The sequence below is a fragment of the Aeromonas sp. S9(2024) genome (genome assembly GCF_041403185.1).
GTDB classification, from domain to species: Bacteria; Pseudomonadota; Gammaproteobacteria; order Enterobacterales; family Aeromonadaceae; genus Aeromonas; species Aeromonas enteropelogenes.
The window spans coordinates 1-115,343 of the sequence record NZ_JBGLRE010000001.1 but is presented as its reverse complement, the minus strand read 5'-3'; the positions used below and the strand labels follow the sequence as shown (position 1 = coordinate 115,343).

Here is a 115,343-nt window from a genome sequence, read left to right as displayed (position 1 = left end):
GGGGATGATCAGGATATGGGTCTTGGCCTTGGGCTGGATGTCGCGAAAGGCGGTCACCAGTTCGTCCTGATAGAGGATGTCAGCGGGGATCTCTTTGCGAATGATTTTGCTGAAAATGGTTTCTTGCGCCATTGCTAACTCCCTTATATGAAAAAGAAAATTGAAAATGAGCCCTGATTGCCCCCTGGATGGGGCAGCGTCGCACGCCAAGTGTGACACAAGCCGACATTTGACACAGCTGATGTCCCATTCCCTTCAGTTATTGTTAAAAATACCGATAGCCAGAGGGACGTCATGGCACTACCCGGGCAGGTGGCTGCAGGGTATCAAAGGGACGGGGTACTCAGGCAAGGGACTTTTGCATATACAGCGGGACAATAATGAAACAAACCATGTCAGATCTCTCCATCTTGCAGCGAGTCTATCTTGGATTCGCCATTCTGGTGGCCGTGATGGTGGCCAGTTCACTGCTTACTTTTCGCAGCCAGGGGGCCCTTGGGGATGCCCTTGATCAGGTGACCCAGCAGTCGATGCCGCTGGTGATCGCCAGCTCCCAGACCCAGATCAGTTTGCTCAGTGCCAACAAGTGGCTCACCGACGTGCTGACCGAGCAGGATAGCAAGCTGATCCCGGCCGAAGTGGCCGAGTTGCAGCAGGCCAAGGCCCAGGTCGACAAGACCCTTGCCACCCTCAAGCAGCAGGCGGCCAGCCATCCCGAGTTGCAGGCACAGATGGTCGCGCTGGAGCAGCTGGCCGGCGACTATCTGAAACTGACCGACACCCTGCCCGCCGAGCATGAGGCACTGCTGGCCCGGTTGCACAAGGTCAATCTGGCCAAGGGGCAATTTCAGGTCAGCCTGCCCCAGTTCAAGAAGAACCTGGGGGACATGATGGTCAGCATCGATGACAGCTTCATCAAGATGCTCTCCGAGACCCTGACCACCAAGCTCTCCGCTATCGAGCTCTCCACCATGGATGCCCTCAACCAGAGCATCCCGGCCCCCATCGAGGGGGCGCTCAAGCGCAACAAGATGCAGATCGAGGGGTTCAACAGCACCATCAAGGATCTGCAAAATGAGCTGGCGAATTTCGACAATGACATGGGCCACTATGTCCACGGTTTCGTGCGCGACACCACCGGCAGCGATGGGGTGCTCGCCCAGTACCTGACCCTGATGCGCGAGCAGGAGCGGATGCGCAGCCAGAGCAGGCAGGCCAGCGCCCTCATTGTCGAGATCCAGGGCAAGCTGGAGCAGATCACCGCCCAGAGCCAGCAACTGATGAACCGCAGCATCCTGGCCTCCGAGCTGGTGCAGCGCCAGAGCTCCCTCACCCAGGGGGCCAGCATAGGGGTCGCCATCCTGATCGCCATCCTGGTGGCCTACACCCTGGGCAAGGCCATTCGCCGTCCCCTCAAGGAGTTGCTGCGGGTGCTCAACGAGGTGACCGGGGGCGACATGACCCAGCGCATCGGCTTTCGCAGCAACAACGAATTTGGCCAGCTCGGCAAGCAGGTCAACCTGCTGATCGAACAGATGGGGGAGGTGCTGACCCAGCTCTCCCAGGCCTCGGCCCAGCTCAATGACGCCGCCCACGGCAACCGCCACACCACAGAGTCAGTGCGGGCGGATCTGGAGAAACAGCGCCAGGAGACCGCTTCGGTCGCCGCCGCCATGACCCAGATGGAAGCCTCGGTGCGGGAGGTGGCCCAGGCTGCCAACCAGACCCTGGAGCGGGTGATGGACGTGGAGAAAGCCTCCGAAACCGGTCGCAAGGTGATGGCCGGCAACATCACCACCACCCATCAGCTGGCGGGCAAGTTGCAGCAGACCGGCAAGGTGATCGGCGATGTGAATGCCATGAGCGGCCAGATCGGCAACATCCTCGACGTCATTCGCGGCATTGCCGAGCAGACCAACCTGCTGGCCCTCAACGCCGCCATCGAGGCGGCCCGGGCCGGCGAGCAGGGGCGCGGTTTTGCGGTGGTAGCCGACGAGGTGCGCAGCCTGGCCGGGCGCACCGCCCAGTCCACCAGCGAGATCCAGACCATGATCGAGAACCTGCAGCAGGGGGTCGCCAAGGCGGTGGCCGTGATGCAGGAGTGCTCCCGCGAGATGGACAGCTGCATGGATCAGAGTTCCCACGCCAACAACGCGATGGAGGAGGTGCAGGGCATTGTGGTGCTGATCAGCGACATGTCGAGCCAAATCGCCTCCGCCGCCGAGCAGCAGCAGGCCACCAGCGCCGATATCGCCACCAACCTCAACCGCATCTCCGACATCTCGGATCTCAACTACCAGGGCATAGAGCGGGTCGCCGAGACCAGCCAGCAGCTCGATGCGCTGGCCGAGCAGCAGGAGGAGCTGGTCAAGCGCTTCCGGCTCAGTGCCTGAATCTGGATGTTTTACATGGGGCCTGCGGGCCCCTTTTTTATCCGGTAGTGCCAAAGGCCGATCCTGGTCACGGAAAGCCGGGTCACCGCGCGCCAGCATAGTCGGATCTGCCGCCTTTAGAGCCACTTGAACGTCAGGACGTAACCATGATCTCCCTAAGCCAGTTGCTGCTGTTTGCCGGTGCCTCCCTCCTGATGGCCCTGACGCCGGGCCCCAATATGCTCTACCTGCTGTCACGCTCCCTCTGTCAGGGGCGAGTTGCGGCCATCATGTCCTGGGGCGGCGTGGTGCTGGGGTTTACCGTGCACATGCTGTGCGCCGCCATCGGCCTCACGGCGCTCTTCATGGCGATCCCCATGGGCTACGAGCTGCTCAAGGTGGCCGGTGCACTCTATCTGCTCTGGATCGCCTGGCAGGGGATCAAGCCTGGCTCACGTTCCCCGTTCGAACCGGCGCCGCTGGTGGCGCACTCCCCGGGCCGGTTGTTTCTGATGGGGCTGCTGACCAGCGTGCTCAACCCCAAGGTCGCGATCTTCTATCTGTCGGTGTTGCCCCAGTTCATCTCGCCGGATGCGGGCACGGTACTTGGCCAGAGCCTGCAGCTTGGCACAGTGCAAATTCTTATCAGCGCGGCCGTCAACCTCTCGGTGGCCTTGTCCGCCGCCCGTCTTAGCGGCTGGTTTGCCCGCCATCGCCTCTGGCTGGCGGTGCAGCGCTATTTGATGGCCACAGTACTGGGGCTGCTGGCGGTTCGCCTGCTGGCTCAGGGGCGTAGCTAGGCTGACGGGCAGAAACAGCAAGGCTCCCCGCAGGGAGCCTTTTTATCAGGTTGAGTGGCGCCGGGATCAGGCGTAGGCGATGGCGCCCTTGCCAACCCCTTCATAGGCGACAATCTTCACGAACTTGTCACCCACCGCTTTTTTCACTTCCCGGGCGATGTAGTGGGCCAGCAGCTCGACCGTGGTGTCGGTGTCGATCATCTCGACCTCGGCGGACGGGATGGCCAGCTGGAACAGCCCCTGGGGCGCCACATATTTGAAACCGGCGTGGTGATCCCCCAGCAGCACGTTGGCGCGAGCGCTCAGGGCCAGCTCGGTGAGGGTGACCCTGTCCTCTTCGGTGCCCAGATAAATATCGGCCCAGCGCTCGGCCCAGTTCTGCTCGAGCTCTTCATCCCGCTCACCATCCACGTGGATCTCGATGGGGGAGCGGTGGCCGTGAGCGATGCGCTGACAGTTACCGTCGTGTTTCTTCAGGCCATGGCTGTAGTGGTAGAAGGCCCCCTCGATCTGCTCCTGGCGCAGGGTTAGGGAGAGATCCTTGATGTTGCCGGGCAGCCGCTTGGCCAGCACCGCCAGCAGGTAGCGGGTGACGGACTCCTTGTCCACCTGGGGCGCCGGGATGAAGGCAAAGCCCTGGGTCGGGCAGCGCAGGTGGATGGAGCGCCCCTGGCGCAGCAGGTCGACGGTGCTCTCGTCCCCCTCCAGATGCTCGACATGGATCAGGGCGCATTCGGTCGGCACCAGCAGCTTGTGATCCACCTCTTCGTCGATGATCGACTTGATGAGCTTTTTCACCCGGCCAAAGTCCAGCAGCATGCTCATTTCGTTGAGCTCGCCACTCATCTCGATATCCACCAGCCAGCTTTCCCCTACCATGCCGCGGCGTTCGCACAGGTAGCTGGAGTCGATCACGGTCAAATCTCTTACAAATAACTTCATCAGTCAGGCCTTGCTATAGCGAAAGGGCAGTTTGCGATATTATGACCCGCGATTATCGGCAAAGGAACTGGAACCCCCCATGAACAAACTGCTTATCAAGAATGCCACCCTGGTCAACGAAGGCCGCATCTATGCCTCCGACGTATTGATCGAGGGGGAAAGGATTGCCCGCATCGCCCCGCAGATCGAGGCTCCCGACGCGCTGGTCATCGATGCCGCGGGCCGTCACCTCATCCCGGGAATGATCGATGATCAGGTCCACTTCCGGGAGCCGGGGCTGACCCACAAGGGGACCATCGCCAGCGAATCCCGGGCCGCGGTTGCCGGCGGCACCACCAGTTTCATGGAAATGCCCAACGTCAATCCCCAGACCACCACTCTCGAAGCCCTCGAAGCCAAATACCAGATAGCCGCCAACGCCTCCGTTGCCAACTACAGCTTCTACCTCGGCGCCACCAATGACAACCTGAGCGAAATCAAGCGCCTCGATCCCAAGCAGTCCTGCGGGGTCAAGGTGTTCATGGGCTCCTCCACCGGCAACATGCTGGTGGACAACCAGGAGACCCTGGCGGCAATTTTCCGCGAGAGTCCGGTGATGATCGTCACCCACTGCGAAGACACCCCGACCATCGCCCAGGCCGAAGAAGCGGCGCGGGCCAAGTGGGGCGAGAACGTGCCGATGGGCGAGCATGGTCGCATCCGCAGCGACGAGGCGTGCTACAAGTCCTCCAGCATGGCGGTGGCGCTGGCGAAAAAATATGGCGCCAAACTGCACGTGCTGCACCTCACCACCGCCAAGGAGCTGTCGCTCTTTACCGCCAGCCACGACCTGAGCGAGCTGAAAGACAAGAACATCACCGCCGAGGTGTGTGTCCACCACCTCTTCTTCAACGACGCCGATTACGAGACCCTGGGCAGCCAGATCAAGTGCAACCCGGCGGTGAAGAGCGCCGCGGATCAGCGGGCCCTGCTCGACGCGGTGCGCAACGACGTGCTGGACATCATCGCCACCGACCACGCCCCCCACACTTGGGAAGAGAAGCAGAACAGCTACTTCAAGGCGCCGTCCGGCATTCCCCTGGTGCAGCACTCCCTGCTGGCGCTGCTGGAGCTCTACCACAACGGCGTCTTCACCCTGGAAACCATCGTCAAGAAGACTTCCCACGCGGTGGCCGAGCGCTTCCAGGTGCAGGATCGCGGTTATATCCGCGAGGGCTACTTCGCCGATCTGGTGCTGCTGGATCTGGGCAAGCCCTACGTGGTCAACGATGACAACATCCTCTACCACTGCGGCTGGTCGCCGTTCAACGGCTACCGCTTCCACAGCACGGTGGAGATGACTCTGGTGAATGGCCAAGTAGCCTGGCAAAACGGTCAGGTCAGCGATCAGGTGCTGGGCAAGCGACTGACCTTCAACCGTTGAGCCGGTTGATGAGGGGACGCGAGCAGGAGCTATTGGCCTTTAAGCCCTGCAAGCGGGCAGATAATGGGCTGATGGCGGCACTTTGAGCGCAGATTGCTCGCAAAGCAGGCGAACGCATCGTTGTGGCGGTTTCTTTGTTGACAGGGGGGGAGCATCTCCATAAACTCAGCCCCCGTCAGCTCAGACTGACTTCGTCGGCGTGTAGCGCAGCCAGGTAGCGCACTGTCATGGGGTGTCAGGGGTCGGAGGTTCAAATCCTCTCACGCCGACCATCATTCCCCGAATAAAGGCCTTGCCTTGTGACAAGGCCTTTTTCTTTTTCCGGTATTCCCCTTGCTGGCCTCGCGCTCGGCGATTGTCTCGCTCGCCGGCCTGTGCTCTAGTAACGGCGTCTTTCCATCAGCCTTGCGCCGGAGGCCTCTCTTGTCTGCATCCATCCTCGCCCCTGTCCGGTGGCTGTTGCTGGCGACCTTGCTGCTCGGCGGCTGCGCCACCTCCTATCACAGTGAAAAATCCTTCTGGAACGGGCAAACCGGTTTCTCCCAGACCCGGCTTGGCCCCGCCACCTGGCAGCTGGAGTTTGTTGGCAACGATCTGGTGGACAGGGAGACGGCTCGCAAGTACGTGCTCAAGCGGGCAGGGGAGATGACGCTGGCCGAAGGCTATCGGCGGCTGCGGGTGGATGAGCTGACGATCAGCCGGGACGCCATCCGGGTGACCCCCTCGCGCCCCGTCTTCGGCTTCGACGAGGATGAGCCGGATCCTTTTCTCGATGAGATGCATGTCCAGCACACTACCTCGGCCCTGCTGGTGTTTACCCTCGACAATGAGGCGACGGACAAAAACAGTCTCTCGGCTGAATATCTCGCAAACATAGAAATAAACAGCGATTAATATAATGGTTCGGCAAGATGTAGATAATATACATCTGGCAGTAGCATGAAATTCCGGAGCCAGGCTCTGGATTTACCCCTCGCTTTTAGGCATGCTCCCAGCATACCGACTATCCGGAGTCAACGGGTCGGATCACAAAAACGGACTTTAGTGGCACCCACTGCCACTGATGAAGGCTTGTATCACTCTCAATCGAGAAACCCCCATGAAAATGAATAAGCTGACGGTCGCCATCCTCATTTCGATGATGTTTGGCATCCTCACCGGTCAGGGTTATCGTCTGTTTGCCGCCGATCAGGCGGCGGATTTCGCCAGCAACATCACGATTCTTACCGATATCTTCCTGCGACTGATCAAGATGATCATCGCCCCCCTGGTCTTCAGCACCCTGGTGGTCGGCATCGCCAAGATGGGCGATACCCGCACCGTGGGCCGCATCGGTGCCAAGACCCTGGGCTGGTTCATGCTGGCCTCCCTGATGTCCCTGAGCCTGGGGCTGGTGATGGTGACTCTGCTGCAACCGGGCGTCGGCCTCTCCCTCTCCCTGCCCGATGACACCGCCAGCTCCGGCATTGCGGTGGGCGCCATCACCCTGAAAGACTTTGTCACCCACGCCATTCCCAAGAGCGTGGTGGAGGCCATGGCCACCAACGAGATCCTGCAGATCGTGGTGTTCTCCCTCTTCTTCGGGCTGGCCGCTGCCGCCCTCGGGGATCTGGCCAAGCCGGTGGTCGTGCTGATGGCCAGCGCGGCGGAGATCATGCTGAAGGTCACCGGCTACGTGATGAACTTCGCGCCATTCGCGGTGTTTGGTGCCATCTCCGCCATGGTGGCCAAGGAGGGGCTCGGCATCCTGCTGACCTACGGCAGCTTCATGGCCCAGTTCTATCTTGCCTTGGGCTGTCTCTGGTTGCTGCTGGTCGCCATGGGCAGCCTGTTCCTGCGCGAGCGGGTGCTCAAGCTGCTGGCCATGATCCGCGAACCCATCCTGCTGGCATTTTCCACCGCGAGCTCCGAGGCGGCCTATCCCAAGACTCTGGATCGGCTGGAAAAATTCGGTTGTGACAAGCGCATCGCCAGCTTCGTGCTGCCCATGGGCTACTCCTTCAACCTGGATGGCTCCATGATGTACTGCACCTTCGCGGTGATGTTCATCGCCCAGGCCTATGGCATCGAGCTCTCCATGGCCCAGCAGATCACCATGCTGTTGCTGCTGATGGTCACCTCCAAGGGGATGGCCGGGGTGCCGCGCGCCTCCCTGGTGGTGATTGCCGCCACCCTGAACCAGTTCCATATTCCCGAAGCCGGCGTCTTGCTGCTGCTGGGGATCGACCACTTCCTCGACATGGGTCGCTCCGCCACCAACGTGCTGGGCAACGCCATCGCCGCGAGCGTGGTGGCCAAGACCGAGGACAGCCTGGGCGAGACAGTGGTGCAAGGGGAGAGTGAACCCGTCAAGGTGTGAGTCTGCTTCAGGCCGACCGCTGGTGTTGGCCCCTGACCTGAAAAAATCCCCGTCATGACGGGGATTATTTATTGGCGCCTGGCTGGCCGTCAGTCGCCGTTCTTGTTATTCCCGGGATTGGCGGGTTTGTTGAGCGGGGGGAGGAAGCGCAGGGGCGGCCGGGCGCGCTCCTCTTCCTCGGCTGCCTGGGTTTCGTCGAAACGCAGCTGGGCCGCCAGCAGGGTCTCGACGTGCTGCTGGGCCCACTGGGAGACCTGCTCTATGGTGTCGGCGTAAGAGCGACCGAGCTCGGTGAGGCGGTACTCGACTCGCACCGGCATCGAGGGGTAAACCTCCCGCGCCACCAGGCCGTCTCGCTCGAGCAGCTTGAGCTTTTGTGACAGCACCTTCTGGGAGATGCCATCTACCTCCCGCTTGATCTCGTTGAAGCGCAGGGTCGGTTGCTGGCGCAGCAGGCCGATGATGAGCAGTACCCAGCGCTCGGCCAGCCGGTCGAAGAAGAGGCGGGCTGGGCAGTGGCGGGAGTAGACGTTGTAATCGGACATGGTTTCCTCCGAGTAACCAGGGCACCTTGGCGCCACTCATTGGCGACCAGGTTTCTTAAAGATACCATCTTCCTTGATGACGGCTCCATCCCGGGGCCGCCTTTTTCTGCAGCATGCAGTTCGCACTCGCAAGGAGAGAGCAGATGGCCAAGACAGCCGTGGTCTATTTTTCCGGTTATGGGCACACCCGCCGTGTGGCCGAAGAGGTGGCGCTGGGCGCCGGCGCCGAGTCAGTCGTCATCGATGAGCAGGGGGAGATCTCTGCTGAAGCGTTCGCCGCGCTGGACGCTGCCGACGCCATCATCTTCGGCGCGCCAACCTACATGGGCGGCGTGCCCTGGCAGTTCAAGAAGTTCGCCGACGCCAGCTCCAAGGCCTGGTTTACCCGCGCCTGGCAGGACAAGGTATTTGGTGGCTTTACCGTGAGCGCCAGCCTCAACGGTGACAAGCAGGTGACCCTCATTTACCTGCAGACTTTGGCCTCCCAGCATGGTGGTATCTGGGTCAGTCTGGGGCAGTTGCCCTCCAACACCCAGGCGGCTACCCGTGCCGATCTCAACAGCTTGGGCGGCTCGGTGGGGTTGCTGGCTCAGGGCCCGTCGGACGCCGGAGCCGACGCTATACCGAGCGGGGATCTGGAGAGCGCCCGGCTCTACGGCGCCAGGGTAGCGTCGGTGGCGGCGCGCCTGCGCGGCTAGAGCATCGGAACATGACAACGCCAGGGGAGCCCCTGGCGTTTTTTATGAAGTGAGGGTTAGAAACCGGAACCGGGTTGTTGCAGGAAGGCGGCTTCGTCTTCGCTATCGGGGCGACCCAGGATGGCATTGCGGTGAGGGAAGCGGCCGAAGCGTTCGATGATCAGCTGATGGCGGCGGGCAAAGTCGGCAAAGCCGGCGAAGGTGGTGAGGGCGGGCCCTGCCGCCTGCTCCGTTGCCAAGGCATCGAACAGTGCCACGCTGCGGGCCTGCAGCTCACGGGATTCCGCATGCTCGAGCGGCAGATAGAAAAAGACCCGGGCCAGCGGCGAGAGGGCCCGATCCGCCCCCTGTGCCAATCCCTGCAAACAGAACTCTCGGGCCTTGGCATCCTGGGCGAAGGCAGCCGGAGTGCCGCGATGGATATTGCGCGGCAACTGGTCGAGCAGCAGGATCAGCGCCAGCCGCCCGGCGGGAACTTCGGCCCAGTCGCCGAGTCGGCCGTTGGCTGCGGCCTCAGCCAGTTCGCCGAAGCGGCTGGCCAGCATGCTATCCGTCGCCGTGTCTTTGCCCCACCAGAGCGGGGCTTGCCGTTTGGCCCGGGCCGCATCGTCGGCATCATCGCCAAACCAGAGATCGAGCAGGGGCTGCCAGGGTTGCATAAAGACTCCTTGTATCAGGGGGATAAGGCTCAAAAGGGGCGACGTGCTTGCTGCCGACGGCGCCGCTTATCGTTACACTGTGACATCTTTTGCCCGAAATGAGGAATTCCTGATGGCCGGAACCAGTTTGTTGGCCCTGCTCGATGATATTGCCAGCGTGCTCGATGATGTTGCCCTGATGACCAAGGTGGCAGCCAAGAAGACCGCCGGGGTGCTGGGGGACGATCTCGCCCTCAATGCCGAGCAGGTCTCCGGGGTGCGGGCCGAGCGGGAGCTGCCGGTGGTGTGGGCGGTGGCCAAGGGATCGCTTCGCAACAAGCTTATCCTGGTGCCTGCCGCCATCGCCATCAGTGCCCTGGTGCCCTGGCTTATCACCCCCTTGTTGATGCTGGGGGGCGCCTATCTCTGTTTCGAGGGGGCCGAGAAGCTGGTCCACAAGTTTCTGCCCCACGAAGAGGCACACGCCACGCAGGACGAGCCCATCCCCGATGATCTGGCCGCCTTCGAGCAGCAGAAGGTGAAGGGGGCCATTCGCACCGACTTCATTCTGTCGGCCGAGATCATCGTCATCGCCCTCGGCACCGTACAGGGGGCGAGTCTGGCCCTGCAGCTCTCGGTGGTGGCGGGGATCGCCCTGTTGATGACGGTGGGGGTCTACGGCCTGGTGGGGCTTATCGTCAAGCTCGACGACATCGGTCTGCATCTGCTGCAAAAGCCCGATGGCAGCGCCCTGCGCCGTAGCGTGGGGCAGGGGCTGCTGGTAACGGCCCCCCGCCTGATGCACCTGCTGGCGCTGGTCGGTACCATCGCCATGTTTATGGTGGGGGGCGGCATCCTGATGCACGGCCTGCCCTTTGCCCATCATCTGACCGAAGGCACGGCCGCGGCCGTCGCCACCCTGCCTGCCTTGGGCGCCGTGCTCTCTGCCCTGATCCCGACCCTGCTCAATGCCCTTGCCGGCGTGGTGGTGGGCTTGGTGCTGGTGGTGGTGATGACCCAGGTGGGCAAGCTCAAGCCGGCCAAATAAGGACGCTGTTGTTGCGCGTCACGTTTCACGGGCGGCCCCTGCGCCGCCCTCTTGTTTCGCGGGCCTGGCCCGCCAGATTTTGATGGCATCTTCTTTATGCAGCAAACACCTTACCCCCAGCAGTGGGACAACCGACACATCTATCCCGCCCTCGACTGCCCCGAGCTTGAGGCGGACATGGCGCAGGCCCGCACCAGCCTTGACCAGCTGACCACCTTTATCGGCACCCTGGAGCAGGTGAAAGGGCAGCCCGATGCCCAGCAGGATTTCTTGCGGGAGGTGCGCCTGCGCGCCCGGCGCATCCGCAATATCGGCTGGAACGTCGCCATTCTGGCGGCCTGTCGGGGCAGCCAGGATGCCCGGGATGTGCTCGCCAAGCAGCTGGCCTCCCGCGCCCGCGCCCTCAACGCCGACTTGTTCAAGACCCTGGCACCAGTGGAAGACCTGATGCTGGCGCTGCCGGAGGCGCAGTTTACCCTGCTGATGCAGGATCCCCTGCTCGGAGAGGAGGCGTACCGGTTGCGCCACGAGCGCCTTTTGCAGGATCAGCGTCTGCCGGTGGCGGCGGAGCAGCTGGTGATCGGCCTTGGCACCGACGGTCTGCACGCCTGGGGCAACCTCTACAACGATCTGGTGGGCAAGATCCGGCTGGTGATCGACGGCCGCGAGATGGGGCTGGCCGAGGCGAGCAACCTGCTCTCCAGCCCGGTGCGAGCCCTGCGCCGGGAGGCCTTCGATGCCATCAGCGCCGGCTGGGAAGGGGAGGAGGAGACGGTGGCAGCCATCCTCAACGCCCTTAATGGCTGGCGCCTGGAGCTCTCGCGCCAGCGCGGCCGCAGCCGCCAGCTTGATGCGCTGGATCTCTCCTGTCACCAGAGCCATATCGAGCGGGCAACCCTGGATACGTTAATGGCGCAGACCTATCTCGCCCGCGGGCTGGGGCAACGGGCGCTGGGGCTGATGGCCGGCAAGCTCGGCATCGACGATCTCGGGCCCGAGGATCTGTTTGCCCCACCGCCGGCCGCCAGCAGCCGCGAGATCCCGTTTGAGGAGGCGATCGCCATCATTGCCGAGGCGTTCGCCCGCTTCGACCCCGAGATGGGGGAATTTGCCCGCATGATGGCGGAGAAGGGATGGATTGATGCCGCCCCCACTCCCAACCGGCGCACCGGAGCCTACTGCACCAAGTTTGCCGAGCCGGTGGAGCCGCGGGTTTTCGTCACCTACGCCGGCACCATGGACAACGTCATCACCCTCGCCCACGAGCTCGGCCACGCCTGGCACAACTGGCTCATCCGCGATCTACCCATGAGCCAGCGCGGCTACCCCATGACGCTCGCCGAGACCGCCTCCATCTTTGCCGAGACCCTGGTGCGCCGCGCCCTGCTCGAGCAGGCGCAGAGCCCGGAGGAGCAGCTGGCCATCGCCTGGGCCGAGGCCGAGGGTGCCGCCACCTTCCTGGTCAATATCCCGGCCCGCTTTGACTTCGAGCGCGCCCTGGTGGCCGCGCGCGAGCAGGGTTATGTGCCGGCCGGGCAGCTCAAGGCGATGACAGACGAGGCCTGGGGCCGCTGGTATGAGGGGAGCCTGTGCCGCTATCACCCCATGTTCTGGGCGGCCAAGGCGCACTTCTCCATCGCGGGCCTGGGTTTTTACAATTACCCCTATCTGTTTGGCTATCTGTTCAGCCTCGGGGTTTATCAGCAGCTGATGAGCCGCCAGGGGGCGGGAGAAACGAATGTGGCCGAGGCGTACCGCGCCCTGCTGCGGGACACCGGCCGCATGAGTGCCGAAGAGCTGGTGGCCAAGCACCTGGGGCAGGATATTCGCGAGCCCGCCTTCTGGCAGGGGAGCCTGGCCCTGGTGGCGGCGGCGGTGGATCGCTTCGAGCAGCTGGCGGTGTAACCGCCAGGCATAAGAGGTAAAGGGCCCCGGACGGCATGGCTGTCTGGGGCTTTTTTGTCAGGAGCGCTCCTGCTGTGGCTTGATGGGCCCCACCAGCAGGGGGCGGGTCTGGTGGCTGGTATCGGGCTGATAGCCGTTGAAGAAGAGGTTGAGCAGCACAGAGCTGATGGTGGCCAAGAGGATGCCGCTATGAAACAGCGGCTGCAGGGCGGCGGGGAAGTGCTGGAAGAAGTGGCCCGAGACGGTGGGGATCATGCCGACCCCTAAACTGATTGCGACGATGTAGAGGTTGTGGCGGTTGCTGTTGTAGTCGGCCCGCGCCAGGATACGGATGCCGGTGGCCAGCACCATGCCGAACATGACGATGCCGGCACCCCCCAGCACGAAGGGGGGAATGGAGGCGACCAGCACCGACATCTTGGGAATGAGGCCGAAGGCAAGCAGGATCCCCCCCGACATGACGCAGACCCAGCGGCTCGATACCCCGGTCACGCTCACCAGCCCGATGTTCTGGGAAAACGAGGTGTGGGGGAAGCTGTTGAAGATGCCGCCGATGATGGTGCCTATGCCATCCACCCTCAGCCCGCGCACTATGTCGCCACGGCTGGCCGGATGGCCGACGATATCGCCGAGAGCCAGAAACATCCCCATCGACTCGATGAAGGTAATGAGCATGATCACCGTCAGGGTGGCGATGGAGATGGGGTCGAAGGTGGGCCAGCCGAAGGCGAACGGCACTATGGGGGCAAACCAGGCCGCGTCATTGAGGCCGTCCAGGCTTACCTCGCCCATGGCGATGGCCACCCCGAAGCCAAACAGGATCCCGAGCAGTACCGAGATGTTGCTGAAAAATCCCTTGGTGAAGCGGGTCACCAGCAGGATGAAGGCGAGCACCAGAAAGCTGGTGCCGATGTAGCGCAGGCTGCCGTACTCGGGATTGCCCTTGCCCCCGGCCATCCAGTCGATCCCCACCTGCATGATGCTGATCCCGATGGAGGTGATGACCACGCCGGTCACCACTGTGGGAAAGAGCGGCATCAGACGGCCGATGAGCGGCACCAATAAGGTTGAAAGGATGCCCGCGGCTATGGTGGCGCCGAAGATGCCGGTCAGCCCCAGATCCGGGTTGGCGCCGATGGCCAGCATGGGCATCACGGCGGCAAAGGTGACCGACATAATGACCGGCAGGCGGATCCCGGCAAAACGCCCGATGCCGAGGCACTGGAGCAGGGTGACGATGCCGCAGCAGAAGAGATCCGAACTGATGAGATAGGAGATCTGCGCCTTGGGCAGCCCTAGACTACCGCCGATGACCAGCGGCACCGCCACGGCGCCGGCATACATCACCAGCACGTGTTGCAGGCCCAGGGTGAAGAGCTGACCCGGCGGTAGCATGCGCTCTACCTCATCGACCGGGCGCTGGCGTTGCCCCGCTTGGGGGGAGGGGGGATTGGTCTCGTTCATGAACACATCACTCCTTGCAACCCGGGCGACAGGCGCGGGCAAGATAGTGAAAGCCGAAGCTTCCGGTCATTGCGATCGTCTCTGGACAGGGCCCTTTTTCATCGACACAGGGGATGAGGGGGCCGCGCAGTCGTGGCCAGAGGGAGTGCACAAAGCGTGCTCGCTTGGTTATCAAGAGGTGCAGGGCAGGGGGAAAGAGGGCCGTTTTGCGGAACAGGTCACATCCTGGCGACCAGGATGCCGGGTTGGCGCTGTTTCCAGGTCGGGCGGCGATCTCAGATTGGTAGCCGGGTTATCATTATTCGGCTGCGCCCTCTCAGTTTGATAGAGAATGTGTGCCAGCCGCGCCATCACTGGGGTCGTGCCCCCTGCCAGCGGGGGCATCTGGCGTGATCCAAAGCAAGAAAGCAGGATGTTTTGGTGGCGCATGAGGCTAGCGCGGGGTAGTTTCGATAGAACTGACACAGATCTTGAGGTCTTATCCATGATCATCTATCTGCATGGCTTTGATGCCACCAGCCCCGGCAATCATGAGAAAGTGCTGCAGTTGCAGTTTATTGATGATGATGTGCGTTTCGTCCACTACAGCACGGTTCACCCCCGTCACGACATGAGCCATCTGCTCAAGGAAGTGAAGAAGCAGCTCGACATGAGCTCGGATCCCAAGCCCCTCATCTGCGGGGTAGGGCTCGGTGGCTACTGGAGCGAGCGTATTGGCTTTTTGTGCGGCATCCGCCAGGTGATCTTCAACCCCAATCTGCACCCGGAAGAGAACATGCAGGGCAAGATCGACCGACCGGAGGAGTATGAGGACATAGGTACTAAATGTGTAACTGAATTTCGTAAGAAAAATTCAGGAAACTGCCTGTGCATCCTTTCCGTTGCGGATGAAGTGCGAGATAATCGGGACACTGAGCGTGAATTGAAGAACTATTACGACATCGTATGGGATGAGCGCGAGACCCATAAATTCAAGAACATCTCGCACCATCTGCAACGGATGAAGGCCTTCAAAGAAGCCTGATCCGGTACGTCGACCGATTTCGTTTTAGGGAGCCGAAGGCTCCCTTTCGTTTTGAGGAACCGAGGAAAACCATCATGATGAATATTGTCGTTGTAGGCGGCGGCGCCGGAGGCCTGGAGCTGGCCACCAGTCTGGGCCGCAAGCTGGGCAAGAAGAACAAGGCCAGGATCACCCTGGTGGATCGCAACCGTACCCACCTGTGGAAACCCCTGCTGCACGAAGTGGCCACCGGCTCCATGGACGCGGGCATCGATGCCCTGAGCTACCAGTCCCACGCCAAGAACCACGGTTTCGACTTCCAGCTCGGCACCCTGACCGATATCAAGCGTGAAGAAAAGCGCATCGTACTGGCGCCCATCCACGACGAAAATGGCGAAGTGGTAGTCCATGAGCGCGAGCTGCCCTACGACTACCTGGTGATGGCCATCGGCTCCGTCTCCAACGATTTCAATACCAAGGGCATCAAGGATCACTGTATCTTCCTGGACAGCCCCTCCCAGGCGCACCGTTTCCACAACAGCATGATGAACCGCTTCCTGCAGTTCGCCACCGAATACCAGCCGGGCGACAAGGTGAAGATCGCCATCGTGGGTGGCGGCGCCACTGGCGTCGAGCTCTCTGCCGAGCTCTACAACGCGGTAGAGCAGCTCTACGCCTACGGCTTCAAGAACCTCACCACCGACAGCCTCAAGGTCACCCTGGTGGAAGCTGGCCCCCGCATCCTGCCGGCCCTGCCGGAGCGCATCAGCGGCGCCGCCCATCAGGAGCTGGTCAAGCTCGGCGTGGATGTGCGTACCGCCACCATGATCACCGAGGCGACCGCCGAGGGTCTGCACACCAAGGATGGCGAGCTCATTGAAGCAGACCTCATGGTGTGGGCGGCCGGCATCAAGGCTCCGGATTTCATGAAGGATATCGCCGGCCTTGAAACCAACCGCATCAACCAGCTGGTGGTGAAAGAGACCCTGCAGACCACCCGTGACGAGAATATCTTTGTCATCGGTGACTGCGCCGCCTGTCCGCAGCCGGATGGCAAGTTCGTGCCGCCGCGCGCCCAGTCCGCCCACCAGATGGCGACCCAGGCGTTCAAGAACATCCTGGCCAAGATGAATGGCGGTGAGCTCAAGCCTTACCTCTACCACGACCACGGCTCCCTGGTGTCGCTGAGCCGCTTCTCCACCGTGGGTAGCCTGATGGGCAACCTGATGCGTGGCTCCATGATGGTGGAGGGTTACATCGCCCGTCTGGTTTACATCTCCCTCTACCGGATGCACCAGATCGCCCTGCACGGCTACATCAAAACCGGTCTCATCATGCTGGTGGGCCGCATCAACCGGGTACTGCGCCCGACTCTGAAGCTGCACTGACAGCGACCAGGACCCGGCGGCTGCCGGGTCCTACCCATCTTGTAACCATCGACGAGGCACGATCATGAATACGACCTCTTGCGAAAACATCCCTTTTCTCGGCCTGACCGGCCCCTTAAGCATCCTGCTGCGCGCCACCTGCGACGTGTTGTTTCTCCTGGTTCTGACCCTGGTGCCGGCCGTGACGGTCGTGCTCGATCTGCACTGGTTGCACAACGGGGTCGGGGAGGACTCCATCACCGAGCTGCTGCAGGAGGGAGTGCTGCTCTCCATCGTCATCGGCCTGTACTGGAAAGGGCGGACCATACCGGCGGTACGCGCCTTTCTCTGGCTGCTCGCCGGTTTCTTTGGTTGCCTGCTGATCCGCGAACTTGACGTCTACTTCGACAGGGTGTGGCACGGCTTCTGGCTATATCCGGCCCTGCTGTTGGCCAGCCTGACCCTGGTACATACCTGGCGTCACGGGCGTGACACCCTGCTAAGCGGTGGTGTCCAGTTTGTCCGGCACAGAAGCGCGCTGTTCGCGCTCTTTGGCCTGCTGCTGGTCGCCGTCTTCAGCCGCGTGTTTGGCAGCGGCTCCCTCATCTGGAACGATCTGCTGGGCATGGACAGTGGCTTCGATTTCAAAACCGCGCTGCAGGAGGGGATCGAGCTGCTGGGATATAACTATGTGGCCTACGGGATCCTCACCCAGGGTGGTTACATGCGCTGAGGCGCACTCCCTGCCAATCTGCGGTCAGCCTTCTCATCTGGCCGCATGTCTCTCTACTCCTTTCTTGACGCCCGGCTTTGTCGATAACGCCGGGCAATGCCTCTTCGGCCGCACCGCTCTGCCATCTTGTTCATGTTGATTGGAACGATGAGCCGGGCTTGTGGCGGGGCCAGCGAAAGAAGCCGGCCCCGGCGTACATGACGGGTGACAAGAGAAAGGGGCTTCTTGCCCCTCGATCATGCCTCTTGTCAGAACTGCTTGCTGTAGTTGACCGCGAAGAAATAGAACTTGGGGTTGTCGTAGCTGCCTGATAAGTAGTCCGCCTGGACGCTGGCGCTCTCCTGATCGATGTACTCCATGGCGGCCCCTATGCTCTCCCTGGGATTGAGGGCATATCTGGCCCCGAACCCGACCCGGACGGCGGCGCCGCTCGGAATGGTCAGGGAGGTCTTGTCCTGATCCTTGTAAACGCTGCTGTCATAGGCCAGCCCGCCATTGAGCACCCACTGGGGTGTCAGGGTGTGCTGCAGCCCCACGGCCACGTGATAGGTATCCTGGAAGAGCCCCTTGTTCCCCTTGCTGACGCCGACGATGCTCACGTCGTTGCCGTTGTAGCGGCTCCAGTCCTGCCACCCCAGATTGCCCATCAGGGCCCAGTCGGGAGCGAGTTCGTGGTAGCCGCTCAGCATCAGCTGCTGCGGGCTGTTGACCATGCCGGAGATGGGCAGCTGAGCCGAGATCCCGGGCATGTTGGGCCTTTGCAGGGTGATCTGGGTCTGAACGTCAAAGTGATACTTGATTTCACTGCTGTAGCCGAGGCCAAAGCGGGTCGCCGGGGTGAGCTCATAGAGCACGCCAACCTTGCCATTGATGGCCCAGTCGCTGTCGTCGAGCTTGCTCTCGCCGTGGTCTGTCTCGCGCTTGAGGGCGAACAGTCCGTAGTTGAGACCCACTGCCGCTCCGAGGGACCAGTGCTCGTCGATCCGGTAGGCGACGGAGGGTTGCATCGTCAGCGCCATCAGTGTGGCCTCCTTCACCAGCTGTTGCCCGGCCCAACCGCCAAAGTCGAGCCCCAGGCCGAAGTTACCGTAGGTGGCGAAGCCCAGGGTCCAGCGGTCGTCGATCTGCTGGCTGTAGTAGAGGGAGGCAGAGGGAAACCAGCCCACCACGGTATCGACATCTTGCTGGGAAGCGTCCGCCAGATCGTAGGGCACGTCCCCGTAGAGCGCCTGGCCACCCAGGGTGAGATGGCGCCCCTGCAGGCGGCTGAGGCCAGCCGGATTCATGAACTGCACGGTGGCATCCTGTGCCCGCGCGGCCATGCCTGCCGAGGCGAGGCCGACATCATCCGTGCCCGTTTCATAGAGGTAGAGGCCGCCAGCCTGGCTGGTGGCGGTGAACAGCAGACACAGGGACCACAGCGAGTCGAGTCGTTTCATACAAGTTCCTTTTTCATGCAACGTTGAGCCGGGTAGTGAGCACGGGTGATCCGGACAGGCATCGATGGCGCTGTCTCCATTTATATAGGGTTCTGTTTGGGCTGGCGAGAGGAGACTCAGCGCCCCAGATAGGTACGGTCGAAAAAGGTGTTGACCCAGTGGGGGCGATAGATGGCCAGCACCGTCATCGCCATGCCGTTGAGCAGGGCCTCCGGAAACAGCAGGAGTGGCCAGATGGAAAGATAGTCGGCACTGATGGTATGCCAGGGATAGGTACCGCTTACTCCCATCAACAAAGCGCTGGCCACCACCTTGACCGAGATGGTGACGGCGCCGCCGAGAAAGGCCGCGACGAAGAGATAGACGAACAGATGGCGGGGCAGCCAGGCCCAGCTCGCCAGAAACAGCAGCCAGCTGGTGGCCACCGGCAAGCCGATGCCGATGAGGGCCTGCCAGCCAAAATCCGCCAGGTTGGTGACGCCGAAATAACCGAGCACCAGCAGGGTCAGACAAGGTGCGAGCAGGGCCAACCGCCAGCCCAGCAGCAGGGTGAGGGTGGTGAGGCCGAGAAAGTGGACCTCCAGCCCCTCGTGCAGGCCGGCGCGCAAATACCAGAGCGGGATCAGGGCGATGGCGCTGCCCAGCAGCAGATGCTGGTAAAGGGGATTGTCATGGAGGGTTTGCCACAGAGGGCGGCGCAGGCTGAACACCAATAGCAACAGCCAGATCAGCAGGGCGGCGAGTTGTCCTTCACTCATGGGGGCGTCCATTGCCTGGAGAAGTTGCCGGGCAGCCTATTCCCTGCCGCCCGGGCCTGAAGCAGGCTGATGGTCCAGCCTGCCGTTGGCATCAATATTTCACGTTGGGGTGATACTTGCCGATGATGGCCTTGACCCTGTCCATGGTCTCCTTGCTGGGGGGCTTGATACCGCTCAGCTCGTAAGGATCCCCCAGCACGTCCCACTTGTGTTTGCCGAGTTCGTGATAGGGCAGCAGCTCCACCTTCTCGACGCTCTCGCCCAGCTCGGCGATGAACTTGCCCAGCTCGTCGGCGCTCTCGTCGTCGTCGCTCCAGGTGGGGACGACGACGTAGCGGATCCACATGGTCTTGCCCCTGGCGGCCAGGTGACGGGCGAATTCCAAGGTGTATTTGTTGCTGACGTGGGTCAGGGGTATGTGTTTCTCGTCATTGATCTGCTTGATATCGAGCAGCACCAGATCGGTCTGGTCGAGCAGGGCATCGACCTGGTCGTCGAGATGGCGCACGAAACCGTTGGTGTCGAGGCAGGTGTGAATGCCCTTCTCCTTGCAGGCGGTGAAGAGCTCGGTGATGAAGGCCGGTTGCAGCATAGCCTCGCCGCCCGATGCGGTCACACCGCCGCCGGAGGCATTCATGAAGTGGCGGTAGCTGGTGATGTCCTGCATCAACTCCGGCACTGTCACCTCACGGCCACCCTGGGTATCCCAGGTGTCCCGGTTGTGGCAGTACTTGCAGCGCATCAGGCACCCTTGCATGAATACGATAAAGCGGATTCCCGGACCATCGACAGTGCCGCAGGTTTCAACGGAATGGATCCGGCCAATGACCCCCTGAGGCTTGGCTTGTTCGCTGATTTCGACGGCAGGGATCCGGTTAGTGACAGACATAGGCAACTCCAACGATTCGCGCAGGCCGTTATTTTATTACATAAATCCTTATTGTTCCTACACCTTTAGTCTGCCGGATGGCCGCCGAGCAGTTGTTCGAGTGCCCTGACGGGGAGCGGACGACAAGTGAGGAAGCCCTGATAGTGCTGGCAACCCAGCTCCTTGAGAATGGCCAGCTGGGCCTCATCCTCGACCCCTTCCGCCGTCACGGTGAAACGGAACACCTGGGCCAGATCCAGGATCGCCTTGACGATGGCCTTGTCCTGCTCGCTGTGCACCAGGGTCTGGATAAAGCTTCTGTCGAGCTTCACCTCGTCGGCGGGCAGGTCGCGCAGATAGGCCAGCGACGAGTAGCCGGTGCCAAAGTCGTCGATGGAGAGCAGGATGCCGAGCTCCTTCAACTGGTGCATCCGGGCAATGCTCTCGCGGCGGTTTTCCAGCACCACGGATTCGGTCACCTCCAGCAACAGGCGGGAGGGTGGGACGCCGGTATCGCGCAGTATGTACTCCACCTGCTGCACGAAGCCCTGGGTATGGAATTGGCGGGCGCTGACGTTGACCGAGAGGTGAGGGATCTGGAGCCCCTGGTTGAGCCAGAAGCTGTATTGGGCGCAGGCGGTTTTCATCACCCAGTAGCCGATCTCCAGAATGAGGCTGGTCTCCTCGGCGATGGGGATGAACTCACCCGGCGGCACCATGGTGCCATCGCTGCGCTGCCAGCGCAGCAGGGCCTCGATGCCGGAGAGGCTGCCGTTGTCGACCCGGTACTGGGGCTGGTAGTGCAGCAGCAGCTCATGGTGGCGCAGGGCATCGCGTAGCTGGTTGGTCAGGGTCAGGCGGTTTTTCTCCTGCTGGGCCATCGCCTCGCTGAAGAAGACGTAGCTGCCCTGGCCGGTACGCTTGGCCATGTGGGTGGCGGTATCGGCCTGCTGCATCAGGGTCAGGTGATCCATGCCATTGCTGGTAAAGAGGCTGATCCCCACAGAGGCGCTGCAGTGCAGTTTGTGATCGCCGATGTCGAACGGGGTACGAAACAGTCCCATCAACTCGCGGGCGAAGTGTTCCGCCAGGATCTTGGCAGTGACCTCTCCTTGTCCCAGTTGGGTGAACAGCAGGGCGAACTCGTCTCCCGAGATGCGGGCCTGGATCAGGTTGTCCTGGGGCAACTCCCGAAAACGCCGCACCACCGCCTGCAGCAGCTGATCGCCGCAGGCGTGGCCGAGGGAGTCGTTGATCGACTTGAAGTTGTCGAGATCCACCAGCAAGAGGGCGCCCCACTGGCCGCTGGATTCACCCAGGGTGCGTTGCAGCGCATCGTTGAGACTGCGGCGATTGTAGAGACCACTCAGATCGTCGTAGTAGGCGAGCTGCTCGATATGTCTGGCAGCCTCCTTCTCCTGGGTGATGTCGTAGAAGCTGCAGATGAAGTGGCTGATCTCTCCCTGTCCATCCTTGACCCCGCTCACCATCAGGCGTACCGGAAAGAGGTGGCCATCCTTGTGCAGGCACTGCTCTTCGCCGAGCCAAAACTCCTGCTCGGTGACCGCACGCCGCACCACCTCCTTGAGATCGTCCCCATAGTAGGTGGGGCGCAGCTGGCGAATGGAGTGACCAATCACCTCCACCTCGCTAAAGCCGGTGATCCGGCTGAAGGAGAGATTGACCTTGAGCACGATGCCATGGTGATCCATCACCACCAGGCCGTCATGGGTATTGAAGGCCACTTCGGCCAGGCGCAGCGCATCGTCGGCGGCGAGCCGTCGCAGCTCGATGGCGGCCCGCTCGTGCTGGCTGCTCAGCTGATCGAGAAGGGGCTCGGGATCGGCCAGCGGCGCATCGAGCAGCAGGGAGAGGTGACCCATGATGGTGCCGTCGGCGCCGTGCAGGGGGATGCCGACATAGGCGTTGGCATTGGTGGCCAGCAGCTTGGTGGCATTGGGATAGCGCAGGGGCAGATCTTCCACATAGAGGGCCTGCCCGTGCTCAAAGAGCTCCCTGCCCGGACCCGGATCCATCTGGATGGGCTTGAGGGTGGAGAAGGTTTGCTCATGAAAGACGCAGCGGGGGATGATCCAGAGCTCCTGGCCGCGGGGCTGGTACTCACCGATGAGGCCGATACGGGCCCCGCTAATGGTCATGGCCCACTGCACCAGGGTCTTGCAGTAGTCTATGCCGGTCAGCCGGTGCAGCTCGGCGGGCAGGGTAGGCTCGTCGTCATGGGATTCGTCTCCTGGCTGCCAGTGGCCAAGCAGCTGGGCGCTGTGGCGCACCAGTTGCAGCATCTCGTCGCTGATGGGGGTTGGCTCCAGGTATTCGAGACTGAGGACACCAAACAGCTTGTCCTGCTCAAGCAGGGCGCAATCGAGGCGTGAACGGATGCCGGCGCTGGTCAGATAGAGGTGTTGGCTCAACATTGGCTGGTGGGCTGCTTCGGAAAAACTCAAGGATTTGCGGGTGCGCAGGGCGCGAATGTAGCGACTGTCACCCCGGATCGGATAGAGGCTCTCAACCCCCAGGGTAAACACCGGGCTGAGCTGTTCACCCCCCAGCTCGCCATTGGCCTGGTAGTGCCAGAGAATGAGTCGATCGGCCCCCAATGTCTCTTTCAGCGTCTCCAGCAGCGGCGCATACTGTTGCTGGCTTGCCATCTGGCTCAGCCGCGGCAGTTGCAGGGCAAGATCGGCCACCGGAAGCTGGCGCTGATGCTGCAGGCAGATCAGCCAGAAGTCATTTTGTTCATGGGCAATGGCGATGTGCCACTGCTGCTCGGCAAAGCGCAGGGAGATCTTGCCCCCCTGGCCATTGGCCAGCAGCTGTTCGATGGGGTGGCGCAGGGCGTCGGGAAGCTGGGCTGGCCAGGGGGCTCTGGGCTCATCGAGCCAATAGAGCGGTGTCTGCATCACGTCGGTCAGTGCGACCAGCCGTTGGCTGTGCATATCCAGACGAAAAAAGAGCGGCGTCTGGCGGGGAGAAGAGATCTGACTGAGTGCGGTAGACGACATGAACAAACAACATCCTGTTAAGCAACCGTCGGGCTTGCAAGAATACTGCAAAATCGAGGGAAACAAAATTTCATTGAACTCTAAATTAGAAAAAGCTAATTTATTGGCCATTAACGTCCATGAGGAGTCATGCTGATGAAAAGGATCCTGATTATTGGTGGTGTAGCGGGGGGCGCATCGGCGGCCGCCAGGGCCCGTCGCCTGAGCGAGGATGCGGAGATCGTGATGTTCGAGCGAGGCGAATTCGTCAGCTTCGCCAACTGCGGTCTGCCCTATCACATCGGGGGAGACATCCCCCATCGGGATGCCCTGTTGCTGCAGACTCCCCAGAGTTTCAAGCGCCGTTTCAACGTCGATGTGCGTGTCTTCCACGACGTCATCGAGATAGACAAGGCCGGCAAGACCCTGCTGGTGCGCAATCTGCAAACCGGTGAAGAGCAGCGCGAACCCTATGACGTGCTGCTGCTAAGCCCGGGGGCGGCCCCCATTCGTCCGCCTTTCCCGGGCATCGACAGCCCCCATGTTCATACTCTGCGCAATATTCCGGACATGGATCGCATCCTGGCCGCCCTTGAGCACGATCAGCCACGCCACGTCACCGTGGTGGGGGGCGGTTTCATCGGCCTGGAGATGATGGAAGCCCTGCACCAGCGCAAGCTGGAGGTCACCCTGCTGGAGCTCTCCGATCAGGTGATGGCGCCGGTCGATAAAGAGATGGCCAACATGCTCCACGCCCGCATTCGCGAGGAGGGGATCGATCTGCGCCTGCGCACCGGCCTCTCTGCCATCGAAAGCCTGGATGTACTGGCGGAAAAAACCGCCGCCGTGGCCACCGAACAACGGGGTGGATTGCGTCTGACCCTGAGCGATGGCACCCATCTCGATACCGGTCTGCTGATCCTGGCCATCGGCGTCAAACCCGAGACCCTGCTCGCCGCCAAGGCCGGGCTGGAGCTGGGCCCGCGTGGTGGCATCAAGGTGGATGCCGGCATGCGCACCTCGGATCCCTTCATCTACGCGGTGGGGGATGCGGTGGAGGAGACCGACTTCGTCACCGGCGAGTCCGTGCTGATCCCGCTGGCAGGCCCTGCCAACCGTCAGGGCCGGATTGCCGCCGACAACATGCTGGGGCGCAGCGAGACCTACAAGAAGACCCAGGGGACCGCCATCTGCAAGCTGTTCGATCTGGCGGTGGCGAGCACAGGTCTCAACGAGAAGCGGTTGGTGCAGCTGGGTCTGCCGTTCGAGAAGGCCTATGTCCATCCGGGCAGTCACGCCGGCTACTACCCGGGAGCCCATCCCGTCAGCCTCAAGCTGCTGTTTGCCCCGGATGGCAAGATCTACGGCGCCCAGGCCATCGGCAAGGATGGCGTCGACAAACGAATCGATGTGCTGGCGGTCGCCCAGCGTGCCGGGCTCACCGTGTTCGACTTGCAGGATCTGGAGCTCACCTATGCGCCGCCGTTTGGCTCGGCCAAGGATGTGATCAACATGGCGGGGTTCGTGGCGAGCAACCATCTGAAAGGGGATACCACCCTCTGCCACGTGGCCGAAGTACAGGCCCGTCAGCCGCACCAGATGGTGCTGGATGTGCGCAATACCCCCGAGCTCGACAAGCTGGGCCGCATCCCGGGGGCGATGCATATCCCCCTCGATGAGCTGCGCGGCCGCCTCGCGGAGCTGCCCAAGGACAAGGAACTGCTGATCAGTTGTCAGGTGGGGCTGCGCGGCCATGTGGCCTGTCGCCTGCTGAGCCAGCACGGCTTCAAGGTGAAGAACCTTTCCGGCGGCTTCAAGACCTGGCAGATGGCCACCGCCGACTGATTACCTTCTGTGCCTGTTTGCCCCTCTCCCTTGTGCGCGCAAGATGAGGGGCTTTTTATACCCGTCATTCAGTCCTCTCATCCGGCCTGCAACAGATAGACACACTTTTTTTGCTGACATTGTGAAAAATTAACGTGTTGTTCAGGGGCGTGCGGATATAACGCGAGCCTTGTACACGAGAAACAGTGTGGTAGGGAGTGTGACATGCTGGATATGCTGATCGCCATTTGGCATCAGGACTTTGATGCACTGGTTCAGATGCAGGCCGTGCCCATGCTGATCGGCTGCCTGATGCTGGTGCTGCTGCTGGAATCCGCCTTCGTCTTTCTGCCCCTGCCGGGAGACAGCCTGGTGCTGCTGGCCGGTGGCCTGGTCGGGATGGGGGTATTTGGCCCCGAAGTCACTCTCGGTTATCTGCCGCTGGCGGCGGGGATTGGCTCCGTGCTCGCCTACCTGCAAGGGCGGGCGCTGCAGCGCACCCGTTTCATGGACCATATCGAGCGAATGCTGCCCGCCGAGAGTCTGCCAAGGGCAACCAACCTGTTGAAACGATATGGTTTTCTGGCCATGTTCTCGTCCCGCTTCATCCCGTTCGTGCGGGTGCTGACCCCCATGCTGATGGGGATTGGCCGTCTGAGCGTGCTGCGGATGTGCATCGCCAGCTTCGCCAGCGCCTTCCTGTGGGCGTTTTGCCTGAGCCTGGTGGGCAAGCTGGCGATGAAAACCTCCTTCTTCGCCCATCACAGCGAGCTGCTGACCCGCCTGCTGCTGATCGCCTCCCTGGTGCTCTTCCTCGCTGCCGTCATGGCCATTCTCTTTCGCTGGTTCAAGGGGGGAGCGAAGAGGGAGACGACCCACGAGTAACGGATAATCTTGACTCCCGCTGGTGGCGTGCGGCGGTTGTCTGCCAAGGGATCGCCGCGTCGGTAATGGGCTTTGTGTCGAGGGGGCGGGATGCCTTATCCTGTTCCCTGTCACGCTGCCATGGCAGCGCTTTACCCCGGGATGGATCCTATGCGCCTCTTTACCCTTCGCCCTGTTTTCCACCACGCCGTCCGTTCACCCTCTTTCCCCTTTATGCGCCGCGCAGCGGCCCTGCTGTTGGCGGGGATCACCGGTCTGCTGTTGGCCGGCTGCGGTCCGGACAAGCCCGCGACTACGGCAGAGGCTCCCGCAGCGCAACAAGAGATTGGGGCGCCGGACGCCGTGGTGCAAGCCAATGCCCGTCAATATCGGGATGCACCGGCGCTGGCGCTGGTTTTCTCCGGTCCGCTCACCCCCAGCGCAAGCTGGCAGCGCTGGCTTGCGGTGAGCGAGGGGGGCAAGCAAGTGCAGGGGGAGTGGATCCTGGCCGATGATGGCCGCACCCTCTATTTCCCGAACGTGCAGCCCGACAAGCGTTACGAGGTGACCCTCAAGGCTGGGCTGGGCCCGTCTCCCCAGAGCTGGATCCTCAAGACCCGGCCACTGGAAGCGGGGGCCTCCTTTACCGCCAGCGGTATGGTGTTGCCGCTGCGCGACGAGCTGCGCCTGCCCATCAGCGCGGTCAACGTAGACGAGGTCAATATCGACTTCTTTCGGGTCGATGCCGCCTATCTGCCGCGCTTTCTGGCCGAGTACAGACCCGGTTCCGGCATGGGCAACTGGGAGCTCGAACAGATCACCAAGCGGGCCAAACGGGTGTTCAGCGGTCGCTATGCGCTGGAGCTGGATCCCAACCGTCGCGAAACCCGCCTCATCAATGTGAAAGAGCCCCAGCTGGCCGAGGCCGGCGTCTATTTTGCGGTGATGTCCCCCCTTGGCAACTACGACTGGCGCAAGGAGACCACCTATTTCGCGGTGAGCGACATGGGGCTCAGTGCCCGTCGCTATCGGGATCGGCTGGAGGTGTTTGTCAGTTCGCTGGCAACGGCCGACCCACTCAAGGATGTGCAACTCTCTCTGCTCGACGAGAAGGGCAACCGGCTGCAGGTGCACGCCACCGACAATCGCGGTCATCGCCGGTTCGATCAGGTGCAGGGAGCCCGCTTGCTGCTGGCGGAGCAGGGCAAGCATCTGGCAGTGCTGCGTCTCGATGGTGCGGCGCTTGACCTCTCCACCTTCGATCTTGGAACCCAACCCTGGCAGGCCCAGCAGTTGTATCTGTTCAGCGGGCGCGATCTCTATCGTCCCGGTGAGCGGCTTGACAGCGAGATCCTGCTCAAAGGGCAGGATGGCCAGCTGCTGCCGGGGATGGCGGTGGAGCTGGAAGTGAAACAGCCGGACGGCCAGCTGCTCGAACAAAAACGGCTGCTGCCGGACAACCTGGGCGCCGCCCACTACGGCCTGCGTCTGCCGATGGATGCGCCGCTCGGGCGCTGGACCATCAACCTCAAGACCGCCGCTGGCAGTCGCTTCGAGTGGCCTTTTCTGGTGGAGGAATTTCTGCCTGAACGGTTGAAACTGCAGCTTGGCAAGGGGCCGGATGGTGAAGTCACGGATCTGGACGCCGCCCTCACCCTGCCGCTCAGGGGGGATTACCTCTACGGCGCGCCAGCGAGTGCCACCAGGGCGAAGGCGGAGGTGAAAATAAGCCGCGCCACCATGCCCTTTACCCGGTGGCAGGAGTTCACCCTGGGAGACGTGCTGCTCGGCGAGCAGGCCAAGGCGCTCGATCCCGTCAATCTCACTCTCAATGAGCAGGGACAGGGGACCGTTTCGCTGGCAGATGAACTCGACGGCGTGCGTGCCCTTGGCCCGCTGGAGGTGGCCTATCGGGTGTCGCTCTCCGAGCCTGGCGGCCGCGCCGTCAATCGCAGCCGCACCCAGTATGGCTGGCCCGAGGGGAGCCAGTGGCCGGCGCTCAAGGCCGATTTTGTGGCTGATCGGGTGGAGGGAGGCAGGCCGCTGCCGTTCCAGATCCTCAACCTCGATAAACAAGGGCAACCGGTGGCGGGTGAGGTGAAGGTGCGTCTCATCAACGAATACCGCGACTACTACTGGCACTACGCCGATGGGGAGGGGTGGAAGTACGAGTTCAACAGCCAGCCCTATCTGGAACAGGAGCAGACCCTGCAGCTTGACGGCAAGGGGCCGACGTCTCTCAGTCTGACGTTGGCGGCGGGCTGGTATCGCCTCGAGGTGGAAAATAGCCAGGGCCATCAATCCAGTCTGCGGCTGGAGATCGGCAGCTACGCCTGGGGCGGTGGTGGCGAGCAGGCGCGGCCCGACAAGATCGCCATCACCCTCGACAAGCGCGCCTATCAGGCCGGTGACAAGGCAAAAGTGACTCTGGTGGCGCCGCGCCCGGGCAAGGGGTTGCTGCTGGTGGAGGATAGTGACGGTCTGCGCTGGTGGCAGCGTATCGAGCTAAAAGCCGAAGGTAGTGAAAAAGAGGGGCGTGGCGAGTTCGAGATCCCCGTCAGTCCCGAGTGGCTGCGTCATGATTTGCATATCTCGGCCCAGATCGCCGCACCGGATAGCGACTCCAAACCAGCCAGCAGCCAGCAAGGGCAGAGCCTGCGCTCGGTGGGGCTGGTGCCGCTGACGCTGGACAGGGAGTCCCGCCGCCTGCCGCTCACCCTGAGTGCGCCGGACATGGCGGTACCGCTCACCCGTCTCGAGGTAACCGCTACCTCGACCCCGAATAGCCAGGGGCGGGTGGTGCTGGCAGCGGTGGATCGGGGCGTGCTCAACATCAGCGACTATCGCCCCCTCGATCCGTTCGAGATCTTCTTCGGTCGCAAGCGCTTCGCTCAGGACTTGTTCGATAACTATGGTCAGGTGATCCCGCCCCAGGATGGCAAGCTGGCCCGTCTCAACTACGGCGGCGATGCCCCGACCCTGAAGAAGGGCGGTGCCCTGGAGAGCCGGGTCGAGATCGCCGCGCTCTGGAGCGGCGAGGTGAGTTTTGACGAGCAGGGCAAGGCGCTGATCCCGCTCGAACTGCCCAATTTCAACGGCGAGCTGGCGTTGATGGCGCTGGCCTGGAACGAACAGCAAGTGGGGCAGGCAGAGCGCGCCGTCAAGGTGGTGGCGCCGCTGGTGGCCGAGATAGGCTGGCCGCGCTTTGGCGCGAGAGGCGATGAGACCCGCGCCCTGGTGCAACTGCGCAACATGAGCGGCGAGGATCAGACCCTCTCCCTTGATTGGACCCTGAATGGCGGACTTAAGGCGAACGGCAATCTGCCCAGCACCCTGGCCCTTAAAAATGGCGAGGAGCAGTGGCTGACGTTGCCGCTCACCGTGACCGGGGCGAGCGGGGTAGCGCGTTTGCAACTCGCCGCCAGCGGCAAGGATATCGCGATAAGCCGCGATTGGTCGCTGCCACTGCGCTCTCCCTGGCCGGCCCAGACTCGCCAGCGCTACCAGATGCTGGTACCTGGCCAGCAGATGAGCTTTGCGCCAGACGAGCTGGCCGGGCTGGATGGCGCCAATTTGCAGGGGCTGCTCAGCCTCTCCGGTACGCCCCCCTGGGATCCGGCCGCCCAGTGGCAGGCGCTGGCCGACTATCCTTACGCCTGTCTGGAGCAGACCCTGTCGCGCGCCTGGCCCTATTTGCTCACTACGGCAGAGGAGCGCAAGAGCTGGTCTAAAGGTTTGCCCAAGGCCGACAAACCGCTGAGCGAGGCGGAGCTGCAGCGCGCCTTGCTCCAGCGTTTGCAGCGGTTGCAACTGCCAAGCGGCGGTTTTGGCCTCTGGGACGGTCGCTCCGACGAGGAGCAGTGGCTCACCGCCTATGCCGCCGACTACCTGCTGGCTCGCCAGGAGGCCGGCGATGCGGTGCCGGAAGCCATGTTGAGTCAGGCCCTCAAGCGCCTGCAGAGCTACCTAACCGACAGTCAATACGGGGAGCGTTGGAGCAGCGCCCCCGAGCACAGCCGACTGGCCTATCAGGCTTATAGCGCCTATGTGCTGGCGCGGGTGGGCAAGGCGCCGCTCGCTACCCTGCGCCTTATCTGGGAGCAGCAGGCGGATCACGCCCGCTCCGGTCTGCCGCTGTTGCACCTCTCGCTGGCCTTCTCGGCCATGGGGGATGAGCAGAATTCGGCCAGAGCCCTCGACCGGGCACTGACCACCGAGCGCGGTGACGGCTATCTGGGGGATTATGGCTCTGCGCTGCGCGACCAGGCCCTTGAGCTCTCCCTGCTGCGCCGGCACAAGCTGGCGGAAGATCGCTGGCCAGCCCTCAGTGCCCAGGTGGCCGATACCTTGGCCCATCGTCAGTGGCTCAGCACCCAGGAGCGCCTCGCCCTGCTGCGCCTGGCTCAGGCCGATCCGGCCGCCGGGTGGCAGGCGCGGATCACCTCGTCATCCGGTACTCAACCGGTTGCCGGTGACACCAGCCTGCAGCTTGGCGCCCCCGAGGCGTTGGCGGCCAGCACGGTTACCAACGAGGGCAAGGGCTCGCTCTATGTGCAGCGCACCCTGATTGGCTACCCCGAGCAGGCTCCTGCCCGGTTGAGTCAGGGGATAAGCGTGACCCGCAGCTGGTTCAATGCCGATGGCCAGCGTTTCGATCCGGCCAGGGTGCGGGTCGGCGATCTGGTAGTGGTGCGGCTCAATGTCAGCAGCGGATCGGCGGTGCCCGATGCCCTGCTGGTGGAGATGCTGCCGGCCGGTTTCGAGCTGGAGAATCCGGCCCTTGGCAACAGCATCAAGCTTGAAGACCTGTCGATTGAGGGGAAACCGGCCTGGCAGAGCGAGTGGAACCACTACCTCAAACATCAGGAGTATCGCGACGATCGCTATACGGCGGCCCTCGATCTGAGCGCCGGGAGTAACCAGCAGCTGGTCTACCTGATGCGGGCGGTGACGCCGGGTCACTATCGGGTGCCGCCGACCCAGGTGGAGGACATGTATCGGCCTGAGCTCAGAGCCGTGGGGGAGGACATCCACGAGGTGACCATCTCTGAGTAGCGCACCGATGGGAGAGGGCGGGAGCCTCGCCGCCCTGCGCGCCCGGGCCGGTCAGTGGCTGCGCAATCTGGGGCTTTCCCTGCGGCGCCTGCCACGGGGATTGCGGCTGACAGCCATGGCGCTGGGGGGGCTGGCACTGACGGCGCTGGCGCTGGATCGCGCCTTTCCGCTGCCGCCGCTCGATCCCGCCTATGCGCGGGTAGTGCTCGACATGAAGGGGAGGCCGCTGCGCGCCTTTGCCGATACCAGCGGGGTATGGCGCTATCCGGTGACTTTTGATCAGGTCTCCCCCCGCTATATCGAGGCGCTGCTGGGCTACGAGGATCGCTACTTCTGGCGCCATCCCGGGGTCAATCCGGTGGCCATGGTGCGCGGGGTCTGGTTGTGGCTGCGCCACGGGCGGGCGGTATCGGGGGGCTCGACCCTCACCATGCAGGTTGCCCGCCTGATCGAACCCTATCATAGGAGCGTGCCCGGCAAGCTGCGCCAGATGGCGCGGGCGCTGCAGCTGGAGTGGCACTACGACAAGCGCACCCTGCTCACCGTCTACCTCAACCGGGCTCCATTTGGTGGCAATCTGGAAGGCGTCCAGGCGGCGAGCTTTGCCTATCTCGGCAAGAGTGCGGCCAGGCTGACCCATGCCGAAGCGGCGATGTTGGCGGTGCTGCCCCAAGCTCCCAGCCGCTATCGGCCGGACAGGCATCCCGAGCGGGCCCGCGCCGCTCGTGACAAGGTGATGCTGCGGCTGGTCAGGCAGGGCGCCTGGCCCGAGGCCGTGTGGCGGGAGGGACGCATCGAACCTGTGCTGGTCCGCGCCCGTTTCACCCCGATGGAGGCGCCGCTGTTTGCCCGCCTCGCCGCTGCCAGTCAGCCGGGGGCCCTGGTGCACACCACCATAGATGGCGATCTGCAGCGCTGGCTGGAGGGGCGGGTAGAGAGCTATATCCGCCGCTTCCCCGAGCAGACTTCCGCCGCGCTGCTGCTCGTCGACAACCGGACCATGGCGGTGCGTGCCTACGTAGGCAGCGCCGAGTACGGCAACATGAAGCGTCACGGTTACCTCGACATGGTGCAGGCGATCCGCTCCCCCGGCTCCACTCTCAAACCCTTCATATATGGCCTGGCGCTGGATGAGGGGCTGGTTCATTCGGCCTCTCTGCTCTCCGATGCGCCAAGGCTTGGGGCTGATTATCGCCCCGCCAACTTCACCGGCGCCTTTCAGGGGCCGGTGACCCTGACTCGGGCGCTACAGCAATCCCTCAACGTGCCGGCGGTGCAGGTGCTGGAGGCGCTGGGCCCGGACAAGCTGGTCAGCCGGCTCGACAACGCGGGAGTGAGATTAGCGCTCTCCGATCACCCCAACCCGGCCATTGCGCTGGGGGCTGCGGGCATTCGGCTCGAGCAGCTGGTGGCACTCTACAGCGCGCTGACCCGTCAGGGGCAGGTGGCGATGCCGGTCTGGCTGGCAGATCAGCAGGCAGTGTCGCGCCCCTTGCTGAGCCCGGGGGCCGCCTGGATCATCTGGCAGATCCTGAGCGCCCAGGGGCGGGCGGATCAGCCCTTTGCCAGCGAGGCGAGCGGTCGGGTCAACCGGCTGGCCTGGAAGACGGGCACCAGTTATGGCTATCGGGACAGCTGGGCGCTGGGGGTTTCCGGTCGCTGGACCCTGGGGGTTTGGCTCGGGCGCCCCGACGGTACCCCCATGCCCGGTTTTTACGGCCAGAGTGCGGCAGTGCCGCTGCTGCTCTCGGTTTACTCGCGGCTCGGGGACGACAGTCCCTTGCCGGTGCAACCCAACACGGTGAGTGAGGCCGAGATTTGCTGGCCGCTGGGGCGGCGGGCGAGCACCACCCTGCCGGAGACCTGCCTGCAGCGGCAGAGTGCCTGGCTGCTGGAGGCGCGGGATCCCCCCACTTTGCCCGATCCGCTGGACTGGCCTTCGCCGCTGCGTCAGGTTGCGCTGACCGATCAGGGAAAACCCACCATGCCCCGTTGCCGCGAGGCCGCAGGCTCAGGCTGGCGTGCGCTCTGGCCGCTCTCGCTGGAGCCCTGGCGGGCTTTTGGCGAGCGGCGGCAAGCAGTGTTGGCAGGCGGCTGTGCGGGAGAGGCGGCGCGAACCGAGTTGCAGGTGCCCATCCGCATCCTGGCGCTGGGGGAAGGCAATCTTATCCGCAGCGAGCGCTACCGATTGCAGCCCAAGGTGCTGGGGGGGGTCGGCAAGCCGGCCTGGTTTCTCAACGGCCAGCGGCTGCGCTGGGACGGGGATCAGGTGCTGAGCGAGGCGGGTCGCTACCAGCTGGTGGTGGTGGACGAGGCGGGCAACAGCGATCGCATCGAGTTTCGGCTGGAGAATCCCTCCTGAGAGGATGCGCCCCCCTTTGGGGTGTCAGAATATTGACGACATCGGGGGATGGCTCCGATGCCGTCAGCGGATTGTCGATTTCCCCGCAGGGTGTCGCGGACTCAGGGCTTGACCTGACCCAACCGGGTGAAGAAGTGCTGACTCTTGCGCTGGTGGAAGTGGCTCTTCTTGATGGAGTGGAATACCAACGTGCTGTCCGGGTGGCTCGCCTTGAGTTGGTGGATCATCGCCATGGCGGGCAGACTGGTGCTGATCATGGTGGTGAGGGGCAGGCTTCGGGTTTGTGGCCCCAGCAGTTGGTTGAGTGCCTGCTGGGCCTGCTCGAATCGCGTCAATGCTGCGGGTTCCGGGTATCCGCTGCCGAGCATGGCGAGCAGGGCATCGAGCGTCTGATGAAACTCGGCCAGCTGTTGGCGAAACCCGCTGCGCCCACGCAGAGCGATAAGCTCCACAAACGGGATCTCGTTCAAGTGAGTGGGTACTTGCAACGGGATCTCCAGATGGAAGCAATCCTGGCCGCCACGGTTGTGATAACGGGATTCGAGCAGGTGGAGCAGCCTGTCCAGATAGTCGTGATCCGTGATGAGGGCTCCCTCATTGGCGAGTGCCCACTCACGGGCGAGGCGCATGGAGAGCAGGTTGGCAAAGCGTCGTGCCATCCTGATCCCTCCCTCGTCCCGGCTGGCAAAGCCGTTGTCGAGGCAAAAACCGTGCAAGCGCTCCAGGCCTGCTTGGGCCGGGCAGAAGCAGTCGTGGTTGGCGCTTTGGCGCCAGCGTGCGATGAGTTCCTTGTTGCCAAACACTTTGTGGCGGACAAAATCGGGGGCGATAAGGCCGCCGAGCTGACTCTCCAGCTGGGGGGTGATGGCGGCAAAGAAGGTGGGTTCCGGCCGCTCTGCCAGCAGATCCGTCTCTGTTTCGAGGGTCTTCAGCAGGGCGGTCAGGCCGCTCTTTTCGCTGACGGTGAAGACAAAGGCGAGCCGCTCCAGATAGAGCAGGGCAAACTTGAGCCAGAGCTCGTCACGTACCTCCATGCCGGGGTAGTAGATATAAGTCTTCATCGGATCAATCTGTTGTCGGGATCTTGCCAGGGCGCAGGGTCGGGAATATACGCAAAATCGCCGCCATGCGGCAAACATTGCGTGGCGGTCTGTGAGCAAACGCTCATCCAGTAGGCGCTGGGCACAAAGTTCTGATATAATTCGCGCCCTTAAATCAAGGTCACCCGAGTCATTACCATGAAGTTCATTATCAAGCTGTTCCCGGAAATCACCATCAAGAGCAAGTCGGTTCGCCAGCGCTTCATCAAGATACTGCAGGGCAATATTCGCAACGTCTTGCGCCGCTTCGACGACGATGCCCGGGTGCGCATGGATTGGGACAAGCTGATCGTGAGCTCGCGCAATGACCAGTTCCGTGACCAGGCCATAGAAGCGCTCGCCTGCATCCCCGGCATCCAGTCCTTCCTCGAGGTACAGGCCAGCAAGTTCACCGATCTGCACGATATCTTCGAACAGGTCAAGGCAGTGTGGGGCGACCAGCTCAAGGGCAAGACCTTCTGCGTGCGTGCCAAGCGTCACGGCAAGCACGAGTTCTCCTCTCTTGAAATTGAACGCTATGTAGGTGGCGGCCTGAACCAGCACTGCGTGAGCAACGGCGTGCGCCTCAATAACCCGGACGTGAAAATCAACCTCGAGATCGATGGCGAGGAGCTGTTCATCGTCAGCGCCATCCATCAGGGCTTGAGCGGCATGCCCATCGCCACCCAGGAGGACGTGCTGAGCCTTATCTCCGGTGGTTTTGACTCGGGCGTCGCCTCCTTCCAGTTCATCAAGCGTGGTTGCCGCGTGCACTACTGCTTCTTCAATCTGGGCGGTGCAGCTCACGAGATCGGTGTCAAGCAGGTGGCCTATCACCTGTGGAACCGTTTCGGCTCCTCCCACCGGGTGCGTTTCACCGCGGTGGACTTCGAGCCCGTGGTGGCCGAGATCCTCGAGAAGATCGACAACGGCCAGATGGGCGTGGTGCTCAAGCGGATGATGATGCGCGCCGCCGCCAAGGTGGCCGACGAGTTCCAGATCCCGGCCCTGGTGACCGGTGAGTGTGTGGGCCAGGTCTCCAGCCAGACCCTCACCAACCTGAACGTGATCGATCGGGTGACCGACAAGGTGATCCTGCGCCCCCTCATCACCTGGGACAAGCCGGACATCATCAGCGAAGCTCGCCGCATCGGCACCCTGGAGTTCGCCGAGACCATGCCGGAGTACTGTGGCGTTATATCCAAGAAGCCGACCGTGAAGGCGGATCTGGCACGCATCGAGGCGGAAGAGGGGAACTTCGACTTCGCCATTCTGGACAAGGTGGTGGCCGAGGCCCGCTACCTCGACATTCGTCGCATCGGTGAAGAGACCGCCGCCGAGGTGCAGGAAGTGGAGACCACCGCCTCGACCGGTGACAACGAGGTGATCCTCGATATCCGCTCCATGGATGAACACGACGAGAAGCCGCTGCTGGTGGAAGGGCGCGAGGTGCAGCATATTCCCTTCTTCAAGCTGGCTACCGCCTTTGGCGATCTGCCGAAAGAGAAGACCTACCTGCTCTACTGCGATCGCGGCGTGATGAGCAAGCTGCAGGCGCTTTACCTCAAAGAGAAGGGCTTTGCCAACGTCAAGGTCTATCGCCCCTGATCCGGTGGACCTCCGCCCATAAAAAAATCCGGCCATGTGCCGGATTTTTTTATTTCACTCGGAATGACGTCAGGGGCAGGGGACGGGCGTAAAGGTGGATTGCCCCTGGCAGCGCCAGCCCATTTCGGCCTGACGCATCTGCCACAGGTTGTTGCTGCGATAGAGGGTCAGGATGTAGAGCATGTCGCTCTTGTTGCCATCAAGGGCAACGGAGAGCACCAGATCGTTGTCCAGCTGTCTGGCCTGGATACGACTGGGTATGTCGTTGTGGCCGACGAAACGCAGTGCCACTTCACGATAATCATTGACCCAGTTCTGGCGAGCGCTGCTCGCCTGGCGGATCTGCTGGTTGAACTGCTGTACCGGGGTTGACGCGAGACGGCCGAACAGCACCTGTGCCTCGGCTTGCGCTGTTGTCGCATAGATCAGTAACAGTGAAGTTATGAGTCCAAGTTTTTGCATGAGGGATTCCGGCTTACAACACTGGATCCTATGACAACAGAAAAGCCTGCTTGGTTCAACGAACAAGGCCGGGGGGCAAGCCACCCGCACTTGTCATTGGCTGCGCTGCAACGAGAAGGTGGGCAGTGACAGGTGCCAGTAGATGGCGGCGACCCGCAAGCCAAAGACGGTTGTCATGCAGATGAGCATGGCCGTCACCGGATCCACGTTGGCCTCCAGCGCCAGGGTATAGAGAATGCCCCCCAGGATGCAGGCGGTGGCATAGATCTCCTTTTGCAGCACCATGGGGACCTCCCGGGCCAGCACGTCCCGGATCATGCCGCCTGCGACCCCCGTCATGGTACCCATGATCACCGCGATGAGCCCGGGGGTACCGAAGTTGAGGGCCTTCTGGGCGCCGATCACGGTAAACAGGGCAAGACCGAAGGCATCGGCTACCGGCAATACGTACCAGGGCATGCGTCTGGGTAACTTGACCATCCACATGCCTACAAGTGCTGTGACGATCACCACCCAGATATAGAGGGGATCGCGTACCCAGAATACAGGGGTGGCCCCCAGGATCATGTCGCGGATGGTGCCACCGCCGATGGCGGTGACGGCGGCCAGCACCATGACGCCGAAGCCGTCCATCCTTAGCCTTCCTGCAACCAACACTCCCGAAAACGCGAATACCGCAGTACCAAACATGTCGCTGATATAAACAATCTGCTCAACCAGTGTCTGCATGGAGAACAACTTACGTCCAGTTATTGATGGGGTCGCGATTTTAGGGGGCGCGCCGCCTCTGACCAATGGGCGTCTGCAAGAAGTGGGAGCCAGACCAAGTTTTTGCTTGCGGCGACATGGATGGTGAAGCTTGTGCGGCGGGGGAGCTGGTGTGTAAAGGGATATGATGATGCCCGTGTGAAACCAGTCCTTCTTTGCTCCATGCTTTCGTTGAAGGATGGATGGCATTTTTTTCCTCAAGTTAAGAGAGAACATGCCGATAAATAGGGTAAGCGGCGCTAATGCGATGAAGCGTTAAAAAAACTGCTAAAGACATCGAAAAAGCAGCCGTTAAATAAGACGCATCAGGCAGGAAAAACAATAAAGCCTGAGTAAATAAAAGAGCAAATTTAATAGCTTAGGAGAATAGTCATGAGTATGTATGTAAATACCAACGTTTCGAGCATCAATGCTCAGCGTAACCTGCGTAATAGCAATATCAATCTGGATACCGCCTATCAGCGTCTGTCATCCGGCCTGCGTATCAACAGCGCCAAGGACGATGCCGCCGGTCTGCAGATCTCCAACCGTCTGACCTCCCAGATCAACGGTCTGAATCAGGGTAACCGTAACGCAAATGACGGCATCTCCCTGGCGCAAACCGCAGAAGGGGCGATGGAAGAGATCACCGGCATGCTGCAGCGGATGCGCACCCTGTCTCAACAATCCGCCAACGGTTCCAACAACACCGATGACCGGATTGCCTTGCAGCAAGAGGTGAACCAGCTCTCTACCGAGATTGATCGTATCGCTGGCGATACCACCTTCGGTGGTACCAAGTTGCTCGACGGTTCATTCAACGGCACCTTCCAGGTGGGGGCAGATGCCAACCAGACCATCTCCTTCAGTCTGACTGGTTTTTCCTTCAGCATTGCCGGCTTGGCCGGAGCCAATGCGGCAAATACCACTGTATTCGTGGCAGGTGCTAACGGGATCAATATCCAGACCGCATCGGCATCACAGAAAGTACTTGCGGATGTGGACAAACTCATCAAGCAGGTCGATGCCAAGCGTGCCGAGTTGGGTGCGGTGCAAAACCGGATGGAATCGACCATTCGCAACCAGTCCAACATTGCGGAAAACGTCAGTGCGGCGCGAGCTCGGGTACGTGATGCGGACTTTGCGGTAGAAACTGCGAATCTGACGCAGTTCAACATCCTGCAACAAGCAGCATCAACCGTACTGGGTCAGGCTAACCAGCGACCCAATGGCGCACTGCAACTGCTGCGTGGTTAAGAATAAAAAATGAAAGGCGGTTGTTCAGGCCGCCTTTCCGGAGGACGCATCAGAGGGTGTTCGGGAAATCATGTCTCTGATAAGTCACAACACTGTAGTACACTACTAAGCTCAGCGGGCAGTTTATATTCAATAAACCTTCCCGCCCAATTCTCCTGAGCTAAAGCTCGTTGGCCGACCTTGATGTCGGCCTTTTTTATTTTCAACGTGACAAAGCATAACCCATGCCAGTTCTGAAATGCTTCCACCAGCGAGAAAAGAGAGTCGTACGCTTCTGCTTTATCGTGAACCGTCAAGGTTTTGAGGTGGTAGACAGATCCAGTCATCTTTTCAGGCTGTCAAATTGTTGGCTCAATAGGCGCTTGTTGCCATTGGCCCGAGTCAAAACAATGACCCCAGCTTGAGTCTTTGCTCCCCCTTTTTCTGATATACACCTGTGACAATTCAGTTACTTATCTGTTCTTAACCAAAGGTAGCCGATGTGTTTGAGCTGCTCTTTGGGGGTGGATTGATCTGAGGGGGGCAATCATTTGCCGCAGGCGGCAAAAAAAAGACTAAAGCTTCGTTCAGCGTGGCCGTTAACCAAGGTAAGCAAAAGATTGGGTGTTCGGGACTCCTGGATTTTGCGGTGTGGTGGGTGATTGTCCGTTCAAACAATCCCCACTGGTCGAGAGTAGGCGGGCTCGTTCAACCCTCTACTCCCGGATTGCAACAAGGCTGATGTAAGCGAGGCCTGCAGTCTGTATCGATTGGGAGATTAAATCATGGCTATGTTTATTAACACCAACGTGTCCTCGCTGAACGCTCAGCGTAACTTGATGAATACCAACAAGACACTGGACACTTCATATCAACGTTTGTCGTCCGGTCTGCGTATCAACAGCGCCAAGGATGACGCCGCCGGTCTGCAAATTTCCAACCGTCTGACCTCCCAGGTCAACGGTCTGAATCAGGGTAACCGTAACGCAAACGACGGTATCTCCCTGGCGCAAACCGCAGAAGGTGCGATGGAAGAGATCACCGGCATGCTGCAACGCATGCGGACTCTGGCACAACAGTCTGCGAACGGTTCCAACAACACCTCCGACCGTACCGCGCTCCAGCAAGAAGTCGACCAACTCTCTACCGAGATCGACCGTATTGCCAGTGACACTACCTTCGGTGGTAAGAAGCTGCTGGATAGCTCCTTCAAGGGTGAATTCCAGGTGGGTGCCGATGCCAACCAGACCATCTCCTTCAGTCTGACCGGTTTCGCGTTCAACGTGGCGGGGATTGCCGGTAATGCTTCAGTGACAACCGCTTTTGCTGCCGGTGCGTCCGGGATCAACATCAGCGCTGCCTCCTCAGCGCAATCCGTACTTGGTGCTGTCGACAAGATGATCAAGTCTGTTGACTCCAAGCGTGCAGAGCTCGGTGCGGTGCAAAACCGGATGGAATCGACCATTCGCAACCAGTCCAACATCGCCGAAAACCTCTCTGCTGCCCGTGCGCGTGTACGTGATGCGGACTTCGCGGTCGAAACTGCCAACCTGACTCAGTACAACATCCTGCAGCAAGCCGCGTCGACCGTGCTGGCGCAAGCCAACCAGCGTCCGAACGGTGCACTGTCGCTGCTGCGTTGATAAGCTGATGAACAGGTATGGAAAGTAGTTGGAGGACATCATGGCAAATGAAGTAAACCTTGGCTCGGCCTCCTCCTATGCTTTTCCAAAAACTGAAAGCAGTAGCCGTGAGGCTACTGCTTTTGTTTTGGCGCAGCAGAAAGAGGATATGGCGAAGAAGCGTCAGCAAGAGTTGGATGAGGCAGCAAAACAGGAAGCTGCCGCCAAAGAGGAAACAAAATCAGCATCTTTGGAAGAACAGGTACAAGAATTGCAGTCGATCGTATCGATCAAAGGATGGTATCTGAATATTTCCAAGGATAATGAGCTTGGCAAGACCATCGTCAAGCTGCTGGACAAGGATTCGGGAGAGGTGATCCGCCAGATCCCGAGCGAAGAGTTGCTGTCCATATCCAAGCGGTTTCGTGAACTTGAGCAGTCGGGGATCGATGAGAGTCATCGCAAAGGGCTGCTGTTTGATAAATCTGTGTAGAGGGAGGTTTTTATGGGCTCGATAACATCTGCTGGCGTGGGATCCGGCTTGCCACTGGAAGATCTCATTAAAGCATCTTTAGATGCTAAGAAAGCCCAGTTTGAAAAACAGGTTGTGACCCGTGAGGCCAACCTGAAAACCTCGCTTTCTGGTGTCGGCAAGTTGAAATCAGCCATCGACACCTTCAATACAGCCCTTCAAAAGTTGGCAAAGCCGACCGACTTTGCGGGGCGCAAGGTCACCATAAGCCAGGATACGACCAATCCGGTGCTGAACATGACGGCGACGGATACGGCCAGTCAGGGCAAATATGATATCCAGGTTGATCAACTGGCCAAGGGCACCAAGCTCACGTCTCAGGAAGGGACATTCAGCTCGCCCAAAGACGTGATTGCCACCGCAGATGGCAAGTTGACCTTCACCGATGGTGATAAATCCTTCGAGGTGGACGTCAAGGCGGGGGATACCCTCGAGCAACTGCGCAAACGGATCAATGCCAAGAGTGACAGCAATTTTGGTGTATCGGCCAACATCATCACCAGCAATGGCCAGTCCCAGCTCGTGTTGGAATCGTCCGTCACCGGCAGTAGCGGCAATCTGCAGATCACGGCCAGTACGCCAGAGCTGCAGAAATTCGATACAAGCAACCCCTCTTCATCCTTTGATCGGGAAAATGGTGTCGATGCCAAGGTGACCATCGACGGCGTGGAGGTGACCAACTCCTCCAATACCTTTGACAACGTTATTCAGGACTTGAAGTTCACTGTACTGCGGGTTAGTGACAAGGAGTCAGACGGTGTGACCTCCAAGAAAACCAAGGTCACTGTCGAAGACAACATCGATAAAGCCAAAGAAAACATCAATAATTTCGTCAAGGCTTACAATGATTTGCAAACGACCATGGATGCATTGGGCAAAAGGCCCGTGATCGTCGGTGGTAATCGAACCGGGGACCCGGGTGAACTCGCCGGTGATCCGACGCTGTTTGCAATCCGGAATACCCTCTTTAAAGAGCTGTCCAGTGAGACAGGCAGTGGGGCCATCAAGTCGCTGTTTGATATCGGCATCAAGATGGACAAGGATGGAAAACTCTCCGTTGACTCCACAAAACTCGATGACAAATTGAAGTCGGATTTTAATGGCGTATCTGCGCTGTTTTCCGGCAGTGATGGTCTGGCCAAGCGCATTGACCCGCAGATGAAGGAATATACCAAGTCTGCCGGATTGCTGGCTCAGCGTCAGGACGGGATCAATACCCAATTGAAAGACATTGCGCAGAAACGAACCGACTTCAATGCCTATATGGTGACCTATGAAGAAGGTTTGCGTAAAAAATATGCTTCACTCGATGTGATGATCGCCAAAATGAACTCTTCTTCCAATGCCTTGGCTGGCATGTTGATGTAAATATAATTGAGACGGTGTTATGTATCAGCGAAACATTAAAGCATATAAAGCTACGTCACTTGAGGCCGAATTGTCGGTGGCCGATCCCCATCGTGTCATTCAATTGCTTATGCAAGGTTTTCTGGAACGTTTGGCCAAGGCAAAAGGAGCCATCGAGCGTAAGGATTATGAACAGAAATCGATGCTGATTTCGTCTGCTACCGCCATTTTGAATGGCTTGCAAGACTCCCTTGATATGGAACTGGGGGGCATTACCAATGATCTCTATGGCTTGTATGGCTATATGAAGGATCGTTTGCTCGATGCATCCGTGAATATGGATATTGCCGCGATTGATGAAGTCATCGGGCTGATGCTTCCTATCAAGAGTGCCTGGGATCAGGTACCGGAAGAGGAGAAGCAAAAAGCGTATGCGATGCGCCGTGAAAGAGGAGAACTTTCCTGATGCCTGATCTTCGCAATGAAATCATCAGGCTGACGCAACGCATCATGGTATCGCTTGGTGGTGAGGACGAAAACCTCACTACCGCTCTGATAGACGAACGACGGGCGGTGATCGACAAGTTGATTGCCCATCGTGACCCTCAAGTCGACTATAGCGAATTTGTTAAGCAGGTGTCTGAACTGGATGCTCAGATTGTCGACACGCTTTCCCAACATAAAAATGAAGTGGCTGAATCAATTTCATTGCTCAGCAGAAGCAGCAAAGCGTTGGCGTCATATAATAAAAACCGTGGAGAGTTCTAATGCCATCGTTAAATGATATCATTCATCGTTCGGAAGATGAGTTGCAACGTTTGACATTGCAACATCAGCAAGAAATTGCATTGGCACAACTAATCCCGGTTCGTTTTTCACAGAATATCGACGCCTTCCAGAAATATATTCCTTCGATAGCCGAACAGTTTTCATCCTACAAGCCAAGCGCCGATTTTGAGATTTTTTGTACAGAGAATGGTATTGCCAATCTGCGTTGGCAGGAGAGCGGCCATATTTTATATGGCGAAGATCCATTCGATGAATGCCTGCAACAGATCGAAGCCGCATTGGCATCCGGTGGATTGATAAAATTTGGCATCGAGCGGCAATGGGATCCTTTCCAGCAGCAGCACTTTCTCTATACCAATGCATTGCAGAATGTGATTGCCGAGTTCAGCAAACAGAATACCGCCAACGCTGAGACTCTTCCTCACGATATTCCACTTATGCTTATGTTTGGCCTGGGCCTTGGCTATCAGTTGGGATATCTCTACGAACGCAAGAACATCGCCAATCTGTTTGTTTTTGAACCGAACCTGGATCTTTTCTACGCATCCTTGTTCTGTTTTGATTGGGCGCCATTGCTGGATTATATCGCTGAAAACAAACTGGGTATTCACATTTTTCTGGGGCAGGATGAACATGTCATCATGCAGGACCTCAAGGATGCGGTGAATAAAAAAGGAGCATTTTTATCTTCCCAAGTGTTTGGCATGTCCCACTACCAATCAGCAGTGCTCTCATCGCTACAAGCTCAAATTGCCAAAGAGTTCTATTCACTGGCGATGGGATGGGGCTTTTTTGATGACAGCCTGTTTGGCCTCGCAAATGGCGTTGACAATATCCTTGCCGGCGCCCGTTTTCTGAGTCTGAAAAACAGACTGCCCACATCCCTCAAAAAAACGCCAGTCTTTGTCATCGCCAATGGCCCGTCGCTGGATGCGGATATCGAATTTATCAGAGCGCATCAGCATCAGGCCATATTGATTGCATGCGGTACGGCAATCTCCTCGCTCTATAGGGCGGGCATTACGCCGGACATATATATTGCGGTCGAGCGGGTGAACATGGTTGCGGCACATCTTGCCCAGATGAATGCCAGCGACTATTTGCAGGATATCCTGATGATTGCTCCGGATGTCATTCATGCCGATACCAAGCGTATGTTCAAACGATATGTGCTCGGTATCAAGGCTGACGAGCCGCTTTACGTCCTGTTGTGCAATCATTTTGACTGGGCGGCAGAACTGCAGTGCTTGAGTTGCATCAATCCGCTGGTGGGCAACCTGGGGATCAGTTTGCCGCTGCACCTTGGTTTTGAACGCGTTTATCTATTCGGGCTTGATAATGGATTCAAATCTGCTGAGCATCATCACTCCCGCTTGAGCGGTTATTATGATGAAAAGGGCAATCCTATCGCCGCTTATAAAGATATGGCGTTGGCGCTGGCTGACAATATCAGGCCTGCCAACTTTGGCGGTGAAGTGCAAACCAATCAGCTATTTTCTGCCTCTGTGATGATGGCTGAATTTCTGGTTCAGCATTGCCCGGATGCAAACATATACAACTGCTCCGATGGCGCTTTGATCAAGGGTTGTGAACCGCTGAAGAGCCGGGATATTGTGGATTTGCCACCCATGCTCGATAAGAAGGTGCTGGTTGATTATATCTACAACGACATGGCCATCTCGGTGGATACCTCTCGTGATGCGATCGAGCCGCTGCTTGACGTTGATCTGTTTGTACGGGTGATGGAGTTGATGAAACAGGATTGGGCTGCCGATTTTTCCTCACGGGCCATGCTGGTGGAGGCGATGCAACGCAGCATGGAATATATCAACGTGATCCGGGAGAGCAGGCAGTCTCATATCCACAACATACTGTTTGGCTCTCTCAACGGCATGTTTACCCTGTATCTGGCGATAGCCTATTTCAACGATGATGAAACCTTGTGCATGGCATGTGTCAATGAGCACAGGCATCTCTTTGTGGAATTTCTTGATCGTATGGGAATGATTTATCCCCATGCCCTCGACTATATCCAGGGAAGACACATCGCGGCTGTGCCAAGTTTGGCTTATCAGTTGTCATAATATTTTGACATCTTGAGCTGTCAGAACAATCAAAGCCCTCCCGTCAGAGACGATGGAGGGCTTTTTGTATGAGTTGCTGAACCTGAAGAGAGGCTTTGGGCTTGCAGGATGTCACCTCTTGGCGGCCATTTCCAAGAGGGCGACGAACTCATATTCGAGTTCGTCAGCCAGGGCCAGCCAATCTTCACGCTCTTGTTGCTCCAGTATGCGCTTGATGAGCACGGGCAGCAGTTGCTGCTGTTGTGCTGGCCAGCTCAGGCTCTCGGATGCGGTTTGCTCCAGCAAGGCAGGAAGCGTCTGGATTGCCTCCAGAGACAAGCCAAGGCGAAAACGCTGCGCCAATGCAGTGAGTTGGGCTGTCAGAGAGGCACTCATTGGGTTATCTCCGGGTGATAGTGGCAGCCCTGGATATACGCACCATCCTTGCAGGTGTTCCAGAAACGAACTTCGGGGTGACGATCTATGTAGCGCTCCAGCTCACACAGGTAGCCAGCAAAGTTCAGGGTCGTGGTCACCCGGTTGCCATGGCCATCGTGCACCCAATGACGTGCTGTATGGGCACTCGGGCCAAGTGAACCATCTTGCCAACCGGTATGGGTTTGATTGCCCGGGAATGCGAAATCGACGCCCATCAAGATGACATTGTTGGCCCCCATTTTGACGGCCAGATCCACGGCCGGGTGGATCACGCTCCCTCCTGAATGCAGCACGCCTCTGGGCAAGCTGGTGCGCAGGGCCTCATAGGTCTGGCTCATCGAGTAGGCGCCATAGCGCGGCCCCTGCCAGGCGGCCAGCGTCTCATGGGGCAGCATGGGGAAGTAGACCAGCTTGACCTCTTCGGAGCCGTGAGCTGGCAGCCTGTCCTGACCTATCAAGTGATCGATCGTGACGACCAGATCCGGCTTGATGTGGTGCGCCAGCAGCGTCTTGTAGGCCGTATCGACGCAGATGAGCAGTGGCCGTGTGGGTAGTTTCGCAAGTCCGCCCAGATAGGGCAGGTGACGTGCCAGTGTCGGGCCGGTGGCGATGATCAGTGCTGTGCAGCCAGGTCGGGAGCCAAACAGCTTGGTCACGTCGGCATCGTGCGCCAGTAGCTCGCGATTGCTTTCTAGTCGCGCCAGGCGTTCGGGGTCATCGGCTTTGAAGCGCCGATTGACGAATGGCAGGTTGATCTCGCTGATCAGCCGATCCCGGATGCGGACGGCAGCATCGTCGACCAGCAGCAGCTCGGCCGGCAGGGCGAAGAAGGGTAACCGGATCTCCTGGTCATCTCCCGCCATGGTAAGCACGACCCTGGGATCCGCGAGCCAGTCATCCTGCTCCAGCAGGCGCAGCACCAGCGCAAACAGGGCGCCGTTCATGATCTTCACCTCCAGACGGCGCAAGCTGCTGCGTTGCAACAGCACGCGGGGCAGATCGCCAAGCCCGGTGCCATAAATATGCAGTACGGGCTCTTCGGGCAGGCTGGCGGCCTGCAGCTCGGCCTCCTTTGCCCTGTCGTGACGGCTGGTGAGCTGGATCCCGTCGACGCTGAGGGTGGAACCCAGTCCCTCGGTCAGTTCAACCTGGAGGTGCGTTACATCTTGCGCCAACAGGCGGGGCCAGAGGGTGGGCCAGCGCTCGCTGATAAGCTGGCCATGGCGAGCAAACACTTCCTCATTCATCCTGTGCTATCCACTCCCAATCCAGCGGTTGGTTGGCGCTCATGTCCCGGGTAACCCGCTTGCCGAGGAGGCGATCGTAATCGGCTGGGGGCAGGCCAAGGGCGGGCCGAACCGACTTGATGTGGGCTTCGGTCAGGCGCTCTCCGTTAGCAATATCCTTGACCAGATAGAGGGAGCGGCGAAATGCGCGGTTGCCCTGCTCGCTTGGGGTGAGCTGATAGTCGGCCACGCCGAGCGCTGCCTGGGCGGTATTGACCGAGGCAACCAGCTCGGCAAGCTCGGCGGGCTCCATGGAGAAGGCGCAATCCGGTCCGCCATCCGCCCGGGCCAGAGTGAAGTGCTTCTCGATGAGGGTGGCGCCGAGCGCGGTCGCCGCGATGGCAGTAGCGCTGCCCAGCGTATGGTCAGAAAGCCCCACCTCGACGCCAAAGCGCTGGCGCAGCATGGGGATGACCCGCAGGTTATATTCGGCCGCGGGCGCCGGATAACCACTGACGCAGTGCAGCAGCGCCAGCTGGCCGTTGCCGTGTTTGAGCGCCATCTCGACCGCGGCGGCGATCTCGGCCTCATTCGCCATGCCGGTGGACATGATGAGGGGCTTGCCAGTCTGGGCGGCGTAGCGAATGAGGGGCAGGTCCACCAGCTCGAAGGAGGCAATCTTGTAAGCCGGGCAATCAAGGGATTCCAGCAAATCGACTGCGCTGAAATCGAACGGGCTGCTAAATACCGTGAGCCCCAGCTCGCGCCCCTTGGCAAACAGCGCCTGATGCCACTCCCAGGGGGTATGGGCCCACTCGTAGAGGTCATAAAGGCTGTGGCCATCCCACAGGCCGCCATGGATCTGGAATTCGGGTCTATCGCTTTTGAGGGTGATGGTATCGGGGCGATAGGTTTGCAGTTTGACTGCGCTGGCTCCCGCCTCCTTGGCGGCGGTCATGATGGCCAGGGCGCGCTCCAGGTTGCCGTTGTGGTTGGCCGACAGTTCGGCGATCACATAGGGGCTCTGTGTTGGGCCGATGGATTGATGGGCAATCTGCATCTGTGTTCAGGTTCCTGTGCCAAGTTGCCAGCCTTGTGGCGCCAACTGCCAGGGGGCTGGAGGCGCATCTTGCGGCGGTTTGGCAAGATAAATTGGGAATTGGGAGAAAATCTTCTGCAAGCGATATGCCAGCTCTTGCCAATCTTGTGGCTTGAGTGCTAGGTGTGTTTGCCAGGTCAGCTCTTGGCCGTTCAGGTCAAGGGTGAGCAGACGTGTCTCGTCCTGCCCGCCATCTTGTTGTAAAAATTGCCAGTGTTGGCCGTCGGGCTGCAGTTGGTAGCCGGTTTGCGGCAGCAGCCAGGCGGTGAGGCGATCGAGCCCGAGGCCATCCACTTGCTGCTGACCGCGTTGGCGATACGCCTCGGCCTTTTGTTCCAGTGAACACAAGGCCTGCGCGAGCCGCGAGGGGTCAGCGAGCTCGCTTAGCGTCAGGCGTTCGGCCAACTGGAGGCGGTCGATCACCTCATCATTGAACTGCTGGTTGTCGACGATGGGCACCGCCAGGGTTGGCAGGCCGAGGCAGGCGCGCTCCCAGGTCATGCCGCCGGCGGCACCGATGGCAAAATCGTGGCGCGTCATCAACTGCGCCATCTGATCGCTCTGGCGCAACAAGTCGATGCCAAGTTCGGGCAGCTCGGCAACCCTCTGCTGCAATTCGTCCCAGAAAGGGTTGGCGCCGCCCGCCACCAGGGTCCACTGGATGGTGCGGGCCCAGGGTAGACGAGCCAAGCTGTTGAGGGTGGTGAGACAGGCGCCGGCCGGATCGGCGCCGCCAAAGCAGATGAGCCCCCGTTGCCACTGAGCGATCTCTTGGCGTGCAAGCTGTCGGAAGGCCGGGCGCAGCAGCGCGTAATCGGTTCCCAGCAGCAGGCGACAGTTGTCTGGTATCAGGGGCTGATAGTTGGCTGCGGTGCGAAGAGGTCCCTGGTCCAGCAGGAGCTGACCGTGATGCGGTCGATCCGCCAGATCGTCGATCACCAGCAGTTGACAACAGTGGCGCGCCAGCGAGGCTTCAAGGGCTTGGTCGATGGTGTAGTGATCGACGATGAGCCAGGCCGGTCGTAGTTGGGACAGGGGCCCCGCATCATCCAGCGCAGCCAGAGGGTGGTAGTGGTGCAGCTTAAGCAGAGGCTGCAGGTGAGCCGGCAACCCATAACAGAGAAAGTGGCACTCGGCCCCCGCCACCTGCAACCGATCGGCGATGGCCAGGCAGCGCATCAGATGACCCAGCCCTATCTCGGGGCCTGCGTCGAGTCGAAATGCAATATCAAACGTCATGCTGGTGTAATACCCGATAGAGCAGTTCGGCCAGGCGCCAATCTTCCGGCGTATCGATGTCGACCACCCTGTGCCTTGGCAATATGTGTCCTATTCCTTCTCCGCCCACCGGGCTGATGCCGCCCAACCAGGCGGCGCGGCTGCCCCAGTAGAATTGTCCCGCATCCTGATAGGCGGGCTCCAGATCCTGAGAGCGCTTGGCCATCTGCTCTGGCCAGAAGGGAGTCACGCGTCCCTGCTCATCCATGCGCACTGCCCGCTGAATGGGAAAGCCGAATTCCGCCACCGAATAGACGAAGGGAGCCTGGCTTGCGAGCTGTCGCTGGTGGGCCGCCTTCAGGTCATCGGCCTGGATGAGCGGCACGGTGGCATAGATGCAGCAGTAGTGATCGCTGGTGACACCGAGCTCGTCGAGTCGCCGAATGGCATCGATCACCACCGGGGTGGTGCCGGTATGGTCGTCGGCGAGGTTGGCGGCGCGCAAAAAGGGCACGTCGGCGCCGAGCTGGCGTGCCACGCAGGCGACCTCCTCATCATCGGTAGAGACCACAATCTGGCTGAAACACCCTGCCGCTTTGGCGGCGTTGATGGCATAGGCGAGCATGGGCTGGCCGCAGAAGGGACGGATATTCTTGCGCGGGATGCGCTTGCTGCCCCCTCGGGCCGGGATGATGGCGATGGCCATGAAGTTTCTCCATGAAAAGCCGATATGACAGTAATAAGCAGGATTGTAACCCTGAATCCGTGAATGATGACAGTTGGCATGACCCAGGATCTTCGATTGAACTCATTGATGGCAAAAGAGATAATTGAAAATCACCGTGAAATGGACAGTGATATGACAGGTTTGAAAGAGTTTGCCCGCTACGGGGTCAAGCTGGTGGCGCTGGCACAGGATGATATCGAGATGGTGCGCCAGTGGCGCAACGATCCCAAGATTGCCGACCTGATGCTGGACAAGACCCATATCACGAGGGAGATGCAGCAGCAGTGGTTTGCCAGGCTGCAGCACGCGCAGGATCAGTTTTATTATCTGGTCTGGTTTAAAGATCAGCCCATCGGGGTCGCTTCTCTTATCAAAGTCAATCGTGACGCCGGGCATTGTGAACCGGGCATGTATATCTATGTCGATGAGTATCGCAACAACATAGTGCCCTTCTGCGTTGCGTTCGCCCTCAATGATCTGGCCTTTGAAGGGCTGGGTCTGTCACAGCTGTTTGGCAAGATATTTGCCAACAATCAGGCTTCTGTCCGCTTTCACGAGGCGTGTGGCTACCGTCTTTACGAGACGCGGGAGGATGGCCTCGGTTTGTATGTGCTCGAGCGGGAGGCCTATTTCGCCGCTCGCGCCAAAATCGCTCGTTTTATAAGGTATTGATGATGCAACTAGAACAGATTTTCTCCGATGCACTGGGCATCGAGCTTGAACAGGTTTCCGATGCGCTCAGCTATCAGGGGATCCCCCAGTGGGACTCCGTCGCCCATATGGGCTTGATTGCCCAGCTGGAGGATCACTACGGTGTGCTGCTCGATACCGATGACATCATCGACATGAGCTCGGTCGCCAAGGCGCGGGAGATCCTGACCAAATATGGTGTCGCCCTCTGATGACGGGCCTGTTGCAGGGGAAACGGGTAGTGATCACCGGCGCTGGGCGCGGCATCGGTCTCGCCATCGCCCGGCAGTTTGCCGCCCAGGGCGCCGAGTTGTGGCTCAATGGTCGCGATGAGGAAGCTATCACCCGGATGGTAGAGGCGCTCGGCGTCGAGTTTGGCGTGCCTTGTATACCGCTTTGCTTCGATGTGGCCGATCCGCAGGCGGTCAAGCAGGCCTTCCAGCAACTCTTTGGCCAGACCCGCCAGCTGGACGTGCTGATCAACAATGCAGGGGTGCTGGACGATGCGCTGCTCGGCATGGTCCAGCAGCAGCAGATAGAGCGCACCTTCGCGACCAACAGTTACAGCACCCTCTATTGCAGCCAGTATGCGGCTCGCCTGATGCAACGCTCCGGCGGGGGCAGCATCATCAACATGGCGTCCATCATTGGCCGGGTAGGCAATGCCGGCCAAGCCGTCTATGCCGGCAGCAAGGCGGCGGTGATCGGGATTACCCAGTCACTGGCCAAAGAGCTGGCCGCGAGCCAGATCCGGGTCAATGCCATCGCCCCCGGCTTCATCGATACCGACATGGCGCGCTCTCTGCCGCCAGCCAAGTTTGACGAACGGGTAGCCAGCATCGCCATGGGGCGCATCGGCACGCCGGACGAGGTCGCCAGCGTGGCACTGTTCCTGGCCTCGGATCTGTCCCGTTATGTCACCGGTCAGGTGATCGGGGTCGATGGAGGCATGCTGATTTGAGCGCGCCCGACTTGCTAACCCATCTGGTGGTGGGCAATAGCGCCCCTGCCTGGCGGGATCCCGATGAAGGCTGGCTCAGCTACGGCGAGCTGGCGCAGCGGGTAGCACGGCTCGCCAAGGCCTACCCGAGCGGGCGTCAGCTGATCTATCTGCCCTTTGTGACCTCAACTCGTCACCTGCTTCACTACCTGCTGGCCCTGCGTGATGGTCATGCAGTCATGCTGGCCGATCCGGCCCAGGACGAGGAGACGTGCCGTGCCCTGTGCGAACGGTTTGGCGCGAGCCTGGTCGTGACAGCGGAAGGCGGCCTCGTGCACCTTGGCGAGGCACCCGCTTTGCATCCAGAGCTTGCCTTGCTGCTGCCCACTTCAGGTAGCACGGGATCCAGCAAGTGGGTGCGGATCTCCCGGGCGAGCCTCAATGCCAACGCCGCCGCCATCGCCGAGTATCTGGCGCTGGATAGTGCGGAGCGGGCGATCACCAGCCTGCCGCTCTTCTACTCCTTTGGCATGTCGGTGCTCAACAGCCATCTGCTGGTGGGAGCCTCGCTGGTGCAGAGCGCGGCCAGCCCTCTCGAACGCCAGTTTTGGGAGGAGGTCAATGCCCATCGGGTCACCAGCGTGGCCGGGGTGCCTTTCACTTTCCAGATGCTGAGTCGTTTGCGTTTTGACTGGTGCCGTTACCCCAGTCTCATGACCCTGACCCAGGCCGGTGGGCGCCTCGAACCGACTTTGGCGAGCCAGTTCGCCCATCAGGCTGCGTCACTGGGGCGTCGTTTTTTTGTCATGTATGGCCAGACCGAGGCGGCGCCGCGCATCGCCTGGTTGGGGCATGACGAAGTGCTGGTTGCCCCGGATGCCATCGGCCGCGCCGTACCGGGAGGGCATCTCTCCTTGCGCCCCGAACCGGGACTGCCCGAAGGGGAGGGCGAGCTGGTCTATGAAGGCCCCAACGTCATGCTGGGTTATGCCGAAGGCCGAGCTGAGCTGGCGCGCGGGCGCGAGGTGGAGGCGCTCTTTACCGGCGATCTGGCCCGCTGCGACGAGGCCGGCCGGTTCTACCTGACCGGGCGTCTCAACCGCTTCCTGAAGCTCTTTGGCAAACGGGTGAGTCTGGCCGAGGTGGAGAGCTGGTTGCAGGCTCGGGGTCACTCCTGCGCCGCGACCGGTCGCGACGATCGCCTGCTGGTAGCCATCGAAGGGGAAGGGATTGCCTGCGATGTGCTGCAGGTCGAGGTTGCCCGCTGGTTGATGGTACCCCCTTCCTGCGTTCGCATTCGCATGCAGCCTCTGCCACGACGCAGCAATATGAAGATTGATTACCCGGCCCTGCTGACCCTGTTGGAGGCATCATGAACAGGTTGCTGGAGTCCCCCGTTTTCGACCTTGCCCAGCAGGAGAAGTCGGCTCTGTTGCTGGCGCGCCTCAACGAGCTGACTGTCCGGCATCAGCAAGTTTGTCCCCCTTACGCCAATATCTTATCGGCCTTTGGCTGGGGGCAAGCTACGTCTTACGCTGAGCTACCCTATCTCGCCGCGCGCCTGTTCAAACTGGCCAAATGGCAGAGCGTGCCAGAGGAGGAGGTGTTCAAGGTACTGACCTCATCGGGCACCACGGGGGCGCAGTCACAGATAGTGCTGGATCGGGAGACCGCCGCCCTGCAGAGCAAGGTGCTGGTGAAGATCCTGCAGGAGTTTGTCGGCAAGCAGCGTCTGCCCATGTTGCTGGTGGAGCAACCCGCGCTTATTCAGAATCGCAGCGGTTTTTCGGCTCGCGGGGCGGGGGCCCTGGGGCTCTCCTTCCTCGGGCGTGATCATACCTATGCCCTTGATGAGCAGATGCGGCCCAACTGGCCGGTGATCGAGGCATTTTGTGACAAATACGCCGGTCAGCCCGTGTTGCTGTTTGGCTTTACCTTCATGGTGTGGCAGTGCCTGCTGGAGCCGCTACGCGAGCGTGGTATACAGTTACCCTTTGCCGAGGGCGTCCTGTTTCACAGCGGGGGCTGGAAGAAATTGCAGCATCTGGCGGTGGATAATCCGGCCTTCAAGCAGCGCTGTCACGAGCAACTGGGTTTGCGTCGGGTGCATAATTTTTACGGCATGGTGGAGCAGGTGGGCTCGGTCTTCGTCGAGTGCGAGCAGGGGCATTTGCATGCCCCCGTGTTTGCCGATCTGCTGGTGCGCGATCCGCTGACCCATCAACCGCTGGGGATGGGCCAGCCGGGCCTGTTGCAGGTGCTCTCGGCCATTCCCGGCAGTTATCCGGGTCACAGCCTGTTGACCGAAGATCTTGGCGTCTTGCTGGGAGAGGATGATTGCCCTTGTGGCCGCCGTGGCCGTTATTTTCATGTATCAGGGCGCCAGCCGGGTGCCGAGGTGAGAGGATGCAGCGACACCTTCCAGTAACCCCTTCGCAGGCTTTGCAGTGGCAGGGAGGTCCCGAGGTCAGTTTCGTGGTCCCTCTGGCGGATTGGCATGGTTTTATTGCCGACCCCTTGCCCTGCTTTGCCCCCGTCATCTGCAATTTTGTGGCAGCGCTGTCGACCCGTTTGCAGCAGGAGGGGCGGCGTTATCCCGATCTGGCCGCGCTGGGTTTCTGGCTTCGCCCGAGGAATATTGATGAGCAGCGCAAGCGCATGGCGGGGCGCATGCCGCTTGGTATGGTTTTTCATCTGGTGCCCTCCAACGTCCCGACAGTGGCCTTCTACTCCTGGTTGATGGCGCTCTTGACGGGCAACAGCTCGGTGGTGCGTCTCTCATCACGGATTGATCCGATGCAGGAGGCCATGCTGGCCATCCTGAACGAGCTGTTTCAACAACCCGGGTGGCGCCCTGTTGCCGAGCGTACCCGCTTCGTGCGTTACGGCCATGACGAGGGGATCACCGCCTGGCTGTCGGATCGCTGTCGTCTGCGCATCGTCTGGGGTGGCGATGAAACCATCCGCCGGGTGCGAGCCATTCCGCTCTCCCCGAATGCCCAGGAAGTGGTGTTTCCGGATCGCCGTTCCATAGCGGTGCTCGACAGTCGTTGGCTGGCAGGGTTGGCGCCAGAACGATTGCAGCAAGTGCTGTCGGCCTTGCAGCAGGACTGTACCCGCTTCAATCAGCAGGCGTGCGCCTCGCCGACAACCCTCTGCTGGCTGGAAGAGCCAGATAATGACCTGCGCCGGCATGTGCTGGAGGCGGTGTTTGCTCCCTTCGCCCAGGATCCCGCGTTGGCCATGGAGCGTCTCATCAACAGTCAACAAAATGCCGCCATGGCGGGTGAGATGCAGTTGAGCACACTCCCGGGCGTCACCTTATTGACTCCTGCTATTTCGCTGCGACTCCCTCATATCGGGGGAGGTACAGTTGCCGAATTTGTGGCCGATAACCTGATTGAGTTGCTGAAACAGCCTTGGGACATGCAAACCTGTGTCTGGGTGGGCGAACAAAAAGCGCAGTGCGAAGCCGCATTGGTAGAAGCAACAGCCTGTCGCATCGACAGGGTCGTGGCACCAGGACAGGCACTGGCATTCGAATGGCACTGGGATGGGCTCAATATGCTGCGAGTGTGCAGCCGTGGGTACACAAACGCGCAATAATGGTTGCGACCTCACAAAAAACCAGACATTTCAATGAATTAACTTTATTTGGCACAGGCTTTGCAGTAAAAGTTCCCATCAAGGGGGAGAAAGGTTGACACAGACCGTGCGGTAGCCTTGCCGATTTTCCCCCGTTCGCTTCTTTTCTACTCATTTTCCTGGATCTCGTCATGAAACTCAGCGTATTGGTGCCGGTCTACAACTTGGAGCGCTTTATCGAACCCTGCCTGCTCAGCCTGCTCGAGCAGACAACCAATTTCGATTTTGAAGTGATCGCCATCGATGACGGCTCGAGCGATGGTTCCTGGTCCATCATGCAGCGCTTGGCTGCCCGGTGGCCGCGGCTGAGGGCATTGCAGAATCCGCAGAATATGGGGCTGGCCAAGACCCAGAAACGCCTGCTTGCCGAGGCGAGAGGTGAATATATTGCCTACGTCGATGGTGATGATCTTGCTCTGCCTGGCAAGTTGCAGGTGCTGGCCGACTATCTGGATGTCCATCCCGGCTGTGCGCTCTGTTATCACGAGGCAGAGGTATTTGACAGCGAAACAGAAGAGGTTACGGCCCATTACAGCCGCGATTATTACAATGCTGCTTATATTCCCCGCAAGGCCAGTGCAGAACACTTGATCCGCTATGGCTGTTTCCCCAATGCCAGTTCGATCGCCTTTCGGCGCCATCCTCACTTGCAGGAGGCGGTGGATGCCGATTGCAAGATCATCCTCGACCATCCGTGGCACATCCTCAACGCCTTGTATGGCAAGGGGAGCGTCGATGGCATTCCGGAGGTTTATGGACGTTACCGGATCCACACCCATAGCTTTGGGGGACAAACCAAGCGTTCGCCAGAGCGGCGGGAACAGGTACTGGCTGATCAACTCAAAGCCTGTGATAACGCGCGTCCATTCGGGATCGCCGATTCTGTTATCGCGGCAGGCAAGGCGCACTACCGTTTCGCGACGGCACTCTATTTTCTCAAGCAAGGCGATGTGGCGCGTTTCGAGCGCTTCATCAATGAATCCGTGGTGGATGACTGGTTCTTCGATGAGCGACATCAATTGGCCTGGGAGAATCGTGCTCAACCCACTATTGTGACGCAACAGCTTTTCGGGGCTTCTCAATGAGTTATCAGGCGATTGTCATCGGTGCCGGCCTATCCGGTGTCGTCATGGCTGAGCGAATGGCCAGCCAGCTCGGCTGGAAGGTGCTGGTGCTGGAACAGCGCGACCACATCGGAGGCAACTGCTTCGACGAGCATGACGAGCATGGGGTATTGATCCATCGCTATGGTCCGCACCTTTTCCATACTGACAACAAGGCGGTTTGGGATTACCTGTCACAGTTTACCGAGTGGCAGCCTTATGAGCATCGTGTGTTGTCACGCATCGATGGGCAATTGGTGCCGATCCCGTTCAACCTGACCAGCATCGAACGCTGCTTCCCCGCCGACAAGGCTGGCGCCATGATTGAGGTACTGCGCACTCGGTTCGGGGACGGCGCCAGAGTGCCGATTCTCGAACTGCGCAAGGAACAGGATCCCCTGCTGGGTGAACTGGCGGATTTCATCTATCAGAAGGCTTTTGTCAACTACACCAGCAAACAGTGGGGGGTACCGCCCGAGCAGATCTCCCCCGAGGTGACGGCGCGGGTACCCGTGGTGGTGAGCCGGGACGATCGCTACTTCACCGATGCCTACCAGGCGGTACCGAAGGACGGCTATGCCGCCATGGTCAGCCGCATGTTGGTGCAACCTGGTATTGAGTTACAGCTTGGTGTTGCGATGGATGAGCGAGTGGTGCTGGATTGGGAGGAAAAGCGAATTCTGCTTGATGGTGAACCCTTCTCCGGCCCGCTGATCTACACCGGTATGCTTGATCAGCTCTGTCCTCAGGTTGGATCGTTGCCTTATCGTTCGCTGCGCTTTGAGCACCGTCATCTATTTCAGTCACAGTTTCAGCCAGCTACCACGGTCAACTACCCGAATGAAGAAGCCTTCACGCGGATCACCGAGTTCAAGCATTTCAGCGGGCAGGAGCATCCCGGTACCAGCATTGTTTACGAATATCCCTGTGACTATGAACCCATGCAGGGGCTGGAGCCTTATTACCCACTCTTTACGGACATGGCCAAACAGCATTATCAAATTTGTTGTGACGAGTTGGCTAAATTTCCACAGGTGATCGCCCTTGGGCGTCTTGCTGAATATCGCTATTTTGATATGGATGATGCGGTAGATAATGCACTGTTGTGTTTTGATAGATATCAGAACTTATGGGCACCATTAATATCAGTAGTTATGACTGTTTATAATTGTGAAAGTTTTGTTGCAGAGGCAGTTAATAGTATTCTGTCACAAACGTTTAAAAATTTTGAATTCATCATCATAGATGATGGTTCAACAGACAACACACATCACATTCTACAAGTATTTTCGAGACAAGATCCGCGTATAAAGCTATATCGTCAGAGCAATGCGGGTTTGGTACATAGCCTGAATAAAGCGATAAAACTCGCACGAGGAAAATATATCGCGCGAATGGATGCTGACGATATTTCTGTTGCGAATAGACTTGAAAAGCAAATTGAATTCATGAACAATCATTCTGATGTGTATATATTAGGTGGGTGGGCCAAACTTTTTGGTGAGAAAAATGAAGTGTGGCATCATCGACAGGATGACAATTTCATAAAAAATCTGCTCATGTTCAGGACTTCGGGATTTCAACATTCTTCTGTTTTAATAAGAAAGAAAGTATTTGATAAATATAAGTATGACGCCCAGTGGCCTCATATCGAAGATGTCGCCCTGTGGTGCAAAATAGCAGCTAATGAGAAATGGAAATTTCATAACCTGAGATGCATACTTGTTTACTATAGAACACACCCCCAACAGGTAAGTGAAACATATCGAGAAATACAATCATCAGGATTTGCCAAAGTTACTCAAATATATGCCGATCAGCTTGGTGGAAATATTAGCTCTCTTGTATTATGGCGCAAGATCATTGAGTTATCCGTTATGGAGGCATCCGAAGTACTCGCTGCTGGCTCGCTTTTGAGTGATATAAGGTTAAAGTTAAAGCAGCCAGATGAATTCTTCGTAATTGAAGAGCGATGGTTAAGAATTTGCTTGGTAAACAAGGTACCGCGCCACCTTTATAAAAATCATGGGCCATATCGGAATGATTTTGTATTTTTGGCTGAATCACAATTAGCTTGATGGGTATAATTATGAAGAAAGTGATTGCCTTCGGTGCTGGTGGCTTGTTTAGAGCATTCTCACCGTTTATAAAATCCAACTATCAACTAGTTGCCATTTCAGATAATGACATAAAACAACATGGTAAATTGAATGATGGGGTTAGGATTATATCTCCTTCGGATATTATTTATCTGAATTTTGAACTTATTATTATCACTAGTATGTATTTTGAGGAGATAAAGGAAAAACTAATTTCTCTTGGTATAGATGATAATGTTATTGTAAATGTGTATGATGATCTTTTGATTCGTGAGAGTGTGGCTCATTATTTAGTTGCGCATGACGAATTTATGCGAGCAACAAATAGGATATCATTATTATCATTAACAAAGAAAAAATTGATAGTAATGAACTCTTTAGGAAATGGTGGGGCTGAGAGAGCATTATTAAATTTATGCCGTAGGCTTGAAGATAAAGAAAAAGTATTTGTGATTGTCATTGAAGGGGGGGGGGAATACTTTAATGTTCTTAGTCATTTAGTTCCAGTAATAGAAATATTTTCATCTATCGAAAACAGGCTACTTTCTCGTTGCTTTTTTATGCATTTTCCCGTCAAGGAGATATGCTCCCGATTATTCGGTCGAAATAAATACGATGTTGCTATTGCATATATTGAAGGGCTTTCTACCTATCTTGTTTCAGGAATAAATAGCATCTATAAAGTCGCTTGCGTACATGCAAACCTACGCTCTCATCATGTCAGTGCTCCTTATTATGCATCATTGAAAGCAGAATATGATGCTTATACCAATATCGACCACATGATCTTTGTATCTGGTTCTGTCAAGCATGGCTTTAATGAGAGAATCGGATGGCAAGGTTGTGAGTCTAGCATCATAGGAAATATTTTTGATATTGAAACTATTACTCGCATGTCCAACATGGGGAATGATTCACAAATCTCATCTCCATATATCGTTGCAGTTGGGCGATTGGTTGCAGTCAAAGGGTTCGATAAGTTAATTTGTGCCTTTGCCAAGATTAAAAGAAATAATCTGGAAGATATCAAGTTAGTTATTATCGGGGATGGCCCCATGAAATCAGCTTTGGGTGATTTGATATCTTCATTAGGAATGAAAGAACATATAATTTTATTGGGGAAGAAAGAAAATCCTTATCCATATATCAGGTCTGCTCAATGTTTAGTGTCGTCCTCAGTTAGTGAGGGACATCCACTTGCCATTGGCGAGGCCATAATCCTTGGCATACCGATTATTGCCACTGATTGTGAGGGCAACTCTGACATGGTGGCTCATGGCAGTTATGGTTATTTGTGTGATAATAGTGAAAGTGGATTGGTGAGTGCATTTACATATTTTCTTAATTCCCCAATGCATCAGGCTGTATTACAGTTTAAATCTGTTTGTGGGCAAATCCTTTTATCGGGTCAAAATGAAGTCGAAAAATGGAATGAGATTATAAATAAATCAGTATATTAGTTTGTATAGAGATTTATAATTTATCCACGAAATCAATGTTCTCGGTGAACGCATGAATATGGTAAATAAAAAAGATGTTCTTGTATTTGGTACAGGAAGTCTCTATAAGCTGAATAAGAAAGAACTGGTAGATAGATTTAATATCATATCCTTCATTGATAACAACGTACATTGTGATTCAAATGAATTAGACGGTACTCTTATAAGAAGACCAGAAGAAATCATATATCTTAGTTATGATCTTATAATAATTGCTAGCTCCTTCGAGAATGAAATATATGAACAGTTGCTGAACTTGCATGTGCCAACTCATAAAATAGTTTTGCTCAGATCAATAGTTAAGATTAACCAATCGAAAATAATGTCACATTCAGATAGTAGTGGACTGTTCTATAGACCAACTGGTATCAATGGTGAAAATCTTGCCATTGTGATTCTATCCTACGGGCGAGTTGATATGACAGTTAGACTGTTGACGTCAATAAAAGATAGAATGCCAGACTTTTCTGGAGAAATAATTCTATTTGATAATGGCTCTAAACAAGATGAAATAATTAATTTGCAGAGCTACTTGGACGATTTTACCATAAATCACAAAATAATCTTAAACAATGAGAACTATGGTGTTGCAAAAGGTAGAAACTGCGCTCTGAAACATGTTACGAAAGAATGGGCTTTCTTCGTTGATAACGACATTTTCTTTATCAATAATCCGCTTTATTCTATTTGTCAGACTATTGTTGACTTTCAAACACCATATATAAATTTACCATTGTTAAATAGTGATGGAAATACAATATATTCATTTGGTGGAAATGTAGTCATTAATGGAGATGATGTCAGCGTTGCACCATTTACACCTGGAGGGTGTCATAGATTAATTGTGGAAAACACCATTAGTTCAAAGATCGTTTTTGGTTCATTCCTATTTGGTGGTTCTGCAATTTATCATGTTGACTCTTTTATTTCTCATGGGATGTTTGATGAAGATATGTTCATTGGGTTTGAAGATATAGTGTTTTCTATATCTCTCTTAAAAAGAGGTGTAAGGGTTGCAAACATATCTGATTTTTATATGATCCATGATCATGCTCGACCATCTGATAATGAATATAATAATGTAAGATACGATATTAAAACGATTAAGAATTCAGCAGATGCTGCATTCTCTAAATATGGTGTCAATATGTATTCTGGCGATGTTGAAAAATGGCTGCAATCACGGACAAAAAAGGTTATTTGAGAAATGCTTAACATTAGCTTTGAAATACCTGATTTGGAACGGCTAGACATTGATGAATGGTGCATTATTGGAGAAGGAGAAGCGCAGAAAAAAATTTGCAGATTCATGAATGAAAAAGGTGTAGCTCCACCATCAATAATTTATAAAAACTCATCTGATTTTATCGCTGACGTTAAACATGATTTATATTATGGCCCTAGCATAGTTGTTATTGGCTCTACTATGCGATATGAAATTGCCAAAAATATTTATGAAGAGTGTCGCGGTATAAAAAAAATAGAAAGTTTGACATTTGTAGATTTTTCTCCGTATGTAGGTATTGGCAGTTATGAAGAGTGGAGTGCCTATTCATTAAAAAAATTAGATTCAATCCCTCAAGTTGTTATCATCGACTCATACTATAATGATCACTGTGCTTATTGGATGTCAACTTTAATATCTGAGATTAAGCGTCAAGGATTTTCAGTGGCAATAATTCATCCATGGCAAAAATATCAATTTTCTATCTTGAAAAATGCAATATCAATCGTATTATGGAATGGTTCTATACCTGTACTCTTTGATGATGTGAAAAAATTTATTCATAGTATAGGTAAGAAGTTTCTTTATGCGGAGTGCGGTTTTTTTCCTCAAAAAGAATATTTCTATCTTGATAGAATGGGAATAAATGCCAATCGGGAGTTGGCAACTGATGATTTGGGATGGATTTCTGACTCCGACTATCAAAAACTAGCTGCTTTAAAGAAACAGTTTTTTGAGAATGTGAATCCATTTAAACTAGAACATGACTATGTCTTTTGTCCACTTCAGCTACCAGATGATTCTAATATTATGATGAACTCCCAATTCCATCATGGTATGCAGGATTTTATTGATTATATAAATAAATTTTATAAAAATAGTCATTTGAAAGTAGTTTTTAAACCACACCCTAAAGATTTGAATTCATATAGTTATGATTTTGGCAATGCTATCATTGTTCATGAAGACTCAAGAGCGCTTATTTTAGGTGCTGAAAGGATTCATGGAATTAATTCAACAGTTATCTTCGAGGCTGCGTTAGCAGGAAAAGATATTTATTGTGAAGGTAATTGTCTTTTAGAACACCCATGTTTAAAAAATGATAAGATTTTAGCTGCAATTATTAGTTCTCAAGTTTCGATATATAGTGTAGATCCTTTATATTTCAGTTGGCTAACGACAGGTAAATATTAATGAAGAAAATATATGTAGGTGCAGGTAATGACCGTCGGGATGGTTTTATTCATACAGATGTTAGAGCGTTACCTGGGATTGATATTATATGCCCAGCATGGGAGCTTTCTTCAAATATACATAATGTGGATGAAATATATTCAAGGCATATGCTAGAGCATTTAACAACAATGGAAGCAGATTGTGCATTAAGAGACTGGTATGAAGCTTTAAAAGTAGGCGGTAGTATTCACGTAATTGTTCCCGATATGGATTATCATGCTCAACAATGGCTCAGTGCCGAATGGTCAGAAGACACACTGTGCAATCCTAAATCTGATGCGAGGCATGCATTTGCGGGTTTTTGGGGGTGGCAGGATGAATGTAATCCAAATCTTAAAGATTATAATACTAGTTATTGGGATGTGCATAAATCTGGATACAATAAAAGAAGGTTAGAATTTTTATTGGGGCGTATAGGTTTCTCCAATATAGAAGTATATGTTGAAGATAATTATCATCTACATGCTGTTGCTAAGAAAACAATGGATAAAGGTGAAAGACAGATATCTTCATCATTGCGTTTGATTAGAGCTGACCATAGAAATAGGTATGAGTTTGCCACAAGATATCTAAATAGTACAGATCATGTGTTGGATGCCGCATGTGGTATCGGCTATGGTTCCTTTATATTATCCAAGTCGTGTGCTAATGTTACAGGTATAGATATATCTGAGGAAGCAATTGATTTTGCAAATAAACATTATAATAACAAAAATGTAAATTATAGTGTTCTTGATCTTGCTGATATATCTAATTTGAAGGAAGAATATTCTGCAATTGTCTCGTTTGAGACGTTTGAACATATTGACTTTACATCATTATTTTTATCTGACATCGTCAGGTTGCTAAAAAATAATGGGTATTTTATTGTCTCAACTCCTAATCAAGAAAAACTACCTTTTAATATTGAACGTTTCCCCTATCATATAAAACACTATACTAATAGTGAGATGACTGAGGCTCTCGAATCTGCAGGATTATCAGTTGAAGAGGTATGGTCACAGCATGATCCTATCATAGGGGATGTAGAGAATGACACTGAAGGGCTATTTCTGATTTATGTGGCAAAAAAACGATAGCTAGATTATATGTGACTGGTTCATCAAACACCGGTTTAAACCGGTGTTTTTATTTTATGTCCTCTTGTTACAAACGGATCGTTAGATTAAAGTTTTTTGACCCAAAATAACATGATACTGAATATATATTGCTCTGACTAATTCGTTATATTGTAGTACCTGAAGAAATATCAAAAATGAGCTTTAATATTCTTCAATAATATCGTAATTATTTTTGATTGCGCATCACATCGAATAATGGGATAAAGTGGCAAAGTAATTGCTCCAGTATAGAACCGTTCGGCATTTGGCTGGCGCATCTGAATTAATTTTTGATACCACGGCTGTTTGTAAATCGGCATATAGTGCACGTTAGCACCGATGCCTTGGGCCCGCAGTTGCTCAAAGATACGGAGGCGCTGCTCGGGGGCTACGCGGTGTACATAAAGATGGAAGGCACTGCGCCTTTCTTCACTGAAATAGCGAGGGAGTAGCTCCGGCGCCAATGCTTCGAAGTAGCGGCGGGCCAGCTCGCCACGTTTTTCAATCCATGCCTCTAAATTTGCCATCTGGCTTAACCCCAGAGCGGCCTGGATATCCGTCATACGGTAGTTGAAGCCGAGCATTTGCTGCTCGTAGTACCAGGGGCCGTCCGACTCGTTGATAAAGTCTTCCGGTTCGCGGGTGATGCCGTGGCTGCGCAGCAGGCGCATGGTCTTGGCCAGTGCGGGGTCATTGGTCATGGCCATGCCACCTTCCCCCGTGGTGATGATCTTCACCGGGTGGAAGCTGAAGACCGTGATGTCACTGTAGCGACCGTTGCCGGTGGGTTCGTCGTGATAGCGAGCACCGAGGGCGTGGCAGGCATCTTCGATGATGCGAAAACCATATTCTTGCCCCAGGCGGTGGATCTCTTTCATGTCGCAGGGCAGGCCCGCGAAGTGCACTGGGATCACCACCTTGGGAAGGCGATCTTCGGCCTTGGCTGCCACCAGTTTTCGTTCCAGCTCCACGGCGCACATATTACCGGTATCGGGTTCGATATCGACAAAATCGACTCGGGCGCCGCAATAGAGGGCGCAGTTGGCAGAGGCCACGAAGCTGATGGGAGAGGTCCAGACCCAGTCACCTGGGCCCACTCCCAACGCCAGGCAGGCAATGTGCAGGGCGGCGGTGCCGGAGTTGACGGCGACCCCGAAACGGGCGCAGCAATAGTCGGCAACAGCTTGCTCGAAACGAGGCACTACTGGTCCCTGGGTCAGAAAGTCGGATCTCAGGACCTCCACCACGGCCTCGATGTCCGCTTCACTGATCGATTGTCTGCCGTACGGGATCATTCCATCACCACTTGCTGATTGAGTTGCTTGAGCTCTTCTATGGTCAGAAAGACCGGGTTGTTGCGAGAGTTGTACTCAAACCCCGAGTCGACCATCTTTCCCTTCTCGCCGGCGGCGGTCTTCGAGAAGTCGTTGTTGCGGTTGTTGAAGTTGATGGTCGGCCCGATGATGAAGAAGTCGTCGAACTCAAAGGTGTGATAGGAGTCGTCAGCAGGGCACATCACTTCGTGCATTTTTTCGCCCGGGCGGATGCCGACAATCTTGTGCGGCAGCTCGGGTGCCATGGAAAGGGCGAGATCCGTGATGCGAACGGAAGGGAGCTTGGGAACAAAAATTTCCCCCCCCTTCATCCGCTCGAAGTTGCGCAGCACAAAATCCACCCCCTGCTGCAAGGTGATCCAGAAGCGGGTCATCTCCTCGTGGGTGATGGGCAGTGAGTCTGCACCCTGATCGATCTGCTTTTGGAAAAAGGGGACGACCGAACCACGGGAGCCGACCACATTGCCGTAACGCACCACAGAGAAACGGGTCGGATCCTGGCCCGCGATATTGTTGGCAGCGACGAACAACTTGTCGGAGGCCAGCTTGGTGGCTCCGTAGAGGTTGATCGGGTTGGCGGCCTTGTCGGTGGAAAGCGCGATGACCTTCTTCACCTGATTGATCAAGGCGGCCTGGATGACGTTCTCGGCCCCGTGAATATTGGTCTTGATGCATTCCATGGGGTTGTATTCAGCGGCTGGAACCTGCTTGAGGGCGGCGGCATGGACTACGTAATCCACCCCGCGCATCGCCATGGTCAAGCGGTTGGCATCCCGCACATCGCCAATGAAATAACGCATGCAGGGAGCATCGAAGACCTGCTGCATCTCGAACTGTTTCAGCTCGTCACGGGAATAGATAATGAGGCGTTTAGGTTTGTAACGCTCCAGTACTGTCTTGACCAGTTTCTTGCCAAACGAGCCGGTGCCACCCGTGATGAGTAGCGTTTTATCATTGAACATTGCGGGCTTCTCGTCAGAAAAACAGTAGATGAATCATATGCTAGCAAATAAAGTACCAGCTTTTTATGCAAAGAGTGTGATCCATTCGCAAAAACGCTTTTAAAGCACGCACTTACGTCATCACTCTCAAAGTAAATTGTAATGACGACTTAAGGCGACGTAACGGGCGTAGCCCGGTTCTGCCAGATGGCGGAGCAGATCTGCTCCACGGCATTGAGGGCTCTCGGGGTGAAGCGGTGCAGCTCATCCGAGTTGATGAGGGCCAGTCGTCCCTGCTTGACCGCGTCTATCATGGTCCACTGTTGCCAGTGCGCCAGAGCGCCCGGATCGCCACTGCCCGCCAGAATGAGCTCGGGGTTGGCCTTGATCACCTGCTCCTGGCTGACTTGGGGGTACGGGGTCTTGGCATGGGCCATCACATTGATGCCGCCACACAGCTCGATGGCCTGGGCGGGCCAGGCGTGGCCGCTGGCACTGGTCAGCGGCGGGTACCAGAGCTGGTAGAACACCTTGACGCCGGTCGGCTGGCCGTAGCGTTGCCTGAGAGCCGCCAGCCTGGCCAGATAGCGATCGGCCGCCTCGTTGGCGCGTTGCTCAACCCCCAGCATCTTGCCAAGGGCCCGCATCTCGCCAGCCAGTGAATCAAAATCGGTGGGCTCGGAGTAGAACACCTGAATGCCGAGCTTTTCCAGCGGTGCCAGCATGCGCGACTGGGCGGATCGCCAGGCGAGAATGAGATCCGGCTTCTGGGCCAGCAATGCTTCCACATTGATGCTGCGGTAATTCGCCACCTTGGGCTTGTCTGTCACCTCGGATGGATAGTCGGAGGCATCATCAACGGCCACCAGCTTGTCGCCGGCCCCGATATCATAGAGAAGCTCGGTGAGGTGAGGGACCACACTCACCACCCGCTCCGGGGTCGCCGCCATCGCCAAAAATGGCAAACCTGCCAGCAACCCCATCCATTTACCTGTGTGTCTAAGCATGCCAGCGTTCCACCAGAGTCAACGCCAGGGCGACCAGCAGCCATCCCCAGCCTGTTCCTTGCAAGACATTGAGCACCCGCGTGGCCATGTCGGCGCCGGGATCCTGTCCGAGCCCCAGCACGGGCCAGCGTTGCAGTGTGCCCTGGTAGTAGCGTGGGCCCCCCAGCCGGGTCTGAAACTTGTCCGCCAGCAGCACCAGCAGGATGCCCATGGCAGGATAGGGCCAGAGCACACCGCTGCGTAGCAGCCAGCCCGTACGCTTGAGACGGGTCAGTAGCAGGGGCAAGCCAAGCAGCAGTACGGTCGGGGCATTGAGCGCCTGATAGAAGGCGCTCGCCGCGCGGCCAAAGTGGCTGAATGCGGGATCCTTCATGCTCCAGCCCAGGCTCATCAGCTGGGTCAGTCGCCAGAGCAGGGCACCCTGCACGCCAGCCACCGCATATCCCAGCAGGGGGCCGGCCCATTGTCCTACCAGGCGCAGGGCGCAGCTCTCGCTCACAGCCTTGGCAATCCCCATGACCGAGAGTTTGCTTGTCTCCCGCTTGAGCCAGGGCACGGCCTGCAGTCGTGCCAGTGGCAGCGTCTCCTGGCAGGCAAGGGTGCGGGTGGCGCTCGCCAGCTCCCGCAGCGGACGGGATTCAATCATCAGCAGCAGAAACAGCAGATCGAACAGAGGTTCGCTCAGGGCCAGATTGCGCACCGACCAGAGGCCAGCTGCGCAGGGCAGCCAAACCACCAGCATCGCCAGCACGCCGGCTTGTAGCTGCTGCCTGGGCGAGCCGTCCGCCCTGTGTACCTTGTGGCCAAGGCGGGTGAGCAGCGGAGTGAGTGCCGAGAGCCGGATGTGGGCGGGGCGGGGAATGAGGGCCTCCAGCAAGGCGGCCCCCAACATGATGGCCGCCGTCGTGGAAAGCAGATCGGTGGCCATCGGTTCGAGCGATGCGATTGGGATCACAGCTTGCCGAGCATCTTGATGATCACTTCGGCCGAGTGTTGACCGGCCACCTCGATAAAGGCGTCGAAGGATTCCACCTGCTCCTTGCCCGCGATGTCAGACATGGCGCGCACCACCAGATAGGGCACCTTGAACATGTGGCATACCTGGCCGATGGCAGCCCCTTCCATCTCGACCGCCAGCATTTGCGGGAAGTCGGCGCGTGCCTTGGCGATGGCCTCCGGCTTGCACATGAACTGATCACCGGTGCAGATGAGGCCAATCTTGGTCTGGTGCTTGCCCTGCTCGGCGATGCACTCACGTGCCACAGTGATCAGCTTTTCGTCGCAGGGGAAGGCGGCGGGTTGCTGTGCCATCTGGCCCATCTCGTAGCCGAAAGCGGTCACGTCCACGTCATGGAAGCGCATTTCGCTGGCGATCACCACGTCACCGATATGCAGATCCTGGGCAAAACCGCCCGCAGAGCCGGTATTGATCACGCAATCAGGGGCAAATTTTTCCAGCAGCAGGCTGGTGGCCACGCTGGCGGCAACCTTGCCGATGCCGGAGCGGGTCAGGATCACCTCTTTGCCGGCCAGCATCCCCTGATAAAACTCGCAGCCACCCAGTTGCAGGGTGATGGCGTTGCTCAGCTGGCTGCGCAGCAGGGCCACTTCTTGTTCCATGGCGCCGATAATACCTACTTTCATCACTGACCTCGTCTTGATAGCCGTCAGGCTGTATTTAAGTTGCTGTAGATCATAACAAAAGATGAAGACGGCGCCGAGCGCCAGAAGAGAAATGCCAGGGAGCAACCCAGGCGCCCCAACGCGAGGCGCCACAAGTAACGAGGGCAGGGATGGTGATCGCTTAACCGAGGGCGGTGTCCAGGGTCATCATCAGGGCAAAACCCGCCATCAGGCCGAGGGTGGCGTGAGTTTGATGGCCGTTGCGGTGAGTCTCTGGGATCACCTCATGGGAGACCACAAACAGCATGGCGCCGGCCGCCAGGCCCAGACCGATGGGATAGGCGATGGCCAGGCCGCTGGAGAGCCCGACCCCGAGCAGGGCGCCGAGGGGTTCGAGCAGGCCGCTGCCGATGGCGACCAGCACGGCCAGTGGCGGGCGAAAACCGGCGGCGCACATGGCAAGCGCTACCGCCAACCCTTCCGGAATGTCCTGCAGGGCGATGGCGGTGGTGAGCGGCAATCCCACCGACATGTCCCCCTGGGAGAAGCTGACCCCGATGGCCATCCCCTCCGGCAGGTTGTGCAGGGCGATGGCAAAGACAAACAGCCAGACCCGGGAGCACTGCTCATGGCCCGGGCCGCAGGGGCCAGTCTTGTCGTGTTCGTGCGGGGTGAACTGATCCAGTCCCAGCATCAGCAGCACCCCGAGGGTCATCCCCGCCACCACCACGGCGGCGGCAGCAAAGCCGTTGCCCGTGATGTCGCTGGCGGCATCAAGCCCCGGCAGCAGCAGGGAGAAAGCGCTGGCAGCTAGCATCATGCCGGCGGCAAAGCCGAGCATGGAATCCTCCACCCGCTGCGGCACGGCGCGCAGAAAGAGGGCGGGCAGGGCACCGAGGGCGGTGGCAGCAAAGCCGGCGGCCCCGCCGATGAGGCCATAACGGATGCCGCTGCTGATCTCCTCCGTCGCCAGCATGACGAGGCTCTGCAACAGCAGCAACAATACGGCCACCAGCGCGATGAAGAGACCGATGGCCGTTCGGGGGCGGGATTGCATCTGGGCGCGCAGTTGTTGGGACCAGGAGGAAGCGGGCAGGGCTGACATATCGTCCATCGGGTTACCTTATGAGAAAGAGAGAAGGCTCATTACATCCCTGCGCCTACGCCTTGTCTACCCGAGTCAGGCGATTGTCCCCATAGCTAAATAGCATGCTGTTGGGCACTGGCATAGGGCATCCGCCTGAGGCCTTGGCGCTGGAGGAATTAACACCATTTAAATTTTCTTAATAAAAATGAAGGCATTGTCGCCTTGTGCTAGAGTGCGCGACTTTGCCAAATGCCCTCTTCCCGCGTTTTGTGCATCTCCCCGTCAGGATGGCCCGGGTATCAGCTCACAGGGATGTGATCGCCACACTCCACACCCAGTCAGCAGTCGAGGACCCACTGCCACCATGTTTTACAAGAATCTCTCCATCGGCAAGAAGATTGCCGTGGTCTTTGCGATCATCGCCGCCGTCAACGTGCTGTTCGGTCTGTTTCTCTCCAGCGAGCTGCGCAGCGTGCGTGATCGGGTGCTGAACTTTACCGACTCGACCCTGCCGAGCGTGCTGTCGGTGGAAAACCTGCTCTATGACGTCTCCTATGTGCGCCGGGCCCAGTTTGCCCTGTTGATGGTGGATGACAGTGCCGATCTGCAGGCCCGCCGTGGCCGGATCCAGAACAACATCCAGAAGGTAGAGACCAGCTTCCAGGCCTATGAGGCGACGGTCGGAGCGGCTTATGAGCGTCAGGTATTCAACCGGGCCAAGCAGCACTGGTTGAGCTATCGCCGCTCGGTGAGCGAGTTCGATCAGCTGCTGGCCACAGGCCAACCCGCTGAGGCGCAGGCTCAACTGTTTGCTTCCAACGCGACTTTCGGCGCCTTGGAACAGGCGGTCAACGAGCTGGTCGGGGTCAACCTCGACTTTGTCAAGGAGAACCGTGGCAGTCTGCTTGGCAGCGTCAGCATGCTCAACACCCTGGCCATGGTCAGCATCGGCAGCCTGTTGCTGTTCATGATGGCGATGACCTGGTTCCTGACCCGCCAGATCTGCCTGCCGCTGCAGGCCGTGGTGGCCCAAGCCAACGCCATCGCCAGCGGGGATCTGACTCACCGTCTGGATCGCCGTAACCTGGGGCGCGATGAACTGGGGGCGCTGGCCAATGCCTCGCTCAAGATGCAGGACAACCTGCGTGGCCTGATTGAAGAGGTGGTGGCCGCCGTGACCCAGCTGGGCACCGCCATTGAAGAGGTGAGCGCCGTCTCCGAGCAGTCGGCCAAGGGGATCCAGAGCCAGCAGCAGGAGATCTCTCTGGTGGCGACAGCCATGACCCAGATGAAGGCTACCGTCGCCGATGTGGCGGGCAACACCGAGATCGCCTCTGAATCCGCCAGCTCGGCCAATGCGCTGGCACGCAGCGGCAACCGGGAGGTACGTAACTCTCTGGTGGCGATCACCCGGGTAGCGGAAGAGATCGAGCAGGCCGGCGTGCTGGTAACCGAGCTGGAGCGCGAGTCCGCCCAGATCAATGTGGTGGTGGACGTGATCCGCGGCATCGCCGATCAGACCAACCTGCTGGCCCTCAACGCCGCCATCGAGGCCGCCCGTGCCGGTGAGCAGGGGCGTGGCTTTGCGGTGGTGGCCGATGAGGTGCGTACCCTGGCGGGCCGTACCCAGGCCTCTACCGGCGAGATCGTGGCCATCATCGAGACCCTGCAGGCCCGTGCCAACAAGGCCAAAGAGGTGACCGGACTTAGCTGCGATATGATCCGCGAGTGCGTGACCCAGAGCGAACAGACAGGGGCGGGTATCCAGCAAATTGAGGAAGCAGTGGCCCAGATCGCCGATATGGCGATCCAGATCGCCAGTGCCTGTGGCGAACAGGATGCGGTCTCCGACGAGCTGGGGCGCAACGTGGAGCGGATCAACGAATCGGCCAACGAGGTTGCCTTCGGCGCCGATCATACCGCGCGCGCCTGCCTGGAGTTGAGCCAGCTGGCCGCCGGCCTCAAGCAGACTATCGGACGCTTTCATCTTGCCTGATACCAAGATCAATTCAGGCGCGCGAAGAGACGCCTGTCTTGCTGATATCAACCCGGCTTAGGCCGGGTTTTTTATTGCCTGCCAATCTCCATATCGAGGGGGGAGATGGCAATCAGCGTCTGTGTGCGTCAGCGTGAAGGGAAGGGAAGGGAAGGGAAGGGAAGGGGAGAGATGGGAAATGGTTATGGCGATAGATGGTTTGGTAGAGGGCTGGATTGCAAGGGCGCAAAGCCACGAATGCCTTGCAGGAGTAAATCAGAGCGATACATAACCACGAGAGGCAGATAACAAAAAACCGGCTTGCGCCGGTTTTTTGTTATGTCGAGTACGGGCTGGCTTATTTGGCCAGAGACTCCGGCAGCTCTTCACGGATCTTGCCGAGCATCTCTTTGAGCACGCGCGGGTTGGCAACGACTATGTTGCCGGAGGTTTCGTAGTTGTGGCCACCCACGAAGTCGGTCACGATGGCGCCCGCTTCCTTGGCCAGCAGTTCGCCAGCGGCGGTATCCCAAGGTTTCAGGCCGATTTCCCAGAAACCGTCGACACGGCCGGCGGCCACGTAGGCCAGATCCAGGGCGGCGGATCCGGAGCGACGGATGTCGGCACACTCGATGAACATGCTCTGGAACATCTTCAGGTACGGCTCGATATGGTGCTTCTGCTTGAACGGGAAGCCGGTGGCCAGCACGGTACCAGCCAGTTCGCGGGCCTTGCCGACGCGGATGCGGTAGCCGTTCAGCTGGGCGCCGCTACCACGGGTAGCAGTGAACAGTTCGTCGCGGATCGGGTCGTAAATAACGGCTTGTTCGGTCTTGCCTTTCACGCGCAGGGCGATGGAAACGGCGAAGTGCGGAATGCCTTTGACAAGGTTGGTCGTGCCATCCAGTGGGTCAATGATCCATTGGTAATCCGGATTGGTACCGGCAGTCTCACCAGACTCTTCAGCTACGATGCTGTGCTCCGGGTAAGATTTTTTGATGGTATGAATGATGGCCGCTTCGGCTTCACGGTCAACGTTGGTCACGAAGTCATTGCTGCCTTTCTGGATAGCCTCAATGTTCTCGGGCTGGGAGAAGGCTTTTACTACAACTTGACCGGCGTTGCGCGCAGCGCGCACGGCGATATTCAGCATCGGATGCATAGGTTCACCACTGGATGTTAAAGAACGGGGATAAAAGGACGCGGTATGATACCAGTATTTCCACCGATGGCAACTGTTATCCCGATTCAGCCATTCGATTGCCACTGCCAGATATGACGGCTCCAATATAGGCCGGATCTGCGCTAGTCTTATGCCTGCAATCAACCCAGTTTGTCATGAGCATAGGGACATGAATCATGAACTTGTCAGTAGTCAGTCAGCACGTATCCGGCGCCAGTGAAGGTTTACTGGCCATTTTGCGTTCATCCAGAGAGTATGGCGATCACTTTGCCAACATCGGCGTCACGCCGCTTGCCGAGTGGCAGCCAGCCAAGGCGGAGGCGGCGATCCTGCTGATCGATGGCAATACCCCCTGGCAGGATGCCGGCTTTTTGGGCGGGGAAGATGACACCATAGGGTTGCCGGTGTTGCCGTTGCTGATCCGCAAGGGGGACAGGGAGCTGGCCATCTGCGGGCCGGATGTGCGCGACCCCCGCTTCTATTTTGTCTCCAACGGCATAGTGCTGGAGGAGTCGGATCTCGCCAATCCCGCCAGCAGCAGGGTGCTGCTGCGCAAGCTGGAATCCTACTTCCCGCTGCTCTCCCGCCTCATCATGCTGCGCCAGCGCAAGCCGGCCGCCACCCTCAACTGATCTCGTCGCCATCGGTCGACAAACGGCGCACCCAGTGCCATCACTGGCACTGGGTGCGCCGTTTGTGTTACTAGAGAGTGGGTCAGGATCCCGCCGCCGGGGGAAAGAGTGCCCGGTGGCCCCATCTGCGTAACCAAGGAGTGACCATGATCGACTTTTATACCGCCGCGACCCCCAATGGCTTCAAGGTGGCGATAGCCCTCGAGGAGCTGGGGCTGCCTTATCGGGTGATCCCGCTCGACTTGTCGGCACTGGATCAGAAAAAGCCCGAATTTCTGGCCATCAACCCCAATGGCCGCATTCCGGCCATCGTCGATCGGGGCAACGATGATTTCGCCGTGTTCGAATCCGGCGCCATCCTCCTCTATCTGGCCGAGAAGGCGGGCAAGCTCTTGCCGCAGGATCCCAAGCGCCGCTCCCGGGCTATCCAGTGGCTGATGTTCCAGATGGGCGGGGTTGGCCCCATGATGGGGCAGGCCAACGTCTTCTACCGCTACTTCCCCGAGAAGATCCCGGCGGCCATCGAGCGTTACCAGAAGGAGGGGCGCCGCCTGTTCGAGGTGCTCGACAGCCATCTGGCCCACCACGAGTATCTGGCCGATGAGTACAGCATCGCCGACATTGCCACCTGGCCCTGGGTGCGGATCTACGACTGGAGCGGGATCTCCATCGAGGGGCTGCACCATCTGCAGGCCTGGATGGCGCGCATGGAGTCCCGTCCTGCCTGCCAGAAGGGGATCACCATTCCGCCGCGCAAGGAGCAGCCGGAGGATCTGATCAAGCAGGCGCAGCAGATGGTAACGCGTTGATTTTTAACCGCAGACGGGGCGAAATGCCCCGTAATATTAGAAAAACTAAGGCAAGCTGATTATAAAGATTCGTTCGTTTTCTGTGAGCTGAATCACTATCATGCCCCCATACCATCAAGCGTCCTGTGCGATGGTCGGGCGGGCTCCCCGCCTCCTGTTTCCAACACTGATTTGATTGACTCACTGTTTCTGTGAAGAGACTCCCCCGGGCCATTTCTGCGCCGGGGGGCGGCAGCTTTTTGACGATTTTTTGGGACTGATATGGATCGGCACAGTTTTTATCCGTTGTTTTTTCTGACCATTCTGATGGTCGCTGTGGGCCAGATGACCCAGACCCTCTATGTCCCCTCCATTCCCATGATGGCGGGGGACTTTCAGGTGGCCTCCGGTCAGCTGCAGGCGGTGATGGCTTGTTACCTCATTCCCTATGGCCTCTCCCAGTTTGTCTATGGGCCGCTGTCGGATCGCATCGGTCGTCGCCCCGTGCTCATCATCGGCATGATGGTGTTTCTGTTGGGGACCCTGACCATCCAGCTGATCCCCCACTTCGCGGCCCTGCTGGTGGGCAGCTTCATTCAGGGGCTGGGAACAGGTGCGGGCGGCGCCATGAGTCGCACCGTGATGCGCGACCGTTATAGCGGCGCCGAGCTTAACCGCGCCAACAGCCTGGTGAGCATGGGGGTGATCTTTTCCCCGCTGCTGGCCCCCGTGCTGGGTGGCTGGTTGACCGAGCTGTTCAACTGGCGTGCCGGTTACTGGTTCCTGTTCGGTTTTGGCGCCGTGGCAACCTTGGCCATCATGGCCTGGTTTGGCGAGACCCTGCCGGTGAGCGCTCGCCAGCAACCGCTGCGGGTGGGAGCGGCCTATCGCCATGTGCTGGGCAACCCCAAGTTTCAGGGCAACCTGCTCTGCCTGATGGCCACCTTCTCCGGTCTGGCGGTCTTTGAGGCAGCAGCCGGCGTGCTGCTCGGGGATGTGCTGAAGCTGAGCGCCCGTACCGTGAGCGTGCTGTTTGTACTGCCGCTGCCGGGTTATCTGTTCGGGGCCTGGCTCTCGGCCAAGCTGAGCTTTCGCCTGAGCCAGGGCAAGCTGATGCGTCTGGGCATCGCATTTTTGGCACTCGGCTCGCTCATCATCCTGCTGCCGGGCCTGTTCGGGTTAGTGAGTGCTGCGTCACTGATCGGGGGCGCTGCCGTCTACTTCATCGGGAGCGGCATCCTTTACCCGACCGCGACCTCTTGCGCCATCGAGCCCTTCCCGGGTCAGGCGGGTACAGCAGGGGCTATCCTGGGCGGCATGCAGAACCTGGGGGCGGGTGTCGTCACCCTGCTGGCGGCCTGCTTCCCGATGACCGGCCAGGTGACCCTGGGGGCCATCATGACCCTGATGGTGCTGATTGTGGCGCTGAGCTTTGTCTGGCTGCGCCACCACGGCTCCCCCCACGAGCAGATGGCAATCTGACGCCATCGCGGCTGGCGCGTATCGAACCAGTCCTTTGCCCAATAAAAAGAGGCCATGACCCGTCGGGGTCATGGCCTCTTTCGTTATGTGGCGCGCATGCTTTTGGCCTGCGCGGGTAAATGCTCGCTTACCCCTGCGATGCAGTGTCTGCCCGGGGGAGGGGGCGCTGCTCCAGCCGTTGCTCGCCCGGGCGGCAGACCAGCACAGACCCTTGCTCGAACCAGTCCCCCAGCACGATGCGCCGCACCGGCTGGCCGTCCAGGGTAAAGTCGTGGATGGCGGGCCTGTGGGTGTGGCCATGGATCATCATCCGGCAGTCGTGGCTGCGCAGCATGGCATCCACCGCCGCGGGCGTCACGTCCATGATGCTCTGGCTCTTGTAGGCATTTTCCATCTGGCTTTGGCCGCGCATCTTGCAGGCGATGGCCTGCCGGCGGGGGAGCGGCAGGCGCAGAAAGAGCCAGCGTAGCCATTTGAGCTGGGTGATGCGACGAAACTTCTGATACCCCTCATCCAGGGTGCAGAGCAGATCCCCGTGACTCAGCACCACCCGCTCGCCATAGAGCTCGATGACGCAAGGATCCCCCAGTAATGTCATGCCGGCGCGTTTGGCATACTGCTGGCCCAGCAGAAAGTCGCGGTTGCCGTGGATAAAGTAGATGGGCACGCTTTGCTGGCTCAGGGCCAAAAAGGCGTCGGCGATGGTCTGGTGGAGCGGGTTGGGATCATCGTCGCCAATCCAGAATTCAAACAGATCCCCCAGCACATAGAGGGCATCGGCGCCGACGGCGTCGTGCTCGAGAAAGTGCACCAGCGCCGCCGTCATGTCGGGCCGCTGGGCGCACAGGTGAATGTCACTGATAAAGAGGGTGCTCATGGTGGCGTGTCGGTGCTCAGGGTCGGATCCGGGGAGGGGCAATGAACGGCTGTTTCGGGGCTGGCAAGGGGTGATGGCGGCGTCTGGACAACCGCTGGCCGGGCAGGATCAGGCATCCGCTGCCACCTGAGTGTGGCAAGGTTGCATCCCTCCAGGGTCAGCAGCGCCTCGTAAGGGTTGCCGGTTAGCCCCAGCAGGCGGCAGATGGCCGCCTCTCCTTTCAGGCCTTCTTCAAGGCGCAGGCGCAGCACCGCCTGATAAAAATCATCCCCAAAGTGCGCCAGCAGGGTGCCCATCAGGGTGAGGTGGCGCCAGCCGTTGAGAGTCTCGACCGCAGCCGGCGTGACATAGAGCTCCACTGGCCAGGAGTGCCCGTCCGGGCCGGCAAAAAGTCGCTCGAGCAGCCAGACACCTTCCCCCTTGTCGCTCGCCGTCCACCCCTGATCGCGCAGTTGAGCCGCAAGGTGGGCAGGCACCGGATGCTGGCAGAGGATATCGAGATCGCTACCCGGCCGATCCAGCCCGATGGCAAGAGTACTGACCATGGCCACGTCGCTGCACAGCTCTTGCAAGCGCGTCCACAGGCCGTTACTTAACAGGGCGTGGGCGGAGCGCTGGCGCGGGTTGCCGTGGGCCAGATAGTCGAGGTAGCGCCAGTTTGGGGCGGTAGATGGAAAAACTGCGGCCGGGGCCGCAGTTTTGTCAGAGCCTAGACGGCAGAGATCACTCGGCAAGGGTCACCTTGGTGATCACCACGTCTTCAACCGGTACGTCCTGGTGGATGCGACCGTAGTTGCCGGTCTTGACGCCCTTGATCTTGTTTACCACGTCCATGCCCGCAGTCACTTCACCGAATACGCAGTAGCCGTAGCCCTGGGTGGTAGCGGATTTGAAGTCGAGGAAGTCGTTGTTGTTCACGTTGATGAAGAACTGGGCGCTTGCAGAGTGCGGCTCCATGGTGCGGGCCATGGCGATGGTGCCAATCTTGTTGGACAGACCGTTGGCCGCTTCGTTTTTGATGGGAGCGCGGGTGTCTTTCTCTTCAAAGCCCGGGGCATAGCCGCCGCCCTGGATCATGAAGCCGTCGATCACGCGGTGGAAGATGGTGTTGTCATAGTGACCGTCACGGCAGTATTGCAGGAAGTTGGCCACGGTTTCCGGGGCTTTTTCAGCATTCAGGGTGAGGGTGATGTCGCCGTGATTGGTATGCAGAGTGACCATGAGTTGTCCCTTCGTTTTGTAGCGAGCCAGGCAGGCCCGCGGGTGTATGGCATAAAGTGGTGGCAATTCTAGCCCATCAGGGGCGGCGGGCATAGTGCATCTGGCGCCAAGACATAGATGGCAGGCGGGATCCGGCTCGTTTTCTCTGGTCGAACGGGGTATTATGACCAACCATTTTACACACAGGCAGTGGTTATAAGATGCTGAAGATATACAACACACTCACTCGTCAAAAAGAAGAATTCAAACCTATCCACCCGGGCAAGGTGGGCATGTATGTGTGTGGTGTCACCATCTACGATCACTGTCATATCGGCCACGGCCGCACCTTTGTCGCCTTCGACGTGGTCGCCCGTTATCTGCGCTACGCCGGTTACGATCTCACCTATGTGCGCAACATCACCGACGTGGATGACAAGATCATCAAACGCGCCGCCGAAACCCGCGTCACCTGTGACGAGCTGACCGAGCGCCTGATTGGCGACATGCACGCCGACTTCGATGCCCTCTGCATGGTGCGCCCGGATATCGAGCCGCGCGCCACCCAGCACATCGGTGAAATCATCGAACTGGTGCAATCCCTGCTGGACAAGGGTCACGCCTACGTGGCCGACAACGGCGATGTCATGTTCATCGTCGAGTCCTATGCCGACTATGGCCAGCTTTCCGGCCAGGATCTGGAGCAGCTGCAAGCCGGTGCCCGGGTCGATGTGGTGGATGCCAAGAGGAACCCCTTGGACTTCGTGCTGTGGAAGATGTCCAAGCCGGGCGAGCCGACCTGGGACAGCCCCTGGGGCCCGGGCCGTCCTGGCTGGCACATCGAGTGCTCCGCCATGAACTCCAAGCACCTTGGCAACCACTTCGACATCCACGGCGGTGGCTCCGATCTGCAGTTCCCCCACCACGAGAACGAGATCGCCCAGTCCTGCTGCGCCCACGGTGGCGACTACGTCAACACCTGGATGCACAGCGGCATGGTGATGGTGGATAAAGAGAAGATGTCCAAGTCCCTCGGCAACTTCTTCACCATTCGTGATGTGCTGGCTCACTACGATCCGGAAACCGTCCGCTACTTCCTGATGTCCGGCCACTACCGCAGCCAGCTCAACTACTCGGAAGATAACCTCAAGCAAGCCCGCGCCGCGCTGGAGCGTATGTACACCGCCCTGCGTGACCTGCCAGAAGCCGCTGCTGCCGGTGGCGATGAACAGGTGGCCCGTTTTGTTGAGGCCATGGACGACGACTTCAACACCCCGGAAGCCTACTCCGCCCTGTTCGATCTGGTGCGCGAGATCAACCGCCAGAAAGCGGAAGACATCAATGTTGCCGCAGGCCTTGGTGCCCGTCTGCGCGAGCTGGGCGCCGTGCTTGGCATCCTGCAGCAAGACCCCGAGGCCTTCCTCAAGGGGGATGAAGCTGACGAAGAGGTCGCCGAGATCGAGCGCCTGATCACCGAGCGCAACCAGGCCCGTGCCGACAAAAACTGGGCCGTAGCGGATGCTGCCCGCAACCGTCTCACCGAGATGGGCATCGTGCTGGAAGACAGCGCCGGCAAGACCAGCTGGCGCCGTGCCTAAGGCCGGTGGCGCTGTTGGCGCCAACAGGTTGACCCAATAAAAAACTGCAGCCCTCGGGCTGCGGTTTTTGTTTGTGCCTTTTCCCTCGACACCTCTTAAGCCTCGGTGGCCTGCGCTCTGATCCCCTCTCCCCTTGCGGGAGAGGGCCAGGGTGAGGGGAGCTAATGTCATTCCCCGGCTGAATGCCAGCCAACGCCTGTATGGCATGGCTTCATCATGCAGAACGCGAGGGCGCTGCCCTCGACGGGGTTTCGCCCGCCCTTCGGGCTGGGGCGAGTGACTTTGGAAAGACCCGCTCTCTTTGGCAAATAACACCAAAGATCTTCTCCCCCGGCAAACCGCCCGCTTCGCGGGTTCCCTCGTCTCGTCCAACGGGTCGGACGGAGCGCCGCAGACGGCACTTTGGCCTATGCCATCCATGGCTTCGGCCAAAGTCCGCTTCGAACATCCTTGTTCTCGCGCCAAATCAGGGTCGAGCAGTGCTCGCCCTGATCCGATTTGGCCCCTATGCCGGCTGCGCCATCATCCCTGATGGCGCTCCTGACCCGTTGAACTCGACTCGGCGGTTTGCAGGGGGAACCAATACTGTGCCCGCCCGTGACTTTAGCGTGCATGTTAATCGCCTTTTCCGCTGAAAGGGGAGAGCAGTGTAAGTGGTTGGGAAAATAGGGCTTTGGTTTGAGTGAAAAAGTGCTTGGGGAATAGAAATAAAAATCGCAGCTCAAGGCTGCGGTTTTTTTAAACATTAATCTGTCATTCGTTTTGAGATTGCTTCAAGCTCATTTATATCAAGTCGTTTAGTCGCCCATCCTTTAACGAACGGTATTGTATGAGATCTAGGTAATTGATCTTTTTGAAGATCATTAATCCTCACTCTTGATGGAAGTGCGGCACCTTCTCCTACAAAAATTGCTTCCTGTTGAGATAGAACTGATAGTGCACCAACCATACCTGATAGCCCGTCAGGTAAAAAGCGCGCGACGTGTTGTTGGTCAGCCGCATTTGTTAATCTCAATACAACCCACGTTCCACATTGAGAAATAACTGTGCTATCTACATCCGCGGGTCTTTGACTGACTAACATTAAACCAATACCAATTTTTCTACCTTCTCTAGCAATTCTTCTTACTGCGCCTTGAGCAGCGGCATATTGTGCCTCACCTTTGTCAGGTACATATCTATGGGCTTCTTCACAAACTAGTAGTATTGGATCTCGTTCCTTCTCGCTCTGATTTTGAAAAACCTTATATTGAAAAAGCAAACGAGAAATTAATGCTGTAAGAGGGCCTGCAACCTCATTTGGTAATCCAGAAATGTCTATTATTTTTATGTCTTTTTGTTCTGTTTTAGGTGCACCAACAAACTGACTTAATACATCATGGAGTTTTATATTGTTAGTGTGTGCATCCCAATTTGTCATCATGAATGACAGTCTTACATCTTGTTTTAATACTTTTAATTTATCTAGAACATCTGGAATAGATGATTTTGCTAGTTCTGAACTTGGTAAACTCTCATGAGACGTTCCCTTAAGTCGTCCACCTTGTATGAATCGTATGTGGTTTTCAAATTCGGTTAAGCAAAATGGTCTGGGTTTGTCGCGATCAAATGATAGTATTTCACTGATGTCATGCCCTTCACATAACACTGCTTGCTCTATATCAGTTATATTTGTGGAAAAGTTATGCCCAAATTTATTAGGACATGGTTCTACTATGCCTGCGGCAACCATCCTTGAGTGAGTTAGTGCTTTTTGAACTATATTATTTTGACTTGTTGCACTATATTCAGTTTTACCTATTACTAAGCTTGTAAACTCATCACTAGACATTAGCCAATAAGGTAGGGAAATTTTCTCTTGTTGATCATTCTCTGAAATAAGATCATATGCCCTGTATGAAATGGCGCGGTCTCTGAACGCTACACTGTACTCTCCATGAGGGTCGATAATGATTATTTGAGGGGCGATGTTCTTTCCTGAGTGTTGATGTGAAAGAACGCTATGAATAATTGCCGCTACTGTTCCTGACTTTCCTGAACCCGTTGAACCCAACACAGCACAGTGCATACCAAACATCTTGTTTATATTGGCTCTGCATGGGGTAGCTTCTGATGTGCTGTACACGGCAAACGGCACTAGAGGATCAAACTCCTCATCACTTTCACCTTCCGCAGAACGATATACATGTGATATCTCTTCATTTGTAAGCAGATATACACCTTGTTGAGGTAGCGGGTAGGTTTTAATTCCTCGTCTAAAAAGCAACCGTTCCTCTAGATTGAGCCAACTGCCTTCAGCTAAGAGCTGGGCTTCCATCAGCCTTTGGTCTGAATCAGCATTAATAGGTACTCCGGCATCTATTAGCTCTTCAGAGCGCATTCTCAGCATAGTGACCAAACCGAATATAATTTTTCGGCCGTAATGAATTTTCACCATGCTACCAATTTGTCCAATGGGGTATACTCTTCCATTATGTGTTCTGGTTAGCTCTGATATTTTTTCAGAAATCTCTACTTTAATACTCGTGCCGGCTACTTCTACAACTTGACCAATTCTTAGCTCATCAACTTGTATAAACATACATTACACCCCACATCCATATTTTAATATTGAAGATACACCCTTAAATGTCCACCAATAATCATCCGATGGCTTCCTTTTGAAGGGGCCTCTATTACCTACATACATGCCATGGATAGAGGATATAATGACCCGTTTCCCAAAATTAGAGTTGCGCCATTTTTCAAGACATGCAGGTATATTATGCTTGCATTCTATAAATGCTATTAGAACAGTTTTATTATCAGCTTTTGATAATGCAAACTCGATTTCGTTATTGATGTGATCATCGCCAAAGCTATATCCACATACAGCAAGGATATTACTGCTTTGAGTATTTAGTGATTTTCTAAATAAATCAAATTGAGTGGAGAAGGGATCTTGCTGTGTTGCAATATACTTTGTCGCTTGTGGGTATATTAGTACTCGGCGTGTAGTTTCGGGGTATTGATCGTTTTCACGAACTCTCCAGACATATCCTTTATCACATAAATACCAATCTATAGAACCATGCATTTTGATTAGATTAGCACGAAAGCCATCCGAACTCGTAGGTAATGAGTCGCCATACTTTAATGTTCTATGTGCGACGGCACCACCAGAAAATCCATCCCAATATGGTACTTTATTTAATGCCAGAGCATCTTCTAATAATGTGTCATAGTTGGTGGTGAATATGTTTACGGGTTTTCTCCGTTCATATATACCTGCTGATGCATAATTAAATAGGATATCTATGAAATTTAAATGCTCTTTAATGCAAACAATAGGTTTGGTTAACGTCCCTTCTTCTACTGTTTCCCCGGTTGAACTTTCTATATAACCGCATCTAATGGTGTTTGAAATAGATTCAATTATCACATGATGTGCACTTTCTAAAGTTGAGAGCTCAACATCCTTATTATTTATTTTAGTTTTTTTCTCTTTTGTTCTCTCTGCTAATGCAGCATAATCACCTAAATGACTAAGTACATGCTCTATGTGACATGTATCAGGAAGCTCATTTAATAAAGGTGTTATTATCTCATCATAGATAGTTTGGTTGCTTTTTTGTAAATCTTTTTTGACTTTATTTGTTAGTGGGTACATTAATGGGAGCTTGGCATCATAACTTATCCCAGCTCCCATAAGCCAGTTTTGTTCGCTGCATTTTAAATGTTCTTCCAACTGAGTGAAAATATCGCTACCAATATCTTTTTCCATTTTCATTTCCTATTTAATGAATTAGAATGTTTGTAATTTTTTATAACTTCCCAAATTAAATGAATGGAGTCGGCCTATTCGGATATAAAGTGTTATTGCGGTTAAACACTTCTTATCGGGCCTTCTATATACAACCGTTTCCCGATAGGGATATGTGCTGCTTGCCGTTGTACTCACCATGATTTTTCCACCTATGCAACCATGTCGATGACACCAGTTGTATCGGAGCGACAATCTGATCTCGCCACGGGGTGGGCGAGGGGTTGGTTCTGAGATAAAGGTTCCCCAATTGTTATCCCGATAACACGGGGATGGGAGCAGTACACGAAGTACATTGTCCCGCTATTTCTAAGTACGGTTTTCAACTTTCCAATGGTCACCTTCACTAGATGGTTGGTTGTTTTTTTCGCCATCCATGCATCGAGTTATTTTATTTTTTCCTATGTCCATTACGAGCGAAAACCAAATAAGCTGTGATTCTTGTTGACCTATAAAATAGACTGGGTCTTCAATGCTTACGTTTTGTGGCTCTTTTGGGCTGCAAAGTAAAAAGTGAGGTCTTACATTGAGCCATGTATTTTCATCGCCGAAAATAGCCTTGAATCGTTTGTTTTTACTGTTTAACTGAGCGTTGCTAAAATAGCTATCGCCTTTAGCTTCAATCATCACAATATGGGTTGTGTTTTCGTGATCAACAAAAGCAAGAATAAAGTCGACATCCTCTTGAGTGCCTGAGATTTGCAAGTCCACCTTTTTATTATTATCTATGAAGTTACGTGGAAATATATTTTTATCATGTTTTTGGGTGAGAAATAAGCTAGCATAGATCCAGTCAAGGTGATAATCCATCGCAGCAAAATATTCTCTGGGGATTGTTAAGCCGATTAGCTTCGATATCTCATCAAGCTGTTTGTCATCCATGCGAAAATCTGGGTTTCCCAGCATTTGGCCAACCAGATAAAACCGCTCTTTACGGTTAAATGACTTCAAGTTTTTAATTAATTCATTGCTCATGTAAATCCCAAAAGTGCTTATTATCAGATAAGAAACAATTCAATGGAAAGCGGTGTATATGGTAGGGTGTAATGAACAAAGTGAATTACACCTCTATTTACAAACCGGATCATATAGGGTGCAATTAGGCTGCTCGGCTTGCACTCTGTATTTGATATTTTCCTCGGATTAGGGGGCGGGTGTTGCTCAGACTGTTTGCCAAGGTGAGGAATGTGAAATATTGCCTTGTGAAGGGGGAAGGTTAGTAATAAATTTCTTGTTCAATTTCTTTTATGTCCATTTTGTTCGAGCCTGGATAGAACCCATCCATGTCAATAGGCTTAGTAACGGGGACGGAGATTTCTTTCTGTTCAGTTTTGAAATTTGATGCAACCTCTTCATCAATGCAACCATCTTGATATGTTTTATAAATAGCTTTTCCTGTCATTACATTGAAGTCGAAGTTAAAGAAACCTTCGCATGGTGCTCCATAATTTATTGTGGCACCAATTAGATACCATGCTTTATTATTAAAACGATATCTATGAGTGTAACTCCACTTATGACGGCTACCACCAAAATGATCAATAACGATAGCCCCTCGTTGTATATCAACGCTGATGAATGGATCCCCCATCATGCCACCATGAGCACTATCTAATATTGGCCCTTGCGAAGAGTGCCATAAGGCCCACTTATCTTGTTTCTTTTTATATATAAGCAGTGTTCTTTGTGTTCCTATTTCACCGTCCAACCCAGTATCCAGAACAATGACTTTTTCATCGATACCATCTTTGTCCAAATCCCCCATAGCCTCGCCAATCACCTTTGAAGTGATATGCTCTTGACCCGGTTCCTCTGCAAATGCTGTATTTACAGCCAATGCAAAAAACAATGTGGAAATATATTTCATAAAAACCTCTGAGTGGTAGACTCGATTAGCGAAGCATAATCTGACGTTCGAGAAATAAGATGATATAACGGCTAAAAATTCTTTATCTGACTTTCAATACGAGCCATTCCCCAAATATACAGGGAGCCGTTAACTGGGCTGCGAGCTGGGTTTTGCCCCCCTGTTGTTCGCCGAGGTGAGCCCGTTTGCCCAGGCCGCGAGGCAGGACGCCGAGCGAGCGTCGCTGGGCCAGGGGCCAAACCGGAATTGGACGAGCAACGCTCGGCCCGGTTTGGCGCAAGGACAAGGATGTCCGCAGCGGACTTTGACCGACGCCATGGATGGTAAAGGTCAAAGCCCATCGGCGCGTGCCGTGGGACAAACGGGTGAACCGAGGGAACCCGACGCAGGAGGGCGAACAAGTGGGGGTGGCCTTTCTTTTGGTGACTTTTCTTTGGCCACGCAAAGAAAAGTCACTCGCCAAGCCGCGCAGCGGCGGCGAAACCCCGTCGAGGACGGAGTCCTCGTGTCCTGCATGGCGAAGCCATGCCAACGCGGTTGGCGACCCCTCACCCTAACCCTCTCCCGCAAGGGGAGAGGGAATGGTTACCGTGGTGCAATGCGCTGCGCTTATTGCACCCTACCGCTCTCCCGCAAGGGGAGGGGGAACGGTTACCGCGGACGATTACGCTTCGCTAATCGACCCTACTGGTGAGGCCATGCCAATACTTGTTGTGTAGGGCAAAGACGTTACCCGACCCCTCACCCTAACCCTCTCCCCCAAGGGGAGAGGGAATGATTACCGCGGTGCAATGCGCTCCGCTTATTAGCACCCTACCGCTCACCCACAAAGGGAGAGGGGATGGAGCCCCGGGGCTGATAGGCACCTCCGTCGAGGGTGAAACCCTCGCACCCTGCCGCAGGGGCGGGAGACCGGCTGGTCTCCGCCAAAGACGCTACCGCCCCTGACTGTCGCCGCCACCCTGCGCCTCTGAACATCCCTGCTAATACCTGGTGCCAATCAGGCGCCCTGGCCCATATTACGGAGCCAGAACGGTCTTATCTATCGATTTGATGAGTTAACTATCAGAAAAGATTGGTTTTCTGCGCTGGCGCAAAGTTTGGGGCAGGGTGTTTCGGGGGGCCGGTTGGCAGTCTGATGTTCTGATCAGGGAGTGGCGATGGCTGCAGGGCCGCGATAGGGAGAGGGTGAGAATTGAGGATAAAGGGACTGGTATAAGGATAAAGAGAAGGGCGGCATCCAAGCGGGTGCCACCCCTGTCAGGGGGCGGGGAAGTATTTGCCGTACAACTGCTGGAATTCGCTGCTGGCCAGCACCTGGGTCAGGCCGGTCTGGAATTCTTTGACGGATTCGTCGCTCACCGGATGGCTGAAGGCAAAACAGAACTGCTCCGAGCTCAATACCCAGCGCACCTTGAAGCGGGCGGGATCGAGTTTTTGTTCCAGGATCAGCAGCTCCATGGTGGTCTTATTGGTGGAGACCAGATCGACCCGTCCCGAGGTGAGCATCTTGAGGGCCTGGGGCAGCCGGTTGGCGACCATCAGCCTGCTCTCGTCAAAGCCGTTATTGAGCAGCAGTTGCTCCCCCACATCGGCCCGCACCGCCCCGATATTGAAGACCCTGGCGTCCTCCAGCTTGTTGATGGCGATATTGCGGCTGGTGAGCCCCACCAGCACAATCTCGGCGTAGCCGATGGGGCAGGCCCACTTGAACAGGGGATCGCGAGCCTGGGTGCGGGCGGTGGAGAAGAGCACCGCATTGGGCTTTTGGGTCAGCAGGTAGTAGCCCCGGGCCCAGGGCATAACGGTGATGGATTGCGGTGTGGTGCCCGTCTTCTGCCACACCTGCTGCAGCAGCTCGACGGCAAAGCCGGCCGGCTTGCCTGACTCGTCCGTGTAGTTATAGGGTTTGTACTCTTCGGTCATGTAGTGAAGCTTGGCCAGCTCCGGGCTGGCCTGGATGAGGGTGGCAAACAGCAGCCCAATCAATCCAATCCATTGTTTCATCAGCGCCATCCTGCTTGAGGGAATCGTCGTTTCAGTGTGGGCAAGCGAGCCGATTTCGCCAAGGCCAAGTCAGATTTCCTGACAGCAAGAGAGAGCCTGGGCGCTAATGCCTGGCGCCACTGGCCCTTTTGGCTCATTGCTTTGGCGCTCGCGCTTCGGGCAATCACTACTCTGGCAAATAGCGGCGCCGCAGCGCTGGATAGGTCGGGCTGGTCAGCACCTGCTCAAGGCCCTGCTGGAATTCTGTGACCAGTTGGTCGCTCACCGCGAGGCTGAAGGCGTAGCAGAAGGGGTCGGCGCTCAGCGTCCATTGCACCCTGAACTGGTCGGGAGCGAGCCCCAGCTCCCCGATACGCTGATAGAAGGTGTTCTTGTTGGTCGAGAGCAGATCGGCCCGCCCGGAGGTGAGCATCTTGATGGCATGGTTGAAACGGTTGGAGGTCATCATGCGGTCTGCCTGAAAGCCGTTGCGGATCAGCAACTGCTCCCCCACATCGGCCCGTCCGGCGGCGATGATGTAGTGCTTGGCATCTTCCAGCCTGTCGAGATTGATATGGCGATGAGTCAGGCCGATCAGCACTATGTTGGCATGGTCAATGGGGCAAGCCCATTTGAACAGGGGATCTCGCGCCCTGGTACGCACGGCGGAGAAGAGCACCACATCGGATCTCTTGCTCAGCTGGGAGTAACCCCTGGCCCAGGGCATCACATCGATGGGTTGTGGCGGGGTTGCGGTTTGTTGCCACACCCGTTGCAACAGCTCGACGGCAAAACCGGTGGCCATGCCGGATCCATCCCGGTAGTTGTAAGGGCTGTTCTCTTCGGTGATGTAGTGCAGTTTGCCAAGCTCGGGGCTGGCCTGTGCGAGGGTGGCAAGCAGCAGGCCTGCCAATCCGGTCCATCGTGTCATCTGCGCCACCCTCTTAATCAGTCTTCCCCTCAAAGTGTTGTCGGGGTGGCGCATTTCGCCAGCCCGGGCAACTCCTGGTTGGCGCTGGGGAGGGGGGTGCTGTCAGGGCTCGGGCAGGTATTTGGCCTGCAGGGCCTGAAATTCCCGGGAGGCGAGAACGCGGGTCAGCGCCTGCTGGAACTGGGTGATATCGCCGTCGGGCACCTGGCGGCTGAAGGCGTAGCAGAGTTGCTCGGCACTGAGCAGCAACGCCACGTTGAAGTCATCCACCCGCATACCGAGTTCGCGGATAGCTTCATAGCCGGCCAGCTTGCTGGTGGCGAGCAGATCCGCGCGGCCGGAGACCAGCATCTTCACCGCCTGGCTCAAGCGGTTGGCCGGGATGATCTTGCTGTCATCCATGCCGTTGTTGAGCAGCAGCTGTTCGGCGGCATCGGAGCGCACGGCGCTGATCCTGTAGTCGCTTATCTCGGCAATCGAGCCCAGGGTGAGCGGGCGGGAACTGTGCCCGAGCAGGATGAACTCCGAGTAGCCGATGGGGCATACCCACTTGAACAGGGCTTCCCGCGCCTGGGTGCGGGCGGTGGAGAAGAGCACCACGTTGGGTTTTTGAGTCAGCAGGTAGTAGCCGCGGGCCCAGGGGATGATGCGGACGGGTTGTGGCTCGACCCCGCCCTGTTGCCACACCATTCGCAGCAGCTCGACGGCGAGTCCGGTGGGCTGCCCCTGTTCATCGTTGTAGTTGTAGGGAGGATACTCTTCGGTGAGGTATTCGAGTTTGCCGAGATCGGCCCGCACGCCACCGGCCCACAGGATCAGAAAAAGGTGACAGATCAGCCATATCCTCATGGTGCACATCCCTATGCGGCAATCATGATTCCAGTGTGGGCATGAACCGGGCAAAGTGCCATCGTCTTTCTCACCAGCGGCTGCGGCTTGCTCCCAGAGGGCGAAACGCCTCATCGCGCAACCCCACCAGCAGGGTCTTGCCATCGGGTTGCAACCGGAACTCGCCGTAGCGGGCCTCCTCAAGGGCCTCTCCCGTGCCTTCCTCGAAGAAATAGGCATCCGGCCCAATCTGCCACTGGCCGGCGTGGCGACTCACCTGCAGCAATCGCTCGTTGGGTGCCAGGGCCTCCGGCTTGTCGCCGGCTACCCAGCTTGCCACCTGGTGCTCGTCCAGGCGGATCACCAGGGTATCGCTCCCGCTGGCACTCGCGCTGCTCCTGTGGGTCGCAAGCTCGCGGGCTATCTCGTAATTCAGACGCATATAGTCCCCCTGCATCAGGGAGCGGGGATCGACCGGCGCTAGCCTGAGCAGCACCACCTCGCCGCTGGCCATAGCCTGTTCATAACGCCAGACGGTGAAGTTGATGCCCGCCAGGATGGCGAGGCCGACCAGCAGGATGGCAAGGGGTCTCATGACGGGCTCCTTGGATTGAGGCGTTGCAGCAAAAAGCGTGTCCCCAGCAACAGGATGCCCGAGCCCAGCAGCAGCCAGGACTTGGTCATCAGGGTGAGCCCGAGATCGTAGTAATAGAGGGCGCCGTAGCCTGTCAGCAGCAGGAGCGAGAGGGTCATCAGGCCAAGGCTGCCTGCGTAGAAACCGAGGATCAGCACCAGGGCGCCGGCACCCATACCGGGGATGAGAGCACTGAGCAGCACCAGCGGCAAGCCGTAGCGCAGCGGCAGGGCCAGCTTCACCATCACGGCCAGCAGCAGGGCGGCGCACAGCAGCGGATTGAGCCAGAGTGGCAGGCGCGAGAGGCCGAGCTCGTCGAGCAGACTGGCGCCCCCTTCCCAGAGTGGATGGTGCAGCCGACCCAGCACCAGCAGGGAGAGGGCGAGCCCCAGGGCCATAGCGTGATAGAGCGGGTGACGGGCCGGATCGGTTTCGGCCCGCAGCCAGCAGAAGGTGATGGCCGCCATCACCAGCGGCAGGGCTAGCAGTTGCAGGCCGAGGCTGGCGAGCCCCAGGGTGAGCAACAGGGCGGCGGCCACGCTGTGAAAAAGGCGCACCAGCCAGTGCTCGAACAGCACGGCTATTCCCAAAGAGAGCAGGCAGAGACCGAACCAGAGCAGGGCCTGGTGGAGGTCTATCTGATCGATAAGGCCATAGAGCAGCCAGGCATCGGCCGCCAGCGCCAGGGCAAGCACAAATTGATCCCAGAGATCCCCGTGCTGACTGCGGTTGATGGCGTAGGCAGCGGCCAGCAGCAGGGAGCCCATCAGCAGGGCGTGCTCCGGCTCGCGAGTCAGCTGCTCGAAGGTCATGAACAGGAAAAACAGCAGGAAGAGGGCGGCTATCCAGCCCACCAGCCCGAGCAGAAAGCGGCTCGACCAGTGGGGGCTGGTGTCCTGGGGCATCTCCCCCTCGACCAGATTGGCCTGTTGCAGCCGTTGCCAGAGGGTCAGATCACTCATGATGCCTCCTTTGCCGTTGCAGCCAGCGGCTGGCCACGACCGAGAGACTTATGGCGATAAGGCAGAGCAGCAGGAAACCGTCCACATCGGGTTCCATCCACTTGCCGAGGGTGGCCAGGATGATGGCGATGAGGCTCAGACACCCCATGGCGAGGCCGGCGATGAATCTGTGGTGCCAGAGGGCATAGGCGGCGGCGAGCCAGCCGAGCCAGAGCGGCCACACCCAGGGGGAGGCGGCATCAAACAGGGCCAGCAAGGCGAGCAGTGTGATCCCAAGGCCAGCGGCAAGCCCTGCCAGCCAGCTTGGCACCAGCCGCCAGCGGGCCGGTGCCAGTAACAGCAGCCCCCAGAGTGCGGCGTTGAGCAGGGTCAGGCACCAGCCGAGCGCCTCCTCGTCAAAAGCAAAGAAGAGGTCGAACAGGCCGAGGCGCCAGTAGAGCACCAGGGTCAGCTGCGCCAGCAACCAACTCAGGGTCCACAGCAAGGGGCTTTGGCCCAGCGCCGCCAGCGGCAGCAGCAGCAAAGTCCAGGTGGCAAACAGTTGCCAGGGATCGGCGCCGGTCTGGTAGGTTTGGCCCACCAGCGCCAGCAGGGCACCGATATTGAGCGCCAGGATCAGCAGCAGCGCCTGGCGCGCCGTGTCGCCGAGAGACGTGCGCCACAACACCAGCAAGGTGGCGAGCAGGGGGGCTTCCAGCAGGGCCAGACGTGACAGACGTCCCAGCTCATGCCAGTTGAAGGCGACGAAGAACACCAGTCCGGCGCCGAGGCAGAGGGCGCCGAGCCAGAGCAACAGACGATCGAACAACCACTGCCAGCGCGCGGGAGGAGGGGGCAATTCGGCCAGCGCCAGTGCCGCGTCGAGCCGCTCGGGGGCAAGCCTGCCTTGTCTAACCCATTCGAGCAGCGTCTCTCTTGATACCTTGTGCATGGGGGAACTCCATGGAATTTGCCCCATTATGGCATGAGGGGCGAGGGGGAGGGGAGCCCGTAGGCCCTTTGCCACCGGCGCCATACCGACACAAAAAAGAGCGCCCCGACCAGAGGCGGGGCGCTCGAAGGAGTGGGCAGTCAGCTCGTCAGACGAAGATGAGGGTACTGACCCCGAGCCCCACAAACAGCAGGGCGCAGGCGATGCGGATCCCCTTGAGCGGCAGCTTGTCGGCCCCCAGCTTGCCGATCAGCACCACGGGCACGTTGGCCAGCATCATGCCGAGGGTGGTGCCGGTGACCACCTGGAACAGGGAGTCATACTTGGCGGCCAGCAGCACAGTGGCGATCTGGGTCTTGTCGCCAATTTCGGCGATGAAGAAGAGCACGAAGGTGGCCATGAAGGGGCCGTACTTGTCCAGCGAGCTCTCCTCGTCATCCATCTTGTCCGGTACCAGGATCCAGATCGCCATGGCAACGAAGGCCGCGGCCACCAGATAGGTCATCACCTTGGGATCCAGCCAGCGGCTGATGAAGTCGCCAATCCAGGCGGCGCCCGCATGGTTGAGCAGGGTAGCCGCCAGCATGCCGGCGATGATGGGCCAGGGCTTGCGAAAACGACAGATGAGCAGCAACGCCAGCAGCTGGGTCTTGTCGCCGATTTCGGCGATGGCCACGCTGAGGGTTGAGGTTAACAAGGCTTCCATAAAAGTGAACCGGGGGACGGAATTGTTATAAACCAAAGACAAGCCTGCACCATCCGTCCCCGGTATTGGCACTGGCCCGTCAAAGGTCTTGTCAAATCCAGATAGCGATTGGATCACCCTGACCATGGTGAGTTGGCACCAAGTATGTTGATCAGGGTCGCAGGCCGGCGGGATCCGGCGTGCGAGACTACTCCCCCTCGATGGGAGCGGGCATTCTAGGGAAAAAGCCGAAGTGAAGCAAGGTGCGCCGCAGGCGGCTCAGCCCCCCACCAGCTTGACGCTGAAACCGGCCTTCTCCAGCTCGGCCTTGATAAGGTCCCGTTTGTCCCCCTGTATCTCGATCACGCCCTCTTTGATACCCCCGCCCGTGCCGCACTTTTTCTTGAGCTGGGTAGCCAGCGCCTTTTGCTGTTCGGCCGGTACACCGTGGATGGTGATGACCCCGGCGCCCTTGCGCCCCTTGGTCTCGCGGCGAATGCGCACTGTGCCATCGGTGGGGAAAGGGGAGGCGGATTGGGGGGCACTCTGCTCTTTGATCATGCCGCCATCCGTGCTGTAAACCAGGCGGCTGTTGTTGTCGTGACTCATGGTATTTCTTTATCGATTAGCGAAGCGGAGTTTGATTTTACTCAAATAAAAGTTGAAGACACAGCTTATAATGGCCTAGCTAAAAGAGAATTATTATTGTTTAACTTTCAGGAGTCAGTCATGGTACTCACGCAGTTGTCACCGGGACAGAGTGCTCGCATCAAGAACCTGGACCAGTTGACCCGTCCCCTGCGTCGCAAGCTGATGGTAATGGGATTGTTGCCTCAGACCGAAGTCATCTATCTGCGTTCTGCCCCTCTCGGGGACCCGCTCCAGATCCAGTGCCAGGGGATCTGTCTTTCCATGCAAAAAAGTCTGGCGCAGCAAATCGAGGTCGAACCGGTATGAAACACACCTCACAAAACAATCGTCATGGTCAAAGCACAATCGAGGGTGAACCAGTATGAATTATTCCCTGGTAACGGTTGGCAATCCCAATAGCGGCAAGACCTCACTGTTCAATGCCCTGACCGGGGCCCGCCAACAGGTGGGCAACTGGAGCGGGGTCACCGTCGACAAGAAGATGGGCGAGTTTTCGGTCGATGGACACGATTACAAGCTGATGGACCTGCCCGGTATCTATAGCCTGGCCAATCAGGAGGGGAGCCTGGACGAGCAGATCGCCAGCCGCTTCGTCGAGGATCAGCAGCCTGATCTGCTGCTCAATGTCATCGATGCCGCCAATCTGGAGCGCTCCCTCTATCTGACGCTGCAACTGCGCGAGCTGGGGCTGCCCATGGTGGTAGTGCTCAACAAGATGGATATCCTGCAAAAGCGGCGGGTGACCATAGATGAAACCCTGCTTGCTAAGTCCCTCGGTTGCCCGGTGGTGGCGCTCTCCGCCCACAACGCCAGGCAGGTTGCCGCCTTCAAGGGCCAGATCCAGCAGTTTATCGGCAAGGCGCAACAGGCGCTGATGCTCGACTATGGCACCGAGCTTGAAAAAGATCTGGCGGAGCTTGAGAGCCTGCTTGCCCCCCATCATCTGACGACCCGTGGCCGCGCCCTGCGCCTGCTCGAAGAAGATGCTGTGATGCAGGAGACCTTGCTGCTTGGCCAGCATGAGGCGGCGGCCAACGTGGTGAGCCGTGCCCAGCAGGGGCAGGACATCGATCTGCAGCTGGCGGATATCCGTTATGGCCACATTCATCTGTGGGCCGCCGAGGCGTGCCAGCAGAAGGGCAAGCTCACCGTGGCCCAGAGCGAGAAGCTCGATCGGGTGCTGCTCAACCGCTGGTTCGGCATCCCCTTCTTCCTGCTGGTGATGTACCTGATGTTCATGTTTGCCATCAATGTGGGCAGCGCCTTCATCGACTTCTTCGACATCATGGGCGGCGCCCTGTTCGTCGATGGCGTGCATTACCTGCTGGGGCTGGTCAATGCCCCCGAGTGGCTCGGTGCCATTCTGGCGGACGGTTTCGGTGTGGGTCTGCAGACCGTCGCCACCTTTATCCCGGTGATCGGCTGTCTCTACCTGTTCCTAGCGGTGCTGGAGAGCTCCGGCTATCTGGCGCGGGCCGCCTTCGTAGTAGACGCCCTGATGCGCCGCCTCGGCCTGCCGGGCAAGGCATTTGTCCCCATGTTGATGGGCTTTGGCTGCACCGTGCCTTCGGTGATGGCGACCCGTACTCTCAACTCCGAGCGCGAGCGGCTGATGACCTCGGCCATGGCGCCCTTCATGTCGTGCGGTGCCCGTCTGCCGGTCTACGCCCTGTTTGCGGTGGCCTTCTTCCCGCACTCCGGTCAGAACCTGGTGTTCGGTCTCTATCTCATCGGCATTCTGGTGGCTGTGCTCACCGGCCTGTTGCTGCGCAGCACCCTGCTGCCGGGCAAAAGCGACTCCATGTTGATGGAGATGCCGGACTACGAGTGGCCGCGTCCGGTCAACGTGGGGATCAAGACCTGGCAGAAGCTTAAATCCTTCGTGTTCGGCGCCGGTAAAACCATCGTGCTGGTGGTCGCCGTGCTGAGCGTGCTCAACTCCCTGGGTACCGATGGCAGCTTTGGCCACCAGGAACAGGAAGACTCTGTGCTGAGCAAGGTGAGCCAGGCGGTCACGCCGGTGCTGCACCCCATTGGTGTGCGCGATGACAACTGGCAAGCTACAGTCGGCATTGTCACCGGTATCTTCGCCAAGGAAGCTGTGGTCGGTACGCTCAACAGTCTTTATGCCGGTAGCGGGGAAGGGGATGAAGAGGCGGCCGAGTTCTCTCTCGTTGACAGCTTCAAGGAGGCCATTAGCGTGGTGGCTGACAATCTCTCTTCCATCGACCCGACCGACCCCATGGGGATCTCGGTAGGGGATCTGGCGGATCAGCAAGCCGCAGCAGAAGAGCAGGAGGTCGACATCTCCACCTACGGCAACATGCAGACCCACTTCGACGGGGCGGCCGGTGCCTTTGCCTACCTGTTGTTCGTGCTGCTCTATATGCCCTGCGCCGCGGCCATGGGGGCTCTGGTGCGGGAAACCGGCCGCCAGTGGGCACTCTTTACCGCCGTCTGGTGCAACTACATGGCCTTCATGTGTGCCACCCTCTTCTATCAGGTGGCGACCTTCGCCGACCATCCCGAGCAGAGCCTGTTCTGGATCGCCAGCTACGGCCTCTCCCTGGTGCTGCTCTGGTGGCTGGGGCGCCGTCACGGTGACATCGTCGCCCGCAAGGTGGTGGTCCTGTGATCCTGCGCGAGCTGGGTGACTATCTCGCCGCGCAGCAGAAGGTGAGCCGGCGGGATCTGGCTCGCCACTTCCACACCTCGGAAGATGCGGTGGAGGCCATGCTCGGAGTCTGGATGCGCAAGGGGCGGGTGATCAAGCGGGAGAACCGGCTCTGCGGCGGCAGCTGCTGCGGCAAGAGTGAAGAGGTGATCTTCGAGTGGTGCGCTCCGGGCCAGATTGGGCTCAAGGTGCGCTAGTCGTCTTTTGCCATCGCCTGGAAACGAAAACGGCAGACCCAGTGGTCTGCCGTTTTCTTATGGCGTGATGCAGCGCTTAAGCGGGCTGACGAGCCTCATCTGGCAGGTGTGTCTCGGCCAGCAGGGCCCGTGCCGGTTGCGCGTTGCCCGGCATCACCCGGTAGGCCTTGTGGTGCTTGACCAGAGAGCCCTTCTTGTTGCCCTGGCTCAGCAAGAGCGCGTGGGTAAAGGCGGCTTGGGCCAGCAGTTGCTCGTCGCCGCGCACATAGAGGGTGAGGGGGCGGGTCAGCTCGCCGTCCTCGATATGCTCGCCATATTCGCTGGCACTGATGATGAGGCTGGGCTGACCGCCCGATTGCAGGCGCAGCTTGGCGTTGATCTCGCTCTCCGTGATGACGAGCCAGCCAGCGGCGGCGAGCTCGGCCAGCAATGCGTTGAGTCTGGTTCCGAGCTGGGTCGGAGCGGCCATGGCGCGTTCATACTGGCTGACGATGCGCTCGAGCAGCCCCTTGAGATCGGCGCCAGCCCCCAGGGTTCGGCCCAGCTGAACCCACTCTTTGAGATCCTCCATCACCAGCCGGGAGAAGCGCTTCTCCTTGAGAGATTCCGCCATCCAGCTGCACAGAAAATGGCTCTCCTGGGCGGGCGTGCGCTTGCCCGCCTTCTGGGCGGCGGTGCGCGCCAGCTCGGCCAGGCTCTGGCTGGCCATCTCGAGCAGGGCCTGGTTGTAGGTGGGAAGGGTCATCACGGTTCCTCACAAAGGGAGCCGGACGCAAGGCCGGCTAATCAACAACATAAAGGCGCCAGTGGCGCCTTTGGTATATGAGATGTTTGCCTCTCTCCTCTCACTGGAGAGGAAAAGGGTTGGTCCTTACTTCGGCTGGCGGGGCTTCTTGGCGGCCGCAAGACGCTTGAGGCGCTGGCCCTGCAGCTTGGCTTCGGCCATGGCCTGGGCGGCGGCGTTGTCTTCGCGCTGCGGGCGCTTGCCGAAACGACGGCGCTCCTGCAGCTGCTTGATCAGCTCGTCGCGGCTGCTTACCTCGTAGCCCGGCACCATGATGCGGCGGATCTTCTGACCGATCACCGCTTCTATCTCCAGCAGGGTGCGCTCTTCTTCGCGGCTGACGAAGGAGATGGCCATGCCGCTCTTGCCGGCGCGGCCGGTGCGGCCGATGCGGTGCACGTAGTCTTCGGCGAGGAACGGCAGATCATAGTTGACCACGTAGGCAAGATCCGGAATATCCAGGCCACGGGCGGCCACTTCGGTGGCCACCAGCACCCGCAGCTTGCCCTCGCTGAATTCGCGCAGGGCGCGGCGACGGCTGCCCTGAGCCTTGTCGCCGTGCACCACGGCGGACTTGATGCCATCGAGGTTCAGCTCTTCCACCAGCTCGTCGCAGCTCTCACGGGTGCTGGCGAACACCAGTACCTGTTGCCAGTTCTGCTTGCCGATGAGCTCGGAGAGCAGCTCGCGCTTGCGCTTCTGCTCCACCGGGTAGACGGTGTGGCTGACGGTGTCGGCAGTGGAGTTCTGCTTGTTGACGCTGACGATCTGCGGCTTGTCCAGCATCAGGTTGGCGAGCTTCTTCACTGCCTCGGAGAAGGTGGCGGAGAACAGCAGGTTCTGGCGGGTCTTGTTGACCGCCTGCAGGATCTTCTGCACATCGGCACTGAAGCCCATGTCGAGGATGCGGTCTGCCTCGTCCAGCACCAGGGTCTCGACCCCGGAGAGGCTCAGGTTGCAGGCGGTGAGGTGTTCGAGCAGACGACCCGGGGTCGCCACGATAATGTGAGCGCCCGCTTTCAACCGCTTGGCCTGCACGTCCTGCTTGCCGCCACCAACGATGGTGAGGGTGGTGATCGCCAGATACTTGGCGAAGTCATTGATGTTGCTCGCCACCTGGGCCGCCAGCTCGCGGGTCGGGGTCAGGATCAGTACCCGGGCGTTGGAGGGCTGCACCGGCGCCGGATTGTCCACCAGACGCTGCAGGATGGGCAGGGCGAAGGCGGCGGTCTTGCCGGTGCCGGTTTGGGCGCTGGCCAGCAGGTCGCGGCCACGGCGCACGGCCGGGATGGCTTGGCTCTGCACAGGGGTCATCTCCTGATAACCGCACTCTGAAATGGCGCGCAAAATCTCGGGGGCAAAATCGAACGATTCAAATCTCATAAGGGGTTCCTGTGTTCCAGCGGGACTATGGCTGGCCTGGTTGGCTCGGTATGAGCGAAAAGTCGGTTATGACCACCGACGGCTGTGTCTGACATCACGTCAGAGAGTGGCCGGAAAATGGCGGGCGCGAAGTGTATCAGATAGATGCTACAAATTCTGCCTCAAATAGTTTGAGTTTTTACGGGAAAGGGGCCAATCAGGAGGGCTCATAAAAAGAGAGCCCCGCATCGGTGGGGCTCTCTATTGGTTGACGCAGGAGCTGCGATGGCGGATCAGACAGCCAGATAGTCCATGATCCCTTCGGCCGCCTTGCGCCCTTCGTAGATGGCGGTCACCACCAGGTCGGAACCGCGCACCGCGTCGCCACCGGCGAACACCTTGGGGTTGCTGGTCTGGAAGGGGTATTCGGCCTGCTCGCGCGCCTTGATGCGATCCCGGCTGTCGAGCTCGATGCCGTATTCCGCCATCCAGGGCTGGGGATTGGGTTGGAAGCCAAAGGCCATCACCACCACATCAGCAGGCAGCACCTGCTCGGACCCTTCGATCACCACCGGATTGCGGCGACCATTGGCATCGGGGGCGCCAAGCTCGGTGCTCACCACCTTGATGCCGACGGCGCGGCCGTTGGCATCCAGTTCGACGCCGATAGGTTGGAGGTTGAACATAAACTCGACCCCTTCCTCGCGGGCATTTTTCACCTCCCGCTTGGAGCCCGGCATGTTCTCTTCATCGCGACGGTAGGCGCAGATCACCTTGGCGGCCCCCTGGCGGATGGCGGTACGCACACAGTCCATCGCGGTATCGCCGCCGCCCAGCACCACCACCTGTTTGCCGGCAAAGTCGATGTAGTCGCTCTGCGCCTTCTCAAAGCCGAGCAAGCGGTTCGCGTTGGAGATGAGGTAGGGCAGGGCGTCGTAGACACCGGGCGCCTCCTCGTTGGCAAAGCTACCCTTCATGTACTTGTAGGTACCAACCCCGAGGAAGATGGCGTCGAATTCACCCAAAAGGTCTGCAAACGTGACGTCACGGCCCACCTCGGTCTCGAGGCGAAATTCTACGCCCATCCCCTGGAAGATCTCGCGGCGGCGTTGCATCACCTCTTTTTCCAGCTTGAAGGAGGGGATGCCGAAGGTGAGCAGGCCGCCTATCTCCGGATACTTGTCAAACACCACAGGGGTGACGCCACCCCGCGCCAGCACATCGGCGCAGGCGAGGCCGGCAGGGCCGGCTCCGATGACAGCGACCCGCTTGCCGGTCTTGACCACGTTCGAGAGATCGGGCTTCCAGCCCATCTCGAACGCCTTGTCGGTGATGTATTTTTCGATGTTGCCTATGGTGACGGCGCCGAAGCGATCGTTGAGGGTGCAGGCACCCTCGCACAATCTGTCTTGCGGGCAGACCCGGCCGCACACCTCCGGCAGGCTGTTGGTCTGGTGAGAGAGCTCCACCGCCTCCAGGATGCGCCCCTCCTTGGCCAGTTTCAGCCAGTTGGGGATGTAGTTGTGCACCGGGCACTTCCATTCGCAATAGGGGTTGCCGCACTCGAGGCAGCGATCCGCCTGCATCTCGACCTGAGGCTTGTTGAAAGACTCGTAGATCTCCACAAACTGGATCTTGCGGATCTTGAGCGGCTTCTTCGGTGGGTCGACCCGCTGGACATCGATAAACTGAAATACGTTCTGGCTCATAGGGTTCCCTCCTTATTGCGCCTGGATTCTGAGTTCTGCACTGGAACGGCTGGTGTGACCCAACAGAGACTTGACGTCGCTGGACTTGGGTTTGATCAGCCTGAACTTGGGCACATAGGAGTCGAAGTTGGCCAGGATCTCCTCGGCACGGTGGCTGCCGGTTTCATTGAGGTGAGCGGTGATGATGCCGCGCAGGTGCTCCTGATGGATGGGCAGATCCGCCACCTCCAGCAGCTCCACCAGCTCGGGGTTGGTGCGCTTGGCAAAGTTGCCGCACTCGTCGAGCACGTAGGCAAAACCGCCGGTCATGCCCGCCGCGAAGTTGACGCCGGTCTGGCCGAGCACGGTGACGATGCCGCCTGTCATATATTCACAACCGTTGTCGCCGATCCCTTCTACTACCGCGAGGGCCCCGGAGTTGCGCACCGCGAAGCGCTCGCCAGCGGTGCCGGCAGCATAGAGTTTGCCGCCGGTGGCGCCGTAGAGGCAGGTGTTGCCGATGATGGCCGCCTCGTGGGACTTGAACGCCACGCCGACGTGGGGTTTGATCACCAGCTTGCCGCCGGTCATCCCCTTGCCCACGTAGTCGTTGGCATCCCCGGTGAGGATCATCTCAAGGCCCCCCGCGTTCCAGACGCCGAAGCTCTGGCCGGCGGTGCCGTTGAAGTGCACCCTGACCGGATCGGCCGCCATCCCCTGATTGCCGTGACGCTTGACGATCTCGCCAGACAAACGGGCTCCCACCGAGCGGTCGGTGTTGCGGATGTCGTAGCGGAACTCGCCGCCGGATTTGGTCTCTACCGCACCCAGCAGATCGTCCACCATGTTGAGGTTGAGCGGCCCCTTGTCGAAGGTGGGGTTGTGCTGTTGGCTGAACAGGCTGGAGCCTGCCGGCGCCACCGGACGGGCCAGGATGCCGGAAAGATCCAGTTTGGCCTGGCGGGCGGTGAGGCCGGGCAGAGCCTCCAGCAGATCGGTACGGCCAATCAGATCAGTCAGTTGGGTGACACCCAGCTGGGCCATCAGCTCGCGGGTCTCCTCGGCGATGAACTTGAAGTAGTTCATCACCATCTCCGGCAGGCCGGTGAAGTGCTCGCGGCGAAGCTTCTCATCCTGAGTGGCGACGCCGGTGGCGCAGTTGTTGAGGTGACAGATCCGCAGATATTTGCAGCCGAGTGCCACCATGGGGCCGGTACCGAAGCCAAAGCTCTCGGCGCCGAGGATGGCCGCCTTGATGATGTCGAGGCCCGTCTTGAGACCGCCATCCACCTGGAGGCGCACCTTGTGACGCAGTCCGTTGGCCACCAGCGCCTGCTGGGTTTCGGCCAGCCCCAGCTCCCAGGGGGAGCCGGCGTATTTCACCGAGGTGAGGGGGCTTGCGCCTGTGCCGCCGTCATAACCTGAGACGGTGATGAAGTCCGCATAGGCCTTGGCCACGCCGCAGGCGATGGTGCCAACGCCCGGCTCGGAGACCAGCTTGACCGACACCAGGCAGCTCGGATTGATCTGCTTGATGTCGAAGATGAGCTGGGCCAGATCCTCGATGGAGTAGATGTCGTGGTGTGGCGGCGGGGAGATCAGGGTCACGCCGGGCACGGAATAGCGCAGCTGGGCAATCTGGGCGGTGACTTTGTCACCGGGCAGCTGGCCGCCCTCGCCGGGCTTGGCGCCCTGGGCGACTTTTATCTGCACCACGTCGGCGTTCATCAGGTAGTGGGGGGTCACGCCAAAGCGCCCCGAGGCCACCTGCTTGATGCGGGAGTTTTTCTCGGTGCCAAAGCGCTTGGGATCCTCACCGCCTTCGCCGGAGTTACTCTGGCCGCCGAGGCGGTTCATGGCGATGGCCAACGCCTCGTGGGCCTCCGGCCCCAGGGCGCCGATGGACATGGCGGCAGAGTCGAAGCGAGGGAACAGCTTGGCAGCCGGCTCCACCTGCTCCAGCGCCACCGGATTGTCAACCTTCTTCAAGGTGAGCAGGTCGCGCAGGGTCGCGACCGGGCGCTCGTTCACGAGACGGGCGTACTCCTTGTAATCGGCGTAGTTGCCGGAGCGCACCGCCGTTTGCAGAGTCTGCACCACGTCCGGGTTGTAGGTGTGGTATTCGCCGCCATGGACGAATTTCAAGAGGCCGCCGTGACCGAGCGGCTTGCGCGCCAGCCAAGCCTGACGAGCCAGCTTGAGCTGATCTTCCTGAATATCGGTAAAATCGGCCCCCTGGATGCGACTGGAGACGCCACGGAAGCAGGTATCCACCACGGATTTGGCCAGGCCCACCGCCTCGAACAGCTGGGAGCAGCGGTAGCTCGCCACCGTGCTTATCCCCATCTTGGACATCACCTTGTAGAGGCCCTTGTTGATGCCGTTGCGGTAGTTGAGCATGGCCTGGCGCAGAGGCATGGTGAGCACTCCTTCCTCGACCTGCTTGGCCAGGGTCTCGTAGGCAAGATAGGGGTAGATGGCGGTGGCGCCAAAGCCCAGCAGCACGGCGAAGTGGTGCGGGTCGCGCACGCTCGCGGTCTCCACCAGGATGTTGGCGTCACAGCGCAGGTTGTTGTCGACCAGGGTGCGCTGCACTGCCCCCACCGCCATGGCGGCCGGGATGGGCAGGGTATCGACGCTGATGGCGCGATCCGAGAGCACCAGCAGCACTGTGCCCGCTTCGGCGGCGGCCTTGGCCTCTTCGCAGATGCGCAGGATGGCCGCCTCCAGCCCCTCTTCGGGCTTGAAGTTGAGGCTGATCACCTGATGGCGATAGTACTCCCCTTCCAGCGCCAGCAACTGGTGGAAGTCGGAGTAGAGCAGGATGGGCGACTGGAACAGCACCCGGTGGGCGTGGCCAAAGGTCTCGTTGAAGACGTTCTGCTCGCGCCCGATACAGGTGGCCAGCGACATGACGTGGTTTTCCCGCAGCGGATCGATGGGCGGGTTGGTCACCTGGGCGAACATCTGGCGGAAGTAGTCGTACAGGGTGCGCTGGGTGCCGGAGAGCACCGCCATGGGGGTGTCGTCCCCCATGGAACCCACCGCTTCCTGGCCGTTTTCGCCGAGCACGCGGATGATCTGGTCGAGCTCCTCGAAGGAGTAACCGAACAGCTTTTGATAGGTCTTGAGCTGATCGTCGGAGAATTCGCGGCTGCCGGTCTGGCTGTCATCCATCTGTTCGAACGGCACCAGGCGGCGGCAGTGCTTGTCCATCCACTGCTTGTAGGTGTGGCGGCTCTTGAGATCGTCGTCGATCTCGAAGCTGGTCCACACCTTGCCGTTGCTGGTGTCCACCACGAACAGCTCGCCCGGGCCGACGCGGCCCTTCTCCAGCACTTCGTCCGGGGTGTAGTCCCAGGTGCCGACCTCAGACGCGAGCGTGATGAACTTGTCCTTGGTGATGACGTAGCGGGCCGGGCGCAGGCCGTTGCGATCGAGCGCACAGGTGGCGTAGCGGCCGTCGGTCATGACGATGCCGGCCGGGCCATCCCAGGGCTCCATGTGCATGGAGTTGAAGTCGTAGAAGGCGCGCAGATCGTCATCCATGTTGGGGTGCTTTTGCCACGCAGGCGGGATCAGCAGGCGCATGGCACGGAACAGATCCATGCCGCCGGCGAGGAAGAGATCCAGCATGTTGTCGAGGCTGGAGGAATCCGATCCCGTAGTGTTGACGAAGGGGGCGGCCTCCTGCAGATCCGGAATGAGCGGGGTGGCGAACTTGTAGCTACGCGCCTTGGCCCACTGACGGTTGCCGGCGATGGTGTTGATTTCGCCGTTGTGGGCGAGATAACGGAATGGCTGGGCCAGCGGCCAGCGCGGGCTGGTGTTGGTGGAGAAGCGCTGGTGGAAGACGCAGATGGCCGCCTGCATGCGGATGTCGGCGAGATCCAGATAGAAGCGCGGCAAGTCCACCGGCATGCACAGCCCTTTGTAGACGGTGACCAGGTTGGAGAGGCTGACCACGTAGAAGTAGTCGTCGTTGATGCGCTTCTCGATGCGGCGGCGCACGATATAGAGGCGGCGCTCAAGATCCTTGTCGACCCAGCCGGGCGGGGCGTTGACAAAGACCTGTTCAATACTGGGCAGGGAAGCCTTGGCGATGGTGCCGAGCACATTGGTATCGACGGGCACCTTGCGCCAGCCGACCAGGCTCAGGGTCTCTTTTTCCAGCTCTTCGTCGATGATATCGCGCGTCTGCTGGGCCAATACGGGGTCCGGGTTGAGAAACAGCATGCCGACCGCATAATTGCGGCCCAGGTGCCATCCCTTCTCTTCGGCGACAGCTCTAAAGAAGCTGTCCGGTTTTTGAAGCAACAGACCGCAGCCATCGCCGGTCTTACCGTCGGCGGAGATACCGCCGCGGTGCTGCATGCGAGCCAATGCTGACATCGCGAGACGGACAAGCTTGTGGCTGGCTTCACCTTCCATGTGGGCCAACAGGCCGAAGCCACAGTTATCCCTCTCCAGCTTTGGATCATATAGTGACATTGCATTTCTCCCTTGCTCGGCCTTGCATCGCACTGTCATCAACAGACTGCATAAATTGCGATTGGCTCTTGTGGTTCCGTCCGCCTGAGGTGGCGAATCTCCAAACTAATGGGATTTTTCGGCAAGGTCAATTGGACAACCGGGCTGTTTGCAATGTTACATACGCATAACAAAATATGGGTTTGCAGAGTGATATCGTGACTTTCTATTGGTTTATTTTGTTATTTTTCGGTTTTGCAGATGGATAGTCCAGATTGTCAGGCTTTGATGGTGGACTCCCTCTGTGACGCAAGGTGTAGTAATTTTACCAATCTCGGGCCGGGAGAGGTGCAGACGATCACATTTCGCGCACCTCTCCCTTGCATTTATGAACTATTGCTACTCTTAAAAATTTTTATTGTTCAACAATAGTTTATCGCTGGTTTTGTTGGCCGGATAAAAGCGTCACCGCAGGTCACAGAGGTTTCAAAAGCGTCGGTAAGCGGGTTGTTTCATATATTTATCCGACAAAGAGTGAATATTTATATGTTTTCTTGCTCTCGCCTTCCCTTGATCCAGCGCAGCGCCGGTTTTGCGCAAACTCGTACAATGGCGCTCCTTTAGTGGAGGAGCCATGCAGTTACACGAACTCGTCAATACATTCGGTCAGGATCTCAAACAGCGCCACGGCCAGAAGATCCACAAGCTCTCCATCCACGGTGCTTTTACCTGTCCCAACCGGGACGGCACTCTGGGGCGTGGCGGTTGCACATTTTGCAATGTCTCCTCGTTTGCCGACGAGTCGGCTCAGCAGCTCTCCGTCGTGCAGCAGCTGCTGGCTCGCCGGGATGAAGTGACCCGCGCCAAGCGCTATCTCGCTTATTTTCAGGCTTATACCAGCACCTATGCGGAGGTGGAGTACCTGCAGCGGATGTATGAAGAGGCCTTGTCGGTCAGCGACATGGTCGGATTGTGCGTCGGTACCCGGCCCGACTGCGTGCCGGATGCAGTGCTGGATCTGCTGGCAGGCTATCAGGCCCGTGGTTACGAGGTGTGGCTGGAGTTGGGACTGCAGAGCGCCAACGACAAGACCTTGCAGCGCATCAATCGGGGGCACGGCTATGCTGCCTATGTCGATGCGGTTACACGGGCCCATCAGCGGGGGATCAAGGTGTGTGCCCACCTTATCGTCGGATTGCCCGGCGAGGTGCCGATGGACAGCCTGGATACCCTGCATCGCATCGTGGAGACGGGGGTGGAGGGGATCAAGCTGCATCCGCTCCACGTGGTGCAGGGCAGTATCCTTGGCAAGGCGTGGCAGGCAGGCAGGCTGGAGGTGCTGACTCTGGAGCAATATGTGGAGGCGGCGGTCGCCATGATCCAGCACACGCCCCCCGAGGTGGTTTATCACCGCATCTCGGCTTCGGCCCGCCGGCCGACCCTGCTGGCACCGGCCTGGTGCGAGAATCGCTGGACGGCCATGGCGGACATCGCCAAGGCATTGGAGAAGAGTGGCCCGCAAGGGCAGGCGCTGGGACGTCCCTTTACACTTTGCGTCCCATAATTGAGTTCGAAATTAATATTTCTTAGTAAAACAGACGGTTATATAAAAAAGTTTGTATTTTTTAACTATAGTTTTGTCATCGTCAGGCTATTATAGTGATGCGCCGTGAGAACAAACGCTATCAAACAAGTCCGGTTTCATCCCTCTGATGTGTAGCCAGTCATAGATATCCATCTCCTCTCTCTGCTGTGATGCACCATGAAGGGGGGAGGGCGGAGCCGCACCTTTTGGAGGATGCGGTCATCGGAGGAGGGCCATTGATGTCAGCCTTGGTCTGCTGAGTCGACATCCTGATGGTATCGTGGTGTTCTCTTTGAGTCGCTATGCCGGGGAATACGAACAGATGCGTTTCGTACCGACCTCATTTATGCCGTGACAGGATGCTATGCAAGCAGAAACTAGTCGTATCGATGAACTGTTGGAGTGTCTGGTCTTTCTGACCCGCTTCTATGGTGTGCCCAATAGTCAGGATGCCCTGACGAACGGACTTCCACTGGTATCCGGTCGTCTGACCACCGCCCTGTTTAGCCGTGCGGCCGAACGGGGTGGCCTCTCTGCTCGCGAGGTCATCCAACCCCTCGAAGAGATCCCCCCTCTGCTGTTGCCCTGCGTGTTGCAGATGCAAAATGGCAGTGCCTGTATCTTGCTGGAGTGGAATGACGACAGAAGCCAGGGGCGCGTCATCTTCCCGCAGGCTGGGGATGCGGCGCAGTGGGTATCGACGCCCCAGCTGGGGGATGAATATCTTGGCCGCCTTTTCTATGTGAAAAAGCAGTTCAAGTTTGATGACCGCTCCCCCAAGGTGCTGGAAACCCGCAATGGGCACTGGTTCTGGAGTACCTTGTTCGAATCGCGCGGCATCTATCGCGATGTGCTGGTCGCTTCCATCCTCATCAACCTGTTTGCGGTGGCCAGTCCGCTGTTCACCATGAATGTCTATGACAAGATAGTGCCCAACCTGGCGTTTGATTCGCTCTGGGTGCTGGCTGTCGGGGCCATGGTGGTCTTTACTTTTGACTTTGTGATGCGCCAGCTGCGCAGCTACTTCATCGATATTGCGGGCAAAAAATCAGATGTGCTGCTGTCGGCAAAGATTTTCGCCAAGGTGATGGGGATGCGGATGGAGTCCCGCCCAGCCTCTACCGGGGCATTTGCCAAACATCTGCAGGAGTTCGAGTCGGTGCGGGATTTCTTTACCTCCGCCACGGTATCGACCCTTATCGATCTCCCCTTTGCGATATTCTTCCTCTTCATTATCTGGGTGTTTGCCGGCGTCATGGTGGTGGTCCCCATCGTCGCCATCCTGATCCTGATCGCATACAGCTTCTATATCCAGGGGCCCCTGAAGCAATCCATTGAAGAGGGATCGCGCCTCGCTTCCCAGAAAAACGCCAATCTGATCGAGAGCATCTCCGGGCTGGAAACCGTCAAGATCTTCGGCGCCGAGAGCATGTTCCAGCATCGTTGGGAGCAGGCAGTGTCCCACATCTCGACCTGGGGCGTGCAGACCCGGCGCATCACCAACGCCATGTCGTCCCTTGCCAGCTATATCCAGCAGATGGTGACCGTGGGGCTGGTGATCGTTGGCGTATATCAAATTTCCGAGGGGTTGGTCACCATGGGGGGCATGATTGCCGCCGTGATGCTCTCCAGTCGCGCCATCGCCCCCATGGTGCAGCTTTCCGTACTCTCTACCCGCTATAACCAGGCAAAATCTGCGCTGGAGATACTCGAAAAGATCATGCAAACCCCCGGCGAGCAGGATGAGGGCAAACAGTATATTCACCATCCTGTGATCTCGGGGCGGATCGAGTTTGACAATGTTTCCTTCAAATATCCCGGGATGGAAACCAGCACCCTGCACAATATCAATTTGCGCATTCAGCCTGGTGAGAAGGTCGCCATTATCGGCCGGATCGGGGCAGGCAAGACCACGCTGGAGAAGCTGTTGATGGGGCTCTATCGGCCCACTGATGGCTCGGTGCGTCTCGACGGATTCGAGCTGGATCAACTGCCTCCTTCGGTTATTCGCCGCAATATCGGTTGCGTGCCCCAGGACGTGGTTCTCTTTTTTGGCTCGGTACGGGACAACATCATGCTGGGCAACCCGCTGGTGGACGACGTGCGGGTATTGCGAGCCGCCAAGCGGGCAGGGGTGACCAACTTCACCAATCGGGATCCCAACGGGCTGGATCGCCAGATTGGGGAAGGGGGGCGCCAGTTGTCAGGGGGGCAGCGCCAGGCGATCTTGCTGGCTCGTGCGCTGCTCAATGATCCTCCCATTCTGGTGATGGATGAACCTACTTCCAACATGGACAACCAGTCCGAGATGCAGGTCAAACAGGAACTGGCCAGACTGGGGCCGGAAACGACCCTCATCCTGATCACCCACAAGACATCCATGCTGGATGTGGCCAGTCGGGTGATTGTGATCGAACAGGGGCAGATTGTTGCCGATGGTCCCAAGGAGGTCATCTTGCAGCGGCTTAAAGAAGGCAAGGTCCGTGTGCAGGAGGTCTCCCATGGTTAAGGGATTGATGGACAGGGTGAAAGGCACCAGAAAATCCCCTTCTGGCGAGGTGTTGCCATCCCCCGAACATCTGGAGTTTGTTGACGACGGCGCTGCGGCGGTACTGCTTACAACCCCCACCCGGGCGAGGATCTTGCTGTGGTGTTGTTTCCTGTTCTTCATGAGCGCTATCGTCTGGGCGTCGTGGGCTGAACTGGATGAAGTGACGGTAGGGCAGGGCAAGGTCATCCCTTCCCGTCAATTGCAGGTGATCCAGAACCTGGAAGGGGGGATCGTCAAGGAGATCTTCGTCAAGGAAGGGGACATCGTTGAGAAGGGGCAGCCTCTGCTGCGTATCGACGACACCCGTTTTCGTTCCGATTTTCGGGAGCGGGAAAAAGAGCTGGTGACTCTGAAAGGGGATGTGGCGAGACTGCGTGCAGAGATGGCCAGCGTCGAGGTGAAAAACGATCCCGCACTGGGGTGGCGTGATCAGGTGACGGTGACAGAGGTGCCGATCCAGTTTCCCGAGGGTTATGAGAAGGTCTTCGTCGAATATGCGAACCGAGAGCGATCCGTGCAAAAGGCGCGTCTCAACAACCTGAAAAATCAGCTCTACATTCTTGGTCAACAAATCGAGCAGAAAGAGCAGGAGCTGATCGAGCTCAATGCCAAGATCCGAACCGTGAATCGTAGTGTGGATCTGGCCAGGCAGGAGCTGAACATCAGTCGCCCTCTGGCAAAAGAGGGGATAGTACCGCAGGTGGAGCTCATCAAATTGGAGCGGCAAGTGAATGATATGCAAGGGGAGCTGGAGAGTAACCGACTGCTGATCCCCAAGCTTAATTCGGTGCTGCGTGAGACCATTTTCAAACGCAATGATATCGCGCTCAAATTCAGGGCCGACTCGCAAACCGAGCTTAACGAGAAACAAGGCCAGTTGGGTCAGTTGTCAGAGGGGCAGGTCGGCCTGCGCGACAGGGTGGACAGAACCAGCGTGATTGCCCCTCTTAAAGGCACCATTAAAAAGCTCAAGATCAATACATTGGGTGGTGTGGTCCAGCCAGGGATGGATCTGATGGAAATCGTCCCCTTGGAAGATACCCTGCTGGTCGAGGCCAAGATTTCCCCGAAAGACATCGCATTTCTACGTCCGGGGCTGGATGCTGTGGTCAAGATCACCGCGTATGATTTCACCATTTACGGGGGATTGCATGGTAAGGTTGAACAAATAAGTGCGGACTCAATCCAGGATGAGGAGGGGAATTCCTTCTACCTTGTTCGCGTACGAACTGAAAAAAGTTACTTGGGCGATGAGCTAAACGCACTTCCCATCATCCCCGGTATGTTAGCCAGTGCGGATATCATTACTGGCAAGAAAAGTGTTCTAGACTATCTACTTAAGCCTATATTGCGGGCCAAACAGTCTGCACTTCGAGAACGATAAGCCAACAATCAGAAAACAATACATGACTGGAGATAACATGAAAAAAACGATTGTTGCCATGCTGGTTAGTGGCGCCACTCTGCTGCCTGCGTTGGGACAAGCCCAAACGCTGGAGGAGTCGGTAGGGCTGGCACTTTCCACTCACCCCAAGATTAAAGAAGCGTTTGATCTTTATCAGGCGCGTCTCTATCAACACGATGGTGCCAAGGGAGGCTATTATCCGACAATCGATTTGCGTGGTGGCGTAGGCTATGAAAAAACGGATAGCCCCTCGACCAGGCTCAATCCGAATAGCGATGACTCCATGACGCGTAAAGAAGCAGGGATCAGCTTGCGTCAGATGCTGTTTGACGGGTTCGATGTCAGCAACAACGTCTCCAGAACCGAGGCAGAAGCCAATGCCCAACGTCTGGCAATGATCTCCGAAGCCGAGAATACCGCCCTGCGGGTAGCCGAGGTATACCTCAACATGCTGCGCCAGCAGGAGATCCTGGAGCTCTCCAGACAAAACCTCGAGACTCATGAACAGATCCGCAGCGATATCCAGAAACGGACGGACTCGGGCTTGGGCTCAACCGCTGACCAGACCCAGATCGATGGCCGTGTTGCTCGTGCATACGCCAATCAGGCCGCTGCCGAGAACAACTACCGTGATGCGGAAAGTGAATTCATCCGCGTCGTCAACGAGGTGCCAAAAGATTTGGTACAGCCAGTGCCCAATGCCGAATTGCTACCAGCCAGTCTGGACAATGCCCTCAAGGTCGCGACCGAAGTGCATCCAACCCTGCTCTCTTCCCTGCAGGATATCGAAGCGGCCAAATACCAGCATGAAGGTGCCAAATCCGGCTTCTATCCCAATGTCACCTTTGAGGTTGATCAAAACTGGAACGAAGACATCGACGGGGTAAAAGGTCGCAACGATGATCTTACTGCCATGGTTCGGATGCGTTACAACCTGTTCCGTGGTGGCTCTGATGTCGCTGAAAGCAATGCGACCTCGGCACTCTATTCCCAGGCGAAAGACATTCACCTGAATGCTTTTCGCCAGGTAGAAGAGGGCACCCGTCTGGCATGGAACGCCAAGGATTCATTGACCAAGCAGAAGACCTTTTTGAAAGAGCATGTGGACGCGAGCTATGACACCGTTCAGGCATACAAAAAGCAATTTGGTTTGGGTCAACGTACCTTGCTGGATGTGCTGAACACCGAGAACGAACTGTTTGAAGCTCGCCGCAGCTATATCACGGCAGAATATGATGCATTGCTGGCAGATTATCGCATCCTGAATGCGACGGGCAGCCTGCTTAATGCATTCAATTTCAAACAGCCGGCTGAATGGCAAGCCAAGCAACAATAAGCTAGCGCTCTTTTCTCAGCGCAGAAAAATAGCGTAGGCGGGGTGGTTGTATTTATGCGGCTACCCTGCCCAAACCTAAACTGGCCGTGTTGTTCAGGAGTTCTCCACCCACGATGCAGCAGACGAACGATGAGACCTTCAGGTGTCTATCTGGCGATCACTCTGGTGTCCTGCCCCTTGTCAGCCGAAATGTGAGTCGTGCTCTGCGCTATATCTTGTGGCTATGGCTTCTTCCCATCTCCCTTCTGTTATCTGCCAGCCAACCGTTGAGCCAGGAAGACATCCAACTGGTCAAACGTGCTGAGCAAACCTATGGGGGACGAGCCGGCAAGAGGGTGACGACCTGGCGTACTCTGGTTGAGCAGAACCGCACTGCCGGCTTATCCGATCGGCAGAAGCTGGAAAAGGTGAATCAGTTTTTTAACCAGATGCGTTTTATCGACGATAGCAAGTTGTGGCGCAAAAAGGATTATTGGGCAACACCGCTGGAGTTTCTGGGGGCATCCGGAGGCGACTGCGAAGATTTCAGCATCGCAAAATATTCGACCTTGCTTGAATTGGGTATTCCAGATGAGAAAATGCGGATGGTGTATGTCAAGGCACTCGATTATAACCAGTTCCACATGGTCGTTGCTTATTATGAAAACCCTGCATCAGTACCGGTCATATTGGACAACCTGATTGGCTCCATTCGTCCGGCAACGCAACGACGGGATCTGGTCCCTATTTACAGTTTTAACGGTAGTCACTTGTGGTTGATGAAAGCGCGTGGTCAGGGTGAATTGGCCGGGCAATCATCTCGCTTGGGATTATGGAATGATCTACGCAATCGCATGACATCGGGGCGATTGGCTCGGCCTGTGATGAATTTGGATGACTAACCTATGACGCTCTATCGACAGTTATTGGCAACCATGCTGCTGCTGTTTGGATTGCTATTCGCGGCTACCTACTGGGTGCAGTTCAATTCAACGCGTTCATATCTTGCACAGCAGCAGGAAACTACGGTGATCAACACCGCGACCTCATTGGGACTGGCATTGACACCTTATCTGGAAAACGGGGACAAGGTGGGTGCTGAGTCAGTGATCCGGGCCATTTTTGATGGTGGTTATTATCGCCTGGTTCGCCTGGATCTGCTTGCGTCCAAAGATGTGATTGAAGAGGAGAACACCAGTCGGATCCAGGGGGTTCCTGACTGGTTTATCGAATTGGGGCTGTTTCCGGAAGTATCCAATGAGTCAATTCTGACGTCTGGCTGGTTGCAACTGGGCAAACTCAAGGTGGTTGGCCATCCAGGACAGGCTTATCACGAGCTTTGGGTCGGGATGAGCGAGCTGGCGACCTGGTTTGTGGTTGGCTTCTTGATCACGACCATCCTGCTGATGCGAGCCCTCAATTTCCTGCTGAAACCGCTTAAGCAGATTTGTGAGCAGGCAGTTGAAATTGAGCTGCACCATTTTGGTCATGCCATCCCCGAGCCAAAAACCTATGAATTGAAACAGGTGGTGCAAGCGATCAACATTTTGTCCGGCAAGCTGGCTGTGCAATTTAAAGAGCAAGCCGATGAAGCTGAGAAATTGCGTGAGCGTGTTTATGTCGATGCCGTTTCGGGTCTGGGTAATCGGGCCTATTTTGTCGGGCAGGTAAATGCCTGGATTGCCGAAGCGGGGCAGGGTGGTGTGATGCTGGTTGCAGTCGACATTCTTGAAGATATTTATCGGGAAGAGGGTTTTGCCGCCCGAGACAATATGGTCAAGTCGATTGCCCAAGTGCTGCAGGAGCAACTGCAAGGGTGGAGTGGGGCTGCAGTGGCCCGCATTTCTGCGACAGAATACGCCTTGCTTTGTCCAACCAATGATCTTGCTCAACTTAAAGAGCTGGCCCAGCTGATTAATACCCGTATTGCGGATCTGGTCGTCAATCCCATGGATGAAGGCAAGCCTCTTTCTGTGATTGGTATTGCTGGCCGGGATGGTAATGATGATCTCTCCGCCTTGCTGACCAAAGCTGACAATGCCTTGGGTAAGGCACGCAATGAGCGGCGCGGAGCAGTCGTGATGGAAGGAGGAAACAGTCAGGGTATGATGGGTCGCTTGGCATGGCGAGATCTGGTGCAAGATGCCATTGCCAATCACCTTTGGCGTTTCAAGGCACAACCCGCTTGTCGTTTTGATGATGGTGCTCGTTTGCATGCCGAGTTGTTTGCTTCCATTTCCCGCGATGGAAATGACTATTTCGCCGGACAGTTCATGCCGGCCATTGAACAGTTTCAGATGGGGAGTGAGTTTGACAAGGCCATTCTTGATGCCAGCACGGCATTGTTGCAGCGTGAACCCGAGCTGACGTTGGCCATCAATATCACCGCAGGCGCTCTGTGTTCAGAGGTATTTTTAGGGTGGTTGCCTACCTTCCTGGCCAGCCATGATGATTTTCAGGAGCGTCTGCTATTTGAAATTCCGGAAGCGGCGATCGTGAAACACAAAGAACAAGTCACCGCTTTTGTGAATGTCTTGCGTGAACATAGCTTCGGGTGGGGGGTGGATCACTATGGTCGCCACTTCCAGTCTCTGGGCTATCTTGAAGAGCTGGCACCAGCTTATGTCAAGGTGGATCACGGTTATACCAGTCAAGTGATGGAGCCCGGGGCGGATACATCCTTCCTGGCGGCTGTATGCCGTGCCGCTCATAACGCCGGGGTGCTCACCATTGCGACCCGGGTCGAAGATCAGGAGCAGGTTGAGGTGTTGTCCCAATTGCATATCGATGGATATCAGGGATTCGTCCACCCAGCCTTTCCCTTGTCCTGAAAAATGACAAATGAGTCAATTGAAAGGCCCCATTGGGGCCTTTTTTATTGAAATGAATGAAGGAACAAGCCTGTTTATAGCAGCATTCGGAAGTCTGTGTCTCGTATGGGTATCGGTCAACCATTTGAAATATATAGAGAAAAACAATCCGTTCGATTTAATGCAATCGCCTTCAGTTTGACATGCTGTCCATATAAATTTTTGCAACGGTAAGGGTCACAGATAGCTTCTATGTTGTATGCATCAGGATCTGTCACCTTGGAGCAATGGATATGCGTACCCAAATCATCGACAAGACCGTTGTGGTCTCGGCCATTGAAGGCAAAGTGGAAATTGTATTGGCGGATGGCACTAGTCGGCCGCTACAAAAAGGTGAAATTCTGCAACCTGGGGCCAAGCTTAACATGGCTGACGACGCCAAATTGGTTTTGATGCCCTACGATGATACCCCCTCTCCAGCATCGCCTGATGCAACAGCTCCCGATGTTCCAGCATCAGGGCCGCAACAAACAGCTGAAGCTGGCACGGGATTACCTTCAGATATCGCGGCCTTGCAACAATCAATCTTGCAAGGGGTAGACCCGACGCAAAACTTTGAGGCGTCAGCTGCCGGTGGAGCTCCTGCTGCGGGTGGTGGCGGGATCGGTGGTGTTGCGGGAACTAGTGGTAATGGTGGTTTTGTCACTATCGATCGGATTGGAGATGCCACGATTGCTGCAGCCGGCTTTGACACAACCTATCAGGCTGAACCCGTTGTCGACACCCAACAATTCGTAGAACCATTGCTGGTCAATGAACTGGCCGACGAGGGTGAGCAACTGACCGTTCCCGAAGATGGCGTATTGAATGGAAATTTACTGACTAATACTACAAATCCAGATGGTCCGAATGCAGCAACAGTGGTCAGCTTCAGCTGGGGGGACAACCTCAGTGTCACGGCAGGTACCAGCATTACAATTGATGGTATCGGCACCCTGATCGTCAATGCGGACGGTAGTTTCACCTTCACCCCCGCGCCCAATTATGACGGTGCGGTTCCTCCAGTGATTTACAGCGTGACTGATGGTACAGATACGGTTCAGTCAACCCTCGTCATTTCAATTACACCTGTTGATGAACCCGTTGAACTGGGTGGTTTGGCGCTGGCAGGAGGAGAACTCACTCTTAATGAGGCCGCGTTGGCTGACGGGAGTGCGCCTAACCCCTCAGTGCTGGCACAAAGTAATGTCTTTACCTTCAATGCCCCAGACGGGGTGCAAAGCTTGACATTGAGTGGGGTCACGCTGATTGCAAATGGACAGCCGGCCACAACCTTCCCTCTGACGATTGTTAGTCCGCTAGGCAATCAACTGGTCGTGACGGGAATTAATTTCAACTCGGTCACAGGGGCTGGCAGCGTGAGCTACAGCTACACCCTGCTCGACAATGAAAATCATGCCCAGCCAGCCAATGACACCTCGCTTGCCGAGAGTTTTAACGTTGTACTGACCGATACCGATGGTGATACCACCAATGGCTCCCTTGATGTCACGATCTTGGATGATGTTCCGAGTGCAGCAGTTGTTTCTGATTCTGATGGGTTAGGCGCTGTTTCAGTAGATGAAAGTCTGCCCGGCCTGGGTGGCGCCGGTAATGACGGGGTAGCCAGTGCCAGCTTGAGTGCGGCCGACGTGCAGGCCCAGTTCAACCCGGCCTTTGGTGCCGACGGGGCGGGCAGCATCGGCTACAGCCTGGCGCTTACCGGCAGCAACGTGGCGAGCGGCCTCTATGCGGTGGATCCGCTGGCCGCCAACGGCCAGGGGGCGGCCATCCTGCTCAATCAGGTGGGCAACGTCATCACCGGCAGCGCCGGCGGGGTGGATTACTTCACCCTGACCATCAACCCGACCAGCGGGGAAGTGACCCTGGCCCTGCTGGACAACGTCTGGCATGGCGACACCAGCAATGCAGATGACAGCGTGGCGCTGACGGTGGGGCAGAGCGTGCTGACCCTGGTGCAGACCGTGACCGACGCCGATGGCGACCGTGCCAGTGCGGCGGTGGATCTGGGTGCCAACAGCGTGTTCCGCTTCGAGGATGACGGTCCGAGCGTGAGCGCCATGACGCTGACGGGCAGCGTGACTACCGATGAAACGACCCAGCTGGGCATCACGGTGACCAGCGCGGTGGCCCTGTTCAGCGGCGGGGTGGGGGCGGCCGGGGCCGACGATGGCAGCACCGATGTGTCGCTGCGTATCGACGTGGCCGACAGCGGGTTGATGACCACGCAGGGCAGCCA

Annotated in this window: 93 protein-coding genes, 1 tRNA gene and 1 pseudogene (1 of these 95 running past the window's edge); 52 read left to right on the top strand and 43 right to left on the bottom strand. The window is 57.6% G+C overall.

From position 1 onward, the window contains the following. Positions 1–132 carry the beginning of a purine nucleoside phosphoramidase gene (gene hinT / locus ACB028_RS00475; RefSeq protein ID WP_026456433.1) on the bottom strand. 219 nt of this gene lie to the left of the window's left edge, so only the first 132 of its 351 coding nucleotides appear in the window; the start codon lies at positions 130–132; its stop codon lies beyond the left edge, outside the window. Positions 133–380: 248 nt separating this feature from the next. On the opposite strand from hinT, the gene ACB028_RS00470 reads away from it, so the two are divergent. Both ACB028_RS00470 and ACB028_RS00465 read left to right on the top strand, forming a co-directional pair. Then, positions 381–2,393: a methyl-accepting chemotaxis protein gene (locus ACB028_RS00470; RefSeq protein WP_268854809.1), complete on the top strand. Its 2,013-nt coding sequence runs from the start codon at positions 381–383 to the stop codon at positions 2,391–2,393. Positions 2,394–2,539: 146 nt separating this feature from the next. Next, positions 2,540–3,172 carry a LysE family translocator gene (locus ACB028_RS00465; RefSeq protein ID WP_042025496.1) on the top strand — a complete coding sequence of 211 codons (633 nt, stop codon included), beginning with the start codon at positions 2,540–2,542 and terminating at the stop codon, positions 3,170–3,172. 66 nt (positions 3,173–3,238) lie between these two features. Here the strand turns inward: ACB028_RS00465 and ACB028_RS00460 are convergent, their stop codons facing one another. After that, a complete protein-coding gene (locus tag ACB028_RS00460; RefSeq protein WP_342009624.1) occupies positions 3,239–4,114 on the bottom strand; it encodes a 6-carboxytetrahydropterin synthase in 876 nt (291 codons plus the stop codon). A 79-nt stretch (positions 4,115–4,193) separates the two neighbouring features. On the opposite strand from ACB028_RS00460, the gene ACB028_RS00455 reads away from it, so the two are divergent. From ACB028_RS00455 to ACB028_RS00440, 4 genes are all read left to right on the top strand, one after another. Further along, a complete protein-coding gene (locus ACB028_RS00455) occupies positions 4,194–5,537 on the top strand; it encodes a dihydroorotase (protein ID WP_268854808.1) in 1,344 nt (447 codons plus the stop codon). A gap of 195 nt (positions 5,538–5,732) precedes the next feature. Beyond that, positions 5,733–5,809: transfer RNA gene (locus tag ACB028_RS00450), tRNA-Pro, on the top strand. Positions 5,810–5,960: 151 nt separating this feature from the next. Then, positions 5,961–6,431, top strand: a complete 471-nt coding sequence (locus tag ACB028_RS00445; RefSeq protein WP_371143207.1) for a hypothetical protein — start codon at positions 5,961–5,963, stop codon at positions 6,429–6,431. Between the two features lie 205 nt (positions 6,432–6,636). After that, on the top strand, positions 6,637–7,896 hold the full coding sequence (locus ACB028_RS00440) for a dicarboxylate/amino acid:cation symporter (RefSeq protein ID WP_042025500.1): 1,260 nt from the start codon (positions 6,637–6,639) through the stop codon (positions 7,894–7,896). A gap of 89 nt (positions 7,897–7,985) precedes the next feature. Here ACB028_RS00440 and ACB028_RS00435 read toward each other — a convergent pair whose 3' ends face one another. Further along, entirely contained in the window at positions 7,986–8,441 is a 456-nt protein-coding gene (locus tag ACB028_RS00435; protein ID WP_082043419.1) for a helix-turn-helix domain-containing protein, read from the bottom strand. Positions 8,442–8,584: 143 nt separating this feature from the next. On the opposite strand from ACB028_RS00435, the gene ACB028_RS00430 reads away from it, so the two are divergent. Then, positions 8,585–9,139: a flavodoxin family protein gene (locus tag ACB028_RS00430; protein ID WP_371143206.1), complete on the top strand. Its 555-nt coding sequence runs from the start codon at positions 8,585–8,587 to the stop codon at positions 9,137–9,139. A 56-nt stretch (positions 9,140–9,195) separates the two neighbouring features. Here the strand turns inward: ACB028_RS00430 and ACB028_RS00425 are convergent, their stop codons facing one another. Then, entirely contained in the window at positions 9,196–9,798 is a 603-nt protein-coding gene (locus ACB028_RS00425; protein ID WP_371143205.1) for a DUF924 family protein, read from the bottom strand. 112 nt (positions 9,799–9,910) lie between these two features. On the opposite strand from ACB028_RS00425, the gene ACB028_RS00420 reads away from it, so the two are divergent. Together ACB028_RS00420 and ACB028_RS00415 are read left to right on the top strand one after the other, a co-directional pair. Further along, positions 9,911–10,825: a DUF808 domain-containing protein gene (locus ACB028_RS00420; RefSeq protein ID WP_042025503.1), complete on the top strand. Its 915-nt coding sequence runs from the start codon at positions 9,911–9,913 to the stop codon at positions 10,823–10,825. Between the two features lie 96 nt (positions 10,826–10,921). Beyond that, entirely contained in the window at positions 10,922–12,730 is a 1,809-nt protein-coding gene (locus ACB028_RS00415; RefSeq protein WP_371143204.1) for a M3 family oligoendopeptidase, read from the top strand. A gap of 57 nt (positions 12,731–12,787) precedes the next feature. On the opposite strand, the gene ACB028_RS00410 is transcribed toward ACB028_RS00415, so the two are convergent. Continuing rightward, positions 12,788–14,194 carry a nucleobase:cation symporter-2 family protein gene (locus ACB028_RS00410; protein WP_223380325.1) on the bottom strand — a complete coding sequence of 469 codons (1,407 nt, stop codon included), beginning with the start codon at positions 14,192–14,194 and terminating at the stop codon, positions 12,788–12,790. A gap of 484 nt (positions 14,195–14,678) precedes the next feature. On the opposite strand from ACB028_RS00410, the gene ycfP reads away from it, so the two are divergent. The 3 genes from ycfP to ACB028_RS00395 all read left to right on the top strand — a co-directional run bounded on the left by ycfP (position 14,679) and on the right by ACB028_RS00395 (position 17,297). Beyond that, positions 14,679–15,218 carry an alpha/beta hydrolase YcfP gene (gene ycfP, locus ACB028_RS00405; protein WP_026457291.1) on the top strand — a complete coding sequence of 180 codons (540 nt, stop codon included), beginning with the start codon at positions 14,679–14,681 and terminating at the stop codon, positions 15,216–15,218. A gap of 74 nt (positions 15,219–15,292) precedes the next feature. Continuing rightward, positions 15,293–16,585 carry an NAD(P)/FAD-dependent oxidoreductase gene (locus ACB028_RS00400; protein ID WP_026457292.1) on the top strand — a complete coding sequence of 431 codons (1,293 nt, stop codon included), beginning with the start codon at positions 15,293–15,295 and terminating at the stop codon, positions 16,583–16,585. A 64-nt stretch (positions 16,586–16,649) separates the two neighbouring features. Further along, positions 16,650–17,297, top strand: a complete 648-nt coding sequence (locus tag ACB028_RS00395) for a hypothetical protein (protein WP_216992048.1) — start codon at positions 16,650–16,652, stop codon at positions 17,295–17,297. Between the two features lie 248 nt (positions 17,298–17,545). Here ACB028_RS00395 and ACB028_RS00390 read toward each other — a convergent pair whose 3' ends face one another. The 4 genes from ACB028_RS00390 to ACB028_RS00375 all read right to left on the bottom strand — a co-directional run bounded on the left by ACB028_RS00390 (position 17,546) and on the right by ACB028_RS00375 (position 23,385). After that, entirely contained in the window at positions 17,546–18,736 is a 1,191-nt protein-coding gene (locus ACB028_RS00390; protein WP_371143203.1) for an OmpP1/FadL family transporter, read from the bottom strand. A gap of 116 nt (positions 18,737–18,852) precedes the next feature. Next, positions 18,853–19,494: an energy-coupling factor ABC transporter permease gene (locus tag ACB028_RS00385; RefSeq protein WP_042025555.1), complete on the bottom strand. Its 642-nt coding sequence runs from the start codon at positions 19,492–19,494 to the stop codon at positions 18,853–18,855. A gap of 91 nt (positions 19,495–19,585) precedes the next feature. Beyond that, positions 19,586–20,383 carry a pyruvate formate lyase 1-activating protein gene (gene pflA / locus ACB028_RS00380; protein ID WP_026458147.1) on the bottom strand — a complete coding sequence of 266 codons (798 nt, stop codon included), beginning with the start codon at positions 20,381–20,383 and terminating at the stop codon, positions 19,586–19,588. A 65-nt stretch (positions 20,384–20,448) separates the two neighbouring features. Continuing rightward, a complete protein-coding gene (locus ACB028_RS00375; protein WP_223380328.1) occupies positions 20,449–23,385 on the bottom strand; it encodes an EAL domain-containing protein in 2,937 nt (978 codons plus the stop codon). 135 nt (positions 23,386–23,520) lie between these two features. Between ACB028_RS00375 and ACB028_RS00370 the strand changes: the two genes are divergently transcribed. From ACB028_RS00370 to pbpC, 4 genes are all read left to right on the top strand, one after another. Beyond that, positions 23,521–25,209, top strand: coding sequence for an FAD-dependent oxidoreductase (locus ACB028_RS00370; protein ID WP_371143202.1), 1,689 nt, complete (start codon positions 23,521–23,523; stop codon positions 25,207–25,209). 204 nt (positions 25,210–25,413) lie between these two features. Then, positions 25,414–26,073 (top strand): DedA family protein, encoded by a 660-nt coding sequence (locus ACB028_RS00365; RefSeq protein ID WP_223380330.1) that lies wholly within the window; start codon positions 25,414–25,416, stop codon positions 26,071–26,073. Between the two features lie 213 nt (positions 26,074–26,286). Beyond that, the gene (locus tag ACB028_RS00360; protein WP_371143487.1) at positions 26,287–31,107 is read left to right on the top strand and encodes an alpha-2-macroglobulin; all 4,821 of its coding nucleotides are present in this window, start codon (positions 26,287–26,289) and stop codon (positions 31,105–31,107) included. Between the two features lie 115 nt (positions 31,108–31,222). Continuing rightward, a complete protein-coding gene (gene pbpC, locus ACB028_RS00355; RefSeq protein ID WP_223380439.1) occupies positions 31,223–33,469 on the top strand; it encodes a penicillin-binding protein 1C in 2,247 nt (748 codons plus the stop codon). A gap of 101 nt (positions 33,470–33,570) precedes the next feature. Here pbpC and ACB028_RS00350 read toward each other — a convergent pair whose 3' ends face one another. Then, on the bottom strand, positions 33,571–34,530 hold the full coding sequence (locus ACB028_RS00350; RefSeq protein WP_223380332.1) for a hypothetical protein: 960 nt from the start codon (positions 34,528–34,530) through the stop codon (positions 33,571–33,573). 177 nt (positions 34,531–34,707) lie between these two features. On the opposite strand from ACB028_RS00350, the gene thiI reads away from it, so the two are divergent. Next, positions 34,708–36,156, top strand: a complete 1,449-nt coding sequence (gene thiI, locus ACB028_RS00345) for a tRNA uracil 4-sulfurtransferase ThiI (protein WP_371143201.1) — start codon at positions 34,708–34,710, stop codon at positions 36,154–36,156. A gap of 69 nt (positions 36,157–36,225) precedes the next feature. Here the strand turns inward: thiI and ACB028_RS00340 are convergent, their stop codons facing one another. Beyond that, positions 36,226–36,618, bottom strand: coding sequence for a hypothetical protein (locus tag ACB028_RS00340; protein WP_371143200.1), 393 nt, complete (start codon positions 36,616–36,618; stop codon positions 36,226–36,228). Positions 36,619–36,711: 93 nt separating this feature from the next. Beyond that, positions 36,712–37,347 (bottom strand): trimeric intracellular cation channel family protein, encoded by a 636-nt coding sequence (locus ACB028_RS00335; RefSeq protein WP_224211491.1) that lies wholly within the window; start codon positions 37,345–37,347, stop codon positions 36,712–36,714. Between the two features lie 411 nt (positions 37,348–37,758). On the opposite strand from ACB028_RS00335, the gene ACB028_RS00330 reads away from it, so the two are divergent. From ACB028_RS00330 to ACB028_RS00300, 7 genes are all read left to right on the top strand, one after another. Beyond that, positions 37,759–38,622: a flagellin gene (locus ACB028_RS00330; RefSeq protein WP_042071882.1), complete on the top strand. Its 864-nt coding sequence runs from the start codon at positions 37,759–37,761 to the stop codon at positions 38,620–38,622. A gap of 764 nt (positions 38,623–39,386) precedes the next feature. Beyond that, on the top strand, positions 39,387–40,244 hold the full coding sequence (locus ACB028_RS00325) for a flagellin (RefSeq protein WP_042071879.1): 858 nt from the start codon (positions 39,387–39,389) through the stop codon (positions 40,242–40,244). Between the two features lie 40 nt (positions 40,245–40,284). Then, on the top strand, positions 40,285–40,716 hold the full coding sequence (locus tag ACB028_RS00320; protein WP_223380334.1) for a flagellar protein FlaG: 432 nt from the start codon (positions 40,285–40,287) through the stop codon (positions 40,714–40,716). A gap of 12 nt (positions 40,717–40,728) precedes the next feature. Beyond that, on the top strand, positions 40,729–42,123 hold the full coding sequence (gene fliD, locus ACB028_RS00315) for a flagellar filament capping protein FliD (RefSeq protein ID WP_371143199.1): 1,395 nt from the start codon (positions 40,729–40,731) through the stop codon (positions 42,121–42,123). A 19-nt stretch (positions 42,124–42,142) separates the two neighbouring features. Further along, positions 42,143–42,568 carry a flagellar export chaperone FliS gene (fliS, locus tag ACB028_RS00310; RefSeq protein WP_026456324.1) on the top strand — a complete coding sequence of 142 codons (426 nt, stop codon included), beginning with the start codon at positions 42,143–42,145 and terminating at the stop codon, positions 42,566–42,568. Continuing rightward, positions 42,568–42,870 (top strand): hypothetical protein, encoded by a 303-nt coding sequence (locus ACB028_RS00305; protein WP_042025521.1) that lies wholly within the window; start codon positions 42,568–42,570, stop codon positions 42,868–42,870. Before fliS ends, ACB028_RS00305 begins: the two co-directional genes overlap by 1 nt. Next, on the top strand, positions 42,870–44,975 hold the full coding sequence (locus tag ACB028_RS00300; protein WP_223380336.1) for a 6-hydroxymethylpterin diphosphokinase MptE-like protein: 2,106 nt from the start codon (positions 42,870–42,872) through the stop codon (positions 44,973–44,975). Before ACB028_RS00305 ends, ACB028_RS00300 begins: the two co-directional genes overlap by 1 nt. 111 nt (positions 44,976–45,086) lie before the next feature. On the opposite strand, the gene ACB028_RS00295 is transcribed toward ACB028_RS00300, so the two are convergent. Genes ACB028_RS00295 through pseF form a run of 5 tightly spaced genes read right to left on the bottom strand, consistent with a single transcriptional unit; the run spans position 45,087 to position 49,641 of the window. After that, positions 45,087–45,350 carry a hypothetical protein gene (locus ACB028_RS00295; RefSeq protein WP_223380337.1) on the bottom strand — a complete coding sequence of 88 codons (264 nt, stop codon included), beginning with the start codon at positions 45,348–45,350 and terminating at the stop codon, positions 45,087–45,089. After that, positions 45,347–46,639, bottom strand: a complete 1,293-nt coding sequence (locus ACB028_RS00290) for a motility associated factor glycosyltransferase family protein (protein ID WP_225632866.1) — start codon at positions 46,637–46,639, stop codon at positions 45,347–45,349. The genes ACB028_RS00295 and ACB028_RS00290 overlap by 4 nt, the downstream gene beginning before the upstream one ends. Beyond that, complete coding sequence (gene pseI, locus ACB028_RS00285) at positions 46,632–47,678, bottom strand: pseudaminic acid synthase (RefSeq protein ID WP_371143198.1); 1,047 nt, start codon at positions 47,676–47,678, stop codon at positions 46,632–46,634. The genes ACB028_RS00290 and pseI overlap by 8 nt, the downstream gene beginning before the upstream one ends. A gap of 6 nt (positions 47,679–47,684) precedes the next feature. Then, positions 47,685–48,956, bottom strand: coding sequence for a UDP-2,4-diacetamido-2,4,6-trideoxy-beta-L-altropyranose hydrolase (gene pseG / locus ACB028_RS00280; RefSeq protein ID WP_371143197.1), 1,272 nt, complete (start codon positions 48,954–48,956; stop codon positions 47,685–47,687). After that, positions 48,946–49,641, bottom strand: a complete 696-nt coding sequence (gene pseF, locus ACB028_RS00275) for a pseudaminic acid cytidylyltransferase (RefSeq protein WP_225632861.1) — start codon at positions 49,639–49,641, stop codon at positions 48,946–48,948. Before pseF ends, pseG begins: the two co-directional genes overlap by 11 nt. Before the next feature lie 153 nt (positions 49,642–49,794). Between pseF and ACB028_RS00270 the strand changes: the two genes are divergently transcribed. The 13 genes and pseudogenes from ACB028_RS00270 to ACB028_RS00210 all read left to right on the top strand — a co-directional run bounded on the left by ACB028_RS00270 (position 49,795) and on the right by ACB028_RS00210 (position 63,178). After that, on the top strand, positions 49,795–50,334 hold the full coding sequence (locus ACB028_RS00270; RefSeq protein WP_225632860.1) for a GNAT family N-acetyltransferase: 540 nt from the start codon (positions 49,795–49,797) through the stop codon (positions 50,332–50,334). Beyond that, positions 50,331–50,564, top strand: a complete 234-nt coding sequence (locus ACB028_RS00265) for an acyl carrier protein (RefSeq protein WP_119196731.1) — start codon at positions 50,331–50,333, stop codon at positions 50,562–50,564. The genes ACB028_RS00270 and ACB028_RS00265 overlap by 4 nt, the downstream gene beginning before the upstream one ends. Beyond that, on the top strand, positions 50,564–51,313 hold the full coding sequence (locus tag ACB028_RS00260; protein ID WP_371143196.1) for an SDR family NAD(P)-dependent oxidoreductase: 750 nt from the start codon (positions 50,564–50,566) through the stop codon (positions 51,311–51,313). Before ACB028_RS00265 ends, ACB028_RS00260 begins: the two co-directional genes overlap by 1 nt. Continuing rightward, a complete protein-coding gene (locus ACB028_RS00255; protein ID WP_371143195.1) occupies positions 51,310–52,668 on the top strand; it encodes an AMP-binding protein in 1,359 nt (452 codons plus the stop codon). Before ACB028_RS00260 ends, ACB028_RS00255 begins: the two co-directional genes overlap by 4 nt. After that, positions 52,665–53,720, top strand: a complete 1,056-nt coding sequence (locus ACB028_RS00250; protein WP_371143194.1) for an acyl-protein synthetase — start codon at positions 52,665–52,667, stop codon at positions 53,718–53,720. Before ACB028_RS00255 ends, ACB028_RS00250 begins: the two co-directional genes overlap by 4 nt. Next, on the top strand, positions 53,699–54,898 hold the full coding sequence (locus ACB028_RS00245) for an acyl-CoA reductase (protein ID WP_371143193.1): 1,200 nt from the start codon (positions 53,699–53,701) through the stop codon (positions 54,896–54,898). The genes ACB028_RS00250 and ACB028_RS00245 overlap by 22 nt, the downstream gene beginning before the upstream one ends. A 170-nt stretch (positions 54,899–55,068) precedes the next feature. Next, on the top strand, positions 55,069–56,022 hold the full coding sequence (locus ACB028_RS00240) for a glycosyltransferase family 2 protein (protein ID WP_371143192.1): 954 nt from the start codon (positions 55,069–55,071) through the stop codon (positions 56,020–56,022). Next, positions 56,019–57,161, top strand: a pseudogene (gene glf / locus ACB028_RS00235) (UDP-galactopyranose mutase); the annotation flags it as partial. The gene ACB028_RS00240 and the pseudogene glf, both read left to right, overlap by 4 nt. 33 nt (positions 57,162–57,194) lie before the next feature. Continuing rightward, positions 57,195–58,118, top strand: coding sequence for a glycosyltransferase family 2 protein (locus ACB028_RS00230; RefSeq protein ID WP_371143486.1), 924 nt, complete (start codon positions 57,195–57,197; stop codon positions 58,116–58,118). A gap of 11 nt (positions 58,119–58,129) precedes the next feature. Then, complete coding sequence (locus tag ACB028_RS00225) at positions 58,130–59,599, top strand: glycosyltransferase (protein WP_371143191.1); 1,470 nt, start codon at positions 58,130–58,132, stop codon at positions 59,597–59,599. A gap of 52 nt (positions 59,600–59,651) precedes the next feature. After that, positions 59,652–60,842, top strand: coding sequence for a glycosyltransferase family 2 protein (locus ACB028_RS00220; protein ID WP_371143190.1), 1,191 nt, complete (start codon positions 59,652–59,654; stop codon positions 60,840–60,842). Between the two features lie 3 nt (positions 60,843–60,845). Continuing rightward, entirely contained in the window at positions 60,846–62,057 is a 1,212-nt protein-coding gene (locus ACB028_RS00215; protein WP_371143189.1) for a hypothetical protein, read from the top strand. After that, positions 62,057–63,178 carry a methyltransferase domain-containing protein gene (locus ACB028_RS00210; protein ID WP_371143188.1) on the top strand — a complete coding sequence of 374 codons (1,122 nt, stop codon included), beginning with the start codon at positions 62,057–62,059 and terminating at the stop codon, positions 63,176–63,178. The genes ACB028_RS00215 and ACB028_RS00210 overlap by 1 nt, the downstream gene beginning before the upstream one ends. A 170-nt stretch (positions 63,179–63,348) precedes the next feature. On the opposite strand, the gene pseC is transcribed toward ACB028_RS00210, so the two are convergent. The 6 genes from pseC to ACB028_RS00180 form a co-directional block, all read right to left on the bottom strand. After that, the gene (gene pseC / locus ACB028_RS00205; protein WP_371143187.1) at positions 63,349–64,494 is read right to left on the bottom strand and encodes a UDP-4-amino-4,6-dideoxy-N-acetyl-beta-L-altrosamine transaminase; all 1,146 of its coding nucleotides are present in this window, start codon (positions 64,492–64,494) and stop codon (positions 63,349–63,351) included. After that, positions 64,491–65,495, bottom strand: coding sequence for a UDP-N-acetylglucosamine 4,6-dehydratase (inverting) (gene pseB, locus ACB028_RS00200; protein WP_216992080.1), 1,005 nt, complete (start codon positions 65,493–65,495; stop codon positions 64,491–64,493). Before pseB ends, pseC begins: the two co-directional genes overlap by 4 nt. A gap of 149 nt (positions 65,496–65,644) precedes the next feature. Next, positions 65,645–66,481: a cobalamin-binding protein gene (locus ACB028_RS00195; RefSeq protein ID WP_371143186.1), complete on the bottom strand. Its 837-nt coding sequence runs from the start codon at positions 66,479–66,481 to the stop codon at positions 65,645–65,647. Then, positions 66,474–67,436, bottom strand: a complete 963-nt coding sequence (locus ACB028_RS00190) for a cobalamin biosynthesis protein (protein ID WP_371143185.1) — start codon at positions 67,434–67,436, stop codon at positions 66,474–66,476. The genes ACB028_RS00195 and ACB028_RS00190 overlap by 8 nt, the downstream gene beginning before the upstream one ends. Continuing rightward, a complete protein-coding gene (gene mtnN / locus ACB028_RS00185) occupies positions 67,433–68,125 on the bottom strand; it encodes a 5'-methylthioadenosine/S-adenosylhomocysteine nucleosidase (RefSeq protein WP_371143184.1) in 693 nt (230 codons plus the stop codon). The genes ACB028_RS00190 and mtnN overlap by 4 nt, the downstream gene beginning before the upstream one ends. A 160-nt stretch (positions 68,126–68,285) precedes the next feature. Further along, the gene (locus ACB028_RS00180; protein WP_371143183.1) at positions 68,286–69,218 is read right to left on the bottom strand and encodes a ZIP family metal transporter; all 933 of its coding nucleotides are present in this window, start codon (positions 69,216–69,218) and stop codon (positions 68,286–68,288) included. A 337-nt stretch (positions 69,219–69,555) separates the two neighbouring features. On the opposite strand from ACB028_RS00180, the gene ACB028_RS00175 reads away from it, so the two are divergent. Further along, positions 69,556–71,187 carry a methyl-accepting chemotaxis protein gene (locus ACB028_RS00175; protein ID WP_371143182.1) on the top strand — a complete coding sequence of 544 codons (1,632 nt, stop codon included), beginning with the start codon at positions 69,556–69,558 and terminating at the stop codon, positions 71,185–71,187. Positions 71,188–71,524: 337 nt separating this feature from the next. On the opposite strand, the gene suhB is transcribed toward ACB028_RS00175, so the two are convergent. Then, a complete protein-coding gene (gene suhB / locus ACB028_RS00170; protein WP_026458137.1) occupies positions 71,525–72,328 on the bottom strand; it encodes an inositol-1-monophosphatase in 804 nt (267 codons plus the stop codon). Between the two features lie 197 nt (positions 72,329–72,525). Between suhB and ACB028_RS00165 the strand changes: the two genes are divergently transcribed. The 3 genes from ACB028_RS00165 (at position 72,526) to emrD (ending at position 75,251) form a co-directional block, all read left to right on the top strand. After that, the gene (locus ACB028_RS00165; protein WP_042071811.1) at positions 72,526–72,981 is read left to right on the top strand and encodes a hypothetical protein; all 456 of its coding nucleotides are present in this window, start codon (positions 72,526–72,528) and stop codon (positions 72,979–72,981) included. A 146-nt stretch (positions 72,982–73,127) separates the two neighbouring features. After that, on the top strand, positions 73,128–73,790 hold the full coding sequence (locus ACB028_RS00160) for a glutathione S-transferase family protein (protein WP_371143181.1): 663 nt from the start codon (positions 73,128–73,130) through the stop codon (positions 73,788–73,790). Between the two features lie 261 nt (positions 73,791–74,051). Continuing rightward, positions 74,052–75,251, top strand: a complete 1,200-nt coding sequence (gene emrD / locus ACB028_RS00155; RefSeq protein ID WP_042071809.1) for a multidrug efflux MFS transporter EmrD — start codon at positions 74,052–74,054, stop codon at positions 75,249–75,251. Between the two features lie 127 nt (positions 75,252–75,378). Here the strand turns inward: emrD and lpxH are convergent, their stop codons facing one another. Genes lpxH through ACB028_RS00140 form a run of 3 tightly spaced genes read right to left on the bottom strand, consistent with a single transcriptional unit; the run spans position 75,379 to position 77,349 of the window. Further along, a complete protein-coding gene (gene lpxH / locus ACB028_RS00150) occupies positions 75,379–76,128 on the bottom strand; it encodes a UDP-2,3-diacylglucosamine diphosphatase (protein ID WP_371143180.1) in 750 nt (249 codons plus the stop codon). After that, positions 76,125–76,862, bottom strand: coding sequence for a DUF4269 domain-containing protein (locus ACB028_RS00145; RefSeq protein ID WP_371143179.1), 738 nt, complete (start codon positions 76,860–76,862; stop codon positions 76,125–76,127). The genes lpxH and ACB028_RS00145 overlap by 4 nt, the downstream gene beginning before the upstream one ends. After that, complete coding sequence (locus ACB028_RS00140) at positions 76,852–77,349, bottom strand: peptidylprolyl isomerase (protein WP_026457729.1); 498 nt, start codon at positions 77,347–77,349, stop codon at positions 76,852–76,854. Before ACB028_RS00140 ends, ACB028_RS00145 begins: the two co-directional genes overlap by 11 nt. Before the next feature lie 200 nt (positions 77,350–77,549). Here ACB028_RS00140 and cysS point away from each other — a divergent pair, with 200 nt between their 5' ends. Then, positions 77,550–78,926 (top strand): cysteine--tRNA ligase, encoded by a 1,377-nt coding sequence (gene cysS, locus ACB028_RS00135; RefSeq protein ID WP_371143178.1) that lies wholly within the window; start codon positions 77,550–77,552, stop codon positions 78,924–78,926. A gap of 745 nt (positions 78,927–79,671) precedes the next feature. Here the strand turns inward: cysS and ACB028_RS00130 are convergent. The 12 genes from ACB028_RS00130 to ACB028_RS00075 all read right to left on the bottom strand — a co-directional run bounded on the left by ACB028_RS00130 (position 79,672) and on the right by ACB028_RS00075 (position 92,161). Then, complete coding sequence (locus tag ACB028_RS00130) at positions 79,672–81,507, bottom strand: ATP-binding protein (protein ID WP_371143177.1); 1,836 nt, start codon at positions 81,505–81,507, stop codon at positions 79,672–79,674. A gap of 3 nt (positions 81,508–81,510) precedes the next feature. Then, positions 81,511–82,689, bottom strand: coding sequence for an SIR2 family protein (locus tag ACB028_RS00125; protein WP_371143176.1), 1,179 nt, complete (start codon positions 82,687–82,689; stop codon positions 81,511–81,513). A gap of 348 nt (positions 82,690–83,037) precedes the next feature. Then, entirely contained in the window at positions 83,038–83,703 is a 666-nt protein-coding gene (locus ACB028_RS00120; protein WP_371143175.1) for a hypothetical protein, read from the bottom strand. 241 nt (positions 83,704–83,944) lie between these two features. Beyond that, a complete protein-coding gene (locus ACB028_RS00115; RefSeq protein WP_371143174.1) occupies positions 83,945–84,595 on the bottom strand; it encodes a hypothetical protein in 651 nt (216 codons plus the stop codon). Positions 84,596–85,855: 1,260 nt separating this feature from the next. Further along, the gene (locus ACB028_RS00110) at positions 85,856–86,602 is read right to left on the bottom strand and encodes a substrate-binding periplasmic protein (RefSeq protein WP_371143173.1); all 747 of its coding nucleotides are present in this window, start codon (positions 86,600–86,602) and stop codon (positions 85,856–85,858) included. Between the two features lie 166 nt (positions 86,603–86,768). Further along, on the bottom strand, positions 86,769–87,512 hold the full coding sequence (locus tag ACB028_RS00105) for a substrate-binding periplasmic protein (protein WP_371143172.1): 744 nt from the start codon (positions 87,510–87,512) through the stop codon (positions 86,769–86,771). A 102-nt stretch (positions 87,513–87,614) separates the two neighbouring features. Further along, positions 87,615–88,361 carry an ABC transporter substrate-binding protein gene (locus ACB028_RS00100; protein ID WP_042028805.1) on the bottom strand — a complete coding sequence of 249 codons (747 nt, stop codon included), beginning with the start codon at positions 88,359–88,361 and terminating at the stop codon, positions 87,615–87,617. 70 nt (positions 88,362–88,431) lie between these two features. Beyond that, positions 88,432–88,935: a GDYXXLXY domain-containing protein gene (locus tag ACB028_RS00095; protein WP_342017073.1), complete on the bottom strand. Its 504-nt coding sequence runs from the start codon at positions 88,933–88,935 to the stop codon at positions 88,432–88,434. After that, positions 88,932–89,936, bottom strand: a complete 1,005-nt coding sequence (locus ACB028_RS00090; RefSeq protein WP_371143171.1) for a DUF4401 domain-containing protein — start codon at positions 89,934–89,936, stop codon at positions 88,932–88,934. The genes ACB028_RS00095 and ACB028_RS00090 overlap by 4 nt, the downstream gene beginning before the upstream one ends. Then, positions 89,929–90,867, bottom strand: a complete 939-nt coding sequence (locus ACB028_RS00085; protein WP_371143170.1) for a DUF2157 domain-containing protein — start codon at positions 90,865–90,867, stop codon at positions 89,929–89,931. The genes ACB028_RS00090 and ACB028_RS00085 overlap by 8 nt, the downstream gene beginning before the upstream one ends. A gap of 148 nt (positions 90,868–91,015) precedes the next feature. After that, positions 91,016–91,573 (bottom strand): TMEM165/GDT1 family protein, encoded by a 558-nt coding sequence (locus ACB028_RS00080; RefSeq protein ID WP_223380375.1) that lies wholly within the window; start codon positions 91,571–91,573, stop codon positions 91,016–91,018. Between the two features lie 258 nt (positions 91,574–91,831). Then, complete coding sequence (locus ACB028_RS00075; protein ID WP_026458433.1) at positions 91,832–92,161, bottom strand: translation initiation factor; 330 nt, start codon at positions 92,159–92,161, stop codon at positions 91,832–91,834. Between the two features lie 120 nt (positions 92,162–92,281). Between ACB028_RS00075 and ACB028_RS00070 the strand changes: the two genes are divergently transcribed. The 3 genes from ACB028_RS00070 to ACB028_RS00060 are packed head-to-tail and all read left to right on the top strand — an operon-like array spanning position 92,282 to position 95,074. Beyond that, positions 92,282–92,509, top strand: a complete 228-nt coding sequence (locus ACB028_RS00070; RefSeq protein WP_026458432.1) for a FeoA family protein — start codon at positions 92,282–92,284, stop codon at positions 92,507–92,509. Positions 92,510–92,564: 55 nt separating this feature from the next. Next, positions 92,565–94,838, top strand: coding sequence for a Fe(2+) transporter permease subunit FeoB (feoB, locus tag ACB028_RS00065; protein WP_371143169.1), 2,274 nt, complete (start codon positions 92,565–92,567; stop codon positions 94,836–94,838). Beyond that, a complete protein-coding gene (locus ACB028_RS00060) occupies positions 94,835–95,074 on the top strand; it encodes a FeoC-like transcriptional regulator (RefSeq protein WP_026458231.1) in 240 nt (79 codons plus the stop codon). Before feoB ends, ACB028_RS00060 begins: the two co-directional genes overlap by 4 nt. Before the next feature lie 76 nt (positions 95,075–95,150). Here the strand turns inward: ACB028_RS00060 and ACB028_RS00055 are convergent, their stop codons facing one another. The 4 genes from ACB028_RS00055 to gltB all read right to left on the bottom strand — a co-directional run bounded on the left by ACB028_RS00055 (position 95,151) and on the right by gltB (position 103,399). After that, positions 95,151–95,819, bottom strand: coding sequence for a DUF2913 family protein (locus ACB028_RS00055; RefSeq protein WP_223380378.1), 669 nt, complete (start codon positions 95,817–95,819; stop codon positions 95,151–95,153). A gap of 126 nt (positions 95,820–95,945) precedes the next feature. After that, complete coding sequence (locus tag ACB028_RS00050; protein ID WP_268854744.1) at positions 95,946–97,241, bottom strand: DEAD/DEAH box helicase; 1,296 nt, start codon at positions 97,239–97,241, stop codon at positions 95,946–95,948. A 272-nt stretch (positions 97,242–97,513) separates the two neighbouring features. Further along, positions 97,514–98,929, bottom strand: coding sequence for an FAD-dependent oxidoreductase (locus ACB028_RS00045; RefSeq protein WP_371143168.1), 1,416 nt, complete (start codon positions 98,927–98,929; stop codon positions 97,514–97,516). A 12-nt stretch (positions 98,930–98,941) separates the two neighbouring features. Continuing rightward, positions 98,942–103,399 carry a glutamate synthase large subunit gene (gltB, locus tag ACB028_RS00040; RefSeq protein WP_223380381.1) on the bottom strand — a complete coding sequence of 1,486 codons (4,458 nt, stop codon included), beginning with the start codon at positions 103,397–103,399 and terminating at the stop codon, positions 98,942–98,944. Between the two features lie 613 nt (positions 103,400–104,012). Here gltB and ACB028_RS00035 point away from each other — a divergent pair. The 7 genes from ACB028_RS00035 to ACB028_RS00005 all read left to right on the top strand — a co-directional run. Then, positions 104,013–104,942 (top strand): TIGR01212 family radical SAM protein, encoded by a 930-nt coding sequence (locus tag ACB028_RS00035; RefSeq protein ID WP_268854741.1) that lies wholly within the window; start codon positions 104,013–104,015, stop codon positions 104,940–104,942. A gap of 385 nt (positions 104,943–105,327) precedes the next feature. Further along, positions 105,328–107,472 carry a type I secretion system permease/ATPase gene (locus ACB028_RS00030; RefSeq protein ID WP_216992104.1) on the top strand — a complete coding sequence of 715 codons (2,145 nt, stop codon included), beginning with the start codon at positions 105,328–105,330 and terminating at the stop codon, positions 107,470–107,472. Next, entirely contained in the window at positions 107,465–108,898 is a 1,434-nt protein-coding gene (locus tag ACB028_RS00025; protein WP_197064494.1) for an HlyD family type I secretion periplasmic adaptor subunit, read from the top strand. Before ACB028_RS00030 ends, ACB028_RS00025 begins: the two co-directional genes overlap by 8 nt. Before the next feature lie 37 nt (positions 108,899–108,935). After that, positions 108,936–110,255, top strand: coding sequence for a TolC family outer membrane protein (locus ACB028_RS00020; RefSeq protein ID WP_042026553.1), 1,320 nt, complete (start codon positions 108,936–108,938; stop codon positions 110,253–110,255). Between the two features lie 113 nt (positions 110,256–110,368). Then, positions 110,369–111,136, top strand: a complete 768-nt coding sequence (locus tag ACB028_RS00015; RefSeq protein WP_371143167.1) for a transglutaminase-like cysteine peptidase — start codon at positions 110,369–110,371, stop codon at positions 111,134–111,136. A 3-nt stretch (positions 111,137–111,139) separates the two neighbouring features. Beyond that, complete coding sequence (locus ACB028_RS00010; protein WP_371143166.1) at positions 111,140–113,065, top strand: EAL domain-containing protein; 1,926 nt, start codon at positions 111,140–111,142, stop codon at positions 113,063–113,065. Positions 113,066–113,337: 272 nt separating this feature from the next. Continuing rightward, on the top strand, positions 113,338–115,343 hold a 2,006-nt coding region (locus tag ACB028_RS00005; protein WP_371143165.1), incomplete at its 3' end, for a retention module-containing protein.

What these genes read in the sequence shown, in the direction of transcription:
- ACB028_RS00470 (WP_268854809.1), top strand. Translation starts at nt 381, where the DNA reads ATGAAACAAACCATGTCAGATCTCTCCATCTTGCAGCGAGTCTATCTT.
- ACB028_RS00465 (WP_042025496.1), top strand. Translation starts at nt 2,540, where the DNA reads ATGATCTCCCTAAGCCAGTTGCTGCTGTTTGCCGGTGCCTCCCTCCTG.
- ACB028_RS00460 (WP_342009624.1), bottom strand. Translation starts at nt 4,114, where the DNA reads ATGAAGTTATTTGTAAGAGATTTGACCGTGATCGACTCCAGCTACCTG.
- ACB028_RS00455 (WP_268854808.1), top strand. Translation starts at nt 4,194, where the DNA reads ATGAACAAACTGCTTATCAAGAATGCCACCCTGGTCAACGAAGGCCGC.
- ACB028_RS00440 (WP_042025500.1), top strand. Translation starts at nt 6,637, where the DNA reads ATGAAAATGAATAAGCTGACGGTCGCCATCCTCATTTCGATGATGTTT.
- ACB028_RS00435 (WP_082043419.1), bottom strand. Translation starts at nt 8,441, where the DNA reads ATGTCCGATTACAACGTCTACTCCCGCCACTGCCCAGCCCGCCTCTTC.
- ACB028_RS00430 (WP_371143206.1), top strand. Translation starts at nt 8,585, where the DNA reads ATGGCCAAGACAGCCGTGGTCTATTTTTCCGGTTATGGGCACACCCGC.
- ACB028_RS00425 (WP_371143205.1), bottom strand. Translation starts at nt 9,798, where the DNA reads ATGCAACCCTGGCAGCCCCTGCTCGATCTCTGGTTTGGCGATGATGCC.
- ACB028_RS00420 (WP_042025503.1), top strand. Translation starts at nt 9,911, where the DNA reads ATGGCCGGAACCAGTTTGTTGGCCCTGCTCGATGATATTGCCAGCGTG.
- ACB028_RS00415 (WP_371143204.1), top strand. Translation starts at nt 10,922, where the DNA reads ATGCAGCAAACACCTTACCCCCAGCAGTGGGACAACCGACACATCTAT.
- ACB028_RS00410 (WP_223380325.1), bottom strand. Translation starts at nt 14,194, where the DNA reads ATGAACGAGACCAATCCCCCCTCCCCCCAAGCGGGGCAACGCCAGCGC.
- ycfP (WP_026457291.1), top strand. Translation starts at nt 14,679, where the DNA reads ATGATCATCTATCTGCATGGCTTTGATGCCACCAGCCCCGGCAATCAT.
- ACB028_RS00400 (WP_026457292.1), top strand. Translation starts at nt 15,293, where the DNA reads ATGATGAATATTGTCGTTGTAGGCGGCGGCGCCGGAGGCCTGGAGCTG.
- ACB028_RS00395 (WP_216992048.1), top strand. Translation starts at nt 16,650, where the DNA reads ATGAATACGACCTCTTGCGAAAACATCCCTTTTCTCGGCCTGACCGGC.
- ACB028_RS00390 (WP_371143203.1), bottom strand. Translation starts at nt 18,736, where the DNA reads ATGAAACGACTCGACTCGCTGTGGTCCCTGTGTCTGCTGTTCACCGCC.
- ACB028_RS00385 (WP_042025555.1), bottom strand. Translation starts at nt 19,494, where the DNA reads ATGAGTGAAGGACAACTCGCCGCCCTGCTGATCTGGCTGTTGCTATTG.
- pflA (WP_026458147.1), bottom strand. Translation starts at nt 20,383, where the DNA reads ATGTCTGTCACTAACCGGATCCCTGCCGTCGAAATCAGCGAACAAGCC.
- ACB028_RS00375 (WP_223380328.1), bottom strand. Translation starts at nt 23,385, where the DNA reads ATGTCGTCTACCGCACTCAGTCAGATCTCTTCTCCCCGCCAGACGCCG.
- ACB028_RS00370 (WP_371143202.1), top strand. Translation starts at nt 23,521, where the DNA reads ATGAAAAGGATCCTGATTATTGGTGGTGTAGCGGGGGGCGCATCGGCG.
- ACB028_RS00365 (WP_223380330.1), top strand. Translation starts at nt 25,414, where the DNA reads ATGCTGGATATGCTGATCGCCATTTGGCATCAGGACTTTGATGCACTG.
- ACB028_RS00360 (WP_371143487.1), top strand. Translation starts at nt 26,287, where the DNA reads ATGCGCCGCGCAGCGGCCCTGCTGTTGGCGGGGATCACCGGTCTGCTG.
- pbpC (WP_223380439.1), top strand. Translation starts at nt 31,223, where the DNA reads ATGGCGCTGGGGGGGCTGGCACTGACGGCGCTGGCGCTGGATCGCGCC.
- ACB028_RS00350 (WP_223380332.1), bottom strand. Translation starts at nt 34,530, where the DNA reads ATGAAGACTTATATCTACTACCCCGGCATGGAGGTACGTGACGAGCTC.
- thiI (WP_371143201.1), top strand. Translation starts at nt 34,708, where the DNA reads ATGAAGTTCATTATCAAGCTGTTCCCGGAAATCACCATCAAGAGCAAG.
- ACB028_RS00340 (WP_371143200.1), bottom strand. Translation starts at nt 36,618, where the DNA reads ATGCAAAAACTTGGACTCATAACTTCACTGTTACTGATCTATGCGACA.
- ACB028_RS00335 (WP_224211491.1), bottom strand. Translation starts at nt 37,347, where the DNA reads ATGCAGACACTGGTTGAGCAGATTGTTTATATCAGCGACATGTTTGGT.
- ACB028_RS00330 (WP_042071882.1), top strand. Translation starts at nt 37,759, where the DNA reads ATGAGTATGTATGTAAATACCAACGTTTCGAGCATCAATGCTCAGCGT.
- ACB028_RS00325 (WP_042071879.1), top strand. Translation starts at nt 39,387, where the DNA reads ATGGCTATGTTTATTAACACCAACGTGTCCTCGCTGAACGCTCAGCGT.
- ACB028_RS00320 (WP_223380334.1), top strand. Translation starts at nt 40,285, where the DNA reads ATGGCAAATGAAGTAAACCTTGGCTCGGCCTCCTCCTATGCTTTTCCA.
- fliD (WP_371143199.1), top strand. Translation starts at nt 40,729, where the DNA reads ATGGGCTCGATAACATCTGCTGGCGTGGGATCCGGCTTGCCACTGGAA.
- fliS (WP_026456324.1), top strand. Translation starts at nt 42,143, where the DNA reads ATGTATCAGCGAAACATTAAAGCATATAAAGCTACGTCACTTGAGGCC.
- ACB028_RS00305 (WP_042025521.1), top strand. Translation starts at nt 42,568, where the DNA reads ATGCCTGATCTTCGCAATGAAATCATCAGGCTGACGCAACGCATCATG.
- ACB028_RS00300 (WP_223380336.1), top strand. Translation starts at nt 42,870, where the DNA reads ATGCCATCGTTAAATGATATCATTCATCGTTCGGAAGATGAGTTGCAA.
- ACB028_RS00295 (WP_223380337.1), bottom strand. Translation starts at nt 45,350, where the DNA reads ATGAGTGCCTCTCTGACAGCCCAACTCACTGCATTGGCGCAGCGTTTT.
- ACB028_RS00290 (WP_225632866.1), bottom strand. Translation starts at nt 46,639, where the DNA reads ATGAATGAGGAAGTGTTTGCTCGCCATGGCCAGCTTATCAGCGAGCGC.
- pseI (WP_371143198.1), bottom strand. Translation starts at nt 47,678, where the DNA reads ATGCAGATTGCCCATCAATCCATCGGCCCAACACAGAGCCCCTATGTG.
- pseG (WP_371143197.1), bottom strand. Translation starts at nt 48,956, where the DNA reads ATGACGTTTGATATTGCATTTCGACTCGACGCAGGCCCCGAGATAGGG.
- pseF (WP_225632861.1), bottom strand. Translation starts at nt 49,641, where the DNA reads ATGGCCATCGCCATCATCCCGGCCCGAGGGGGCAGCAAGCGCATCCCG.
- ACB028_RS00270 (WP_225632860.1), top strand. Translation starts at nt 49,795, where the DNA reads ATGACAGGTTTGAAAGAGTTTGCCCGCTACGGGGTCAAGCTGGTGGCG.
- ACB028_RS00260 (WP_371143196.1), top strand. Translation starts at nt 50,564, where the DNA reads ATGACGGGCCTGTTGCAGGGGAAACGGGTAGTGATCACCGGCGCTGGG.
- ACB028_RS00250 (WP_371143194.1), top strand. Translation starts at nt 52,665, where the DNA reads ATGAACAGGTTGCTGGAGTCCCCCGTTTTCGACCTTGCCCAGCAGGAG.
- ACB028_RS00245 (WP_371143193.1), top strand. Translation starts at nt 53,699, where the DNA reads ATGCAGCGACACCTTCCAGTAACCCCTTCGCAGGCTTTGCAGTGGCAG.
- ACB028_RS00240 (WP_371143192.1), top strand. Translation starts at nt 55,069, where the DNA reads ATGAAACTCAGCGTATTGGTGCCGGTCTACAACTTGGAGCGCTTTATC.
- ACB028_RS00230 (WP_371143486.1), top strand. Translation starts at nt 57,195, where the DNA reads ATGACTGTTTATAATTGTGAAAGTTTTGTTGCAGAGGCAGTTAATAGT.
- ACB028_RS00225 (WP_371143191.1), top strand. Translation starts at nt 58,130, where the DNA reads ATGAAGAAAGTGATTGCCTTCGGTGCTGGTGGCTTGTTTAGAGCATTC.
- ACB028_RS00220 (WP_371143190.1), top strand. Translation starts at nt 59,652, where the DNA reads ATGAATATGGTAAATAAAAAAGATGTTCTTGTATTTGGTACAGGAAGT.
- ACB028_RS00215 (WP_371143189.1), top strand. Translation starts at nt 60,846, where the DNA reads ATGCTTAACATTAGCTTTGAAATACCTGATTTGGAACGGCTAGACATT.
- ACB028_RS00210 (WP_371143188.1), top strand. Translation starts at nt 62,057, where the DNA reads ATGAAGAAAATATATGTAGGTGCAGGTAATGACCGTCGGGATGGTTTT.
- pseC (WP_371143187.1), bottom strand. Translation starts at nt 64,494, where the DNA reads ATGATCCCGTACGGCAGACAATCGATCAGTGAAGCGGACATCGAGGCC.
- pseB (WP_216992080.1), bottom strand. Translation starts at nt 65,495, where the DNA reads ATGTTCAATGATAAAACGCTACTCATCACGGGTGGCACCGGCTCGTTT.
- ACB028_RS00195 (WP_371143186.1), bottom strand. Translation starts at nt 66,481, where the DNA reads ATGCTTAGACACACAGGTAAATGGATGGGGTTGCTGGCAGGTTTGCCA.
- mtnN (WP_371143184.1), bottom strand. Translation starts at nt 68,125, where the DNA reads ATGAAAGTAGGTATTATCGGCGCCATGGAACAAGAAGTGGCCCTGCTG.
- ACB028_RS00180 (WP_371143183.1), bottom strand. Translation starts at nt 69,218, where the DNA reads ATGGACGATATGTCAGCCCTGCCCGCTTCCTCCTGGTCCCAACAACTG.
- ACB028_RS00175 (WP_371143182.1), top strand. Translation starts at nt 69,556, where the DNA reads ATGTTTTACAAGAATCTCTCCATCGGCAAGAAGATTGCCGTGGTCTTT.
- suhB (WP_026458137.1), bottom strand. Translation starts at nt 72,328, where the DNA reads ATGCATCCGATGCTGAATATCGCCGTGCGCGCTGCGCGCAACGCCGGT.
- ACB028_RS00165 (WP_042071811.1), top strand. Translation starts at nt 72,526, where the DNA reads ATGAACTTGTCAGTAGTCAGTCAGCACGTATCCGGCGCCAGTGAAGGT.
- ACB028_RS00160 (WP_371143181.1), top strand. Translation starts at nt 73,128, where the DNA reads ATGATCGACTTTTATACCGCCGCGACCCCCAATGGCTTCAAGGTGGCG.
- emrD (WP_042071809.1), top strand. Translation starts at nt 74,052, where the DNA reads ATGGATCGGCACAGTTTTTATCCGTTGTTTTTTCTGACCATTCTGATG.
- lpxH (WP_371143180.1), bottom strand. Translation starts at nt 76,128, where the DNA reads ATGAGCACCCTCTTTATCAGTGACATTCACCTGTGCGCCCAGCGGCCC.
- ACB028_RS00140 (WP_026457729.1), bottom strand. Translation starts at nt 77,349, where the DNA reads ATGGTCACTCTGCATACCAATCACGGCGACATCACCCTCACCCTGAAT.
- cysS (WP_371143178.1), top strand. Translation starts at nt 77,550, where the DNA reads ATGCTGAAGATATACAACACACTCACTCGTCAAAAAGAAGAATTCAAA.
- ACB028_RS00130 (WP_371143177.1), bottom strand. Translation starts at nt 81,507, where the DNA reads ATGTTTATACAAGTTGATGAGCTAAGAATTGGTCAAGTTGTAGAAGTA.
- ACB028_RS00125 (WP_371143176.1), bottom strand. Translation starts at nt 82,689, where the DNA reads ATGGAAAAAGATATTGGTAGCGATATTTTCACTCAGTTGGAAGAACAT.
- ACB028_RS00120 (WP_371143175.1), bottom strand. Translation starts at nt 83,703, where the DNA reads ATGAGCAATGAATTAATTAAAAACTTGAAGTCATTTAACCGTAAAGAG.
- ACB028_RS00115 (WP_371143174.1), bottom strand. Translation starts at nt 84,595, where the DNA reads ATGAAATATATTTCCACATTGTTTTTTGCATTGGCTGTAAATACAGCA.
- ACB028_RS00110 (WP_371143173.1), bottom strand. Translation starts at nt 86,602, where the DNA reads ATGAAACAATGGATTGGATTGATTGGGCTGCTGTTTGCCACCCTCATC.
- ACB028_RS00105 (WP_371143172.1), bottom strand. Translation starts at nt 87,512, where the DNA reads ATGACACGATGGACCGGATTGGCAGGCCTGCTGCTTGCCACCCTCGCA.
- ACB028_RS00100 (WP_042028805.1), bottom strand. Translation starts at nt 88,361, where the DNA reads ATGAGGATATGGCTGATCTGTCACCTTTTTCTGATCCTGTGGGCCGGT.
- ACB028_RS00095 (WP_342017073.1), bottom strand. Translation starts at nt 88,935, where the DNA reads ATGAGACCCCTTGCCATCCTGCTGGTCGGCCTCGCCATCCTGGCGGGC.
- ACB028_RS00090 (WP_371143171.1), bottom strand. Translation starts at nt 89,936, where the DNA reads ATGAGTGATCTGACCCTCTGGCAACGGCTGCAACAGGCCAATCTGGTC.
- ACB028_RS00085 (WP_371143170.1), bottom strand. Translation starts at nt 90,867, where the DNA reads ATGCACAAGGTATCAAGAGAGACGCTGCTCGAATGGGTTAGACAAGGC.
- ACB028_RS00080 (WP_223380375.1), bottom strand. Translation starts at nt 91,573, where the DNA reads ATGGAAGCCTTGTTAACCTCAACCCTCAGCGTGGCCATCGCCGAAATC.
- ACB028_RS00075 (WP_026458433.1), bottom strand. Translation starts at nt 92,161, where the DNA reads ATGAGTCACGACAACAACAGCCGCCTGGTTTACAGCACGGATGGCGGC.
- ACB028_RS00070 (WP_026458432.1), top strand. Translation starts at nt 92,282, where the DNA reads ATGGTACTCACGCAGTTGTCACCGGGACAGAGTGCTCGCATCAAGAAC.
- feoB (WP_371143169.1), top strand. Translation starts at nt 92,565, where the DNA reads ATGAATTATTCCCTGGTAACGGTTGGCAATCCCAATAGCGGCAAGACC.
- ACB028_RS00055 (WP_223380378.1), bottom strand. Translation starts at nt 95,819, where the DNA reads ATGACCCTTCCCACCTACAACCAGGCCCTGCTCGAGATGGCCAGCCAG.
- ACB028_RS00050 (WP_268854744.1), bottom strand. Translation starts at nt 97,241, where the DNA reads ATGAGATTTGAATCGTTCGATTTTGCCCCCGAGATTTTGCGCGCCATT.
- ACB028_RS00045 (WP_371143168.1), bottom strand. Translation starts at nt 98,929, where the DNA reads ATGAGCCAGAACGTATTTCAGTTTATCGATGTCCAGCGGGTCGACCCA.
- gltB (WP_223380381.1), bottom strand. Translation starts at nt 103,399, where the DNA reads ATGTCACTATATGATCCAAAGCTGGAGAGGGATAACTGTGGCTTCGGC.
- ACB028_RS00035 (WP_268854741.1), top strand. Translation starts at nt 104,013, where the DNA reads ATGCAGTTACACGAACTCGTCAATACATTCGGTCAGGATCTCAAACAG.
- ACB028_RS00030 (WP_216992104.1), top strand. Translation starts at nt 105,328, where the DNA reads ATGCAAGCAGAAACTAGTCGTATCGATGAACTGTTGGAGTGTCTGGTC.
- ACB028_RS00025 (WP_197064494.1), top strand. Translation starts at nt 107,465, where the DNA reads ATGGTTAAGGGATTGATGGACAGGGTGAAAGGCACCAGAAAATCCCCT.
- ACB028_RS00020 (WP_042026553.1), top strand. Translation starts at nt 108,936, where the DNA reads ATGAAAAAAACGATTGTTGCCATGCTGGTTAGTGGCGCCACTCTGCTG.
- ACB028_RS00015 (WP_371143167.1), top strand. Translation starts at nt 110,369, where the DNA reads ATGCAGCAGACGAACGATGAGACCTTCAGGTGTCTATCTGGCGATCAC.
- ACB028_RS00010 (WP_371143166.1), top strand. Translation starts at nt 111,140, where the DNA reads ATGACGCTCTATCGACAGTTATTGGCAACCATGCTGCTGCTGTTTGGA.